Below are 112,404 nucleotides of genomic sequence, written 5' to 3' on the forward strand. Positions count from 1 at the left end.
CTGAAGTGTGGCCTCGGCGGCCTTCTCCGGATCGAGACAGAATTCGATGAAGCCGGGCGTCGTGGCTCTCAGCTCACGATACTCGGGCAGGTATCGACCCGCCTGTCGCATGAACCAGACCGGAGGGCGGTCGGTGACCTCGCCCCTCAGGGCCTTCAGCAAGCGCGTATCCGTCATGGAGCGGCTTTAGGCCGGGAAGCGCCGGACCTCAAGCGGACGAAATGCCCCGCTTCTCTTCTCTTCTTCTCATTCAGGAATCCTGAAAGTGAAGATAGCAGGTAGGGCCGGGGACGACGGGGATAGTTCGGGCGCGAAAGCCCCGCCAGGCGGGCCTTCCCACAGGCGACGGCGCGGGGTGAGGGGGCCCTGTGCAGGCCCTGTAGAAACCGGGGATAATCCTTAACCAATCCTTAACAGGCGGGCGTTCGGCGAGGGACCCGTGCCGGGGACCGTCTGTGCCCGGATTAAGATCTCATTAACCTTTCCCCAGAGGAGTTTGGCGCGTCCGCCGACCGGGGGACATCCGGCCGGGAATCCGGTCCGGTCCTGCACACCCGTCCCCTGTCCTCCGGGCCAAGCCGCAGGCGATGCCCGTTTGCTCCCGGCCTCGACCGGTTGTTCCCCTCTGCGGTGCAGGACTCCATCCACAGAAATCCCGGATTCGCTCCGCAGGAGACTTTCCGGCCGAACAGGTTTGACGCTCGCCCCGCTTCGGACGATGACAGGCCATGACCCCGACGCGCTCAGGCTCCGGCCGGCTGGCCACCTATTTCCACGTCCACCTGGTCTCGGATTCGACCGGCGAGACCCTCAATGCCATGGCCAAGGCGGTCACAGCCCGCTTCGACGGCGTGATCCCGATCGAGCACATCTATGCCCTGGTGCGCTCGCCCAAGCAGATGGAACGGGTGCTGGAGGAGGTCTCGGCCAAGCCTGGCGTGGTCCTGCACACCCTGGTCGACAAGGGGCTGCGCCTCCAGCTCGAGGAAGGCTGTCGGGCACTGGACATGCCGCAGATCGGCGCGCTGGATCCGCTGGTCGGGGCCCTGTCCCACTATCTGGGCGCGGCCCTGTCGACCCGGGTGGGGGCCCAGCACGCCCTCGACACCGACTATTTCAACCGCATCGGCGCCCTCGACTTTGCCATGGCCCATGACGACGGTCAGGGCACGACCGAGCAGCTGGAAGCCGCCGATGTCGTCCTGTGCGGCGTCAGCCGGACGTCCAAGACGCCGACCTGCATCTATCTGGCGCACCGCGGCATCCGCGCCGCCAATGTGCCCCTCGTCCCCGGCCAGGAAGACGGCGAACGCCTGACCCGGCTGAAAGGCCCGCTGGTGGTGGGGCTGACCGTCTCTCCGGACCGGCTGGTGCAGATCCGCCGCAACCGGCTGGACGGCCTGAATGCGGGGCGCAGTTCGTCCTACATCGACCATGACGCCGTGCGCGACGAGACGATCAAGGCGCGTCGGGCCTTTGAGCGCCGGGGCTGGCCGGTCATCGATGTGACCCGTCGCTCGGTCGAGGAAACCGCGGCCGCCATCGTCAATCTTCTGAGCGAGCGCCGCTCGGGCAAGGCGGGCCTGACCCCGGGGATGCCGGGATGAGCGGTGGATTCCAGCGCCAGCCCCTTATCCTCGCCTCGGCCAGCGCCGCCCGGCGTGCCCTGATGGCCGGCGTCGGCCTGTCGGTCGAGCTTCATCCCGCCGACCTCGACGAAGAAGCGATCCGGCAGGCCCACGCCGATCTGTCGCCGGCCCGACAGGCTGTACAGCTGGCCAAGGCCAAGGCCCGGGCGGTCAGCCAGGCCCATCCCGGCGTGCTGGTGCTGGGCGGCGACCAGATCCTGGAGGACGACGGGACCGTGGTGTCGAAGGCTGACGATCTGGCTGCGGTCGCTGACCGCCTGCGCGGCTTCCGGGGGCGGACCCACCATTTGCATTCCGGCGCCGCCCTGGCCCTGGACGGGCAGATCGTCTGGAGCGCCGTCGACACGGCAGCGCTTACGGTGCGCGACTTCTCGGACGCCTGGCTGGAGACCTATCTGGCGGCCGAAGGCCCGGCACTGACCTCAGTCGTCGGGGGCTATCGCCTCGAGGGGCCGGGTGCCCAGCTGTTCCGCCGGATCGAGGGCGACTATTTCACCATTCTCGGTCTGCCCCTGTGGGCCGTGCTGGACGCCCTGCGCGATCAGGGCGTGATCGACCGATGACGATCCGGGCCGGAGTGGCCGGCTGGCCGATCGCCCATTCGCTCAGCCCGGTGATCCACGGCGCCTGGCTGGAGGCGGCGGGACTCGACGCCACCTATGAACGCCATGGACCGCAGGACGAGGACGCCTTTCGCGCGCTGGTCGGGCGCATCCGGGCGGGAGAACTCATCGGGCTGAACGTCACCGCCCCCTGGAAGGAGGTCGCCCTCTCGCTCGCCGACGCGGACAGTGAGACGGCACGGGCCTGTGGATCGGCCAATCTGCTGTGGCTGGACGACGGGGTGCTCCGGGCCGACAGCACGGACGGCCAGGGTTTGATGGCGGCCCTTCGAGAGCAGGCGCCCGGACTGGACGCCGCCGGCAAGGTCGCTGTGGTGCTGGGCGCCGGAGGGGCTTCGCGCGCGGCGGTCCACGCCTTGGGACAGGCCTTTGCCGAGGTCCGCATCGTCAACCGCACCGCCGACCGGGCCGTCCAGCTGGTGGCCGATCTCCAGCCGCACACCCCGGCAGCCCTGACCCATAAAGATCTCGACGAGGCGCTGGAGGGCGCGGTCCTGGTGGTAAATGCCCTGAGCGTGGCGCCCCGGATCGATGTCACGGCCCTCGGTCCGGAGACCGTGCTGATGGACATGACCTATCGGCCCCTGAGAACGACCCTTCTGGCGGAGGGGGCCGCCCGGGGCCATGCGACCGTCGACGGGCTGGCCATGCTTATCGGGCAGGCGCGGCCCTCGTTCGAGACCCTGTTCGGACGGCCGGTACCGGATGTCGACGTCCGGGCCGCGGCGCTGGCGGCTCTGGAGGCGACCGGATGATCGTGCTGGTACTGACCGGGTCGATCGGCATGGGCAAGAGCACCACGGCGCGCCTGTTCGCCGAGGCCGGGGCGGCTGTCTGGGACGCCGATGCCGCGGTCCATGCCCTCTATGCACCGGGGGGCGCCGCGGTCGGGCCGGTCGAGGCCGCCTTTCCCGGCACGACGGTCGACGGGGCGGTCGACCGGACCCGGCTGGCGGCCAGTCTGCAAGACGATCCCGAAGCCTTTGCGCGGCTGGAGGCGATCGTCCACCCCCTGGTCCGCTCTGACCGCGAAGCCTTCATCGCCCGGGCCGAGGCCGAACGCCGGCCCGTGGTGGTCCTCGACATCCCCCTGTGGTTCGAAACCGGCGCGGACCGCACGGGGGTCACTGCGGTGGTGGTGGCGAGCGCACCGGCAGAGGAACAGCGGCGCCGGGTCCTCGCCCGGCCGGGCATGACCGAAGCGCGCTTCGAACAGATCCTCGCCCGCCAGACGCCCGATGCGGATAAGCGGGCCGGGGCCGATGTGGTCATCGACACCGGTCAGGGCCTGGATCACGCCCGCAAGCAGGTTGAGCTGTTGATGGCCCGCTATACGGCGCCCGCTGCGGATTGAAGCCCGGGCCGAAGCGCGGCATCAAGGGCCATGGCCCGCGAGATTGTTCTGGATACCGAAACCACCGGCTTTGACCCCAAGACGGGCGACCGGATGATTGAGGTCGGCTGTATCGAGATCGACGATCTGCTGCCGACGGGCCGCACCTTTCACCGGCTGATCCATCCCGAGCGCGATATTCCCGCTGGCGCCATCGCCGTGCACGGGATCACCCTCGACAAGCTGCGCGACGCGCCCAAATTCGCCGAGGTGGCGGCCGACCTGCTGGAATTCATCGGCGATGCGCCGGTGATCGCCCACAATGCGGCTTTCGACCGGGCCTTCCTCAATCACGAGCTGGGCCTGTGCGGCAGCGCGATCATCGAGGACGCGCGCTGGATCGACACCCTGCAGATGGCCCAGATGCGTTTTCCGGGCATGGCGAATTCGCTGGATGCGCTGTGCCGACGGTTCAAGATCTCCCTGACGGAGCGCACCCTGCACGGCGCCCTGATCGACGCCCGGCTGCTGTCGGACGTCTATCTGGAGCTGAAGGGCGGCAAGGCCCGGTCTCTGGAACTGGTGTCGGTCACCACCGATACCGGCGGTCAGGACGGGCCCCGGCGTCATGGCGCCCGGCCGCGCCCGCTCAGCCCCCGGCTGACCGAGGCGGAACGCGAGGCGCATGCGGCCTTTGTGGAAGCCCAGCTGGGGGATCAGGCGCTCTGGCTGAGAGCCTGATCCTCCGGGGTCAGGCTCAGGCCTGACCGGGCGTCGCGGCGGCGCCGGCCACCTGGGCCTGGCGCTGGGCGAAGATGGCGGCGAAGTCGATCGGCTCCATCAGGAAGGGCGGATAGAAGCCGCCGTCCGAGGTCGCCTTGGCGATGGTCTCGCGCGCGAACGGGAACAGATAGCGCGGGCACTCGATCAGCAGCAGCGGCTCGATGTCCTTCTCGGCCACATTCATCAGCTGGAACAGGCCGCCGTAGACCAGTTCGACCTGGAATACCGGCTTGTCTTCGCTGGTCGCCTTGACCGACAGCTTGAGGTCGACCTCGAACAGGCCGTCCTGACGGCCCTGGGCATTCATCTCGACACCCAGATCGATGTTCGGGCGGCCCTCGACCTTCAGACTCTCGGGCGCGCGCGGGTTCTCGAACGAGAAGTCGCGGATGTACTGGGCCATGATGCGAAAGCCCGGCAGGGCGGGCTGGCCCGGCTGAACGGGGGTTTCGGTCGTGCCGTTCGAGGTGTCCCCGTTCGGGGCGGGAGGCGTGGAGTCGGTCATGCGCGGGCAGGTCTTCCTGGTCGATGATGTCGCGGGGCGCCGGGGCGGCCCGAAGGCGGGGCGACTAGCATGACGGGGGCGGGGCGGCAATGTCGCGCACCCCGGGTGCCGCCTTGCATGGGGACCCGGCAATCCCTAATCCTCAGGGCCCAGCGCCGCGTTTCGGCGCCGCCAGACCCGGACCCGACGTGAATCCTCAATTCCAGATCATCCTGTTTGCCGTGATCGCGGCCGTGGTGCTGTTCCAGCTCTATAATGTGCTGGGCAAGAAGGTCGGCCGTCAGCCGGAAGAGGATGCCCGCGCCCAGCCCGGCGGCGCGGCCGGCAAGGAGGGCGCCGAGGGCGGGCCGGCCACGACCGCCAACGGCACACCGCTGGACGCAACGACGCTCGCGGCCATCGCTGGTCTGAAGGCCCGCGACCCCGGGTTCGACCCGCACCGCTTCCTCGATGGCGCGCGACAGGCCCACGAGACCATCGTCCGCGGCTATGCCGAGGGCGACCGCGAGGCGCTGAAACCCCTGCTGACGCCGGTGGTCATGGCCTCGTTCGAGGCCGGCATGGCCGAGCGCGAGACACGCGGCGTTCAGGAGAAGGTGGAGTTTCCCCATCCGCCGCGCGCCGATCTGGAACTGGCCACGGCCCAGGGCGACCGGGCCATCGCCAAGGTGCGGTTCCTGTCGGAGCTGAAACAGACGATCGAGGACGGCAAGGGCGAGGAGCCCCGCATCGAGGAACGCCGCACGGCCGAGGTCTGGACCTTTGAGCGCCCGCTGAACGCCAGCGACCCCAACTGGGTGCTGTCGCGGGTGGAACCGGCCAGCGCATGATCGGGACGGCCTTGGGGCGGATGCGGGTCATCGCCCTGATCGGGGCGCTGGGCGCCCTGTCCGCCTGTGCCTCCACGCCCGGTCCCTCACAGCCGACAGAGCCTGTCACGCCGCCGCCGGTGGTGACGCCCGGCCCGGTGACCCCCCCGCCCGTTCCGGCCTCCGCCGTATCGCTGTCGCAGCTGCCCGGCTGGGGTGACGAAGATCACCTGACGGCCCTCACCGCCTATGCCACAGGCTGTTCCGCCGACCGCGCGGCGGGCAGCCAGGCCGTCTGCGCGCAGGCCCGGTCCATGGTCGCGGGCCGCCCCAGCCCCAGCGACGCTCGCGCCTTCCTCGAAGCGCATTTTCTGGCCGTTGAGGTCGCGGCCCCCGAGCCGTCCCGCGCCCTGCTGACCAGCTATTTCGCGCCGGAGTATGAGGCCCGTCGCCAGCCGGATGCCGATCATGATGCGCCCGTTCTGGCCCGGCCGGCGGGCTGGCAGCGCGGCGACCGTCTGGCTGACCGGGCCACCATCGAGGCCAACGCTTCAGCCTACGAGATCCTGGGCTGGATGCGGGCCGAGGACCTGTTCTTCCTGCAGATCCAGGGCTCTGGCTATCTGACCTTTGCCGACGGCAGCCGCGTCCGCGCCGCCTATGCGGCCGACAACGGCCATCCCTTCGTCGGCATCGCCCGGCCGATGGCCGAACAGGGCCTGCTGCCCGCCAATGGCACCTCGGGCGACGCCATCCGGGGCTGGCTGGCTGCCCACCGGGGCCCGGAAGCCCGGGCCGTCATGGCGCTCAACCCCCGCTACATCTTCTTCCGCCTCGACCCCGACGACGGTGGCCATCCGGCGGGGGCGGCCGGTATTCCCCTGCCCGCCCGACGCGCCATCGCCGTGGACCCGGCCTTCTGGACCTATGGCGAGCCTGTCTGGATCGAGGCCGATGGCGGCAACCTGCGGGGTGCCCGCGCCAGCTATCGCGGACTGGTCATGGCGCTCGATACCGGCTCGGCCATCCGCGGCCCGGTCCGCGCCGACCTCTATGTGGGCCGGGGGGACGCGGCCGGCGCTGAAGCCGGGGCGGTCCGGCACCCTCTCAGGATGTGGCGGCTGGTGCCGCGACCCTAGGTGTGCCTCAGGGCCCGCCTGAACGCTTCCGGCTGGCGCAGAGCCAGTCCGAACCGTCGACCATCGATTAGTTCGACGATCACAGCCGGGTTCCGGATCCAGCGCCGTTCATAGACCTTGTGAATGCCCCTCAGAGGGGTCCGGAACTCCATACCGGCCGACCACGGCGGAACGAAGAGATTGGCCGGGAAGTCCAGGCACACAATGAGTTCTTCCTCTGTGACGGCCACAAGCAGGACCCGCCTGGCGCCCCCTATCCGCCCCAGGAAATGGCGGTCATCCCAACCCGAGCCGGCCCGCTGTGCGTAGACCGCGTCTCGCGGCAATCGGGGAAAGATCGGCTTTCGGCGCGCCTTTCGAAGGACAATGGAGACCGCCATCCACCCTCCGAACCAGACAAGGGGCCAAGCGGCCAGCCAGTAGGTCGGCGGCTCCTCAATCACCGCCGCCGCATTCCGCCGAGGACGCCACGCAGGATTTCGCGGGTGAGGGTTGAGCCGGCGGTGCGCAGGACGGATTTGGTCGCGGCCTCCAGCGGCGTTTCGCGGGTCGAGCGCCGGGCCGGGGCACGGGCGCGGGCGCGGCGATCCGCCTCCCGCTCCAGTCGGGCCTGTTCCTTTTCGCGGGCGACCCGGGCCTTTTCGGCCTCCTTCGCTGCCAGCGCATCGGCCTTTGCCTTCTCGGCTGCGGCTTTTGCCTCGGCTTCGGCCTGATCCGCCTCGGCATGGCGCGCGGTCAGGATTTCATGGGCCGACTCCCGATCGACCGGAGTGTCATAGACGCCGCGCACCGGGCTTGTGGCCATGATGGCGGCGCGCTCGGCGTCGGTCGCGGGGCCCAGCCGGCTGTCTGGCGGACGGATCTTCGTGCGGGCCACCATCGAGGGAGCGCCCTTTTCATCAAGGGTCGAGACCACGGCCTCGCCGACGCCCAGCGCCGGAATGGCCTCGGCCGTATCGAACGCCGGATTGGGCCGGAAGCTGTCGGACGTCGCCCTCAGCCCCTTCTGTTCCGAGGGGGTGTAGGCCCTGAGCGCATGCTGAATGCGGTTGCCCAGCTGACCCAGCACACTGTCGGGGATGTCGGCCGGGTTCTGGGTGACGAAATAGACGCCGACCCCCTTGGACCGGATCAGGCGCACCACCTGTTCGACCTTGTCGACCAGGGCTTTCGGCGTGTCGTCGAACAGCAGGTGGGCCTCGTCGAAGAAGAACACCAGCCGGGGTTTGTCCGGGTCGCCAATCTCGGGCAGCTGCTCGAACAGCTCTGACAGCAGCCACAACAGAAAGGCGGCATACAGTTTCGGGCTGTTCATCAGCCGGGTGGCGTCCAGCACATTGACCTGACCCCGGCCGTCCAGACCCGTGCGCACCAGATCCTCGAGCCGGAGCGCGGGTTCGCCGAAGAAGGCCTTGCCGCCCTCCTGTTCCAGCTGCAGCAGGGCGCGCTGGATGGCGGCGATCGAGGCGGGCGCCACATGGCCGACCTCGCGTCCGATCCGTTCGGCATTCTCGCCCACATGGACCAGCAGGGCCCGCAGGTCGTCGAGATCCAGCAGCAGCAGCCCTTCGGTGTCGGCGACGTGGAAGACGACCGACAGGACCCCTTCCTGCACCTCGTTCAGGCCCAGCATGCGCGCCATCAGGACCGGCCCGATCTCGCTGACGGTGGTGCGGACCGGATGACCCCTTTCGCCGTACAGGTCCCAGAAGACGGTGGGCGCGGCGCGCGGCGTCAGGGTCAGCTGCATGCCCTCGGCGCGGGCGACGAGCTTTTCATTGGGCGTGCCGGCGACGGCGATGCCGGACAGGTCCCCCTTCACATCGGCGCAAAACACCGGGACGCCGGCGTCGGAGAAGCCCTGGGCCAGGATCTGGAGGGTGACGGTCTTTCCGGTGCCGGTCGCGCCGGCCACCACGCCGTGGCGATTGGCCCGGTCGAACCGCAGATAGCGGGGATGGCTGTCGCCATCGTCCTCCGTCCAGCCCAGAAACAGTCCGTTCGTGTCGCTCATGCCTGACCCCGCCAATGTCCGTCACAAGACATAGACCAGACCGCGATTGACGGGAACGCCGGGAACCCGGACAACCGCCTCATGAAGACCGCCATGGCTGTGCCGACCTCGACCGTTTCGCGCAATGCGCTGGTGCTGCTGGCCGCGGTCGCGGGGGGCGCGGCGCTCTACTGGCTGCGGGATATTCTGACGCCGCTGGCCATGGCCATCTTCCTGCTGATCATGATCGACGGCATCAAGCGGTTCGTGGCCGACAATACGGTGCTGAGCGACCGGATGGCCGGCGTGGCGGCCCTCGTGCTCGTGGTCCTGGGCTTCTTTGCCTCGATCGCCATCATCGTAAACGGGGCGACGGGCTTCTTCGGTGAGGCCTCGGGCGTCTCGACCCGCATCGGTCCCCGCATCGATCAGGTCATCCACGACCTTGCTGCCCTGTTCGGCGTCGACAGCCCGCCGACGGCCATGGATCTGATCGGCGACATCGACCTTCGCAGCTATGTCGCCGACGTCGCCCTGCAGGTCCAGAACGTCGCCAGCGGCGCCTTTTTCGTGCTGGTCTATCTGGGCTTCCTGATTGCGGCCCAGGCGGGCTTCCAGCGCAAGATCGTCGGCATGTTCCCGGTTCGGGAAACGCGGCAGGAGGCCCGGGCCGTCTTCCAGCGCATTCGATCGGGCGTCGAGGGGTATCTGTGGGTGCAAGCCGTCACGGGCATCATGATCTGTGCCGTGGCCTGGGTGCTGATGCGCGCCGTCGGCCTGCAGAATGCCGAGTTCTGGACCTTCGTCATCTTCGTGGTCGGCTTCATCCCGATCCTCGGCGGGGCGGTGGCCGGTCTGGCACCCCCGTTGTTCGCCCTGGTGCAGTTCCCGACCTACTGGCCGGCGCTGATCCTGCTGATCGGTCTGCAGGCCGTCCTGTTCATCGTCGGCAACTGGATCCAGCCACGCATGCAGGGCGACAACCAGAACATCGACCCGGTGGTGGTGCTGCTGTCGCTGGCCCTGTGGGGCAAGCTGTGGGGGGTGATCGGCATGTTCCTGTCGACCCCACTGGCCGTGCTGGCCATGGCCATCCTGGCCGAGTTCAAGGGCAGCCGCTGGATCGCCATCCTGATGTCGGGCGACGGCGAGCCCTATCCGGACGACGACGAGAGCAGCGGGCGGCGTCCTTCCCCCCGCGTCAACGCGCCGCACTCGGACGCGTCCAAATCGTCAGACTGACCGCTTGAAGGACGGGGGGCGGGTGACCACCTGTCGTTCACCGCCGCGGCCCCCTCCCCCTCCCCCAAGGCTGCGGCGATTGCGGACGACCCCTCCCCCTCCCGGGCTCGTCCAGACAGAGGCCGCCGGGCGAAAGCCCGGCGGCCTTAGTCGTTGTGCGTCCTTCTTGCCACAGTGCGCCCCGCAGAGGCGCGGGTCGGGAACGACCGGCAGAGGGCGCCGTTGTCTGGCCCGGAGGGGTAATCGGAACAGAGCCCGGGTGGAGACGCCCGGCAAATCAAGAGGATTGAACGGGATGAAGACTTCCCTCTACACCGGGATCGCCCTGGCCACCGTTATGGCCGCCGGCCTCGCCACCCCCGCCCTGGCCCAATCCACCTCCGACTGGAGCGGCCCCTACATCGGCGTCTACGGCGGCTACCTGGAAGGTCAGGATGACGCGAACGAAAGCCTGGTTTTCGACCGCGATTTCGATGGTGAATTTGACGACACCGTCGTGCTGAACGGCACCACCAACAGCGCCTTCAGCCCGGGCTCCTGCCCTGACACCGCCAATGGTTCGACCCCGGGCGCCCGCTGCACCAAGGACGACGGCGGCGTCGAAGGCGGCGTGCGCCTCGGATACGACATGCAGTTCGGCAACTGGGTTGTCGGCGCCGTCGGCGAAGTTTCGGCCGTCGACGCCAAGGACAGCGTGACCTCGTTCAGCACCACGCCGGCCTCCTACACCATGGTGCGCGATCTGGAGCACACCGCCGCCCTGCGGGCCCGCATCGGCTATGCGGCCGGTCCGGTCCTGTTCTACGGCACGGGCGGCGTGGCCTATGGCAAGGTGAACAACCGGTTCCAGACCACCAATGGTGCCAACAGCTTCACCGAGCAGACCAATGAGGACGACGCCGACGGCTACCAGTACGGCGCCGGCATGGAATGGAAGCTGGCCCCCAATCTGACGCTGGTGGGGGAATATCTCTACACCAGCCTCGAGGCCGGGGACTATGTGGTGCGTGCGGGACCAGGCACGGCCGGCCCGACCAACCCCTTTATCCTGCCGCCGAACACGGCCGGGACCGACATCGCCCGCAGCAACGGTGATTTCGACTACCACGGCTTCCGTCTGGGCATGAACGTCCGCTTCTAGGACCTGCCTGGTCGATGACCGACAGGGGGCCGGACCGGTGAAAGCCGGTCCGGCCCCTTCTGTTTCAACGCTGTTTCATCTCTCTGGTGACGCGGCGGGCGAGGGGATGGTCACAGGGCTTTCCCTTTGTCGCGCGCCGATCTAGTCATCAGGGTCACACCGGCGGTGAAGAGCCGCGCCGAAGAGACCCCATCCGCATGTCCCGCGACGTCGCATCCCCGTCTTCCTCCTCCGCTAACGCCTCGCTGGAGGTCCTGTGCGCAGGGTTCGAAAAGGCCACGGGGGAGACAGTCGACGCCCTTGTGAAGGCCTTTCTGGCCGAGGCGCTGGAAGACTACGATGCCGACGAGACTCCCGACATCGACCTTGAGGATCTGGGCGCCCTTCTGGCCGAGGCCTGGACGACGGCTGCCGAGCGCAAGGCCGGCGAGCCCGCCCGCATCCAGGTCGGCCCCCTGCATGGCGCGGGTGGCCGGACCACGGGCTTTGATCGCATCCTGATCGTTCAGGACGACCGCCCCTTCCTGGTCGACAGCGTCATGGGCGAACTGGCCGAGACCGGCGTCTCGGTGCGCGCCATGTTCCACCCGATCGCCGACGTCACCCGGGACGGCGACGGCCACCGCAAGGCCGGCGACGGCCAGACGCGGGAATCCGTCATCATCGTCGTCATGGACCCCCTGCCGCAGGAGCGCCGCGACAGTCTGGGCGAGGGCCTGTCCACCACCCTGACCGACGTGGCGGCGGCGACCGCGGACCACAAGGCCATGCGCGCCCTCATGGCCCGCTCGGTCGCCCATCTGGAAGCCCATCCCGCCGGGGTCGACCCGGCCGTGGTGGCCGAGACAGTGGCCTTCCTCAACTGGCTGAATGACGACCATTTCGTCTTCCTCGGCGCCCGCGACTATGACTATCCGCGCTCGGCGGACGGCGGCTATGAGGCCGAAGCGCCCCTGTCGCAGTCGGGCGAGGGTCTGGGCGTCCTGCGCGATCCCGAGCGCACCGTGTTGCGCCGCGCCAATGAGCCGGCGGTCCTGACCCGCCAGATGAAGCGCCAGCTCGACCTGTCGGATCCGGTCACCGTGGCCAAGGCCAATGCCCGGTCCCGCGTCCACCGCCGCGCCTATATGGACTATATCGGCGTCAAGCGGTTCGGCCCCGACGGGCGGCCCTCGGGCGAGACCCGCTTCGTCGGCCTGTTCACGGCCGAGGCCTATGACCGTGTCGCCTCCCAGGTGCCGCTGATCCGTCGCAAGGTTGAGCGGGCGCTGGAACGGGCCGGCAAGGCCGGCAGCGGCCACAGCCACAAGCGGCTGAAGAACATCCTCGAGAATTATCCGCGCGACGAGCTGTTCCAGGTGACCGAGGACGAGCTGCTGTCCATCGCGCTCGGCATCCTGCACCTGTACGACCGGCCCCGCATCCGCCTGTTCACGCGGAACGACCCGTTCGACCGGTTCGTCTCCATCCTCGCCTTCATCCCGCGCGAGCGCTTCCACGCCTCGCTGCGCGAACAGATCGGCCGGATTTTGGCCCGGGCCTGGGGCGGGCGGCTTTCGGCTTGGTATCCGCAGCTGTCCGACGCGCCGCTGGTGCGCATCCACTACATCATCGGGGTCACGCCCGGCGATCACCCGGTGCCCGATGCCCAGGCGCTGGAAGCCGAGGTCACCGAAGCCGGTCGCGGCTGGCCCGAGCGGTTCGAGGCGGCGCTTCGGGCGGCGGGCGTCGACGACGTGGCCGTGGGGCCCCTCAGCACCCGCTGGACCGAGGCCTTCGGCACCGCCTATCGCGACCGCTATTCGGCGGCCGAGGCGGTCATCGACCTGGAACAGTTTGACCAGCTGAACAGCACCGGCGAGCGCGACGGGGGCGAGCCGATCGCGGTGCGCGCCTTCCGCACCGACGAGGACACGCCGCTCCAGTTCCGCTTCAAGCTCTACCACCGCGGCGATGCGGTGCCGCTGTCGGACGTGCTGCCGGTGCTGGCGGACATGGGCCTGAAGACGCTCGAGGAATGGGGCCACACCATTCGTCCGCAGGGCGATGTGCCGATCCACATCCACGAGTTCCTGCTGGAAGACCCGCGCGGCGAAAAGCTCAGCTTTGCCGATGTGAAGGGGCCCTTCGAGGCCGCGGTCTCGGCTGTCTGGTCAGGACACACCGAGAGCGACGGCCTGAACCGTCTGGTCATCGAGCTGGGCATCGGCTGGCGCGAGGCCGCCCTGATCCGCACCCTGTGCCGCTATCGCCAGCAGACCGGCATGGATCCCAGCCAGTCGGTGCAGGAAGAGGCCCTCTACCTCTATCCCGACGTGGCGCGTGGCCTGCTGGACCTGTTCCGGCTGAAATTCGACCCGGATGCCGCCGAAGGGGACGGCCGGTTCGACAAGGTCTCGGAGCTGAACGCCCGCCTCGACCAGCAGCTGCAGGCGGTCAAGAGCCTCGATCACGACCGCGCCCTGCGCCGTCTGACCCATCTGGTGCGCGCCACCATGCGCACCAACTATTACATCCGCGACGATCAGGGCCGGCCGCAGCCGCACATCTCGATCAAGATTGCCTCGCGCGAACTCGACGACCTGCCACTGCCCAAGCCCTATCGGGAAATCTTCGTCTGGGCGCCGCATATCGAGGGTGTCCACCTGCGTTTCGGGCCGGTGGCGCGCGGCGGCCTGCGCTGGTCGGACCGGCGCGAGGATTTCCGCACCGAGGTGCTTGGTTTGGTGAAGGCCCAGCAGGTCAAGAACGCGGTGATCGTGCCCGTGGGGTCGAAGGGCTGCTTCTATCCCAAGAACCTGCCCCAGATCGTGCGCGCCGGCGGCGACCGCGACGCCCAGCAGGCCGAAGCCATTCGTGCCTACAAGACCTTCCTGTCAGGCATGCTCGACATCACCGACAACATCGCCGCCGACGGCTCGGTGGTGACGCCGGATCGCATCGTGCGCTGGGAAGGCGACGATCCCTATCTGGTCGTGGCCGCCGACAAGGGCACAGCCACCTTCTCGGACATCGCCAATGGTGTCTCGGCCGACTACGGCTTCTGGCTGGGTGACGCCTTCGCCTCGGGCGGATCGGTCGGCTATGACCACAAGGCCATGGGCATCACGGCGCGCGGCGCCTGGGAAGCGGTCAAGCGCCACTTCCGCGAGATGGGCCGGGACATCCAGACTGAGCCCTTCACGGCCGTCGGCGTGGGCGACATGTCGGGCGATGTGTTCGGTAACGGCATGCTGCTGTCGAACCAGACGCGCCTGCTGGCCGCCTTCGACCACCGCGACATCTTCCTCGACCCCGATCCCGATCCGGCGACCAGCTGGGCCGAGCGCAAGCGGCTGTTCGACCTGCCCCGTTCGTCCTGGCAGGACTATGACGCCAAAAAGATCTCGAAGGGCGGCGGCGTCTTCTCGCGCGGCGAAAAGTCGATCCCGCTGACACCCGAGGTCCGCGCCATGCTGGACATCGAGGACGAGGCCCTGGATCCGCAGAGCCTGATCCGCGCCATCCTCAAGGCGCCCGCCGAGCTGCTCTATCTCGGGGGCATCGGCACCTATGTGAAGTCGGTCCACGAGACCGACGCCCAGGTGGGTGACAAGACCAATGACCCGCTGCGCGTCAATGCCGAGGACCTGCGGGTCAAGGTGGTGGGCGAAGGCGCCAATCTGGGCCTGACCCAGGCCGCCCGCATCGCCTTTGCCCTCAAGGGCCGCGACGAGGGCGGTGGCCGCATCAATACGGACGCCATCGATAATTCGGCCGGCGTCGATACCTCGGACCATGAGGTCAACATCAAGATCCTCGTGGGTTCGGCCATCCAGTCGGGCGCGCTCAAGCCCGACGACCGCAATCCCCTGCTGGCCGAGATGACCGAAGAGGTCGGCGAAAAGGTTCTGGCGCACAACTATGACCAGACCCTCGCCCTGACCCTCCAGGCCGACGAAGGGGCCGGCGCGCTCGACGCCCAGCAGCGGTTCATGCAGCTGCTGGGCACGCGCGGGCGTCTGGACCGGCGGGTCGAGGGCCTGCCGGACGATGTTCGCCTGTCAGAGATGAAGGCCATTGGTCAGGCCCTGACCCGGCCCGAACTGGCGGTGCTCACCGCCTATTCCAAGATCGAGCTGTTCGACGAGATCGTGGCCTCGACCGCGCCGGACGATCCCTTCTTCCGCGAGACCCTGAGCCGCTATTTCCCCGAGCCGCTCGAGCGCTTTGGCGAGGAAATGCAGTCGCACCGGCTGCGTCGCGAGATCATCGCGACCGTGCTCAGCAACGAGATCGTCAATATGGCGGGGGCGACCTTCCCCGAGCGGCTGAAGCGCAGCGCCGAGGTCGGCGCCGGACCGATGGTGCTGGCCTTTGAAGCCGCCCGTCGCATCTTCCGTCTCGACGAGGCCTGGGACGCCATCTCGGCCCTCGATCTGAAGATTTCGTCCGGGGCCCAGATCGCCCTCTACCGCGAGGTGGCGACCGTCCTGCGCCGCCTGACCTTCTGGCTGGCCAAGCGCGCGGCGCGCCCCGGCATGACCGTCAGTGCGCTGATCGACACCTACCGCCCGCTGGCCGACGCCTTGCGGGCCGAGGAAGGCGAAGTCCTGTCCCGCTTCGAACAGGGACGGCTGGACGACCGCATCCGCAGCTTCGTGGCGCTGGGCGTGGCCGAGGACATGGCCCGCGACATCGCCCTGCTGCGGCCGCAGGTGGCCGTGGCGGATATCGGCGATCTGGCCCAGGAAGCGGGCTGGGACGCGCCGTCGATGGCGCGGCTGTACCACCAGGTCGGGGCGGCCTTTGACCTCGACCGGTTGCGGTTCGCTGCCGGCCAGGTGCCGTCCGTCGACCATTTTGATCGTCTGGCGGTGCGCCGTCTGATCCAGGACTTCATGGCCGAGCAGATGATCCTGACCCGCGCCGTGGCCAAGGCTTCGGATCCCAAGGTCGGCCGCACCGAAGCCACGGCCGAGGCGGCGGTGGATGCCTGGATCGGCCACCGGCTGGAGATCGTCGAGGGCGTGCGTGCCTCGGTTGACGAGATCGAACAGTCGGGTCAGGGCTGGACGTTCGCCAAGCTGACCATTGCCAATGCGACGATCCGCGAGGTGGCCACCTCGGCGGGCTGAGGCCCGCCGTCGGCCGACAGGGGAGGGGAGAGCATGCCGCGCAAGTTCCTGGTGGTCGTCGATGACAGCCCCGAATTCGAGACGGCCCTGCGTTATGCAGCGCGGCGCGCGCGCTCCACGGGCGGGCGGCTGGCGCTCCTGCGGGTCATCGGCCACGGATCGGATGCCCACTGGTCGGGTGTGCGCGACGAGATCGACCGCCAGCTGCGTGAGGAAGCCGAGGCCCTGCTGATGCGGCTGGGCGAGGAGGCGACCGAGCGGGCCGGCGCCCCGCCCCTGTTCCTGATCGAGGAAGGCGACCCGATCGGGGCCATCCGCAAGGTCATCGACGACGATCCGGACATCAAGATCCTGATCCTGGCCGCCGGCAGCGGCAACCGGGGCCCGGGACCGCTGATCAGCGCCCTGCTGAAGCAGGGCTCGCTGGGCGGGCGCAAACTGCCCGTGACGATCGTCCCGGGTGAGCTCAGCGAAAGCGAAGTCGAGGACCTGGCCTGAGGGTTGGAGCGCCGACGCTCGACGCGCGGCGTCTCGTCGCTTGAGCCGGCCCTTGAATGCGTCGGGCAGGGGGCGCATGTCAGCGGCATGTTCATCCAGACCGAAACCACGCCCAACCCCCAGGCCCTGAAATTCCTGCCCGGACGGGACGTCTCGCCCGATCGCACGCGGGAGTTCCGCTCGATCGACGAGGCGGCCGCCTCGCCGCTCGCCGAGGCCCTGTTCGAGCTTGAGAATGTGGCCGGTGTGATGCTGGGCGCGGATCATATTGCGGTGACCCGCGGTGCGGAGGGGCCTGACTGGTCCGAGATGAAGGCGCCGATCCTGGCCGCCATCATGGATCATTTCGTGTCCGGCCGTCCGGTTGTCCGTGAAGGCACTGACACCGGCGAGGCGTCAGACGGGGCCGACGACACCGAACTGGTGCAGGAGATCAAGGCCCTGCTCGACAGCCGCATCCGGCCGGCGGTGGCCCAGGACGGCGGCGACATCCTGTTCGACTCGTTCGACGAGGCAACCGGCCTGCTGACGCTCCGGATGCGTGGCGCCTGCGCCGGCTGTCCGTCCTCGACGGCGACGCTCAAGGCGGGGGTGGAGCAGATGATGCGCCACTATATTCCCGAGGTGACCCGGGTCGAACAGACCCTCTAGGCGATCCAACTTTTTCGTCGCCTGCCGGATGCCGCGTGATAAACGGGGGCATGCGACTGTCTGCATCAACCGACGAGGTCAAGGCCCGCATGCAGGCCGAACTGGCGGCACTGGGCGAGGCGCTTGGCCGCCTGCGCCGGGCCAGCGGCCTGAGCCAGGCCGAGGCCGGCGAGCGGGTCGGCATGACCGGCCAGGGATGGGGCCTCTATGAGTCCGGCAAGCGCGCCGGCCTGTTCCGCCCCGACATCCAGACCCGCCTGACGGCCGCTCTGGGCGCCACGCCGGAGGCCCTTTCCCTTGAAGCGCCGGCGGCTGGCTCCGACGTCCACCCGGCGGGCCGCAGCGAGGGAATGTCGGCGCCGGACCGAGCGTATCGGGCCGAGATGTCTCCGAGCGGGCAAGAAGAAACCTTCACGTTTCATGTCCAGACCGAGGAGGTCTGGCCCTGGGCGTCGAGCGGCGTGGTTCTGGTCTGCGATCCGGGCCGCTGGCCCCGACGGGGGCAGGGCTGTGTGATCGAGACCGTCGGCGGCGAGACCTGGCTGCGGCTGTTCGACGGCGCGGACAGCGACTGGCTGCATCTGCGCGGAGGGGCCGGGGGTCTGGACGAGCAGGGGCGCATCGCCCGCGCCGAAGTGGCGCGCCTGTCGACCGTCACGGCGCGTCACGAACCATGAAACATTTGCATTTCAATCGAACTGCGCCTATGAAGCGCTCCAATGATCGTGAAACGATGACGTTGGAGCGAACGGGTGCGCAAGCCGGGACAACAGACCAGTCGCGAGGGCACGCCCGTCGATGCGTGGGTCGGGGCGCGGATCGCAGCGCGCCGGCAGGCACTCGGCCTCTCCCAGACAGCACTGGCCGAGCGGGTCGGAGTCAGCTTTCAGCAGATCCAGAAGTACGAGACGGGCATCAACCGCATTTCGGCCTCGCGCCTTCATCAGATCGCCGTGGCCCTGGCCGCCGATCCGGGCAGCTTCTTTCCCGCCGGGGCCCCCACGCCGCTGGCCGGGGACGCCACGCCAGCCGCTGCGGGCGGCAGGGCCAGCCCGGGCGTGCGCCTGATCGAGGCGTTCGGCCATATTCCGCAGCGGCGCGCCCGACAGGCGCTGGTGGTTCTGGCCGAGGCCCTCGCCCGGAACCCGGCACCCTCGACCTGACCGGCAGCGAGGCCGCATGACTGTGCTGGTTCTGGATACAGCCCAGGGCCTGTGCACCGTGGCCTTGGGGCAGGGGGGGCAGGTCATCGCTTCGCGCTCCGAGCCCATGACGCGCGGTCATCAGGAGCGCCTGCCGGTGCTGGTCGAGACCGTTTTGGCGGAGGCCGGGCTGGAGGCCTCGGCGCTTTCGGCTGTGGCGGCCACCCGGGGCCCGGGCTCGTTCACCGGCCTGCGTGTCGGCCTTGCCTTTGCCCAGGGGCTGGCCGCGGCTACCGGCGCCACGGGGCTGGGCCTGTCCTCGCTCGAGGCCCTCGCGGTTCAGGCGGTGCTCGCCGATCCGGATGGCGCCTCCCCCATCGCGGCGGTCATGGATGCCCGGCGGGGTCAGGTCTATCTGGCCCTGTGGGGCGGGCCTGAAGGGCGCCTGCCCGGGCCCCCGATCCAGCCGCCGACGGCGCTGAGTCTCGCCGATGCAGAGGCCTTGCTGGCCCCGCATCGCCCCCGCGCCATCGGCAGCGGCGCGGCGCTGGTCGAAGGCGGCGTGGCAGAGGTCCATGTCGTGGACGGGCCCGACCCGGCTGCCCTCGTGCATCTGGCCACAGCTCTCTCGGATACGTCGTCCGAAACCGGGCTTGAACCCCTCTATCTGCGGGCGCCGGATGCGACCCCGCCCACGCGCCTGCCGGGTCAGCCCCGACCGGACCGGGCATGACCGTCGACCCCCGCGCCCTGGCCGACATCCACGCGCGGTCCATCTCCCCGGCGTGGAGTGCGACGGCTCTCACCGAGCTGCTGGCACAGGACGGTGTCTGGGCCGAAACGGCGCCGGACGGCTTCGTCCTGATGCGACAGGCGGACGACGAAGCCGAGGTGCTGACCCTCGCCGTCCTGCCCGAAGCGCGGCGTCAGGGTCGGGGGAGGGCGCTGATGCAGTCCGCCCTCGCCACCTGCCGGACGCGGGGTGTCTCGCAGGTGTTTCTGGAGGTCGCCGCCGACAATCCGGGGGCCCAGGCGCTCTATCGTTCGCTGGGCATGACCGAGGGCGGGCGTCGTCGGGCCTACTATGCGCGCCCCGATGGCCCTGCCGTCGATGCGCTTATTCTGACGCTCGACCTGGCCCAGGTGCTTCCCTAGAGCGGATCAAGGCCCTATCCTTTCTGCATGGACCGGATCGAGAAACTCTGTGCCGAGCGCGGCATGCGGATGACGGAGCAGCGGCGCGTGATCGCCCGGGTGCTGTCGGCTGCCGAAGACCACCCCGACGTTGAGGAGCTGTACCGCCGCGCCTCGGGCGTCGATCCGCACATCTCGATCGCCACCGTCTATCGCACCGTCCGCCTGTTCGAAGAGGCCGGCGTGGTCGAAAAGCACGACTTCGGCGACGGCCGCAGCCGCTATGAAGAGGCCGGTGACGACCACCACGACCACCTGATCGATACGAAGACGGGCGAGGTGATCGAATTCTATGACGCCGAGATCGAGCGCCTGAAGACCGAGATCGCCAAGCGGCTTGGCTTCGACCTGATCGGCCACAAGCTGGAACTGTACGGCAAACCCATCCCGGGCGCCGAGCCGTCGGACCGCGACGGCCTGATCTACAAGCGCCAGAACCAGCGCGACGGCGCCGACAGCTGACCCCGGCCGCCGACCGGCACGCCGGGCCTGCCTTGCGGGCGCCCCCTCCTGCCCCCATAAGCGAGCCATGACTGAAACCGAGACCCTGCCCGAGGCTGGAGCCGGTGCGACCAAGCGCCTGTTCATCAAGACCTATGGCTGCCAGATGAACGTCTATGACTCGGAGCGCATGGCCGATGTGCTGCGCCCGCTGGGCTATGCGCCGACCGCGACGGTCGAGGACGCGGACTTCGTCATCCTCAACACCTGCCACATCCGCGAGAAGGCCGCCGAAAAAGTCTATTCCGAGCTGGGCAAGCTGCGGATGCTCAAGGAGGAAAAGGCCGGGGCCATGACGATCGCCGTGGCTGGCTGCGTGGCCCAGGCCGAGGGCGAGGAGATCATGCGTCGCCAGCCGGCGGTCGATCTGGTGGTCGGGCCCCAGGCCTATCATCAGCTGCCCGAACTGCTGACCCGCACGGCCCGCGCGCGCGGCGAGCGGATCGGTGCCGACTTCGCCCCGGTCGACAAGTTCGATGCCCTGCCCAGGGCGCGCGGCGTACAGGGCGTGACGGCCTTCCTGACGGTGCAGGAAGGCTGCGACAAATTCTGTACCTTCTGTGTGGTGCCCTATACGCGCGGCGCCGAATGGTCGCGCCCCGTGGCCGCCATTCTGGACGAGGCCCGAGCGCTCGCGGACCGGGGGGTGCGCGAGATCACCTTGCTGGGCCAGAACGTCAACGCCTATGACGGCGAGGGTGCCGATGGCCAACCGTCGACCCTGGCCCGGCTGGCGTACGCGCTGGCCGACATCCCGGGGCTGGACCGCATCCGCTATACGACCAGCCATCCCAATGACATGGGCAAGGATCTGATCGCCGCCCATGGCGAGCTGGACGCCCTGATGCCCTATCTGCACCTGCCGGTGCAGTCCGGGTCCGACCGCATCCTGCGTCTGATGAACCGCAAGCACGGCCGCGCCAAATATCTGGATCTGGTCGCCCGCCTGCGGGAGGCGCGCCCCGACCTGGCCCTGTCCGGCGACTTCATCGTCGGCTTCCCCGGCGAGACCGAGGCCGATTTCGAGCAGACGCTCGAGCTGGTCCGCGAGGTGAACTACGCCTCGGCCTTCTCCTTCATGTATTCGCCGCGACCCGGCACACCGGCGGCCACCATGGGCGCCCAGGTCCCGGCCGAGGTGTCGCGCGAGCGTCTGCACCGCCTGCAGGCCCTGCTGACCGAGCAGCAGCTGGCCTTCAACGCCGCCCAGGTCGGCCGCACCCTGCCGGTGCTGTTTGAAAAGGCCGGCCGCCATGGCCAGCAGGCCATCGGCCGCTCGCCCTATCTTCAGTCGGTCCATGTCGAGGATGCGCGGCACCTGATCGGCCGGATCGTGGCCGTCGAGATCACTTCGGGCCAGCAGAACAGCCTGACCGGGCGGTTGACCGGCGCTGTGGAACAGGCCGCCTGATGGCCCGTGGCAGCGAATTCGTCACCCTCGAGGACGGCGTCCTGCGTCAGGTGGTCGGCCCCAACAGCCGCCATCTGGCCCGGATGGAGTCCGCCTATGACGTCGATCTGGACGCTCCGGGCGGTGGCATCCGCATCCACGGCTCGCCCCGGGATCGCGCCGATGCCCGCCGCATGATCGAGAGCCTGTCGGCCAAGGTCGAACAGGGCGTCGAGATCACCGACGACTTGGTCATCGCCATCCTGCGGCAGGACCGGCGGGGCGCGGCCGCCACCGGCGGTGTGCTGGCCTTTGGCCGGAAGGGCGCCATCACCCCGACGGGTCTGGCCCAGAGCCGCTACGTCGACATGATGACCCATTGCGCGCTCAGCTTCGGCGTGGGTCCGGCGGGCACGGGCAAGACCTTTCTGGCTGCGGCCTACGGGGCGTCGCTGCTCCGGGCGCGGAGCGTCAGCCGGCTGGTGGTCACCCGCCCGGCCGTGGATGCCGGCGAAAAACTGGGATTCCTGCCGGGCGACCTGAACGAAAAGGTCGACCCCTATCTGGCCCCGATCTGGGAGGCGCTGAACGAGGTGCTGGGGCCCGAACAGGTCCAGGCCCACCGCGACCGGCGCGAAATCGAGACGGCGCCCATCGCCTTCATGCGCGGCCGCACGCTCAAGAACGCCTTCGTCATCGTCGACGAGGCCCAGAACACCTCGCGCATGCAGATGAAGATGGTCCTGACCCGCCTGGGCGAGAACTCGCGCATGGTGGTGACCGGCGACCCGACCCAGATCGACCTGATGAATCCGCGCGATTCCGGCCTGTCGCACGCGCTGAAAATCCTGAAGGGGGTCGAGGGCGTGGGCATCGTCGAATTCGCCGCCGAGGACGTCATCCGCCACCCGCTGGTCGAGCGGATCGTGCGCGCCTACGACGCCGACGGCGCGCGCGGCGATACATGATCGAGATCCAGGTCGAGGATCCGGCCTGGCGCGAGGCCCTGCCGGACGTCGAGGCGGTGGTCCGGGGTGCAGCCGGGGCTGTGCTCGGGTCGGATCCTCCGGCCGGCGGCGAACGCGCGACGGTCCTGCTGGAAGGGGACGCCGCGGTCCGCGAGCTGAATGCCCGCTTTCGCGACCGCGACGCCCCGACCAATGTGCTGAGCTTCCCGGCCGCCGCCCTGCCCGGAGAGCCGGAGGCCGATCCCTATCTGGGCGACATCATCCTGGCCTTCGGTGTTTGCGCCCGCGAGGCCGAAGAGCAGGGCAAGCCGCTGGCCCACCATCTGTCCCATCTGGTCATTCACGGTCTGCTCCACCTGCTGGGCCACGACCATCAGGACGATGCAGAGGCCGAGGCCATGGAGGTGCGCGAGCGCACGCTTCTTGCAGGACTGGGCATTGATGACCCCTATCGTTCCATTGTGGACACCGCCCCATGACCGATCCGGTCGCTGATCCCCGTCCCCGCCTGGGTGGACGCATGCGCCTGTTGCGGCTGGCGCTCGCCCTGATCGCCGGGGCCGGCGCGGCACTGGCCCATCCGCCGTTCGGTATCCTGCCGGGTCTGTTCGGCTATGCCCTGCTGCTGGTGCTGGCCGATGGGTCGCCGAACCGTCGCTCGGCCTTCTGGATGGGCTGGCTGGCGGGCTTTGCCTATTTCATGATCGGCTGCTGGTGGGTGGCCGAAGCCTTTCTCGTCAATCCGGACCAGGCGTGGATGGCCCCGTTCGCCGCCGCCCTGCTACCCTCGGGCATGGGCCTGTTCTGGGGTCTGGCCCTGCTGGCCTACCGCCATCTCCGGATCGAGGGGGTACGGCGCGTGCTGGCCTTTGCGGCCTTGTTCGCGTTGGTGGAATGGCTGCGCGGCCATGTGCTGACGGGCTTTCCGTGGAACCCGGCCGGCGCCAGCTGGCAGGCCGGGTCGGCGGGCTCGCAGGCCGCGTCCCTGATCGGCGTCTACGGGCTGGGCCTGCTGACCGTGGCGGGCTTTGCCGCCGTCGGGCCTCTGCTGGCCGCCGGCAATCGCAAGGCCCGGGCCGGCGCCGCCGTGCTGGGTCTGGCCCTGATCCTCGCGATCAACGTCTGGGGCGGGTTCCGTCTGGCCGGGGCCCGGGTCGAGATGACGCCGACCGTGGTCCGCATCGTCCAGGCCGACGTCGACCAGCAATCGAAGTGGACGCCCGAGGCTTACCGGTCGATCGTCGAGCGCTACATCAATCTGACGGGCCGTCCCGGCGCCCATGTGCCGGACGTGGTCGTCTGGCCCGAAGGGGCGCTGCCCAATACGGCCAATGCCGTGCTGGCGCCCGACGGCTGGGAAGCGGCCGCCCTGCGCACCGTCCTCCAGCCTGGTCAGGTCCTGCTGATGGGGATGAGCCGGGCCGAGCCGGACCCATCCAGCGAGGTCGGGGCGCGTTTCTACAACAGCCTGCTGGCCGTCAGGCGAGGGGGTGAGCAGGGGCTGGAGGTCACCGGCCTTTATGACAAATACCGCCTGGTGCCGTTCGGCGAATACCTGCCGGCCGGTCCGCTGATGAGCCGCATCGGCCTGCGCAGCCTGGTCCATGTGGGCGCCGACTTCAGTGCCGGCCCCCGGCCGGCCCCGCTGAAGCTGGAGGGACTGCCCGATCTGCAGCCGCTGATCTGCTACGAGAGCCTCTATCCGGGCTTCACCCGGGGCGCAGGGGCCGACCGGCCGCTGTGGATCGCCAATGTGTCGAACGACGCCTGGTTCGGGCGCACCTCGGGCCCGGTCCAGCACCTCAATCTGGCGGCCTATCGCGCGATCGAGACCGGCCTTCCAGTGGTGCGCGCCACCCCGACCGGCATATCCGCCCTCATTGACCCCTTCGGCCGCGTGGACGAGGGGGCGCGTCTGGATCCCGGCGAAAGCGGGGTGATCGACACCCGGCTGCCGGCGGCGCTGTCACCCACCCTGTACGGCCATGTCGGGGACCTGATCTTCTGGCTGCTGACGCTTTCGGCCCTGCTGGTGGCCCTCGCCGACCGTTTCCGTCCGCTGGTTTCCCGCCTCGGTCGTTAACCGAACTATGTACGTAATCGGACGTAGGCGACACGCTTTATGGGATGCGCCATAAGGGGCTCCGAACCCGTATCTGTCCCGGTTTTAAGGTGACAGGCGGGCATGACGGGCGCATGACCTAGCGAACCCGCCGGATGGATCTCTGAACAGGAATTTTGAGTATGGCGAGAGGCAAGGGCGAAGACGGTCCCCACCCCGTGGACCGGTACGTCGGACGTCGGGTCTGCGAAAAGCGTATCAGCCTGGGCTATAACCAGAGCGATCTGGGCCGCGCCCTGGGCCTGACCTTCCAGCAGATTCAGAAGTACGAGAAGGGCGTGAACCGCATCTCGGCCTCCAAGCTGTTCGACATCGCCCGCTTCTTCAAGGTCGACGTCGGCTACTTCTTCGAGGGTCTGGCCGAAGGCGCACCGGGCGTGGCCGAGGAGGGGGCCGCCTACGAGCATGACTTCCCCTCGACCCGCCAGACCATCGAGATCGCCCGTCTCGCGCCCCGGCTGTCGAACCGCCGCCAGCGTCTGGCGCTCGAACTGATCCGCGAGATGCTGGATACGCCCGAGCCGGAAGCCGTCGACTAGTTCTCCGAAGACGACCGCCGGCGCTGGCCAAAGGTCGGCGCGGCGGCCTTCTCCTTGGCCCAGTAGGCGGCCCCGTCGTCAGGCTTGAACATGGTCCGCGGCACGCCGTCGGAATCGACCACCGCAAAGGTATTGGTCGAGGCCTGATAGATCAGGACGTCGCCGTTCGCGCGCCGCACCGTCTCGGCATCTGCCGGGGGCCGGGTCGTGAAGGCTGTAACCGCCGCCAGATAGGCCTCGGGCGTGGTCGTGCCGAAGGCGGCACCGTTTCGTTCGAACAGCCGCTGGACCTTGGCATCCACCGTCTCGCGCCGGTTGGCGGTCAGGGCCGGCTTGGCCTCGCTTGTGCCCTCCGCCGCCTTTGAGCTTTCCGCATCGACGACGGCGACAGGCTTGGCGTCTTCTGTCGCCGCCCGCTCCCGCGTCTCGACGGCCGAGGCGCCGTTGTCGCATCCCGCCAGCGCCAGTCCGGCCACCAGCCCCAGGGCCGTCAGGCCCGCCTGAATCTTCTTCATGAAACCCTCCCTCATGAAACCCGCGAGCGCACACAAGCACAGGTTTTATGTTCTTGCAATGTTCTGTTCTTCGAGCGCGGGTATGCCAGGGTTCCGGACGCTCGACGACGGGCGGAGGGGCGGCTAAGGGTGGCGCATGACGGCAGTTGAGGCACCCCACACTCCCCGCGTCCGCCGCGTCCTGCTGATCGTGGGGGGCGGTATCGCTGCCTACAAGGCGCTGGAGCTGGTCCGGCTGATGCGCAAGGCCGGGCTGGAGGTGAAGGCCGTCCTGACCCGCTCAGGCGCGGAGTTCGTTACTCCGCTGTCGCTGGCGGCCCTGACCGGCAGTGCCGTGCGCCAGGACCTGTTCTCGTCCGAGGACGAGACCACCATGGGCCATATCGAGCTGTCGCGCTGGGCCGATCTGATCGTCGTGGCCCCCGCGACCGCCGGCCTTTTGGCCAAGGCCGCGACGGGCGCTGCGGACGACCTGGCCTCCACCACTCTGATCGCGACCGACGCCCCGGTGCTGCTGGCGCCCGCCATGAATGTGCGGATGTGGCTGCATCCGGCGGTGCAGGCCAATCTGGCGACCGTCAGGGCCTTTGCCGAGCCCCGCTATACGGTGGTCGGACCCGACGACGGGGAAATGGCCTGCGGCGAATACGGCCCCGGGCGCATGGCCAACCCGCCGGCCATTCTGGCGGCCATCCTAGCCCATGACGGCAAGGCCCGAACTGCCGACCGCCCGCTGGCCGGCCGCCACGCCCTGGTCACCGCCGGCCCGACCTTCGAGCCCATCGACCCCGTGCGGGGCCTGACCAACCGGTCCAGCGGGAAACAGGGCTATGCCATCGCCGGGGCGCTGGCCCGCGCGGGCGCGCGGGTCACGCTGGTGTCCGGGCCCGTGGCGCTGGCCGCGCCCACCGGCGTTGACCGGGTGTCGGTCGAGACGGCCGACCAGATGCTGGCGGCGGTCGAGGCCGCCCTGCCCGCCGACCTCGCCGTGTTGACCGCCGCCGTCTCGGACTGGCGCGTGGCGGATGCCGCCGACGCCAAGATCAAGAAGCAGACGGGAGAAGGCCCGCCGACCCTGACCCTGGTCGAGAACCCGGACATCCTGAAAACCCTGTCCCGCCGTCCCGATCACCGACCCGCGCTGGTCATCGGCTTCGCCGCCGAGACCGGCAATCTGGAGCAGCGCGCAGCGGCCAAACTTGAGGCCAAGGGCTGCGAATGGATCGTCGGCAATGACGTGTCCGAGGGCGTTTTCGGGGCCGACGAGACCCGGGTGATGCTGTTCCGCAAGGGACAGGCGCCGGACCCCTGGCCCGAGACCACCAAGACCGCCGTGGCCGACCGTCTGGTCCGCGCCGTGGCCGCCCATTTCACGAAAGAGGCTTCATGACCCGTATTGCGCTCGTGCAACTGCCCCACGCCGAGGGCCTGCCCCTGCCGGCCTATGAGACGGCGGGCGCGGCCGGCATGGATCTGCGCGCGGCGGTGCCCGAGGATCAGCCCATGGTGCTCGAGGCCGGGGCCCGGGCCCTGGTGCCGACCGGGCTCAAGATCGCCGTGCCGCAGGGCTTCGAGGCCCAGGTCCGGCCCCGCTCGGGTCTGGCGCTCAAGGCCGGCATCACCTGTCTGAACAGCCCCGGCACCATCGACAGCGACTATCGGGGCGAGGTGGGCGTCATCCTGGCCAATCTGGGCCGCGAGCCCTTCGTCATCCGTCGGGGCGAGCGCATCGCCCAGATGGTCATTGCCGCACACGAACGGGCCGAATGGCAGGTGGTCGACAGTCTGGATGACACGGCGCGCGGTGCCGGTGGCTTCGGCTCGACCGGGCGTTGAGGGAGCCAATCCGGCGTAACGGTGTTAACCTTGACGGTAACGGGCCCTGTATCCGGGGCTGCAGCACGCAAGGAGATGGCATATGGACGGCCTGCTGGACCAGATCGGAACCCTGCTGACGGGCATCTTCGCGCTTGCCGAGGGCGGCTTTGACGGCGTCAATCAGGTGCTGGGCCTGATCATTGCCGCGATCGCCGCCATCCTCATGGCCAGCTGGGGCAGGCTGTTCCCCACGGCCCTCGCGGCAGCCTTCATCCATGTGGTGATCAATGTGGTCCGCCCGGTCCTGGATGGAAGCGCCTTCGTCCTGCCGGACATCCTGTCGCTGGACTTCTGGCTGGCGCTGTTCGCCCTCTTCCTGGGCTATGCCATCGTCATCGCCCTGTTCTTCTTCCTGAAGTCGCTGATCTTCGGGCGTCGGCACGCCCACGCGCATTGATCAGAGCGGGGGTGCGGGCGCCGTGACCGCGCGGCGCCGCACCTGCTCGCGCCAGGCGGTATAGAGGCCGCTGCCCACGATCAGGGCGGCCCCGGCCAGGGCCGACCATGAGGGCGCCACCGACAGGGCCAGCCAGCCGAACAGGACCGCGCCCGCGATCTGCAGATAGTCGAAGGGTGTGACCGCCGAGACCGGTGCCAGGCGAAGTGATTCCGTCATGGCCAGCTGGGCCACCCCTCCGGCCATGCCGCCGCCCGCCAGGAAGGCAAAGGCCAGGGGCGCATGCAGACTGCCGAAGGCGGGCAGCAGGACCGCGCCCGCGACGGCGCAGGCGATGAAGAACCAGAAGACAATCGCCGCGACATGCTCGGTCTTGCTGAGATGACGCAGGGTGACGGTCACCCCGGCCGAGAAGCCGGCGCCGACCAGCGCAAAGGCGACGCCCAGTGCAGGCAGGGGGTCGCCGCCGGGGCGCATCACCACCATCACCCCGACAAAGCCCACCAGCACGGCCAGCCAGCGGTGCCAGCCGACCGTCTCCTTCAGGAACAGGAAGGAAAGAAGGGTTGCGAACATGGGGGCGGTGAAGCCCAGCGTCGTCGCCTCGGCCAGCGGCAGCAGGCTCAGCCCCTGGAACAGGCACAGGATGCCGGTCACGCCCAGCGCACAGCGCCACAGGTGCATCAACGGGCGCCGCGTGGTGATGGCACCGATCCCCGGCCCGGCCAGCACCCAGATCAGCACCACCGGCAGGCCGAAAAGAGCGCGATAGAAGACCATCTCCGGCGCCGAAACCCCGGCCTCGGCCGCCAGCTTCATCAGGCCGGACATCAAAGAGAAACTGCCCGCCGCAACAATCCTCAGCAGGATGCCGCCCGTGATGCCCTCCAGCCGGATCACGGCGTCTCCCTTCAGGCCTGGCGGAAGCCCAGCACGTCCTGCATGTCATAGAGACCCGGACGGCGATTGCGCACCCAGGCCGCGGCAGCCACGGCGCCCTTGGCGAACAGGGACCGGTCGATGGCCGAATGGCTGAGGGTCAGCACCTCGTCGTCCGAGGCAAAGATCACCGAATGCTCGCCGATGATCCCGCCGGCCCGGAGCGCGGCAAAGCCGATCTCGCCCTCGGCGCGGGGCTCGCCCACGCCGTTGCGCGGCGCGGCCCGCACATCGTCCAGCTCGACATTGCGGCCGCTGGCGGCGGCCTCGCCCAGCATCAGGGCCGTGCCCGACGGCGCATCGACCTTGCGGCGATGATGCGATTCCAGAACCTCGATGTCCCAGTCGCGCGCGTCCAGCCGCTGGGCCGCATGCTCGACCAGTCCGATCAGGATGTTGACGCCCAACGAGAAATTGCCGCTGCGGACGATGGCGACCTTGTCGGCGGCCGCCTCGATGCGGGCCTCTTCCTCCGGCGACAGGCCGGTCGAACCGATCACCAGCGCGGGGCCACCGGCCGCGGCGCAGCGCTCGGCCAGTTCGACCGAGGCCTCGGGCGTGGAGAAATCGATGATGACGTCGCACAGCGACAGATCGGGCGCCTCGCCGCGGTCGAACCGGGTCGCGACCACCACATCCTTGCGCGCGTCCAGAACCTGGCTGACCGCCCGTCCCATCCGCCCGCGCGCGCCGGAAATCCCGGCGTGGAACAGGGCGTTCACGCGGCGGACTCCCGCGAGGACGGGCCCGGCCCGTCGCCGTCTCCGCCCAGAATATCGGCCCAGAAGCGTTTGGCCTTGCCGGCAAAGCTGGAGTTGCGCGGGTTCTGATCCTCGCCGAACGACTGGGCCAGCTCCTGCATCAGCTCCTTCTGGCGCGGCGTCAGGTCGGACGGCGTCTCGACGAACAGTTCGACCACCAGATCCCCGCGGGCCTTGCCGTTCAGGTGCGGCATGCCCTTGCCCTTGATGCGGATGGTCTTGCCGGTCTGGGCGCCGGCCGGCACCTGGACCGGCGCCTTGCAGCGGCCGTCACAGGCCTCGGACACCAGACAGGGGGCGTCGATCGCCCCGCCCAGCGCCGCCACCGTCATCGGCACGGGCACCGTCACCAGCAGGTCCAGATTGTCCCGCTCGAACAGTTCATGCGGCGTGACCGAGATGAAGACATAGAGGTCGCCGCGCGGTCCGCCGCGCAGGCCGACATCGCCCTCGCCGGTCAGGCGGATGCGCGAGCCGTCGTCGACCCCCGCCGGCACCTTGAGCGACAGGGTGCGCGAGCGCCGCACCTGGCCCTGGCCGCGACAGGTGCCACAGGCCTCGGCCACGCGCTTGCCAGCCCCGCCACAATGGGGACAGGTACGTTCGACCTGGAAGAAGCCGTTGGCCTGTCGCACGCGTCCCGCGCCCTGACAGGTCGAGCAGGTGACGGGCTGGGTCCCGGGCTTGGCACCGGACCCTTCGCAGGTGTCGCAGGTGGCCGTGGTCGGGAAGGAGATTTCGACGTCGGTGCCGCGATAGGCGTCCTCGAGGGCGATCTCGAGGTCATAGCGCAGGTCCGAGCCGCGACGGGGGCCGCCGCTGGTCCGCCCGCGCCCGCCGAACACATCGCCAAAGGCGTCGCCGAACACCTGCTCGAAGATGTCGTTCACATCGGCAAAGCCCGCGCCGCCGCGACCGAACGGCCCCTGGCCGCCGCCGCCGTTGACGCCGTCGTGGCCGAACCGGTCATAGGCCGCCCGCTTCTGGTCGTCCGACAGCACGGCATAGGCCTCGGACACTTCCTTGAAGCGGGTCGCCGACTCCTCGCAGCCCCCGTTTCGATCCGGGTGATGCTGCATGGCCAGCTTGCGATAGGCTGCCTTCAATCCGGCGGCGTCGATCGTACGCTCGACCCCCAGGATCTCGTAATAGTCACGCTGCGCCATCAGGCCGTGGTCCTCATTATCCCGTTTCGATCCGATCGCGCCTCTTGGCCGGGCGCTGACCGGAAACCGATCCTGCGACAGACATGGGGCTCTGGTCGCATGATGCAAGTTTTATGAAACGGCCCCGCCTGCCGACTGACAAGCGGGGCCGCAAGGTTCAGACCTTCCCCCGGTCGGGGAAGGGGACGTCAGTCGGCCTTCTTGTCAGCCTCGTCGCCCGAGACTTCCTCGAATTCGGCATCGACCACGCCGTCATCGGCCGGAGCCGCCGCGTCGTCGCCACCGGCCTCGCCGCCCTGCTGGGCTGCGTACATGGCCTCACCCAGCTTCATGGACGCCTGGGCCAGGGCCGTGGTCTTGGCGCGCAGGTCCTCGGCGCTGGCGGTCTCGCGGGCCGCCTTCAGCTCATCCAGAGCGGACTGGATGGCGGCCTTGTCGGCCTCGGCCACCTTGTCGCCGTGCTCGGACAGGGCCTTCTCGGTCGAGTGGATCAGGCTGTCGGCCGAATTCTGGGCCTCGACCTTTTCCTTGCGCTCCTTGTCGGCCGCGGCATTGGCCTCGGCTTCCTTGACCATCTTGTCGATGTCGTCATCCGACAGACCGCCATTGGCCTGGATGCGGATCGACTGTTCCTTGTTGGTCGCCTTGTCCTTGGCCGAGACGTGCACGATGCCGTTGGCGTCGATGTCGAACGTCACCTCTACCTGCGGCATGCCGCGCGGGGCCGGCGGAATACCCATCAGGTCGAACTGGCCAAGCAGCTTGTTGTCCGCCGCCATGGGACGTTCGCCCTGGAAGACCCGGATGGTCACGGCCGACTGATTGTCCTCGGCGGTCGAGAAGGTCTGGCTCTTCTTGGTCGGGATGGTGGTGTTGCGCTCGATCAGCGGGGTGAAGACACCGCCCAGGGTCTCGATGCCCAGGGTCAGCGGCGTCACGTCCAGCAGCAGCACATCCTTGACGTCGCCTTGCAGCACGCCCGCCTGGACGGCGGCGCCCAGCGCCACGACCTCATCGGGGTTGACCCCCTTGTGCGGCTCCTTGCCGAAGAATTTCTTCACGGCTTCCTGGACCATGGGCATGCGCGTCATGCCGCCCACCAGCACCACTTCGTCGATGTCCGCCGCCTTCAGGCCGGCATCCTTCAGCGCCTTCTCGCACGGGGCGATGGTGCGCTGGACCAGATCCTCGACCAGGGCTTCCAGCTTCGAGCGGCTCAGCTTGATGTTCAGGTGCAGCGGGCCCGAGGCATTCATGGTGATGAAGGGCAGGTTGACCTCGTACTGGCTGGTCGAGGACAGCTCCTTCTTGGCCTTTTCGGCCTCTTCCTTCAGGCGCTGCAGGGCCAGCTTGTCCTGACGCAGGTCGACGCCCTGCTCCTTTTTGAACTCGTCAGCCAGGTAGTCGACCAGACGCAGGTCGAAGTCCTCACCGCCGAGGAAGGTGTCGCCATTGGTCGACTTCACCTCGAACACGCCGTCGCCGATCTCAAGGATCGAGACGTCGAAGGTGCCGCCGCCCAGGTCATAGACCGCGATCTTCTGGCCGTCGTTCTTCTCAAGGCCATAGGCGAGCGCCGCCGCCGTCGGCTCGTTGATGATACGCAGCACCTCAAGGCCGGCGATCTTGCCGGCATCCTTGGTCGCCTGACGCTGGCTGTCGTTGAAATAGGCCGGGACGGTGATGACCGCCTTGTCGACCTTCTCGCCCAGATAGGCCTCGGCGGCCTCCTTCATCTTCTGAAGGGTGAAGGCCGACACCTGCTGGGGCGAATAATCCTTGCCGTGGGCGCGCACCCAGGCGTCGCCGTTCGGGCCCTTGACGATCTCATAGGGCACCATGCCCTTGTCCTTGGCCACCACCGGATCATCGAAATTGCGGCCGATCAGGCGCTTGATGGCGAAGAAGGTGTTGGCCGGATTGGTCACGGCCTGACGACGTGCGGGCTGGCCGACCAGCACCTCGCCGCCGTCCTGGATCGCCACAACCGACGGGGTGGTGCGGTTGCCCTCGGCGTTTTCGATCACCTTCGGGTTCTTGCCGTCCATGACGGCGACGCACGAGTTGGTGGTACCGAGGTCGATGCCGATGATCTTGCTCATGGGCTTTCTGTCTACTCCTGTTCGGCGGGTGGTTCCGGGCCTCGGCTGAGCGCCCCTGTCAACCACCCCCGTGGGGTTGGGCCGGACAACGCGCACGGGCTGTGGCGCGACCGACGGATGTGGATCGGGACAAATCCCCAGAAGGACAAGGGGCTTTGAACCGGCTGATGCCGATATGGGAAGCGCGGGGTCGCCCGCAAGCCCCTTTCTGCGGATCGTGCCGGCAAGGGGAGGCGACGATAGTCAGGGTCCGTCAGGTGCCCCCGCCCGCGCTGGACGGCAGTATGGAGACAACCTAGACAGGTCGTGTCGTCCGGAAATCCCCGTTTCCGGCCCCATATTGATGCAGGGACAGTGCCCTCATGAACCGCTTCTTCCGTCGCCACCCCCTGCGAGCGGCCCGAGTTTCCGGCCTTCTGGCCGTGATCGCCGCACTCGCGGTGGCGCCGGCCCTCGGCTGGGCCCAGTCCGGCGAACAGTCGCGCGGCACGCGGGGCGCCCAGCCCTCGAACGATGGCCAGAATCGCCGGGTCCGGGTTCACAACCAGACCGGCTGGACCATCGTCAGCCTCTACGCCGCCGATCCGGCCCGGGCCGACTGGCGCGGGGATCTGCTGGTGCCCGAGGTGCTGGCCACGGGCGACAGCGCCGTGATCGACATCGATAACGGGGCGGGCACCTGCGTCTATGTGATCCGGGCCGAGTTCTCGAACGGCGAGCGGCTGGAACGGGTGGGCGTCAATGTCTGCCGCATCGCGGACTATTATTTCACCCGCTGACCCGGGTGGCTGAGCCGATCGTGACTGGACGTCCCGGGGCGCAGGGCGCAGGCTCGCCTCCCTGACCTTGAGGAGACCGTCCGATGCGACTGACCCGCCCCGAAGGCCCCGCCGATCAGGATTTCCGTTTCAGTCGCCGGGCGCTGGCCACGGGCGGGCTGACCGGGCTGATGTTCGCGGGCTATGCGCCGGCTGCCCTCGCCCAGGACGCCACGCCGACCGTCACCGACAGCGAGGGGCTGGTCACCGAAACCATCCATTATGAGGCCCAGGACGGCTTCGACCTGCCGGCCTATGTGGCGCGGCCCGAGGGCGACGGCCCGTTTCCGGTGGTGATCGTCGCCTCCGAGATCTTCGGGGTCCACGACTATATCCGCGACATCTGCCGGCGGCTGGCCAAGGCGGGCTATGCGGCCATGGCGCCGGCCTTCTTCGTGCGGGTCGAGGACCCCGCACCGCTCACCGACTTCTCCCGCATCCAGCAGATCGTGGGACAGGCCGGCTATGAACAGGTGATGGGCGACATTTCGGCGGGACTGGAATGGCTGTCGCGTCAGCTGTGGGCCCGGGCGGACAAGGTCGGAATCACCGGCTTCTGCTGGGGCGGCAAGGTCGTCTGGCAGGCCTGCGCCCGGTTTGCCGTGATCGATGCCGGGGTCGCCTGGTACGGCCGGCTGGCCCCGCCCGCCGACGCCACGCCCGAACAGATCGCCGGCGGCCAGCCCTGGCCCGTCGACCTCGCGGCCGATCTCAAGGCGCCGGTGCTCGGCCTGTATGGCCAGCTCGACCGGGGCATTCCGCTGGAAAGCGTCGAGCTCATGCGTCAGGCCCTCCAGCGGGCCGGCCGGACGGACAGCCGGATCGACGTCTATGACGGCGCCCAGCACGGATTCCACGCCGACTACCGCGCCAGCTACAAGGCGGACGCGGCGGCCGACGGCTGGCAGAAATTGCTCGACCTGTTCGAGGCCCGCCTCAAATCCTGACGGGTCAGGCCTTGGAGTCGTGGGCTCCGCCCGTCGGGTTGGCCGACGCCTCATAGGCATGGGCCGCTTCCGATGCGGAGGTGCCGGGCGCGGGGCCGGATCCCTTCGCCGCGACCACCACCATGGCCGGGCGCACCGTGCGTCCGAACAGGGCATAGCCCGCCTGCAGCGTCTGGATGACCGCTCCGCCCGCCACCGTGTCCGACGGCTGCTCCATCATCGCCTGATGCAGGTGCGGGTCGAACGCTTCGCCCGCTTCGGGGGCGACGCGCACCAGATTGTTGCTGGCAAAGGCCGACAGCAGCGACTTCTGGGTCAGTTCCAGCCCCGTCACCAGACCGGCGGCGGCGCCGTCGGCGTCCTTGGGGGCCGCCTGCAGGGCCCGCTCCAGATTGTCGGCCACGCCCAGCAGGTCGCGGGCAAAGCGCTGGATGGCATAGGCCCGGGCATCGTTGTTCTGGGTCTCGGCCCGGCGCTTGATGTTCTCGACCTCGGCCACGGCGCGCAGGGCGCGGTCCTTCCACTGGTCGCGCTCGTCGATGATGGCGTCGAGGTTGTCCATGCCCACGCCTGTATGGGCAGGATCGGCGTTCAGTCCGGCCTCGGCGTCGGCCTCATCGGCCGGATCGATGCCGTTCAGCGCGTCGAATTCGTCGTGATCGGGGTCGTGCGGTGTGTCGTTCAAGGCTCTTGTCCGTCAAACAGTCGGCTCAGTACGCGGGCGGTGTAGTCCACCAACGGAATGATCCTGGCATAGTTCAGCCGGGTGGGACCGATCACGCCGACCGCGCCCAGCACCCTCTGGCGTCCCGTCATATAGGGCGCCGCGATCACAGAGGAACCCGAAAGTGAAAACAGTCGTGTCTCGGCCCCGATGAAGATGCGCACCCCCTGGGCGTCGGCGACCCCGTCCAGCAGGCCGATCAGCTGTTCCTTCTGCTCCAGATCGTCGAACAGCACCCGCACCCGGTCCAGGTCCTCCAGCGCCTCGCGGTCCTGCAACAGATTGGCCCGGCCCCGCACGATCAGCGAGCGCGCCCCGGCCGCTCCGGACCAGGCGGCCATACCATCCTCGACCAGCCGCGCAGCTGCCGCATCCAGCGCCTGACGCGCCGATTTCAGCTCCTCGCCCATCTCGCCCCGGGCCTCGGTCAGCGAGCGTCCCTTCAGCCTGGCATTCAGGAAGTTGGAGGCCTCCTGCAGGGTCGATGGCGTCATGCCCGGCCCCATCGGCATCAGCCGGTTCTCCACCTGACCGTCCTCGGCCACCAGAATGGCCAGCGCCTGATCGTGGCCCAGCGCCACGAACTCGACGTGCTTGACGCCGGTGTCGCGCACCGGACTGGCGACGATCCCGGCGCCCCCGGCCAGTCCGGAGAGCAGGGCGGACGCCTCGTTCAGCGCCTGATCGAAGTCCAGCCGGCCGCCGGGCCGCCCCAGACCCGCCAGCCGTGCATCGATCTCGCGCCGCTCCTCCGAGCCGACATCGCCGATCTCCAGCAGGCCGTCGACGAACAGCCGCAGGCCCGCATGGGTCGGCACCCGTCCGGACGAGGTATGCGGCGAGGCCAGCAGCCCCGCCAGCGTCAGGTCCTGCATGGTGTTGCGGATCGAGGCCGGCGACAGGGCGATGGGCCCGCGCGACAGGGTGCGCGACCCGACGGGCTCTCCGGTCTCCAGATAGGTCTCGACGATGCTGCGGAAGATGTCGCGCGCCCGGGCGTCCAGCGTCGTCAGCGACGGCGAGGGATGGAACGGCATGGAGCTCATGCGCCGACCTTTCGGGCCGGGCAACGGCCGGGCACACGCAATTCCGTTGTCAGCGGGCGGGACAGGGTCACGCTTTCAGGATAAGCACGCCCGCGACCCCATCCAAGACGCAAAAGAGATCGTATGCGCCCCTCCGACCGCACACCCGAACAGCTTCGCCCCGTCACCCTGGAAACCGGCGTCAACCGCTATGCCGAAGGTTCGTGCCTCGTGGCGTTCGGCAACACCCGGGTGCTGGTCACCGCCTCGGTCGAGGAGCACCTGCCGCCGTGGCTGCGTGGCAAGGGGCAGGGCTGGGTCACGGCGGAATACGGCATGCTGCCGCGCGCCACCCACACCCGCGGCCGGCGCGAGGCCGCCTCGGGCAAGCAGTCGGGCCGCACCCAGGAAATCCAGCGCCTGATCGGGCGCAGCCTGCGGGCCGTCGTGGACCTCAAGACTCTGGGCGAGCGTCAGGTGACCCTGGACTGCGACGTCATCCAGGCCGACGGCGGCACCCGCACGGCGGCCATCACCGGCGCCTGGGTCGCCCTGGCCTCGGCGCTCGACTACCTGCGTGCCGAGGGCGTGCTGAAGACCGACCCCCTGACCGATCAGGTCGCGGCCGTGTCGTGCGGCGTGTTCAACGACGTTCCGGTTCTCGACCTCGACTATGAAGAGGATTCCAGCGCCGAGGCGGACTCCAACTTCGTCCTGACCGGCTCGGGCAGCATCGTCGAAATTCAGGCGACCGGCGAGAAGCGCGGCTTCAGCCGGGCCGAGTTCGACCGGCTGTTCGCCCTGGCCCATTCGGGCTGCGAGACCCTTTTCGCGCTTCAACGGCAGGCCGTCGGGCGCTGAGCGGCCCCAGGTCCGACACGTCCCGCACACTGGCCCGCACCGGAATGATGGGGCGCTGGCCGGGTGAAGGTTCGGGCAGGCGCGCACGGTCCAGAACCGCCTCCAGCGTCCGTGCCAGTCGCTCCAGCCGGTCCTTGCGCATGGGCTTTCGCCCGTTCGCATCGGTCACATAGAAGGCATCGACCGCCCGCTCTCCGAAGCTGGCCACATGCGCCGACCGCAGCGACAGGCCCTCGGCGGCGATGGCGGCGGCCAGCTCGGCCAGCAGGCCGGGCCGGTCGGCGCCCGACACCTCGATCACCACGGCGTGGCTGACAGCCTCGCGGTCGATCATCACCACCGGCCGCACGTCAAAGGCGGCGCGCCGGGCGCTGACGGAGGGCAGGACGGTCTCGCCTTCGGGCACATCGGGGGTGCCCTCGGGCACGGCGCGGGCGGCGGCCTCCAGCGACCGAACCAGCCGCTCCAGCCGCCGGGGCTCAGCCTGGCCATAAGGCAGGCCTGCGCCGTCCTGGACCTCGAAGACGTCCAGCGCCAGACCTTCGGGCGCCGTGGCGACCCGGGCCCCCACGATGTCGGCCCCGGCCCGCGCCAGTGCCTGGGCCAGCGCCGCGAACAGGCCCGGCCGGTCGGTGGCCGCCACGGCCACGCGGGTCGTCGGCCGGCCCACCGCCTTCAGCTGGCGCTCGGCCGAGGGGTCGGTGTCCCAGTCCACCATGACGTCGGCGGCCGCGCCGCTCTCGCGCGCCCGGGCGACCAGTTCGGGATGGGCCTCCAGCGGGTCGGGCTCGTCGACCGTCTCGCCCTTGAACAGGGCCAGGACCCGTCGATACAGGTCGCGCAGCAACTGGCCCTTCCAGTTGTTCCAGACCCCTGGCCCCACGGCGCGGATGTCGGCGGCCGTCAGCACCAGCAGCATCCGCAACCGCTCCGGATCCCCCACCAGATCGGCGCAGGCGCGCACCGTGTCGGGGTCAGTCACATCGCGCTTCTGCGCATAGTCGGACAGGGCCAGGTGGTGCCGCACCAGCCAGGTGACCAGTTCGATCCGGCGACTGTCGACGCCCAGCCGCTCGCACGCCCGCCGGGCCGCGATCGCCCCGTCTTCCAGCTGGCCGCGATCGCCGCCCTTGCCGACATCGTGCAACAGCATGGCCAGCATCAGCACTTCCGGGTCGGTGATCCGGTGGATGATCTCCGACGCCAGCGGATGGTCGTCCTTCAGCGTGCCGCGCTTGATGTCATTGAGGATGCCGACGGCCTGCAGGGTGTGCTCGTCGACCGTATAGGCGTGGTACATGTTGAACTGGGTCTGGCCGACGATCCGTCCCCATTCCGGCAGGAAGCGTCCCAGCAGCCCCGTCTCGTTCATGATGCCCAGCACCCGGTAGGGGCGCTTGCCGTGCGCCAGAATGGTCAGGAAGGCGCGGCTGGCCTCCGGGTCGCGACGCAGGCGGGGCGTGATGCGCGGCAGCGACCGTGTAACGGCGGCAAAAGCGTCCGGGTGCAGGTCCAGATCCAGCCGGTCCGCCTCGACGAACAGGGTCAGCAGCCGTACCGGGTCCTCGTCGAACACCTCCGGCCCGGTCACGCTCAGACGGCCCCGGTCGATCAGGAAGCCGGGCGTGTCCAGCGGCTTGCCCCGGCCGGACCACAGGCGCGACAGGCCCCGCACCAGACCACCGGCCTTCTTCTGTTCGCGCGCCTCCAGCTGGGCGCTCATGGCCCGGGTCAGGGCGCCGACGTCCCTCGCCACAAGGAAGTAGCGTCGCATGAAGCGCTCGACCGCCGGCTCGTCGCCCCGGCCGCGCCAGCCCATGCGCCGCGCCACCTCGGGCTGCAGGTCAAAGGTCAGGGCCTCGACCGGCCGGTCGGTGATCCGGTGCATGTGGATGCGAACCTGCCACAGGAAATCAAAGGCCTCGGCGAACAGTCGCCGCTCGCGCCGGGTCAGCAGGTCCTCCAGCGCCGCCTCGCCGAGCGGGCTGTCGGGCGCCAGTCCCCGCGCGATCCAGAACAGGCAGTTGAGGTCGCGCAAGCCCCCCTTGCCGTCCTTGACGTTCGGCTCGACCCGATAGCGGATCGCCCCCACCTTCTGGTGGCGGGTCTCGCGCTCGGCCAGTTTGGCGGCGATGAAGGGGCGGGGGTCGGCCTTCGCCACGTGCTGGCGAAAGCGGGTCAGGAAGGCCTCGGCCAGATCGGCATCCCCGGCTAGGGGGCGGGCCTCCAGCAGGGCGGTGCGCACCGTCATATCGGCCTTGCCGACCGACAGGGCCTCGTCCATCGACCGCGAGGTGCTCCCGATCTTCAGCCCCAGATCCCACAGCACATAGAGGACGAACTCGGTCACCTGTTCGGTGCGCGACGTCGATTTCCACGGCCTCAGGAACATCAGGTCCAGATCGGAATGGGGCGCCAGCACACCGCGCCCGTAGCCCCCGACCGCCATCAGCGCCAGACGCTCGGCATCGGTCGGATTGGGGGCGGGAAACAGCCGCACGGTCGCCACCCACCACAGGGCCTGGACCATCTGGTCCGCCGCCCGGGCATAGAGGCGCGCCACATCCACCCCGCCCGCGCCCTGCGCCAGACGCTGCGCCGCCCGCGCCCGCCCGGCCGAGAGCAGCTCCGAAAGCACAGGGGCCAGCGCCGCGCGGGGGTTGGAGGCGTCTGCCGCAGCGTCCAGCGCCGCCGCGGTCGCGTCATCCAGATCGGCGGGCGGGGCCTCGAATGGCATGGGGTCAGCGCGTCCCCGGGCCTGACCCGCGCGACAGGGCCTTCAGCCGATAGAGGGCATCCAGCGCCTCGCGGGGGCTCAGGTCGTCGGGCTCCAGTGTGCCCAGCGCCTCAATCAGGGGCGAGGGCGCGACCGGGGCTGGCGCCGCCGGTTCGGCCATGGCGAACAGCGGCAGGTCATCCAGCCGCGCATCGGCCTCGCCGGTGGTCTCCAGCTGATCCAGCACGGCCCTTGCGCGGGCCACCACGCCGGGGGGCACCCCGGCCAGCTGCGCAACCTGCACGCCATAGCTGCGGTCCGCGGGGCCGGCCACGGCCTCATGCAGAAAGACCAGCTCCCCGTTCCACTCGCGGGCCCGGAGCGACAGATTGGCCAAATGGTCCAGCCGCCCCTCCAGCTGCGCCAGCTCGTGATAATGGGTGGCGAACAGGGCGCGACAGCGGTTGGCCTCGTGCAGGGCCTCGGTCACGGCCCAGGCGATGGCCAGACCGTCATAGGTGGCCGTGCCCCGCCCGATCTCGTCCAGCACGACAAAGCTGCGATCGGTGGCCTGATTGAGGATGGCGGCGGTCTCAACCATTTCGGTCATGAAGGTCGAGCGGCCGCGCGCCAGATCGTCGCCCGCACCTACCCGGCTGAACAGGCGGTCGACCACACCGAGCCGCATGGCCCGCGCCGGCACAAAGGCCCCCGCCTGGGCCAGCACCACCAGCAGGGCTGCCTGACGCAGGAAGGTCGACTTGCCCGCCATGTTCGGCCCGGTCACCAGCGCCAGACGCGGACATCCGTTCGCCCCCGTCCCGTCCAGCCGGCAATCGTTGGGCGTATAGGGCTTGCCCTCGGCGCGGACGGCGGCCTCGACCACCGGGTGGCGCCCGCCCTCGATGCACAGCTCCAGCCCGTCATCGACCTCCGGCCGGACCGCGCCGACCTCCTCGGCCCATTCGGCAAGAGCCGCAGTCGCATCGATCCAGCCCAGCGCATCGGCCAGCGCCTGGATCGGGCCGGCCAGATCGCGCACCCGGCCGCGCCAGCCCTCGAAGGTCTCGACCTCCATGGCGGTCACCCGGTGCCCGGCCTGGGTGATGCGGGCATCCAGATCGGACAGTTCGACGGTGGTGAAGCGCACCTGATTGGCCAGGGTCTGGCGATGGATGAAGGGGCTTTCGGCCCCGCGCTGCATCAGGGGCTCGGCCTGTTTGGCGGTGACCTCGAGGAAATAGCCCAGCACGGCATTGTGGCGGACCTTGAACGGGATGCCGCTGTCGGCCACGGCCCGGGCCTCCAGTTCGGCGATCACCCGGCGGCTGTCGTCGCGCAGGGTGCGCGCCTGATCCAGTTCCGGCCGGTGTCCGGGCACGACCAGTCCGCCATCGCGGGCCAGATGCGGCGGGTCCTCGACCAGCCCTTCTTCCAGATCGGCCAGCAGATCCTGCAGCTCCGGCCCCGGGGTGAGCGCCGCCAGCGCCCGGTCCAGATCATGGGGCAGGGCCGGGTCCAGCCGGTCGGCCCGACGGGTGAACAGGGCCGTCAGTTCCTGCGCCGTACGCGTGCCTGCCCGGATGGCGGCCAGATCGCGCGGCCCACCGCGTCCCAGCGCCAGCCGCGTAAGGGCCCGCGCCGTATCGGCGGACCCCTTCAGCAGATCGCGGACCTCTCCTCTCAGACTGCGGTGGTCGACCAGCCAGCCCACGGCGTCCAGCGCCCGGTTGATGCGGTCGGGATCCCGGCCGGGCCGGGCCAGCCTTTCGGCCAGCGCCCGTGCGCCGCCCGCCGTCACAGTCCGGTCCAGGGTATCGAGCAGAGAGCCTGCCCGCTCGCCCCGCTGGGTGCGGTCGATCTCCAGGCTCAGCCGCGTGGCGGGGTCGATCGCCAGATACTGGGCGCTGCCCGACCGGCGCGGCGGGGACAGCACCGGCACCACCCCGACCTGGGTGGTTTCCAGATAGGCGGCGATCAGGCCGAGCGCCGAGATCTCGACGGGCTCGAAGGCGCCAAAGGCATCCAGCGTCGCCACGCCGTACAGGCGGGCGACCCGGTCGGCGGCGGCCCGGGACTCGGCCAGGGCTTGGGCCAGCGGCTGGACCGGGGCCGGGGTCATCGACAGGGCCTGATCCAGATCGGCCTCGCCGAACAGCCGGTCGGGCACCAGTATTTCGGACGGCGAGAAGGCGACCAGCATCGAGGCCAGGTCTCCGGCCTCGCACACGGCTGTCTCGACGGCGCCGGACGACAGCTCTACGGCGGCCACGGCGGCCCGCCCCCCGCGCAGGGTCACGGCCACCAGCCGGTTGGCGCCGCGCGCATCCAGCAGGCTGTCCTCGGTCAGGGTGCCGGGGGTGACGACCCGCACGATCTCGCGCCGGACCACGGCCTTGGAGCCCCGCTTCTTCGCCTCGGCCGGGTCCTCGGTCTGGTCACAGATGGCCACCCGGTGCCCCTGCCGGATCAGCCGGGCCAGATAGCCTTCCATGGCATGGGCGGGCACGCCGGCCATGGCGATGTCCTCGCCCAGATGCTTGCCCCGTTTGGTCAGGGCCAGCCCCAGGGCACCCGCCGCCACTTCGGCATCCTCGAAGAACAGCTCGTAGAAGTCGCCCATGCGGAAGAACAGCAGGGCGTCGGGCTGGCTGGCCTTGGCCTCCAGGAATTGCGCCATGACCGGGGTCGCGCCCTCTGTGGAGCGCACCGGATGTTCGGCGACGGGAGGTGGGGTCAGCGGACGGTTCATGCCTCGGGACAGGGTGACGGATCGCGCGCCCGGTCTCAAGCGTCTCTTGCGCCTCGCGATCCCCGCTGCGACAAGCGACCCAGGCGGTTAAGGGAACGCGGTCCAAAACCGCGGCTGTGCCCGCAACTGTAGGCGGCCAGGCCGTCGTCCGGTCCGGGAGCGATCCCGGCGTCACTGAGCGGTCTTCGGACGGTTCGGGAAGGCGAGGGCGGCGGCTGTTGATCCGCAAGCCAGGAGACCTGGCCGCCGACGTCGCTCGTCTTCTGTCCGGGACCAGACAGGGGCGCGGGGACCTATCCGTCGAAGCGACCCGATCCCAGCGCCGGCCCCCGATCTTCGGAGGCCGGGATCGGTCGCATCCTCTTGCCTGACGCGCGCTGCCGCCGGGCTGACGGAGACCTGTCCGATGAAACGGCAGTCCATATTGACGCTACCCACCCTCGCCATGGGGGCATTGGCCCTCGTGATCGGCCTGTGCCTCGCCGGAAAGGCCGATGCCCGCGAGGACCCCGAGACCCGGCTCGCGGACCTGCTGGTCCACGCCACACGCCTGCACCAGATCCAGTCACAGACCCCCGGGGCCCGGGTAATCACCGCCGCCGACATCGAGGCCCGCGGCGCCCGCTTCGCCGTCGACCTGTTGGACGAGGTTCCGGGGGCGGCCATCGCCCGGACCGGGGCCTTCGGCGGGGTCAGCCAGCTGCGTCTGCGCGGTGCGGGGCCCGGCAAGACACTGGTCCTGATCGACGGCGTGCCGGTCAACGATCCGGCCGACATCAACGGGGCCTTTGACTTCGCCAACCTCAGCCTGATCGACATGGAGCGGGTCGAGGTGTTGTCGGGACCGCAGTCGTCGCTGTGGGGCTCGGACGCCATCGGCGGGGTGATCGCCTTCACCACGCGCGAGGTGGACGGGCTGCGGGCCGAGCTGGAGGCAGGATCGCTGAACACGCAGCGCGGCGCGCTGTCGGTCGGCCGGTCGGGCGACCGGTCGGCCCTCAGCCTCAGCGTGTCGGGTTTTCGCACCGACGGCGTGTCGGCCGCAGCAACCGGCACCGAGGACGACGGCTATGAGACCCTGACCACCGGTCTGCGCGGTCGCCTGTCGCCCATGGTCGGCGTCGATCTGGACGGCGCGCTGCGCTGGACTAAGAGCCGGGTCGAGATCGACGGCTTTCCGGCGCCCGCCTTCGCGCTGGCCGACACGGACGATGTATCCAAAAGCGAGGCCAGGTCCGGCTTTGGCCGGATGACCGTGCAGACCGGGGGCGTCCGCCACCGCCTCAGCCTCTCGGCCAGCGATCTGGAGCGCGAAACACGCTCGGACTATGCCTCACGGTTCCGGGGGGACCGCCAGGTCTGGCGGTGGGACATGGACGGCACGGGCGGCGAGGGGCGCCTGAACTGGGCCGCCGGTGTAGAGCGCCGCAACGAGGCGGCGGACCTGGACAGCGGCCTGTCGGATGAGCTGGGCACCACCTCGGCGTTCGGGACCGTCCAGTTTCCGGTCGGCCCGCGGGTGACCCTGTCGGCGGCGCTCCGCCACGACGACACCGACGACTTCGGATCGGCCACGACGGGTCGGGTCACGGCCCACGCCGATCTCGGGGCCGGGTTCGGCCTGTCCGGTGCCTGGGGGACGGGCTTCCGTGCCCCCAGCGTCAGCCAGTCGGTCTGTGACTTCTGCTTTTCCAGCGCGCCCCTTCCCGCCCTCGTGCCGGAAGAGGGCGAGGGCCGGGAGGTCGCCCTGGGGTGGACCAGCGCGGATCGCCGCATCGAGGGGCGCATCACCCTCTATCGACTGACGGTCGAGAACCAGATCGTCTACCGCTTCGATCCCGTCACCTTCGACAGCGTCTACATCAATCTGGACGAGACGGAGACCGACGGGGTCGAGGTCGAGGGGCGGGCCCTTCTGGGGGCCGGGTTCGACCTCAGCCTCAGCTATGGCTGGACCGACGCGCGTGACGCCACCACCGACCTGCCGCTGCTGCGGGTGCCCGAACACAAGGGCTCGCTGGGCCTCGGCTATGCCGGGGATCGGCTGTCCACGCGCCTGACGGTGCGGGCCGAGAGCGACCAGCCGGATTCCGGCGGCACGCGCGACGGCTTCGTCACCGCCGACCTGTTCGGGTCATGGGCCCTGACGCCGGACATCGCGCTGACCGGCCGGATCGACAATCTGGCGGATGAGCGCTTCCAGCGCGTGCTGGGCTATGGCGAGCCGGGCCGCACCGTCGCGGTCGGCGTCAGGCTGCGCTACTGACGTCGGAGAAGGCGGTGGTCGCGTCGCCGGCCGCCGCCAGCCGCCCGCCCTGGTCGAACAGGGTCCAGTCCAGTTGCGGCCGGGGTGCATTGACGGCCGCCAGAAGGGCGCGGGTTTCCGCCGCCGAGGTGACACAGGCCACCAGGCTCGATCCCTCGGCCATGCCCGTCAGACTGTCGCCGGCATAGGCGAGCGCCGCCTGCATGGGGTCCAGACGCGCCTCGGCCAGCCGCCGGCGCAGGCGCGACAGAAGGACGACGTCCGAGGCACTGGCCCCCACCATTTCGTCCGATCCGGCAAACAGCAGGCCATTGGCCAGCACCGAGGCCAGTTGTACCGCCACGCCCTGTTCGGCCAACGCCGCCAGTACACCGTCGCGGCGGGCGCGCTGGTCCAGAATATTGAGCGGCAGCTGGATCAGGTCCGGCTGCAGGCGGCGGGCCACCAGCACCGGGCTGTCTTCCAGACGCGACCGGATACCGATCCGCCGGAACAGCCCTTTGGCCTTGAGGGCCACCAGACGATCCCACAGGGCGCGGCCTTCGGCACCGGCCAGATCGCGGCCGTCGCGCACCATCAGAACCTCTCCGCGGGGCAGACCCAGTCGCTCGAGCGAGCGACGCGCCCGGGCCTCGATCCGGTCGGCGCCCTCGGCGGCGTCCAGCGTCGTCACCGACACCTGGAAGGGGGAGGGGAAGGGCCAGGCCTGGCACAGGCTGCGTTCCTCGTCGCCCTGCGGACGGGTCAGAACCCGGCGGATCCCGCCGTCGGCCGCCGTCTGCAGAAGTTGCGCAAGGTCCGACTCCCGCTGGGGCAAACAGGCCATGCCGTCGCGCGTCGGCATGGGCACGACGGCGAGCGCCAGCTGGGCGGCGGGAGGGACGGCGATCTCTGTGTTCACCCGCCGATCCTGACGCCGAATGTTTAAGGGCGCCTCACCGAGAGTTTTCCAGAACCTTACCGCACACCGTTATCCGGTCAGTCCGCGTCGGGCTGGCGGTCGGGGTGGGCGGCAACGAAGGCCGGGTGGTCCTGCGCCGCAGCCTCGATGGCCAGCAGGCGCGGAAAGGCCTCGAGCGGCACATTGAACCGGCGGGCGGAATAGATCTGCGGGATCAGATAGCAGTCGACCAGGCCGGGCGTGTCGCCGAAGCTCCAGCCCCGGCCATGCCGCCCCACCAGCGTCTCCAGCGCCTTGAACCCGTCCTCGATCCACCGCCCGGCCCAGCCGTCGACAGCCGCCTGATCGGCCTCGAACTGGCTGCGCAGCGCCTTCAGAACCCTGAGATTGTTGAGCGGATGGATGTCGCAGCCGATCAGGGCCGCCATGCCCCGCACCGTGGCCCGGTCCATGGTCGCCTCGGGCAACAGGGGCGGCCGGGGATGGGTTTCCTCCAGCCACTCCAGAATTGCCGGGCTCTGGATCAGGACGCCGCCGTCCACCTCCAGCGCCGGGACCAGACCCTGCGGATTCATCGCCAGATAGGTCTCGGACTTCTGGGCGCCGGTGCGCAGGTCGATGCCCCGCGTCTCATAGCTCAGGCCCTTGAGGTTCAGCCCGATCCGGGTGCGATAGCTGGTGCCCGAGCGAAAATAGCCGTGAAGGATCATGAGGGGCCTCCCACCCGGGGCGCGACGGTAAAGGACAGGGACGGCAGGCCCTCGATCGTGGCCTCGATCCGGTCGCCCGCGACGATCGGTCCGACCCCGGCGGGCGTGCCCGTGAACAGCAGGTCACCGGGGCCCAGATCCCACAGGCGCGCGGCCTGTTCGACGATGCCGTCCGGGTTCCAGATCATCTCGGCCAGGGGGGCCGACTGGCGAACGGTGCCGTTCACCGACAGGGAGATAATGGCCTCGGGGCCGGGCCGCGGGCCGGGTCGGAGGGCGGCACACGGCGCGGACTGGTCGAACCCCTTGGCGGCATCCCATGGCCGGCCTTTCGCCTTGGCCTCGGCCTGCAGATCGCGCCGCGTCAGGTCGCAGCCGACCGCACAGCCCACGATCCGGCCCCCTTCGCCCAGTGCCAGCACCAGCTCGACCTCGTGGTGAAGGTCGGCGGTCTGCGACGGATAGGCGGGGTCGCGGCCGTCGGTCACCAGCGCCATGGCCGGCTTGGAGAAGAAGAAGGGCGCCGGTCGCTCCGGATCGGCCCCCATTTCGCGCGCATGGGCGGCATAGTTCTGGCCGACACACAGGATGCGCCTCACGGCAAAGCGTCGCCCCTCCCCCTCGACGGGCAGGGACGGGGTTTCGGGGGGCGGGATCAGCCAGTCGGTCATGGCGCGAAGCTAGGCCCGGCGGACTGCCCTCGCAACGCCCCCGATGCGCGTCAACGCCCCGGATTCCATGGTGCAGTGCGGGAACCCGCTGGCGCCGGTGGCGTTGGCCTCATATATCCCCTATCTATCGTCAAGCTTGCAGACCCGGGAGCGTCACCATGGCCACCACCAAGGCCCGCGAAGACATCAAGAACGACCTCAAGACCCTGAAGGAAGACATCAAGGTCGGAGCCCGCGAAGAGGGCGAGCGCCTGCGCGCCCGCGCCGAGGCCGCCGAAGCCCGCCTTCGCGAGAAGGCCGGTGAAGTCCGGGGTCAGGCCGAAGCCTATTACGAGCAGGCCCGCGTCCGGGGTCGTGAATATTACGACGACGCCGCCGAACGCTTCGACGAAGCCCAGCGCTATCTGGTCGAACGCGTCCAGGAGCGCCCGATGCAATCGACGGGCATCGCCCTCGGCATCGGCGTCGTGATCGGCATGCTTCTGGCCGGTCGCCGGCACTGATGCTCGGCGGACTGGTCAAGAAGGCCGTCGCCGTTGCGGTGGCGGCCGGTGCCGCGTTTGTGGCCCTGATCTGCTTTGGCGGGGTGATCTATTTCGCCCTGTCGCTGCTGGTCGTGCCGCTCGCGGCTGCCGCCCTGACCTTCCTGCTGTTTGCCCTGATCGCCACGGCTGTCGTCATGATCTTCCTGCGGAAGGCCGACGGCGAGGATGACGAGGAAGAGGACGAAGGCTCCAGCCTGACCAGCGGTCTGGCAGGGCGGGCCTTCACCCTGTTCCGCAATCGTCCGATCCTGGCCTCGGTCGCGACCCTGGCCGGCGGCTTCATCTTTCTGCGGAATCCGGCGCTGGCCACCATGGTGGCCGCCGCCTTCACCGAGAAAAGCCGCGCCGAACGCCATCGCGGCCGGCACCGCTAACCCACCCTATTCGATCACCGGGTCTCCCGACGCGCCCGCAGGATTCAGTTTCCAGCGGATGCGCGTCTCCGCGTCTGTCCGCGCGGAGCCCCGCACCACGATCTGCAGGGCGCGGCGCGTCAGCCCATCGACACTGTGCACTGACGGCTCGATGGCGACATCGGGCCCGTCCGTGCGGAACCACCATCCCCGTCCCGAATGGCCGCGCAGCAGGATCGAACGCCGGTCGCGCGCCAGCGACGCCTGCACGCCGGGCTCCAGCTGGAAGCGGACCGCATAAGGGGCGGCGATCACCGGCGGCGGGCTCGGCGCATTGTCGGCCGGGAACAGCCGCTCCTCGGCCCGCAGCTCGTCCAGCCTTTGGTCCAGATACAGCCGGCGCTGGTGGGCCAGACCGAACAGCGGCGACCAGCCGTCGTGCTGGGCCTCCAGCCACAGGGCGCCGTCGCCTTGCCGCGTCTCGTGCGACACCGAATACGGATGGGCCATCAGCCGGGGCCCCAGCAGGTCCGCCTGCCAGCCGCCCAGCGGTTCGCCCAGTGAGGTCTCGCTGAGCGTCAGGGTCGAATGGCCGGGGGTCAGCCGCAGGCCCTGTCGCTCAAAGGCCCGGGGCGTCCATCCGCAGCCGGTGATCAGCCGGTCCCGTCCACAGACGATCTCCAGCGCCAGCGGCTGGGCGCAGGCCGCCTCGCTCCAGGCTCCTTTGGGTGGCGCCTCGACATCGATCATGAGGCTGAGCAGCGGACTGCGCATGCGCGCCAGACCGCCGATCGGGCCGCCGTTGTCCGCCGGGTCGTCGGCGGTCGGATCCAGTCCGGCCGCCGCCAGCGCCGCCGAAATCCGCGCCGGGGTCGAGGGTCCGCCGCCATGAACGCCGGGCAGGCGTCCATCGGGCAGGGTCAGGGACCGGACGGTACCGGCCAGCCGGGCGATAGCCGCCTCGACCGGATCGGGCACCGCTTCCGATAGCTGGGTCAGGCCGTCCTTCACCGTCAGCAGGTCGAACAACAGCTCCAGCGCCGCCTCGGGGCTGCGGGACATCAGCGTCCCGTCCGGGCGGAGCGAGCGGTCCAGCGCGCGGGACAGCCGCTTAAGCCCGCGTTGGCGCAGGCGGGTGCCCGATGGCCCGGCCAGGGCACAGCCGATGGCGACGATCGCCGCCGCCCGGGTCGCCGCCCCGGCAGCGGGGGCGGGCGGGCGCAGCAGTTGGCGGGCCTGTCGCGCCACCAGCACGGCCAGCTGGCCCCGCTCCTCCTCGCTCGCGCCCGAGCCCATGCGCCGCAGCGCCGGAGCCAGGTTGAGCAGGCGTCGGGCCATACGGTCCGGGTCCCAGGCGAAGGGCGCCCAGCGGTGGAACACGCGGCCCCACGCCAGCGTCAGCCGCAGCGCCTCACGAGCCCCGGCCTCGCCTTCCAGCATCAGCGGCGGCAGCCAGTCGAACCGATGCAGCGCTTCGGCAAAGCCACGCGAGGGGCTGGGCCGGTCCCACGGGTCCTGCGGGGCGGGAACGTCCAGGCTGATGCCGGTCAGGGTGAAGCGACCCTGCAGCACGCTCTTGCCCAGCCCGGCGGCCTCGACCGGCCGGAAATCGCGTGGCGTGGCGGCAAAGGCTGATGGCTTGAGGCCCCAGGGCCGACCTTTCAGCGTCTGGCCATAGCCGGGCAGGCCGTAAAGCTCGATCCAGATCTGCCGGGTCAGCAGCCGTCCGGCCACCTGCGGCCAGATCTTCAGGCCCGGACGGGCGCCGGAGGGCCGCACGGGCGTCCGGGGCGGTGCCCCGCGAAGGCCGGGGATCTGGCCCTCGGGGACCGAGGCCTCGGGCCGGGCGAACGGGCCGATCCCCGCCATCAGTGCGCTTTCAGGGCCGCGATGTTGTCGGCATAGGCCGAGGGGCCGCCGCGGAAGACGGCGGTCCCGGCCACAAGGGCATCGGCGCCGGCGGCGACACAGTCCGCCGCATTGTCCGCCGTCACCCCGCCGTCGACCTGCAGCACGGCCTTCGATCCGGCGGCATCCAGCCGCTTGCGGACCCGCGCGATCTTGTCGAGCGAAGCCGGGATGAATTTCTGGCCGCCGAAACCCGGATTGACCGACATGATCAGCACCAGATCGACCAGATCGATGACCTCATCCAGAATGCCGACCGGCGTGCCGGGATTGAGCACCAGCCCTGCCTTTGCGCCCAGATCGCGGATGCGACCCAGCGTCCGGTGCAGGTGCGGACCCGATTCCGGGTGCACGCTCAGAACATCCGCTCCGGCCTGTTTGTAGGCTTCCAGCCAGGGATCGACCGGCGCCACCATCAGGTGGACGTCGAACGGCAGCCGGGTGTGGGGCCGGAGTGCCTTCACCACATCCGGGCCGATGGTCAGATTGGGCACGAAATGACCGTCCATGACATCCACATGGACCCAGTCGGCACCGGCGGTCTCCAGCGCGGCGACCTCCTCACCCAGTCGGGCGAAATCAGAGGCCAGGATGGACGGACAGATCAGGGGCGCGCTCATGGCCCCGGGATAGGCCGTGCCCCGCCCCGGGGCAAGACCTGCGGGCCTCAGGCTGCCGCGCGGCGCATCGTCAGGCGGGCGCGCTGTTCGTCGCTGAGGACGGTGTCGTCCATGCGCGCGCCGGTCATGTCGGCGCCCTCGACCACGGCGCCGGTAAAGTCAGCGGCAATCAGGCGCGAGTAGCGCAGGCCCGCCCCCGTCAGATTGGTCGGCATGGAGCGCCCGCCACCCAGCGGCAGGGGGGCCAGGATCGCCCCGTCCAGATCGGCATGGCTGAGCAGGGCCCGCATCATCCGCGCGCCCCTCAGATCCGTGCCCCGCAGATTGCATCCGCGCAGGTCCGCCCCTTCCAGATTGGCGCCTTGCAGGCCCATGCCCGACAGATCCATACCCACCAGACAGGCGCCGCGGGCATTGATAGCCGGCAGCCGCAGCCCTTTGAGTCGCGCACCCAGCGGCCTGAGATCCTTGCCCTCGAAATTGCCGGGAGCCCCCAGCACCCCGCCGCTTTCGGCCCAGGCATTGGCGTCCAGCGCCTGCTCGTGAAGCTGCTCGGCGCCCGCGATGGCCTCGGCCGTCGGCTCGCGCAGGCTGCCGGTCATGTCGGTCTTTTCCATCCGCGCCGTCTCCAGCGCCACACGCGTCAGGACGGCACCCACCATGCGTGCGCCTTCCAGATTGGCGCCTCCAATATCGGCGCCCTCCATCATGGCGCCCGACAGATCGGCCTCTTTCAGATTGGCGCGATTTAGCCGGGTGCCGTTCATGGCGCAGTCGGTGAAATCGACCTTGAAGGCGCTGAAGCCCTCCAGGGTCGCGCCATTCAGGGTGGCGCCGGTAAAGCTGGCGCCGTCGGCATTGCCCTGATGGGTCTCGTGCTTGACCGAGGCCAGGCCCTTGGTCGCGTGCGGAATGGCGATCACCCCCTCGCGGAAGTCCGCCTGGGTCAGGTCGGCGCTGGCCAAATCCGCCCCCCGGAGACAGGCGCCGCGCAGGTCGGCCCGCACCAGCACGGCGCGCGACAGGTCCGCCTCGCGCATGTCGCAGCAGAACAGAACCGCCCGGCTGAGCTGGGCGCCCGCCAGCCGCGTCCCGCGCAGGGAGCAGCCGGTGAAATCGGCCTCCTCCAGATTGCGCCCCGCGAGGTTCAGCCCGTTCAGGTCCATGAATTTCAGCGCCAGACGGCGCCCGCCGGCCCGACCTTCGGCAAACCGCTCATGCGCCATGACCAGCATGTCCAGATCGCCCTGCCCCAGGGTGCGGCGGGTGAAGCTCATTCAGGGTCTCCGGGAACATCAAGGCCAAGGGTGCCGGTCAGCACCGCCTCGGACAGATCGGTCATCTTCATCTGGCAGCCATGCAGGCGCGCGCGGCTGAGGTCGGCGCGCGCGAGGCGGGCGCTTCTGAGATCGGCCCCCGACAGGTCGGCGCCTCTCAACGTCGCTCCGGTCAGGTCGACAGGCAGCAGTCGTTCGGCCGACAGCAAGAGCGGTCCCAGCTGGGCCTGTCGCAGGTCCGCGCCGTTTAGCCGGGCCCCGGCCAGGCGGGCCCCCCGGAGGTCGGCGCCGCGCAGGCGGCAGGCCCTGAGATCGGCATTCTCGAGATGGGCGCCCTGCATCTGCACCCCCTCCATGTCGAGGCCGTAGAAGATGGCCCCGCGCGCCGACAGGGCGGTCAGATTCAGTCCCCGGATCGAGTGCAGCGAGCGCAGGTCGACGCTGTCGAAAACCGACGGCTTGCCCTCGGCGCCGCCGGTCTCGCACCAGACGGCATGGTCACGCAGCATGTCGGCGGCCGGCAGGCGCGAGACGGGGTCGCCCGACGACCGGTCATCGGTCAGGGCGCCGTCCATCTGTGCGCCGTCCGTACGCCAGGACAGGGATTTCACACCGACCAGCACGGCATCTCGCAGGTCCGCGCCCGACAGGTCGGCGCCCGACAGGTCCGCCCCCGCCAGATCGGCGCCCTTGAAGCTGGCCTGCTTCAGATTGGCCCGCACCAGCTTGCAGTCCTTCATCACCGCATCGGTGAAGTCGGCCGCCACCGCCACCACGCCGGTCAGGCGCGAGCGCTCCAGATTGGCGCCGGCCAGACAGGCCCCGGCCGCTTGGGTCGCGTGCCGGGCCCGCGCCTCGATCACCCGAAAGCCCATCCGCGCGTCGGCCGCGGCGATGGTCCCTTCGCGCAGGTCGGCCTCGAACAGGTCCGCGCCGGTCAGGTCCGCACCGCGAAGGCAGGCGCCCCGGAGGTCGGCCCGCCGCAGCGAGGCCTCGCACAGGGCGGCATCCTGCATGTCGCAGCCAAAGAAGGTGGCATTGTCCAGCCGCGCCCCGCTGAGGTCACAGCCGTTCAGATCGGCCGCGGAAAAATCGGCATCGGCCAGATTGCGTCCGGCCAGCGTCAGCCCGCTGAGGTCCATCCAGGCGAACACCGCCCGCGCGCCGCCCGGCCGGGCCTGCCACAGGCGATCGTGGCGGGCGCAGATTGCGTCCACCTCGTTCTGGGTCAGTCGTCGCCGCGCGACAGGTTGGGCAGCCTGGGCCATTCCCACACGCTGCCACAATCACGCTTAAGGAAGGTTTGCGACCGGCCTCAGCCCTTCAGCAGGCCCTGATCCTTCAGGCTGTCGGCCAGTTCGCCGGGCGACACCCACAGGCGGGTGTAGCCGGCCTCGCCCAGCCGGGTCAGTTCGCCGACCAGATCGGCGCGCGGCGAGGCGGTGAAGCGGGCGTCGAATCCCTCGCCCGTCTCGCTCACCCGGACCATCGGGCGCCCGGTTTCCAGCCGGTGCAGGAAGCCTTCGCACAGGGCGAGGGCCTCATCGGCCATCAGGCCGGTCTCGACCTCCAGCCCCGCCTGACGCAGCCGTTCGGTGCCGCGCCCGGAGGCAAAGGGCGAGGGGTCGAGCGCGGCGATCACCACCCGCGCGACCCCGGCCTCGGCCAGGAAGTGGGCGCACGATTTGCGGCCCGACGACCGCGCGCCGCAGGGCTCCAGCGTCACATAGGCGGTGGCGCCCTTCGCCTGATCGCCGGCGGCCGGGATGGCCTGTTCCTCGGCATGGGGGCGACCGCCCGGGGCCGTGGCGGCCTCGGCGATCACCTCACCGTCCTTCACCAGCACACAGCCGACGGCCGGATTGGGCCAGGTCTCGCCCATGCGCGCCCGGGCCAGTTCGATGGCCCGGGCCATGTGACGGGCGTCGTCGGTCCCCGCGCTCATGCGCCGGCCTCCGGCAACGGCGGCAGGTCCGCCGCGCGGCCGGTGTCCAGATAGCGGGCGGCCACGGGCTTCAGATCGCCATCGAGGTCGATCTCCAGCGGATTGCCGGTCGGGATTTCCACGCCGACGATCCGGTCATCCGGCACGGCGAACAGGTGTTTGACGATAGCGCGCAGCGAATTGCCGTGGGCGGTGATCAGCACATCCTCGCCCGCCTTCAGCCGCGGCGCGATCTCGGCATTCCAGTAGGGCAGCACCCGGTCGAGCGTGGTCTTCAGGCTCTCGGTGTCAGGGATTTCCTGCCCGTCATAGAGGGGGTCCCCGGCGAAGCTGTGCGGGTGGTCGGCCTCCATCGGCGGCGGCGGCACATCATAGCTGCGACGCCAGATGCGCACCTGGTCCTCGCCGTGCTTCTCGGCCGTCTCGGCCTTGTTGAGGCCGGTCAGCCCGCCGTAGTGCCGCTCGTTCAGCCGCCAGTCGCGGATGATCGGCACATCCTTCAGGCCGGCCGCCGCCAGAGCCAGATCGCCGGTCCGCCGGGCGCGCTTCAGCACCGAGGTGAACATGACCGCGGGGGTAAAGCCGGCGTCGGCAATCAGCATCCCGCCCTTCCTCGCCTCGGCCTCGCCCTGGTCGGTCAGGTCGACATCGACCCAGCCGGTGAAGCGGTTCTCGAGGTTCCACTGGCTCTGGCCGTGACGCAGGAGGACGAGGCGGGGCATGCAGATCTCCGGATGACAGGGGTTTTCGCCTAGGCCCCCCTCGGACAGGGGTCAAGCCGGGCGGTGGGCCGGGGGCCTCTCGTGGGATTTGATAGGGCTGTCGCTTTCCCCCTATAGCGGTCCGCTGTTTTCTGCCCCGAGGGTATCTGATGACCGGCCTGATCGCGCCGACCGGCTTTCGCGAATACGACGCCCGCTGGGTGCTGGACACCGACCTCGACCTTGAGGGTGTCGAGACCCTGGGTCTGGCGCTGGCGACCCTCCTGTACGAACTGGACAGCCCGCGCCTCGTCACCGGCCATGACTATCGCAGCTATTCGGAAGACGTGAAGGCGGCCCTGATCCGGGGTCTGGTCGCCGGCGGGGCCGAGGTTCGCGACATCGGCCTCTGCCTGACCCCCATGGCCTATTTCGCCCGCGAGGCCCTGGGCGTACCGGGCGTCGCCATGGTCACGGCCAGCCACAACGAAAACGGCTGGACCGGGGTCAAGATGGGCGCGCATCCGCCCTTCACCTTCGGCCCGGAGGAAATGGCGCGACTCAAGGCCCTGGCGCTCGAAGGCGGCTGCATCGCGCGTCCCGGCGGGCGCCGGATTGCGGTCGAGGGCTTTGCCGACCGCTATCTGTCAGAGGTCGCCTCCGGGCCGAAACTCTCCCGGCCGATCCGGGTCGTGGCCGCCTGCGGCAATGGCACGGCGGGCGCCTTCGTGCCCGAGGCCCTGCGCCGCATGGGCGCCGAGGTGATCGAGATGGACACCGAGCTCGACTGGACTTTTCCCCGCTACAATCCGAATCCGGAAGATCGCGTCATGCTGGACGCCATGGCCGAACGGGTGTGCGAGACCGGGGCCGATCTGGCGCTCGGCTTCGACGGCGATGGCGACCGCTGCGGCGTGGTGGATGACCGGGGCCACGAAATCTTCGCCGACCGCATGGGGCTGATGCTGGCGCGGGATCTGGTCGCCGACCATCCCGGCGCGACCTTTGTCGTCGATGTGAAGTCGACCGGCCTTTATCGCACCGACCCCGTGCTGGCCGCCGCCGGGGCGCGCGTCGTCTATGGCATGACCGGCCACAGTCACATGAAGCGGGCGGTCGCTGCCGAAGGCGCGCTGGTCGGCTTTGAAAAGTCGGGCCATGTCTTTTTCGCCCCGCCCCTCGGTCGCGGCTACGACGACGCGCTTGTCTTCGCGCGCGAAATCCTGCGCCTGCTGGACCGGTCGGGCGGGCGTCGCCTGTCGGAACTGGAGGCCGAGCTTCCCCCCGCCTTCACATCCCTGACCATGAGTGCCCATTGTCCGGATACGGAGAAATATGCGGTGGTCGAGCGCATTGCCGGGGAGTACCGGGCGCTGGCGGGCGCCGGCGGCATTGTGCTGGGCCGGGGCATTCTCGACCTCGTGACCGTCAACGGCATCCGCGTCGAGCTGGAGGGCGGGGCCTGGCTGCTGGTCCGGGCCTCGTCCAACAAGCCGGAGTTGGTGGTGGTGGTTGAAAGCCTCGATTCGGTCGACGACATGCGGGCGCTTTTCCATGACGCGGTCAAACCCCGGCTGGCCGCGCATCCCGAGGTCGGGGGCTGGAACCAGGAAGTTTGACCGCATCCCCCGGACGGTCCATTAGGCCCGCGAGCGGGAGGACGGGTGAGCCAGATCAGCGACCAGATCGTCATCGTGGGCGGCGGATTCTCCGGCGCCATGGCCGCCGCGCGTCTGGCGGAGCGGGGACTGCCCTCGACCGTCATCGATGCCGGGGGCGATTTTGGCCGGGGCGTCGCCTATTCCACCCCCTTTGACGGTCACCTGCTGAATGTCCGCTCCAACCGGATGAGCGCGCTTGAGGGATGGCCCGACGACTTCGTCGACTGGCTGGCCCGTCATCACCCGGACCGCGCCGACCCGGAGGGTTTCGCCCCGCGTCGCCTGTTCGGCCTCTATGTCCAGAACCGGCTTGATGCCGTCGAGGCCGCCCATCCGGGCGCCATCACCCGGACCGCGGGCCGTGTCAGCGCCATCGACGGCACCACAGTGGAGCTGGACGATGGCCGCCGCATCGCCGGTCGGGCGATCGTGCTCGCCACCGGCAATCCCGCGCCCCGCACCGCTTCCGGCTCCGGTGGCCGGGTGATCGGTGACCCCTGGGCGCCCGGCGCGCTCGACGGCATCGGCGGTGAGGATCGTCTCATCGTCATCGGCACCGGCCTGACCATGGTCGATATGGCCGTCTGGCTGAAGGCGCGAGGCTGGCGGGGCACGCTGCTCGCCCTGTCCCGACGGGGCCTCAGGCCGCGCGCCCATGCGGACCAGCCCGAATCACCGGCTCCCCTTGGCGCCGACCTGATGCAGGGACCGGCGTCCCGCCGTCTGGCCGCCGCCCGCCGCGCCACCCGCGACGGCGACTGGCGACCGCTGATGGAGGGCCTGCGCCCCCGCACCGGCGCCCTCTGGCAGGCGGCGGACCTCAAGACCCGCGCCCGCTGGGTGCGCCACCTGCGGCCCTTCTGGGACGTGCATCGCCACCGGATCGCCCCCGCCATCGCCGCGGACATTCAGGCGCTGGTCGATGCCGGCCGCCTGACGATCGTCGCAGGCCGGGTCGTCTCTCTCGACCCCACCGATCAGGGCGTGACCCTCAACTGGCGGCCCAAGGGTCGGGCGGAGGTGGAAACGGCCGCCGCTGACTGGCTGATCGACTGCACCGGCCCGGGCCACAGCCCCGCCCGCGATCCGCTGACCGCCCCCCTGATCGCTGCCGGCCGCACCCGTCTGGATCCGCTCGGCCTCGGCCTTGACCTCGACGACCGGGGCCGGGTCCGGAGTGTGGACGGAACCCCCGACCCCGCCCTGTTCGTTCTGGGACCGCCCGCCCGCGCGACCTTCTGGGAAACCATCGCCGTCCCCGACATCCGCAAGCGGATCGAGGATCTGGTCGAGACCCTGGCCCAGACCCCGGCCGAGCAAGGAGTATCTGCATGAGCCATCACAAGTCCCGCACCCTGGCCGGCCGCGACCTGGCCCCCGAAACCCTGATGATGGGCTTTGGCTATGATCCGACCCTGTCCGAGGGCGCGATCAAGGCGCCGCTGTTCCAGGCCTCGACCTTCGTCTTCCGCTCGGCCGAGGACGGCAAGCGCTTCTTCGAGGTCGCCTATGGCCTGCGCGAAAAGGAGCCCGACGAGGCGCTGGGCCTGATCTATTCGCGCATTAACAACCCCAACCTCGAAATCCTCGAGGACCGTCTGGCGGTCTGGGACAAGGCCGATCGGGCCCTGGTCTTTTCCAGCGGCATGGCGGCCATCTCGACGGCCATGCTGGCCCTGACCCGGCCGGGCGACACCGTCCTCTATGCGGCTCCGGCCTATGGCGGCACCGAATATCTGTTCGACCGCATCCTGCCCCGCTACGGCGTCAAGGTGGCCCAGGTGCTGGCCACCGAGGGCACCGAGGCGCTGCGGACGGCCATTCGTGACACGGCCGCAAAGGCCGCCGAGGGCGGCGGGCGTCTGGCGGTCGTCTATCTGGAAACCCCGTCCAACCCGACCAATCAGGTCGTGGATATCGCGGCCGCCGTGGCCGAGGTGCAGGGTCTGGGTCAGGCCGAGCGGCCGGTGGTGGCGGTCGACAACACCTTCCTCGGCCCCCTGTGGCAGCGCCCGCTGGAGCTTGGCGCCGACCTGTCGCTCTATTCGCTGACCAAGTACGTCGGGGGTCACTCCGACCTGATCGCCGGGGGCTGCCTGGGCACGGCCGAGGTCATGGCTCGCATCGCCGAGATGCGGACCATCTGCGGCACCGCCACCGACCCTCATACCGCCTGGCTGCTCAGCCGCAGCCTGGAAACCCTGCACCTGCGGATGGAGCGGTCACAGGACAATGCCCGGGTGCTCAGCGAGCGTCTGCGCGCGCACGACAAGGTCACCGATGTGCTGGTCGCGGGCGGCGGCGCCGGCGAGCAGCGCGCCATCTTCGAGGCCCAGTGTCAGGGGCCGGGCTCGACCTTTTCGATCCGCGTGCGCGGCGGCGAGGCCGAGGCCTTCCGTGTGCTGAATGCCCTGAGACTGTTCAAGCTGGCCGTCAGCCTCGGCGGGTCGGAAAGTCTGGCTTCCCACCCGTCCAGCATGACCCACTCGGACTATTCGCGCGAGGCCAAGACCCGCTGCGGCATCGGCGATGACCTGATCCGGCTGTCGGTCGGCGTCGAAAACGTCGAGGACCTCTGGACGGATCTGGAGCAGGCGCTCGCGGTGATCTGAACGATCAGCCGGCCGCCGCCTTCACTGCGGCGCAGATATCGCTGACGACGGACCGGACAAGGGCCTCGTCATCGCCCTCGGCCATGACCCGGATCAACTTTTCCGTGCCGGATTTGCGCACCAGCACCCGGCCCTGCCCCTTCAGCCGGGCCTCACCCTCGGCGATGGCGGTCTTGACGCTGGCGGCCTCCATCGGCTTGCCGGCGGCATAGCGGACATTCTCGAGGATCTGCGGCACCGGGTCGAACTGGCGCGCCAGCTCGCTCATCGGCCGGCCGCTCTTGACCAGAACCGCCAGCACCTGCAGCGCCGAGATCAGGCCGTCGCCCGTGGTCGCATGGTCGCGCAGGATGATGTGACCCGACTGCTCGCCGCCCAGGTTGAAGCCACCCTCGCGCATCCGCTCCATCACATAGCGGTCGCCGACCTTGGTGCGCTCCAGCGAAAGGCCGTCGGCCAGTAGCGCCCGCTCCAGGCCCAGGTTGGACATGACGGTCGCCACCACACCGCCTCCGGTCAGCAGTCCCTGTTCCGACCAGTCGCGCGCCACCAGCGCCATGATCTGGTCGCCGTCGACGATCTGTCCCTTCTCGTCGCAGATGATCACGCGGTCGGCATCGCCATCCAGCGCAATGCCGATATCGGCCCGGTGCAGATTGACCGCGGCGCTCAGCGCCTGCGGATGGGTCGAGCCGCAATCCGCATTGATATTCAGGCCGTTGGGCTCGACGCCCAGCGGAAACACCTCGGCGCCCAGCTCATAGAGCGTGGTCGGGGCGACGCGGTAGCCGGCCCCGTTGGCGCAGTCGATCACCACCCGGAGACCCTTCAGGCTCAATGTCTTGGGGAAGGTCGCCTTGGCCACCTCGATATAGCGCGCCTGGCTGTCGTCGATCCGCTTGACCCGCCCCAGCTTGTCCGCCGGCGCCAGGTCCTCGTCCAGTTCGGCGTCCATCATGGCCTCGATCTTCAGCTCGACCGAGTCCGACAGCTTGTAGCCGTCCGGCCCGAACAGCTTGATGCCATTGTCCATGAAGGCGTTGTGCGAGGCCGAGATCATCACGCCCAGATCGGCGCGCATCGACCGGGTCATCATGGCCACGCCCGGCGTCGGCAGGGGGCCGAAGGTGATGACGTCCATGCCCGCGCTGGCGAAACCCGCCACCAGGGCCGGCTCGATCATATAGCCCGACAGGCGCGTATCCTTGCCGATCACCACCAGATGGCGCCGGTCGTCCTCGGACATGAACAGCCGCCCGGCGGCCAGTCCGACGCGCAGGGCCACCTCGGGCGTCATGGGGTGCGCATTGGCCCGGCCCCGGATACCATCGGTACCGAAATAGCGTCTCTCACCCATCGTCGTCCCTCGTCCTCGGCCCTTTTGTCGGCTTCAATCAGGCACGGAAACCTTGCGAAACCGCAATTTAGGTGTCACGCCCCGACGTTCTGGCCTAGGGGAGGTGCCGCCTCTCCCGGGCGAAAAACGGCTTAGACCGTCACAGGGGCGTGGGTAAAGCCATGGTTTCCTGACGGTCTGTGATGAGGAACAGGACACATGTGCGGCATCATCGGCGTCACCGGAACCGGCCAGGCCGTTCCCCGTCTGATCGAAAGCCTCAAGCGCCTCGAGTACCGGGGCTATGACTCGGCGGGCGTGGCCGCCCTGGTCGACGGGCGCATCGAGCGCCGTCGTGCCAAGGGCAAGATCGCCGCGCTGGAATCCGTGCTGAAGGCCGAACCCCTCGCCTCGACGGTCGGCATCGGCCACACGCGCTGGGCCACCCATGGCGCCCCGACCACCCAGAACGCTCACCCGCACAAGGCCGGCCGCGTGACGCTGGTCCACAACGGCATCATCGAGAATTTCGCCGAGCTCAAGCATGAGCTGGAAGAGCTGGGCCACACCTTCGAGAGCCAGACGGACACCGAGGTGGTTGCCCATCTGCTGGACCGGGCGCTCGGCGGCGGCAATGACCCGGTGGTGGCCTTCAAGTCGGTCCTCGACCGGCTGAGCGGCGCCTATGCCCTGGCCGTTCTGGTCGAGGGCGAGGACGGCCTGATCCTCGGCGCCCGGCGCGGCAGCCCGCTGGTCGTCGGCTGGGGCGAGGGCGAGATGTACCTCGGCTCGGATGCCCTGGCGGTCGGCCCCTTCACCCAGACCATCAGCTATCTGGAAGAGGGCGACTATGTTGCGCTCGACCGGTCCGGCGCGCGCATGTTCGACGCCGACGGCGAGGCCGTGGACCGCCCGGTGGTCGTGGTCTCGGCCTCGGCCGCCCAGGTCGAGAAGGGCGAGTACCGCCACTTCATGGAAAAGGAGATCCACGAACAGCCGGACAGCGTCCAGCGCACGCTCTCGGCCTATCTGGATTTCGTCAACGGCCGCGTGCTCAAGCAGGACGTCGACTTCTCGAAGGTGTCGCGCATCCAGATCGTCGCCTGCGGCACGGCCTTCTATGCCGCCCAGATCGGCCGCTATGCCTTTGAAAGGCTGGCCGGCCTGCCCTGCGACGTCGAGATCGCCTCCGAGTTCCGCTATCGCCAGCCGGCCCTGATGCCCGACACCCTGGCGGTGGCCGTCAGCCAGTCGGGCGAGACCGCCGACACCTTGGCCTGCCTGACCTGGTGCAAGGGTCTGGGCCTGCCGACCGCAGCGCTCGTCAATGTGCACAGCTCGTCCATGGCGCGCGAGGCGCAATATCTGTGGCCCACCCACGCCGGGCCCGAGATCGGCGTCGCCTCGACCAAGGCCTTCACCGCCCAGGTCGCCGGCCTGCTGGCCCTGGCCGTGACGGCCGGCGTCGCCCGCGGCCGGATCGGCCCGGACGAGGAGGCCCAGCTGGTCCAGGCCCTGTTCGAGTCGCCCCGCCTGATCGCCGAGGCGCTGCAGATGGAAGACCGCATGCGCGACGTCGCGCATGAGCTCTCGCGCGCCACCGACGTCCTGTTCCTCGGCCGGGGCCCCATGTTCCCGCTGGCCATGGAAGGCGCGCTGAAGCTCAAGGAGATCAGCTATATCCACGCCGAGGGCTATGCCGCCGGCGAGCTCAAGCACGGCCCCATCGCCCTGATCGACGAGGAAACCCCCACGGTCGCCCTCGCGCCCCGGGACGATCTGTTCGAAAAGACCGCCTCCAATCTCCAGGAAGTCGCCGCGCGCGGCGGGCCGGTGGTGATGATCGCCCCGCTGTCGGCGCCGACGCCGCACGGCACCGGCATCACCCGCATCGAGGCGCCCGAGTGCCACCCCCTGATCGCGCCGCTGGTCTATGCCATCCCGGTCCAGATGCTGGCCTATTTCACCGCCGTCCATAAGGGCACCGACGTCGACCAGCCCCGGAACCTTGCCAAGTCCGTCACGGTTGAGTGATCCCGTACAGGAGTCCTTCATGACCACCACGCCCGCCCGCCTGCGCAAGGCCGTTCTGCCCGTCGCCGGTCTCGGCACCCGGGTCCTGCCCGGCACCAAGACCACGCCCAAGGAGCTGCTGAACGTCGTTGACCGGCCGATCCTCAGCTACATCGTCGAGGAAGCGCGCGAGGCGGGGATCGAGCACATCGTCTTCGTGACGGGGCGGGCCAAGGCGGCCATCGAGGACTATTTCGACCACCAGATCGAGCTGGAGGCCCAGCTGGAGGCCAAGGGCAAGACCGACATCCTCGAGATGATGAACGCCGAACTGGCCCAGGCCGGCGAGATGAGCTTCACCCGCCAGATGCAGCCCAAGGGCCTCGGTCACGCCGTCTGGTGCGCCCGTGACATCATCGGCGACGAGCCCTTCGCCGTCATCCTGCCCGACGTGATCGTCGACGGTCAGCCGGGCGCCCTGAAACAGCTGGCCGACGTCTATGCCGAGGTCGGTGGCAATGTCATCGGCGTCGAACAGGTACCCGAGGCCGACACCCACAAATACGGCATCGTCGATCCGGCCGAGCGGAACGGCCGCCGCATCTCGATGAAGGGCATGGTCGAAAAGCCCCCGCGCGGCGAGGCGCCCTCGAACCTGTCGATCTCGGGCCGCTACATTCTCCAGCCGCAGATCTTCGACCTGCTGGCGACCCAGGGCCGGGGCGCGGGCGGTGAAATCCAGCTGACCGACGCCATGGCCCGCCTGATGCAGGACCAGGCCTTCACCGCCTATGAGTATGAGGGCAATACCCACGACTGCGGCGACAAGATCGGCCTGCTGCGCGCCAATGTGGCCCTGGCGCTCAAGCGCCCCGACCTCGGCGACGCCGCCCGCGAGGCCATCGCAGCCCTGCTCTGACATCCTGTCAGCCCGGAAGTCCTGAAAGGGCTATCCGGGGCGGGGCCTTAATCGTGACGGGTTCTGTGTTATAAGCCCCGCCTTTCCACCCGCCCCGCCCGCCTCGACAGGATGCTTTCCGTGAGCGCCACGCTCGATCTGTCCCGCGCCACCCAAAAGGCTGCCACGCCCGTCAACCTCTCGGGGCTGACGCGCGAGGGCCTGCGTCAGGCCCTGATCGACGCCGACATCTGCCCGCCGGAAAAGGCGCGGATGCGGGCCTCCCAGATCTGGGGCTGGATCCACAACCACGGCGTCACCGACTTCGACGCCATGAGCAATGTCGCCCGCGACACGCGGGAAAAACTGGCCGCCGTCTTCACCCTGGCCCGCCCCGAGATCGTCGAGCGTCAGGTGTCGAACGACGGCACCCGCAAATGGCTGATCCGCACCGCCCCGGGCATCGAGATCGAGACCGTCTACATCCCCGATGTGGGCCGGGCCGGCGCCCTGTGCGTGTCCAGCCAGGTGGGCTGCACCCTCAACTGCACCTTCTGCCACACGGGCACGCAAAAGCTGGTTCGCAACCTGACCGCGGCCGAGATCGTCGCCCAGGTCCAGGTCGCCCGCGACGACCTCGGCGAATGGCCGTCCCCCAAGGAAGACCGCCGCCTGTCGAACATCGTCTTCATGGGCATGGGCGAGCCGCTCTACAATCTCGACAACGTCGCCGACGCCATCGACATCATTTCCGACAATGAGGGCATCGCCCTGTCGCGGCGCCGGATCACCGTCTCGACCTCGGGCGTCGTGCCCCAGCTGCAGGCGCTGGGCGAGCGCACCCAGGCCATGCTGGCCATCAGCCTGCACGCCACCAACGACCCCCTGCGCGACGTGCTGGTGCCGCTGAACAAGAAGTACGACCTCGAGGCCCTGATGGCCGGCATCCGCGCCTATCCCGGCCTGTCGAATGCCCGTCGCGTGACCTTCGAATACGTCATGCTGAAGGGCGTCAATGACAGCCCCGAGGAAGCCCGCGCCCTGCTGAACCTGATCAAGGGCATCCCGGCCAAGATCAATCTGATCCCGTTCAATCCCTGGCCCGGCACCGACTATCAGTGCTCGGACTGGAAGACGATCGAACGCTTCGCCGCCATCCTGAACAAGGCCGGCTACGCCAGCCCGATCCGCACCCCCCGCGGCCGCGACATCCTCGCCGCCTGCGGCCAGCTCAAGTCGGAAAGCGAAAAGGTCCGGGCTTCTACGCTTCGCAGGGCGGAGCAGGACGCGGCTTAAGCACCTGGCGGCAGGCGAGCCAGACCGCCAGTCCCGCAGCGGCCCCCGGGAGAACCTGGTAGGCGGCTAGCTCGATTATTCCCCCCATGGCGTGAGGTGTCACCACGTTGAAGTAGGCCATGCTGGCTGTGGTCGTCAGCAGGCTTCCTGCCGCCAGGGCGACGAAGAGGTTCCCGGCGCGGAGCCATGCTACGACCAGCAAGACCGGCAGTCCTCCGACGATCATCAGGAGTAGATAGTGCATGAGGACAAAGAACCCGGCCCACAGGACGAGGACAACGATCGCAACCCCTTGAAGGATCGATAATTCAGGCGGGGAGGCGCTGGTAAAGGCGACGAGGGCCAGCCATTGCAGAGATGCCACTCCCGTTGCGGCTACAGAGCCCGCCGCCGTTGAATACAGCGCGACCTTCATGATCGGCTTGGCGCGACCGTCCATCACAAGGCGCCCGTGGATGATGGGCCGTCCGCCATCATACGCTGAAACACCCAGCCCCCGACGGCGCCGGACAGGGGGAAGCCGAGGATCAGCATCAAGTCGCCCGCTGCCCCCCATGGGGCAAAAAGAACTCCGCCGACAATCAGGGTGACTCCCCCGCCGATCAGGGCAGCGGCAACGGGGCGGTTCAGCCTCGTCCGTCTCAGCATAAGCCACACGCCGGGCCCGAAGACGGCCGCACCGAGCAGAAATGCAGGGGCCACCAGGACGATGCTCAGGAAACCGAACACCAATGCGCCAAGCCCGTCAGCCACTGCGCCGATAACGGCAAACTGCAGCGTATATGCGGTTCCCGCCAGTAGGCCGGCGCAGAAGGTCGTGATGACCAGACGACCGGCGAGGCGAGCGCGCTTCATCGCATCGCCTCCAGCCGCGCAATCCGCCCCGGCATGGCCTCCGGCGTCCGCACATCCCAGGCCAGGCCCAGTCGCTCCAGCAGCTGGATGAAGCGGTAGCCCCAGTCGCTCTGACCCGGATACAGACCCAGCCGCGCCGAGCCGGGAAAGGCGTGATGATTGTTGTGCCAGGCCTCACCCATGGTCGGGATGGCGGCCCACGGCACATCGTGGGCCTGCACGCCGGATGCGGGAACGCGCCAGCTCTGCGGGCCCTGCGTATGGGCCAGCCGCCCGACGAACCAGTGGCCGATGATCGAGACGGAAATCCGGACGCAGACGCCCCAGACGACGAAGCTCCATCCACCGGCCAGCCATAGCAGTCCCGCGATCGGCAGTTGCTGCAGCATCCATGTACGTTCCAGAAACCGGTAGAGCCGGTCCCGCTGGAAGCGCCCAAGGTCGAATGCGGGGGGGCGCTTGAGTTCCAGCCGGCAATGCATTTGCCACCAGGCATCGGTCAGGATCGGCGCGCGGTTGGCCAGATAGGGATGGCAGTCCGGCTGGCGCTGGGCCCAGTCCCGCAAGTCGTGCGCACGGATCATCCAGAACGGGCCGCTCATGCCGACCGCCGTGCCGATCCAGACCAGTATGTGCTCCAGCCATAGCGGGCACTGGAAACTGCCGTGGATCATGCGCCGGTGAAAGCCGACGGAGTGACCGAGCAACAGGGTCCCGCCCGTCGTGACCATGAAGACTCCGAGCGCGCTCCAACTGAACGTCAGCGGCGCCAGAACGATGGCTGCGGCCAGCATGCCGCCGTTCCAGACCGAGTGCACCGGATCCCAGACGACCCGGCCCTCGACCGGGCTGCACCCCGGCCGTTCGACGAGACTGTTGACGGCATTCGGATCGTGAGCGTCTGACATGCGTAAGGCCTTTCGGTATTTAAGTAATAGCTTACACACGCGAATGCGGCTGGCAAGCCCTTAGCAAATCGCTTAAATACCGGGCGATGCAACGTGTCTTCGAAGCCCTCTCCAGCCCCGTGCGGCGCAAGATTCTGGCCTATCTGGCCCATGCCGACCTGACGGCAGGTGAGATCGCGGCCCGGTTCGAAATCTCCAAGCCGGCGGTGTCCCAGCACCTGTCGGTGCTCGAGAATGCCGGACTGGTCACCAGCGAGAAGAAGGGGCAGTTCGTCCACTACCGGCTGGTGGCCGAAGCGCTCGCCAATACCCTGAACGGCTATGTGCAGGAGGTCTGCCCCGTCTCGCGCCCGCTGAAGAAGGAAAGCGCCGCCCTCGCCGGCAAGGCCTCCCGCCCGACGTCGGACTGACGCGTTCGACCACGCGGGTCGCCACAAGGAATCCTTCGCCGGATCAGTGCCCTGTCGCCTGCCTCCGCCTCCTTGCACGCCCTGACCGAAGGCGCCCTTATACTGCCGGCCCTTCCTTGCCCGGCTGTCCAGCAGGCAATCGAGACCATTCAGACCATTCAGACGGTCTTTTCCCGAATTCAGACGGTTCAGACGGTTCAGACCGTAATCTTTCGTCACAGACTGTGGCCCCGCGGCGCTTGCGGATTGGGGCTGGATTGGGGCAAGGACAGACGACGGCGGGTTCGCCGTGATCGTCAGGCCTCTCGCTCTCCGGTTTCATGGACTCCTCGTCCCTCTCCAGCGTTCTGACCAGTCCCGAAGTCCAGGCCTTTGCCCTGGGCTTCCCCAAGCTCATGACCCATCTGGCGGTGACCATCGCCCTGCTGGTGCTGGGGGCGACCCTCTACGCCCTGCTGACGCCCTGGAAAGAGGTCGCCCTGATCCGCGAGGGCAATTCGGCCGCCGCCGTGGCCTTTGCCGGGGTGCTGGTCGGCCTCGCCGTGCCGCTGGCCGTCAGCCTGTCGGTCTCCACCTCCATCCGCGACATCGTCATCTGGGGGGTGGCGACGGTGGTGCTGCAGCTGTTCGTCTTCCGGCTGGTCGACATGCTGCTGACCGGCCTGCCCCAGCGCATCCGCGAGGGGGAGATCTCGGCCGCCGTGCTGCTGGTGGGGGCCAAGCTGGCCACAGCCCTGATCCTGGCCGCTGCCCTGTCGGGCTAGGGGGCCGGATGTCGCGACTGACCGACTGGGCCTTCTACGGTCTTCTGGCGATGGCGATTCTGGTCTGGGCGCTGCATCTGCGCGAGGAAGTCTACACCCCGCCGCCGCCGCCCGAACCGGATGAGGTCGAGGGCGCCCTGCTGGGGCCGATCACCCCGTTTGATCCGGCCATCACCCTGAATGCGCCGGACATTCCCTTCCAGCCCGCCTCGGGGACGGCCTTCGCCATTGCCGGCGAGGGCCGCTGGGTCACCGCCCGTCACGTGGTCGAGGGGTGTCGCAAGCCGGCCCTGATGGTCGGCGGCGGCCGGGCCGTGGCGGCCAGTGTGCGGCTGGCGCCGCGCGCCGATGTGGCGGTCCTGATCACCGAGGGCGGGCCCGACCCCCTGCCGGTCGAGGTTGCGCCGGAGCTGCGCAAGGGTCAGCGAGGCTTCCACCCCGGCTATCCGCAGGGCCATGCCGGGGAGGTCACCTCGCGTCTGCTGGGCCGAGAGACCTTCCGGGTGCGCGGTCGCGGCCAGCGGGACGAGCCGGTACTCGCCTGGGCCGAGGTGGGCCGCACCGCCGGCCTGAAGGGCACCCTGTCCGGCCTGTCCGGTGCGCCGGTGCTGGATCGCCGGGGCCGGGTGCTGGGCGTGACCATCGCCGAGGCCCCGCGCCGGGGCCGGATCTATACGACCGCACCCGATACCTTCGGCCCGGCCATCCGGGGCATGTCAGACCGGCGCGCTCGCCCGCAGGCCGAGCCGGTCACCCTGGCCAACTACGGCCGCGTCGCCGACGCCCTCCGTCGTGACCTCCGCGTCGCCCAGGTGGTCTGCCTGTCGGCCTGAGCCGCGTCAGTCCTCGAACACGGCGACGCCCACTTCGCCTTCGGGGGTCAGCCAGGCCCGCTTCATGCCCTGGCTGTTGTAGGGGGCGGCGTGGCGGCCCTCGCGGTCCAGGGCGATCAGGCCTCCGTCGCCGCCCATAGCGCCGATGGCGTCGATCACGGCCCGTCCGGACGCCTCGATCGACTGGCCCGAGGCGACCCGCCAGGCGACCTGGGCGGCCGCGGCGGTGCGGATGAAGTACTCGCCCTGACCGGTCGAGGAGATGGCGGCGTGGCCGTCGGCCCAGGTGCCGCTGGCGGGCAGGGGGGTGTCGCCGACCCGGCCCGGCAGCTTGCCGAACACCCCGGCGGTCGAGGTCGCGGCGGCCAGCCGGCCCTGCGCGTCCAGCACGCAGCAGCCGACCGTGCCGTGCGCGAGCGTCCCCGGGGGATGGTTGTCCTCGCCCTGACCCGCCCGGGTAAACCAGTCCTCGCCGCCCGGGACCGGCTCCAGCTTCTGGCCCTCGCAGAAGCGGCGCGCACCCTCGCCGACCAGCAGGACGTGCGGGGTGTGGTCCATGACCGCGCGGGCGGCCCGCACCGGATTGCGGAAGCCCTGCAGGGCCGCGATTCCCCCGGCGCGGCCCGTGGCGCCGTCCATCAGGCTGGCGTCCAGCTCATAGTCGCCGTCCAGATTGGGCGAGGCGCCGCGCCCGGCGACATAGAGGCCCGAGTCCTCCAGCAGGCAGACGGCCTCGACCGCCACGTCCAGGGCGGCCTCGCCGGCCTCCAGCCGGACCTGCATGGCGCGCACCACCTCGGCCATGTGGGCGCGCTCGGCGGTATAGTCGCGGCTGCGCCGGGCACCGGCGCCGCCGTGCAGGATCAGGGCGGGTCGCGTCATGGAGTGTCTCCGCTGTCCGGCCGGGCCGGTTCTTGTCTTTCCAGTTCGGGGCCGGAGCGTTACCGTCCGGAGCATCGGGGTGGCAAGCCGTCGCTCCGTCCGGATTCCCCTACGCCGAAAGGTCCTCCATGCGCGCAGTCCTGTCCAAGGCCCCTGGTGGCCCCGAAACCCTGGTGGTCGAGGAGGTCTCCGACCCGACCCCGAAGAAGGGCGAGGTGATCATCGAGGTCAAGGCGGTCGGCATCAACTATCCCGACACCCTGATCATCGAGGACAGGTACCAGTTCCGGCCTGAGCGTCCGTTCGCGCCCGGCGCCGAGATCGCGGGCGTGGTCGAGGCGATCGGCGAGGGTGTGAAGGGCGTGCACAAGGGCGACCGTGTCATCGCCGTGCCCGGCTGGGGTGGACTGGTCGAGCGGATCGCCGTGCCCGCCGCCACCGTCATCCCCATCCCGAAGGAGATGGACTTCGAGACGGCCGCCGCCCTGATCATGACCTATGGCACCAGCTACTACGCCCTGAAGGACCGGGCGAAGCTGCAGGCCGGAGAGACCCTGCTGGTACTGGGCGCCGCCGGCGGGGTGGGCGCCGCGGCCGTCGAACTGGGCAAGGCCATGGGCGCGCGCGTCGTGGCCGCCGCCTCGACCAATGAGAAGGTCGAGTTCGCGCTGGAGCTGGGCGCCGACAATGGCCTGATCTACCCCTCCGGTCCGATGGACAAGGCGGCCCAGAAGGAGCTGTCGGGCGAGCTGAAGCTGGCCACCGGCCGCGATGGCGCCGATGTCGTCTATGACGCCGTGGGCGGCGACTATGCCGAGCCGGCGCTTCGGGCCATGGACTGGTGCGGGCGCTATCTGGTGGTGGGCTTCCCGGCCGGAATTCCGTCGCTGCCGCTGAACCTGACCCTGCTGAAGTCGGTGGCCGTGATCGGGGTCTTCTGGGGCGCTGCTGTCATGCGCGACCCGGCCGCCCATGCCGCCAATATGGCCGACCTGATGACGCTGTGGAGCGAGGGCAAGATCCGCCCGCGCGTCAGCCGCACCTTCCCGCTGCAGCGCGCGCATGAGGCCATCCAGGCCCTCGGCGACCGTTCGGCCATGGGCAAGATCGTGGTGACGGTCGAGCCATGACCCTGGCGCTGGCCGCCGGCCTCGATCTGGAGGCGGCCGGTGAGCGGCTGTCCCGCACCGGTCGCACCCGTGTACCGGGCCTGCTGGGCGAGGGCGCCGAGGTCCTGCATCAGGCCCTGACCGGGCCCGACATGGTCTGGTACCGGGCCATTCGTAATCCGTTCAATGCCGATGTCCCGGTCGCCGTGTTCGAGGCCGAGCCGGTCGCCGAACAGGCGCGGCTGTACGGCATGGCCCATGAGGAGGCGACCGAGGGCTTCCAGTTCATCTTCGACCGCATCCGGCTGGGGCAGGCCCGCACCATGGAGATGCCGCTGCCTCCGGCGCTGTACGAGCTGCACGACCTGTTCAACAGCGAGGCCTTCCTCGGCATGGCCCGCCGCCTGACGGGCGACGACCGGATCGCCTATGTCGACGCCCAGCCGACCCGCTACATGCCGGGCCATTTCCTGAACGGCCATACGGACGCCCACGAGGATGCCGGACGCCTCTATGCCTATGTGCTCAACCTGTCGCCGCGCTGGCGGGCGGAATGGGGCGGCCTGCTGATGTTCCTGGACAAGGGCGGGGCGGTGACCGAGACCTTCATGCCTGCCTTCGGCACCCTGAACGTCTTCCGCGTGCCCCAGGACCATGCGGTGTCCATGGTGGCGCCGTTCGCGGGGGCACCGCGCTATTCGGTCACAGGCTGGTGGCGGACCCGGCCTCCGGCCTGAGGCGTCAGTCCCCGGCCAGTCGCGTCAGCGCCTCGCGCGCCGCCTCGCGGTGGCGCGACCGGATATGAGCGGACAGGGTCGCGACCACGGCCGCGATCACGGCGGCATCATCGGTGAAGCCGATCCCGGCCAGAACGTCCGGAATGGCGTCGATGGGCAACACGAAATAGGCCAGCGCCGCCAGCATCATCCCCTTGGCCCCGGTGGGGGTTTCCGGGTCGCGCGCCGCGTACCAGACGCTCAGCAGGTGATCGGCAAAGGGCACCCGCGCCAGGCTGCGCCGCAGCTTGGGCCAGAAGCGGCGCTCGACGCGCACCTCGTCGACCTTGTCGATGCGCTGGATGAGGGCGCGGCCGCGGGCGATTTCCGCGTTTCGCGATTTGGCATGTCCGAACATGCGTCCTAAATCGTTCGCGACCCCTTCCGGTTCAATCCCAGAGACAAAGGATCTCCTGATGAAACTCGACTCCTCCATTGCCGCCGTCGTCACCGGGGGGGCCTCGGGCCTGGGCGAGGGCACGGCCCGCGCGCTGGCGGCCAGGGGGGTCAAGGTCGCCCTGTTCGACCTGAACGAAGAGGCGGGCGAGACAATCGCGGCCGAGATCGGCGGCGTGTTCTGCAAGGTCGATGTGACGTCGGACGCCGACGTCGCCGCAGGCTTCGAAAAGGCCCGCGCCGCCCATGGCCAAGAGCGCCTGACCGTCAACTGTGCCGGCATCGCTACCGGCCAGAAGACCGTCAGCCGCAAGCGCGACACGGGCGAACTGCGCGCCCACGACATGGACAGCTTCGAGCGCACGGTCCGCATCAATCTGTTCGGCACCTTCCGGGTGCTCAGCCAGTCGGCGCTGGGCATGGTGGCCGCCGAGCCCATGGCCGACGGCGAGCGCGGCCTGATCGTCAATACCGCCTCGGTCGCGGCCCAGGACGGCCAGATCGGCCAGGCGGCCTATTCGGCCTCCAAGGGCGGCGTCTACGCCATGACCCTGCCGGTCGCCCGGGACCTTGCCCAGGAAGGCGTGCGCGTGAACACCATCCTGCCCGGCATCATGTGGACGCCGATGATGGCCGGCATGGACCAGAAGATCCAGGACGCCCTGGCCGCCGCCATCCCCTTCCCCAGCCGTCTGGGCACGCCGGCCGACTACGCCGCCCTGGCCCTGCACCTGGCCGAAAACGTCTACATCAATGGCGAATGCATCCGCCTGGACGGGGCGATCCGGCTGGCGCCGAGATAGGCGCGCTACCGCTCGCGTCGCGGACGCTCGCTGCATGAGCGCGGGGTTTGAATGATTTTGCGATCTTCCCCCTTGCAGGCCCCGCCCCGCCTCGGCTATACGCCCCGCTCTCGACTGAGAGTGCGGGCGTAGCTCAGGGGTAGAGCATCACCTTGCCAAGGTGAGGGTCGGGCGTTCGAATCGCCTCGCCCGCTCCAGTCGATCTTCGGAAGAGGCCCGGCGCGCGTCGGGCTTTTTTCGTTTTTGCGGCCATGGGCCCGCCTGATTGCCAAGGTGAGGGTCGGGCGTTCGAATCGCCTCGCCCGCTCCAGTCGAAGGGCATGACGGGCTCCGCCACGGCGGGGCCCTTGTCGTATCCGGGCTCCGTTTTACCCGGGCATTGTCCGCTTGATCCCTGACCGTTTGCGGCTCACCTTCCCGGTCGGGGAGGGTCTGTGATGTCCGAATCTCTGCACGAGGTCGCCGCGCGGCGGCTGGACGCCTTCGTCGACGCCTCCTTCGCCTTCGCCCTGACCCTGCTGGTCATTTCCGGGTCGCGCCCGCTGGAAACCTATGCCGATCTGGACATGGCCCTGGGGCGGGTGCCGGCCTTTGCCGCGGGCTTTGCCCTGTTGGCCCTGTTCTGGTCGGCCCACCGGCGCTTCGGGCGGATGACCGCCGCCCGCGACGGCGCCATTACCCTGATCAGCCTGATGATCGTCTTCACCGTGATGATCTATGTCTTTCCCCTGCGCCTGCTGACGGAAACGGGGGCCAGCTGGATGACCGGCGGTCTGGTGCCGGGGCGCGAGCGGATCACCACCCTTGGCGACCTGCGCGGCATCTTTGTCACCTACGGCTTGGGCTTCGCCTTTCTGAGCGGCCTCTATGCGCTGCTGCACCATGTGGCGCGCCCGACGGCGGTCGATGCACCGTCCCGCGTCGCGCTTATCCGCGGGCGGGACATCTGGGCGATCTGCGGCGCCGCCGGACTGGCCTCGGCCGGGCTCGCGGCCCTGCCGCTGCTCCGGCACATGCCGTGGCTGCCGGGCTTTGCCTACTGGCTGATCCCGGCCGGCATCGGCCTCTACTACGCGCGGGTCGGCAAGCGCCCGGTCAGCGAGGAGCCGGCGCCCGTCTAGAGGCCCTTGTTCAGAGGCCGAGGGCCTCGCGGATCACGCGCCAGTCGACGATCTTGAAGTTCTGCTGGCCGGGGTTGGGCACGTCCTCGTGATCGTGGAACGCGATCGCACCCTCGGGGAACGGACCGATGGGCCCCGAGAAGGCGCTGAGGCCGTCGGTCTGGGTGACCATGTCGATCTCGGGCCCGTCGACGATGGCGAACCGTCCGACATAGATGTGACGCTGGCCCTGAATCCGGTAGACCGGATAGGTGCTGTCGCCCTGGCTGGACACGATCAGATAGTCGACACCCCGATCCCGCAGGATGGTGAGGCCCTCGACGTCGTCCTTGATGCGGATCCGGTCCACGCGGGCGATCTCCGTCGCGGTGGAGGCACCGGAGGGGTCGAGATCAAACTGCCAGACACCGACGTCTTCCTCGCCGACATAGAGGGTGTCGGCGGCGTCATGGACGACGCACCCCTCCAGCTGGCTGCCGAGTGTCAGGACCCGCTCGGGCCCGATCACCGGGCCTTGCGGCCCGTCGACGACGGACATCTGGTGAACCGTGCCGGCCTTGGTGGTCACGATCAGGTAGAAGCCGTCGTCCCTCCGTCCCATGCAGAAGCCGTACGGCTCATAGGTCGTGGGCAGGAAGCCGTAGTCCGCCGTCGCCAGGGTCGCCGGATCGAACAGATAGAGGTTCACGCCATTGGCGCCTTCCGCGTCGTTACTGGCCGCAACCAGAACCCGCATGCCACGGGCCGTGGGGAAGTCGGCGCGAAGATCGACGTTGTTGACCGGGCCCGAGGGCAGGAACTGGCGGACCGAGCCGTCCATGTTGTGGACATACAGGCCGTCCGTCTTGTCGGTGCCGAACATCACGGCGCGCGTCGGGTCGCGCGGGTCCGCCCACAACGCGGGATCGTCGGCATCCACCTCCGGGTCGGTCGTGACCACTGTCTCGATACTGGCCATGACGGCGCGCGCGGGGTCGCCCGGGGCGAACATCCCCTGCGGCCCGCGGTCCTCGGTCGTCGCGCAGGCCGACAGGCCGAGGGCTGTGGTGGTCAGGATCAGGCCGAGGGCGCGCATGGCGGAAAGCTCCGGAAAGGGTCTGCGCCGCCTCTACACGGCAGACGGCCACAATCAAGAAAAAAGACGATAGATATCAGGATGGTGTGAAAATCACTCCGTTATCAGAAGACTTGTCAAAAGGGCGCAGCCGTACCGTCAAGCTCGGGTCGGAAATCTGTCGCTCGGGCGTTGCCGGGTGTCGGTAACGGCCACACCGGGGCCAAGGACGAGACAACGTCCGCCCAAGGGGACGACATCATCATGAAACTGAAGCTTCTCGTGGGGGCGGCGCTCGCCCCCGTTCTGGCGGCCGGTGCCGCCTTTGCCCAGGACGCGGACGTCCAGGGTCCAGTCACGGCCGTGGAGGACGTGATCGTCACGGGCCAGCCCGCCATGCGCAACCGCACCGACGATGTGGTGCCGACCCTGTCCTATGACCTCGACTATTTCCAACGGTTCGAGCCGCTGACCGTCGGCGACGCGCTGAAGCGGGTGCCGTCGGTGGCCTTCCTGTCGGACGTGTTGGAATACGACGGCGTGCGCCTGCGCGGTCTGGATCCGGGCTACACCAAGATCCTGATCGACGGTCAGGAAGTGCCGGGCTCGGGCGTCGACCGCTCCTTCTTCGTCGACCGTATCCCCGCCGAACTGATCGAGCGGGTCGAGGTGGTGCGTTCGTCCTCGGCCAACCGTTCGGGTGACGCCCTGGCCGGCACGATCAACATCGTCCTGCGCGACGCCCTGTCGCTCGACGGCGGCTACATCCGTCTGGGCGCCCTGATGTTCCCGGACAGCGACTATGGCCGGTTCGGGGGCACCTATGGCGCCGTCTGGGGCGGCGAGGTCGGACCGGGCCGCCTGCTGCTGGGCGCCAATGTCCAGGACCGTCGCAATCCCAAGAACAAGTACAGCATGCGCTACGACGAGCCGGGCGGCACCCTCGACAACACCGAGGTGCAGACCGACATCCGCGACGGCACCGACTATGCCTTCAACGCCTCGTACGAAGTGCCGCTGGCCGGCGGCATGCTGGACCTGTCGGGTGTGTTCGTGCGCACCGATCGCTTCCAGGACGAGGACTCGCTGGAATACGAGGGCGGCATCGAGACCGAGGCCAACCTTTCGGTGGTCAACGACAACGACCTCGACATCCGCACCGACAACCTGTCGCTGCGGGGGCGCTATGAGCGCCAGATGTTCGGCGGCGAGACGACCTTCAAGCTGGGCTATGCGTCGATCGACGACCAGCAATACGAGTTCGAGGCCGAGTCGGAATATCTGCGCGACTCCAACCCCTTCCCCGACGAGGACCGCTTCACCCTCGATTCCGAGCGCGTCGACATCCAGGACGAGGAATGGAAGGCAGCGATCGAGCACAAGCTGGACCTCGGCAGCGACATGGAACTGGAGTTCGGCGTCCAGGCCAACTGGAAGACCCGCGACAGCCTGATCGAGGAAACCCCGCGCATCCGCTTCAACGTGCCGAACGCGCCGGCCCCGCGCCCGACCGTTCCGGACTTCGGCCCGTTCAGCCCGGTCGACGGCGGTGATGCGACCATCGAGGAAAACCGCATCGACCCCTATGTCATGGTGTCGGGCAAGTCCGGCGCCCTGCGCTGGGAAGCCGGCCTGCGCTATGAAACGACCGACGTCACCGTGACCGACCGCACGGTCCCGGCGATCCAGCAGGTGACCGAGAACGACTATGCCGAGCTGCTGCCGTCGTTCAGCCTTCGCTGGCGCCTGAACGACACGGACCGGGTGATCTTCTCGGCCGCCCGTACGCTTCGTCGCCCGAACTTCGACCGCCTGTCCCCGGCCCTGCTGGAGGAAGAGGTCGGCGACAGCGACTTCCTTGGCAATCCCGGGCTGCAGCCGGAAACGGCCATCGGCTTTGACCTCGGATTCGAGCGTCGTCTGGGCCGCCGCGGCGTGGTCGGCATCAACGCCTTCTACCGGGACATCACCGACCTGATCGAGGAGGTGAACACCGGCCTTGAGGGTTCCGAGGGCCCCGGCACCTTCATCTACACCGTCGACAACGTCGGCGACGGCAAGGTCTATGGGCTGGAGTTCGACCTTTCGACCCCGCTGGACTTTATCGGCATGGACTCGACCGGTGTCTTCCTCAACTACTCCTGGCTGGACAGCGAGATCACCGACTTTGCCGGCGAGCGCCGCTTCAACGGCCAGTCGGACTATGTGTTGAACTTCGGCTTCACCCAGGACCTGCCGACCTGGGGTGCGGCCTTCGGCGCGACCTATCGCAAACAGGGCGAGGCCTATGACCGCGTCCTCGCCGAGGAAGTCCGCACCACCTACGGCGCCGACCTCGAGGTCTTCATCGAGAAGCAGATCGGCGAGAACGTCGTCGTCCGCCTGACGGGATCGAACCTGCTGGATTCGTCGAAGGACGAGGTGTTCGACAAGTTCGACAACGTCGGCGACCAACTGGCCCGCGACTATGACGAGTACGAGCTGGAGACGGAATCGGCCGGTCCCGTCTATCAACTGGTCATGCGCGTCGCCTTCTGACGACGGGCGAGGACTGAACGGAGAGGGGCCGGGCGGCGACGTCCGGCCCCTTTTTGCTGGGCTCTCGGGATCGTGACACGGCGCCGCTGGACCGGACGGCGACGCCGGTCTAGTCGCCTGTGGCGAGAACAGACGTGGAACCGGTTCGCCTCTTGCACGGTGTCGGGCCTGAACCACGCAACTGCTTCAATTCGGGACCAAGGCCGTCGATGTTTCTGGAAGGTGAGGTGAACTGGACCCTGCTGCTGTGGGCCGTGACGGGTGTCTCGGTCTGTGTGGCCCTGTTCAGTGCCTGGTTTGCGATTACCCACCGGGTGCGCCACGTCTCGACCTCGTCCGAGCTCGATCTGGTGCAGAAGGCGGCCGAAAGCGCGGATCGTCGCCTGTTCGAGACCCTCAATGCCGTGCCGGTGGCGCTGGTCGAGACCGACAACCAGGGCAAGTTCGTCTTCGCCAACCGTGCCGCGCACCAGTTGCTGGGCCGTCGCGATGCCGAGCTGCTGGGCCTGCGGTTCCACTCGGCGACCTGGGGCATCACCTTCCCGGACGGGCGGCCCGTTCCGCCCGACCTGCTGCCCAGCGCGCGGGCCCTGCGCGGCCAGACGGTCAAGGGCTTCCAGCACATGCTGGCCAACCCGGCCAGCCGCCGCACCATGCTGGTCTCCGTCACCGCCATGCCGATCGAGAACGAGTACGGACAGGTGATCGGCTCCATGGCCGCCATCGTCGAGACCGACGGCCTGACCACGCCCCAGATCGAGACAGCTCCCGCCCCCGTGGCCCCTGACAACAGCCTGATCCGCCGCGTCTTTGATGCCGCGTCCAGCGCTCTGGTCGTGGTGGACGCCGACGGCCGGGTCCAGGAAGCCAATCCGGTGGCGCTGGCTTTGGCGGCCGGAAGCGACACCCCGGTCGGGCAAATGTTTGTCGACGCCTTCCTGCCTGAGGATCAGCGCAACGCCGCCCGGCACGCCCTGCGCACGGGCCTGACCGCGACACCCGAGGATGCCCCGGTGATCGATGCCGGCGAGGTGCGCTGGCGCATGCTGCCCCTGACCGATGATGCGGGCGAGGCCGGCGCCATGCTGCTGGCCGGCGAACGGCTGGAGCCCGAGGTCGAGGAAGAGCCTGTCGAAGCGACGCCGCAAATCGACCCCGCCGAACTGGACGCCGCCACGGCCCGTCAGGCCGAACTGGAGGCGCAGCTGACTGCGGTCCAGGCCGAACTGGAACAGCAGCGCGAGGCGGTGCGCCACATCGAGGCCGAAGCCCGGCTGGAGCGCGAGGGCAGCCGCCGGCTGGCCGATGTCGGCCGTCTGACCGGGGGGCTGGTGCAGGACCTCAACGCCCTGATCGGCGTGATGACCAGTGCGCTCGACATGATGCTGAAACAGGCCGACGACCCGGGCCGTATCCGGCGGCTGGGCGAGGCGGCGCTTGCCGCCGGGCAAAGGGGCGAGAGCCTGACCCGCCGGCTGGGCGCCTTCAGCGAGGGCGAGGACGACTCCCCCGTGCAGGTCATGGACGTGGCCCGGCTGCTCAGAGGGCTGGAGACCAAGCTGCGGGCCGAGGCCGGTCCCGACGTGGACCTGATGGTCGAGGTGCCGGCCACGCCCGTCCCCGTACGTCTGGACCCGGTGATTTTCGACGGCGCCGTCCGGGCGCTCGTGACCAATGCGATCGAGGCCGTGGAGGGGCAGGGCTCGGTCGCCGTGCGTCTGGAACCGCGTCTGGAGGGCGGCTGGCTGCTCTCGGTGCGGGACAGCGGGCCGGGCTTTTCCGACGAGGCCCGCAACCGTGCGGTCGAGCCCTTCTTCACCACCCGGCCGGGCGCCCAGGGTCTGGGACTGGCCCAGGTCCACGCCTTTGCCCGGCAGGCCCACGGCCGGCTGTCGATCGACCGGGCCCCGGGCGGCGGGGCGGAAGTCAGCCTGACCCTGCCCGAGGCGCCTGCGGAATCGCTTGTCCAGGACCCCGACCTTCAGGCAGGCTAGGCGGATGCCCTCCGCCTCCGCCTCATGAACCGCTGGCTCTTCTACTGGCGCAAGCTGACCCGCCAGCTCTGGGTCAGGGCGACGGCCTATGCCTTGCTGGGGGTCGGGGCGGCCCTGATCGCTGCCTGGGGCGCGCCCTTCGTGCCCGACGAGATGGCCGAGCGGCTGGGCAATGAGTCGGTCGAGGAAATCCTGACCATCCTGGCCTCCAGCCTGCTGGCGGTGGCCACCTTCTCGGTCGGGGCCATGGTCACGGCCTATACGTCGGTCTCGGGATCGGCCACGCCCCGCGTCGCGGCGCTGGTGACGTCGGATGACCGGACGCAGAAAGCCCTGTCGACCTTCGTCGGGGCCTTCCTCTACGCCATCGTCTCGGTCACGGCGATCAATGCCCAGTATTATGGCGAAGGCGGTCGGGCGATCCTGTTCCTCGTCAGTCTGGGCGTGGTCGGACTGGTCGCCTTTCGTCTGCTGGCGTGGATCAATACCCTGGCCCAGTTGGCCCGTGTGGGTCACATGATCGAGCGGGTCGAGACCGAGGCCCGCCGGGCCCTGTGCCAGCGCGCCGCCAAGCCCTTCATGGGCGGTGCTGAAGGCCGGCTGGAGACGGGCTTTGATCTCCCCGCGCCCGCTACCGGCTATGTACAGAACGTCGACCCCGACCGGCTTCAGTCGCTGGCGAGCGAGGCGGACTGCCGGGTGGAAATCCTCGCCATGCCCGGCACCCTCGTCCGCCGGGGTGAACCGCTGGCCCGGCTCAACCTTGACCGGCTGGACGACAAGGCCTGTCACGACTGGCAGCTCGCCTTTGCGGTCGGCGAGAGCCGCTCGTTCGATCAGGACCCCCGCTATGGTTTGATCGTGCTGGGCGAGATCGCGGCCCGCGCCCTGTCGCCCGGCGTCAATGATCCCGGGACGGCCGTTCAGGTGATCGCGGCGGGATTCCGCCTGCTGGACGAATGGGAGCGGGCCCGGGCCGAACCGGATCCGGTCACCTGCGACCGCCTGCTGGCGTCGCCGCTCAACCCGGGCGACCTGCTCGAGGACGTTATGGGCACTTCGGCCCGTTACGGGAGCTCGGATCTGGCGGTGTCGCTGCGCCTGCGCAAGATTTTGGCCAGTCTGGCGGCTGAGCCGGGGCCGTTCCGGGAACCGGCCCGCGCGCTGGCCCGCGACCAGCTGGAGCGCATCCACAACGGGCCCGCGACGAAGTCCGACCGCAGCCGTGTCGAGGCGATCACGGTCTGAGCGCGCATGCGGTCTGGACGGCATGGCCCCCGCCTGCCATTAAGACCTGCCCGCGCGCAGGCTGCGCCCCGTCCCGGGCGCCCGTCGAACCGCGAACAGCCCGCTCATGAATTCCTCCTCTGCCAGCGCCGATACGACCGGCTTCGTGTCCGTGCGTGACGTGTCCAAGACCTTCGGGGCCCGCAAGGCCCTGGACGGCGTGTCCCTGTCGGTCCAGCCCGGCGAGATGGTCGCCCTGATCGGGCCTTCGGGCTCGGGCAAGTCGACCCTGCTGCGGTCGATCACCGGACTGGTGAACATCGACCAGGGCGGCCGGATCGAGGTGTTCGGCGAGACCGTGCAGGCCAATGGCCGCATTACCTCGGCCGTGCGCCGGGCCCGGTCGCGTCTGGGCATGATCTTTCAGCAATTCAATCTGGTCGGCCGGCTGAGCCTGTTCACCAATGTCATGCTGGGGGCGCTGGGCCGCATCCCGGCGTGGAAGGGCCTTCTGGGCCTGTGGCCGGCGGATGACCGCCAGCGCGCCATGGCGGCCCTGCACCGCGTGGGTGTGGCCGATTATGCCGGCCAGCGCGCCAATACCCTGTCGGGCGGCCAGCAGCAGCGCGGCGCCATCGCCCGCGCCATCGTCCAGGGCTCCCGCGCCATTCTGGCGGACGAGCCGGTTGCCTCGCTCGATCCCGTGTCGGCCCGCAAGGTCATGGAAATGCTGGTCGAGCTGAATACGCGCGACGGCATGGGCGTGCTGGTGACCCTTCACCAGGTCGACTACGCCATCCGCTACTGCAATCGCGTCGTGGCGCTGAAGGCCGGCAAGCTGGTCTATGACGGCCCGGCGACCGGTCTGGACCATGACCGGCTGATCGAGATCTACGGCCCCGAGTTCGAGGATGCCTTCTGGGAGGCCAAGGCATGATCCGCGCCCTGTTCGGCCGTCTGGCCCCCGCCCTTGTCGCCGCCCTTGCCGTCCTGACGACGGGCCTGCCCGTTGCGGCCCAGACCGCGCCCGCCCGCCCGGATGCCCCGGAAAAACTGGTCTTCTCCATCCTCTCGGCCGAGGGCCAGGCGTCGTCCGGCCCGCTGTGGGAGCCGCTGCTTGACGATCTGGAGCGCGACCTGGGCATTCCGGTCGAGACCCGCTTTGGGTCCAACTACTCCGTGCTCGTTGAGGCCATGGCCGCCGACCAGACCCAGATCGGCTGGTTTTCGGCCCTGCCCGCCGTCCAGGCCATTGATCGCGCTGGCGCCGAGGTCGTTGCCCGCACCGTCGACGTCGAGGGCAAGGACTCCTACACCTCGTCCCTGATTGTCCGCCGCGGCTCCGGCATCACCATCGCCGATATCGAACGCTGCGACCGCTCGCTCGATTTTGGCCTGGGCGATGCGCAGTCCACCTCGGGCACGCTGGCGCCGATGACCTATTTCTTCAGCCCGCGGAATATCGATCCGCGCAGCTGTTTCGCCACAGTGCGCTCGGCCAATCACCAGGCGAACTCGTTTGCGATCGCCAACGGGCTGGTCGATGTCGCGACCTCGAATTCGGTCAACACCGTCTTTCTGACCCGTCAGAACCCCGAGATCGCCAAACAGATCGAGACCATCTGGGAATCCCCGCCCATTCCGGAGTCGGGAATTCTGGTCCGGGGCAGCCTGCCGCGCTGGCTGAAGGCCGATATCGCCGAGTTCTTCACCGGCTATGGACAGGGGTTCGGCCCGGAGGCCGAGCGCCAGCGTCGTGTGCTGGAGGGGCTGAACTATTCCCAGTTCCGCGCGGCGGATAACAGCTATCTCAACCCCATCCGCGAAATGAAGGCCGATCAGGCGCGCCGCGAGGGCACGGCCAGCGATGTCGCGCCCCCCGAGTCCCCCGGTGTGCTGCAGATGGTTCGCCAGTGGGGGCCGTTCGGCTTCATCGGCCTGCTGGCCCTGTTCGCTGTCCTGACCAATCTTCGTCCGGCCCCGGCGCCCACGGCGCGGGATGCGGCCGAAGTGCCGCCGCCGCCCAAAAAGTCGATGGCCTCCTGGTCGCTCGATCTGCTGCTGTGGGGCGGGCTGGCCGTGATCCTGATCGCCAGCTTCGGCCGGGTGGACATGCCCAATCTGGGCAATCTGTTCTCGAACGGCGAGAACATGCGGAATTATGGTCGGGACTTCCTGTCGCCGGACTTTTCGGACTGGAAATTGCTGGTCGGCCAGATGTGGCTGACGGTCCAGATCGCCCTGTGGGGCACCTTCCTCGCCGTATTCCTCGCCGTGCCACTCAGCCTGATGGCGTCGCGCAATCTGGCGCCCGCCTGGCTGGTCTGGCCGGTGCGGCGCGTCATGGACCTGCTGCGCTCCATTCCCGATCTGGTCAGCGCCACCCTGTTCATCGTCGCCGTGGGCCTTGGCCCGCTGGCCGGCGTGCTGGCCATCGGCCTGAATACCGCCGGGGTGCTGGCCAAGCTGTTCTCGGAAGCCGTCGAGTCGATCGACAACGGCCCAATCGACGGGGTCAAGGCGACTGGCGCCGGCCGTCTGCACGAGATCGCCTGGGGCGTCATTCCCCAGGTGGCCCCGCTGTGGACCAGCTTTGCGCTCTACCGGTTCGAGTCGAACAGTCGCGCAGCCACCGTGCTGGGTCTGATCGGCGCGGGCGGTATCGGCCAGGTGCTGTTCGAGAGCCTGCAGGCCTTCGACTACAATACGGTCTCGACCATCGCGATCATCATCATCGTGGCGGTGACCCTGATCGACATGCTGTCACAAGTCATGCGCAAACGTCTGCTTTAAGGGCGCCAGGCTGTCATCCGTATACGAGGATTGTTTCATGCGTCTCAGCATTCTGACTGTCGCCGCCGTGTCGGCGCTCGCCCTTGCCGCCTGCGGGGATCAGGGCGGTTCCGGTACCCGTGAGGGCATCTGGGCGGCCGGCTCGTCGACCGTCTTCCCCTTCACCACCCGCGTGGCCGAGAATTTCGCCCGCAACACCGGTGGCGCCATGCCGCGTGTCGAGTCGCTGGGCACCGGCGGCGGCATCCAGGCCTTCTGTCAGGGCGTCGGGCCGCAGACGCCGGACATCGCCAATGCCTCGCGCCGGATGAAGCAGTCCGAATACGATCTGTGCGCCCAGAATGGCGTCACCGAGATCATCGAGATCAAGATCGGCTTTGACGGTCTGGTGATCGCCACGGCCCGCGACGGCGCGGACTTCGCCTTCCAGGGCGCCGACCTCTATCTGGCGCTGGCCAAGGACGTCCCCGGCGGGGACGGCTTCATCGCCAACCCCAACACCACCTGGAGTCAGGTGCGCGCCGGCCTGCCGACCGGTCGGATTCTGGTGTATGGCCCGCCGCCCACCTCGGGCACGCGCGATTCCTGGCTGGAACTGGCCATGGCGCCCGCCGCCGAAAACCTGCCGGCGATGGCGGCCCTGGCCGAAAGCGACAAGGATGCGTTTGAGGCCCGCGCCCACACCCTGCGTGAGGACGGCGTCTGGGTCGACTCGGGCGAGAACGACAACGCCATCGTCCAGACCCTGACCCGCACCCCGGGCTCGGTCGGCGTGTTCGGCTATTCCTTCCTCGAGCAGAACAGCGAGTCGGTGAAGGCCGCCAGCGTCAATGGCGTCTACCCGACGCTGGAGACCATCTCGTCGGGCGAATATCCGATCAGCCGGTCGATGTATATCTACGTCAAGAAGGCCCACATCGGCGTCACGCCGGGTCTGGACCAGTTCGTGGCCGAGTTCGTCTCGGACGCCGCTTCGGGCCCCGGTGGCTATCTGCAGGATCGTGGTCTGGTGCCGCTGCCGGAAGCCGAACTGGCCGCCCAGCGTGAGACTGCACGGGCCCATACCCCGATGGCCCGCCCGGAGTAGGCGATAAAGGGCTCAAGACGTCGCGCGGTCGGCCAGCCGATGCGCGACGTCTTCCATCCGGTACAGCAGCAGATAGTGATCGCCCGACACCGGCTCGGGCATACTGTACGGCGGGGCTTCAAGGTTGAGGTGCCGCGAGGCGTGCGGCTGGGTCGGCTCCAGGTCGACGTTGTCGAAGCCGCGGTTGGTGGTCACCAGCAGCCACCCTGACCCCGACGCCGCCATATTCTGGAGGGCCGCCCAGACATCATCTTCGCCAAGATGGTTCAGCAGGTCCTTACTGAAGATCAGGTCAGCCCGTTCGGGAACGTCCCGAGCGATATCCAGCATGCGGAAATCGACGCCTGGATGGCGGTTCCGATTGTCCTCGATGAGCGTCGGCACGACATCGTAACCCGTGTACCGAAGGCCCGGATGAGCGCTCAGTAGTTCCGGCATCCAGTTGAAATCACCACATGGGATGTCGGCTATGGAGGCTATGGCCCGCTGCCGCAGAACGGCATCAAGGACGCTGATCGCGTGCCGGACGGTGGGCGAAGCCCGCTCGGAACCCGGACCGGAAGCCGACTCCGGGGACCCCCACAGGCGTTCGTCGTAGACCTTCGAAAAACGCTCTGTGTTGTCCTGTGTCACGATCACGCCGCCTGGGCCCGGCGGCGCAGGCGGGTGATGCGGCGCAGCCGTCGCCAGAAGCGGCCGCGCTCGGGCTCGGGATAGGGTTCGAGGTTCTCGACGAACTGCTCGGCCGAGGCCCGCCAGCTGAATTTTTCCGCATAGGCACGGACGTCAGCGCGATCCAGCTCCAGACAGGCCATGCAGGCCTTCTTCAGATCGTTATCGATGGCGCCGGCGCCCGAGCCCGGAATGATGTCGATCGGTCCGTGGGCCGGGAAGGCGGCCACGGGCGTACCGGTCGCCATGGCCTCAAGGATCACCAGTCCAAAGGTGTCGGTCCAGCTGGGGAAGACGAAGACGTCGGCATCGCGGAAGCAGCGGGCCAGCTCCGCGCCGAAGCGGGCGCCGAGGAATTTCGCCTCGGGGTATTTTTCCTGAAGCTCGGCGCGGGCCGGGCCGTCGCCGACCACGATCTTGGTGCCCGGCAGGTCCTGTTCGAGGAAGGTCTCGATGTTCTTCTCGACCGCCACCCGGCCGACGTTCAGCCAGAAGGGCCGGGGCCAGTCCTTGCCGCCCAGTTCGTCATAGATGCGTGGCAGGTCGGGGTTGAACAGTTCGGTATCGACGCCCCGCGACCAGGGCGAGACGTTGCGGAAGCCGTGCTCGACCAGTTCGTCGCGCAGGGTGGGGGTGGCCACCATCAGCCGTCCGGACGGCTTGTGGAACCACTTCATATAGGCATAGCCGACCTGCACCGGGACCGGGAAACGCGCGGAGATATATTCAGGAAATTTCGTGTGGTAGCTGGTCGTGAACGGCAGCTTCCACTCCACGCAGATGCGCCGCGTGGCGATCCCGATCGGGCCTTCGGTGGCGATATGGACGGCGTCGGGCTCAAACGCGCGCAGCCGCTCGCGGATCTCCTCTTCCGCGCCCAGCGCCAGCCGGATTTCCGGATAGGTGGGGCAGGGAATGGTCTTGAACTGGCTGGGCTCGATAACCTCGACCTCGTGGCCCATGCCGCGGCATTCCGCCACGGTTCGGGTCAGGGTGCGGACGACGCCGTTGACCTGGGGCTCCCAGGCGTCGGTGGCCAGAATAATGCGCATGGAGGGGCCGCTGCAGCCTTTGTGTCTTTCCGGGCCGAAGACTTACCCCGAAGCGCAGGCGAAGGCGAGCGATGAACGCGGCAAGCGTGGCAGGAAAGACTTGTCGGCACCCCCCTCCCGCTTCTCCAAAGAAGTCGTTATGGGGGCCGGATGGCCCTGAATTATACCTCCGCCCCGTTTGACGAATCCGCCCTCTCGCAGGACTGGGATACGCTCGACCAGTCGAAGTTCGTCGACGAGACCCAGTCGGTCCGCGCGCTGCTGGCGCATATCCCGCTGTCCGGCGAGGAACGTGCCGCCGCCGTAGACGAAGCCGTCACCCTCGTCGAGTCGGCCCGCAAGGACTATCGCCTCGAAGGCGTGGTCGAGAGCTTCCTGCAGGAGTTCTCGCTCGGCACCCGGGAAGGCCTGGCCCTCATGTGTCTGGCCGAGGCCCTGCTGCGGACGCCCGACGAGGACACGCGTGACAAGCTGATCGCCGAAAAGATCGGATCGGCCGACTGGGCCAAGCATATGGGCCAGTCCGACAGCCTGTTCGTGAACGCCTCGACCTGGGGGTTGATGCTGACCGGACGTCTGGTCGAGGTGGACGAGGACGCCCGTCGCGATCTGCCGGGCTTCCTGCGCCGGGTGGCGGGCCGGGTCGGCGAGCCCGTGATCCGCCAGGCCGTGGCCGCCGCCGTCCGCATGATGGGCGAGCAGTTCGTCGTGGGCCGCACCATCGGCAGCGCCCTCAAGCGCGCCAACCGCGAAAAGTGGCTGTGCAGCTTCGACATGCTGGGCGAGGGCGCGCGTACGGTCGCCGATGCCGAGCGCTATGAGAAAATCTACGCCGACGCCATCCATGCGGTCGGTAAGGGGCGGGCCCAGCGCCCCGAGTCCAGGGGCCCGCAGACCGGCCACGGCGTGTCGGTCAAGCTGTCGGCCCTGTCGCCCCGCTATGAGGCGGTCCAGAGCGCCCGCGTGTGGGAAGAGCTCTATCCCCGGGTCAAGCGACTGGCCCTGATCGCCGCCGAATATGACATGAATTTCTGCATGGACGCGGAAGAGGCCGACCGCCTCGTCATTTCGCTGAAACTGCTCGACCGGCTAGCGAACGACCCTGACCTTGGCGAATGGAAGGGGCTTGGCCTGGCGGTCCAGGCCTATCAGAAGCGGGCCCCGGAAGTGGTGGCCCGCGTGGCCGAGCTGGCCCGCACCTCGGGCCGGCGGCTGATGGTGCGTCTGGTCAAGGGCGCCTATTGGGACACCGAGATCAAGCGCGCCCAGGTGATGGGGCGGACCGACTACCCCGTCTATACGACCAAGGCCGCGACCGACGTGAACTATCTGGTCTGCGCTCAGGCCATCATTGATGCGGCCCCGCATCTGTACGGCCAGTTCGCCACCCACAATGCCGTCTCCCTGACCGCGATCCACCGCATGGCACGCCGCGCCGATGTAAAGGTCGAGTTCCAGCGCCTGCACGGCATGGGCGAGGCCCTCTATGACGCGGCCGAGGCCCGCTGGAAGGATGACCGGCCGGTGGTGCGCGCCTATGCCCCCGTCGGTGGGCACGAGGAACTGCTGCCCTATCTGGTCCGTCGCCTGCTGGAGAACGGTGCCAATTCGTCCTTCGTCCATGTGCTGATGGATGAGCGGGTGCCCGCGATATCGGTCGCCACCGACCCCGTCTCGCTGGTCGAGGCCCAGCCCGACCGCCACGCCCGTATCCCCGTGCCCCGGTCGATCTACGGCGACCGCCTGAACTCACTGGGCCGCGACTATACCCGCAAGAGCGATCGCGAAACGCACGCCGAGGCGCTCGAACTGGTGGACCGCGAACGCCTGACATCGGGCCCGATGATCGGAGGCCTGCTGCACGCCGGCGTCCATGCCGAGGATGTGACCAACCCCTATCGGCGTGACGATGTCCTGGGCCATGTGTCCGAGGCCTCGCCGGACGAGATCGACAACGCTATCGAAAAGGCCGGCCGCGCCCAGCTGGCCTGGGATCGTCAGGGCGGCCCCGCGCGCGCCCATGTCCTGCGCGCCATGGCCGACGGGCTTGAAGCCGACCTCGACCGTCTGGTCGCCCTGCTCAGCCGCGAGGCGGGCAAGACGCTGAACGACGGCGTGGCCGAGGTGCGCGAAGCCGCCGACTTCTGTCGCTATTACGCCATGCTGGCCGAGCGCGACTTTGCCGGTCCCGAGACGCTCACCGGTCCGGCGGGCGAGACCAACCGCCTGATGCTGCACGGTCGCGGCGTGTTCGCCTGCATCAGCCCGTGGAACTTCCCGCTGGCCATCTTCACCGGTCAGGTCGCCGCAGCGCTGGCTGCCGGCAACGCCGTGGTGGCCAAGCCCGCCGAACAGACCCCGCTGATTGCCGCCGAGGCGGTCCGCCTGTTCCAGCGCTGCGGCCTTGAGCCCGATGTTCTGGCCCTCCTGCCGGGCCGGGGCGAGACGGTCGGCGCCAAGCTGGTATCGCACCCCGGCATCAACGGCGTCGCCTTCACCGGCGGCACCGAAACGGCCTGGGCGATCAACCGCGCCATCGCAGCGCGGCCGGGACCGATCCTGCCCTTCATCGCCGAGACCGGCGGTCTGAACGCCATGTTCGTGGACACCACCGCCCTGCGCGAACAGGTGATCGACGATGTGCTGGTGTCGGCCTTCGGGTCCGCCGGCCAGCGCTGCTCGGCCCTGCGCATCCTGTATGTGCCGAAGGACGGCGCCCAGGTGCTGGTCGACGGGCTGAAGGGCGCGCTGGATGCCCTGGTGATCGGCGACCCGGCCGATCCTTCGACCGACATCGGTCCGGTGATCGACGCCGAGAGCCGCAAGGTGCTGGAAGACCACGTCGCGCGGCTGGAAAAGGAGGGCAAGGTCATTGCCCGGGGCAATTTGCCCGAAGGCGCCGATCGCGGGGACCTCTTCGCCCCGGTGATCGCGGAGATTCCGACGTGCGACTTCCTCGAGAAGGAGGTCTTCGGCCCGATCCTGCACATCTATCGCTATGGCCCGAACGAGCTGAAGACGGTCACCGAGAAGCTGGCCGCGCGTGGCTATGGGCTGACGCTGGGCGTGCACAGCCGGATCGAGGCCTTTGCCGATCAGGTCATCCGCCTGGTCCCCGCCGGCAATGTCTACATCAACCGCTCGATGACCGGCGCCGTGGTGGGCGTCCAGCCGTTCGGCGGCGAGGGCCTGTCGGGCACCGGTCCCAAGGCCGGTGGTCCCCACAGCCTGATCCGCTTCGCGGCTGAAAAGGCCATCTCGAACAATATCGCGGCCCAGGGCGGCGACCCGGCGCTGATGAACCTCTGATCCGAACGACGAAAGCCGGCTCCGCTTGCGCGAAACCGGCTCCCGTCATCCCTTCACGCACACCACCTGACGCAGGGTGTGAACCACCTCGATCAGGTCGGACTGGGCCGCGATGACCGCATCGATGTCCTTGTAGGCCATCGGCGTTTCGTCGATCACCTCGGCGTCCTTGCGGCACTCTACGCCCTCGGTCGCGCGGATGTGGTCCTCGACCGTGAAGCGGCGCTTGGCCTCGGTCCGGCTCATGGCCCGACCGGCGCCGTGCGAGCAGGTGCAGAACGAGTCCGCATTGCCCTTGCCGCGCACGATGAAGGACTTCGCCCCCATCGAGCCGGGGATGATCCCCAGTTCACCGTCCTTCGCCGAGACCGCGCCCTTGCGGGTCAGGAACACGTCCTTGCCGAAATGCTTCTCCTTCGAGACGTAGTTGTGGTGGCAGTTGACCGCTTCCTGCGTCGTCTCCAGATCCGGCCAGAAGACCTTCAGCACACCCAGCACCTGCTCCATCATCACCTCGCGGTTGGCGCGGGCGTATTTCTGCGCCCACGACACGGCGCGGACGTAGTCGATGAAGCCTTCGGAGCCTTCCGGGAAGTAGGCCAGGTCCTGATCCGGCAGGTTCAGGAACCAGCGCCGCGCCTCGTGCTTCGCCCGCTCGATGAAGTAGGACCCGAACCGGTTACCGACCCCGCGCGAGCCCGAGTGCAGCATGACCCACAGGTCACCGGCCTCGTCGAGGCACAGCTCGACGAAGTGGTTTCCCGTGCCCAGGGTTCCCAGATGGCCAAAGCCGCGCGGATGCGCCGCTTTCGGGTGCTTGTCGACCACGGCCCCATAGCCGGCCTTCAGCGCCTCCCACCGGGTGGCCGCGGACGTCGGCGGTTCGGACTGCCAGGCGCCCTTGTCGTTGCGCCCGCCATTGTCGGTCCGACCGTGGGGCACCGCCGCCTCGATGGCGGACCGGATGCCGGACAGGTCGTCGGGCAGGTGTTCGGCCCGGACCGAGGTCCGCACCGCCATCATGCCACAGCCGATGTCGACCCCTACGGCCGCCGGAATGATGGCGCCCACCGTCGGGATCACCGATCCCACGGTCGCGCCCTTGCCCCAGTGCACATCCGGCATGACCGCGACGTGCTTGTGGATGAAGGGCAGGGCGGCCACATTCTTCAGTTGTTGAAGCGCCGCATCCTCGATCGGCACCCCGCGGGTCCAGGCCTTGATCGGCACCCGCTCGCTTTCGATTACGTCATAGCCGGACATGGCCGACGTCTCCTCTTCTGTCTGGTTCTCCCGAACCGGTCAGAGGACGCCTGTCTGGATATGACAAACCCCTCCGCCGGAAGCAGGAGGGGTTGGAAAAAACCGAAGCCGTTACGCCCAGTCGCTTACCAGATCCCTCCCGCGCACGCGCCATTGCCCTCGACCGGCTGGCGGTCGAGCAACATGGGCAGATACGAAGGAGCGCTTCTGGTGAACATGGGTGTCTCGGTTTCGGGAGGGCGCTGTTAGACGAAACAGGCTGACAAGGCAAATCCCTAGACGGGCCATCCCCCTGCGCGGCTGAGGGCGCTGGGAGCCGGGCGGCCGATCTTCTCGCCGATCCAGCGGGCGGTTTCGATCAGGGCATCGAGGTCATAGCCGGTCTCGAAGCCCCCGCGCTCAAGCATATAGACCAGGTCCTCGGTGGCGATATTGCCCGTGGCCCCGGGGGCGAACGGACACCCCCCGATGCCGCCCACCGAGGCGTCCAGAACGCCGACCCCGGCCTCGATCCCCGCATGGGCGTTGGCCAGGCCTGTGTTGCGGGTGTCATGGAAATGCAGGCGCAGGGTGGCGTCGGGCGCGGCCTTCCTCGCCGCCTCGACCTTTCTGGTGACCGCCCAGGGGTCGCCGGCGCCGATGGTGTCGGCCAGGGCGATCTCGCGAATGCCCATGGCGGCATAGGCGCCCACCATGTCGGCGACCTGATCGACACTGACCTCGCCGTCGAACGGGCAGCCCCAGACGCAAGACAGGGTCACCGACAGCGACGGCGCAGCATCCCCGGGGGCGGCATTGTGGCGGCGGGCGACGATGGCCTCGACCATGGCCCGCTGTCCGGCCCGGTCCAGCCCCTGGTTCTTCAGCCCGAAGCCGTCGGTGGCGGCGACCGAAACATTGACCTCATCGACCGCTGTGGCGATGGCCCGGTCATAGCCCCGCCCGTTCAGCACCAAGCCGATGCGACTGCGGCCCGGCTCGGGGGGCAGGGCGGCCATGACCTCTTCGGCGCCCGCCATCTGGGGCACATATTTCGGGTGGACGAAGCTGACCGCCTCGATGCGGCGGGCACCGGCGGCCTCCAGCCGGCGGGTCAGCTCGGCGCGGACGGCGGGCTCCAGTACCGTCTTCTCGTTCTGCAGGCCGTCGCGGGGACCGACCTCGACAATCTCGATCCGGCGCCTCATCGCGCGCCCTCGACCGGCACATCGGCCCCCGGGGGCGCATAGACGGTCAGATCGACGTCATCGCCGGTCGAATAGTTGTGGCCGCTCACCTCGCCGACCGCGCGGCCGGTCACGCCCAGCCGGGCTGCCGCCTGGGCAAAGGCTTCGGCGTCGCGCGCCTCGACGATGGCCGGCCGTCCCTCGGACAGCGCCCGCGCGGCGCCCTCGGCATCGGTCAACTGGGTGGTACGCCCGGTCAGGAAGACAAAGCTGGGCTCGTGGAAGGTGGTAATCGCCACGGGGCTGGTGGTCAGCCCCTGACGCGGATGCAGATTGGCCTCCTTCAGCACCTTGGTCAGCTGTGGGGCGATGGCCAGCGGGCGCAGCTGCCGGATCGTGCCGGACAGGGCGGTGTGGCTGAGAACGCCCAGGGCGAGGGCGGTGACCAGGGCCGCCACTGGCGCCTTGTTCAAGAGCAGGAAGCCCCCCACGGCCGCGGCCGCGACGGCTGAGACCATGGTGATCGCCGCCCAGGTCTGGGCGGTCGAGGTGGCATAGTTCGACACGCCATAGACAGTGATGGCCACGATCAGTCCGGCCGCGACCAGTCCAAGGACCGCCCCCACCCGGCGCGAGAGGGCGCCGATCGGCCGGGTCAGGGCCACGGCGGCCAGCAGCGCCAGCGCACCGAAGGTCGGCAGGGTGTAGTGGACCAGCTTGGTCGGCGTCAGCTCGAAGATCAGCCAGCCGGGCACCAGCCAGCAGATGAGGAAGCGGATGGCCGGTTCCGTCCGCCGATGCCAGGCGGTGGAGATCGAGGCCGGCAGCAGCAGGGTGGCCGGAAAGAACAGCAGGGGCAGCAGCAGCAGATAGACGCCCGGAGGGGCGCCGTGGCTCTCATGGCCGCCCGCCACCTTGGGCGCCAGATCCCCGGCAATGGCCTCGCGCCAGAAGCCACCGTCGGTGGCGACCGTGATGGCCAGCGCCCACGGGCCGACGATCAGGGCGACCAGCGCCAGTCCCCAGCCCCAGCCCAGCGGTTTCAGCCAGCGGAAGTCCCGGTCCCAGACCGACAGGGCCAGAATGGCGGGCACGATGACGATCAGGCCGATCGGCCCCTTGACCAGAATCGACAGGCCCAGTGCCCCCCAGAAGATCAGCTTGTGCGGTCGGCGTGGGGGATCATTGGCCCGCACCGCCAGATAGATGCGCATCAGGGCGGCCATCGCCGCGGTCACACAGGCGACCAGAACCGCGTCGGTCTTGGCGATCCCGGCCTCGGTCGACAGCAGGAAACAGGCCCCCAGTATCGCCCCGGCCAGCACGCCGGTACGGGTGCCGAAGACCGCTGTGCCGACCCAGGCACAGGCGAGGGCGGCGATCATCGCCCCCAGCAGCGAGGGCAGGCGATAGGGCTGGATGGCGCGGTTCTCGGCATTGCCGGTCACCGCGACCGCAGCGGCCTGCATCCAGTAGATGCCGACGGGCTTCTTCCAGCGCGGCTCGTCCTGAAAGCGAATATCGACGAAGTCGCCGGTCTCCAGCATCTGGGACGTCGCCTGCGCATAGCGGCTTTCATCCCGGTCCAGCGGCGGCAGCAGCAACAGGCCGGGCAGGCCGGCGACGAACGCCACCAGGGCGGCAAGGGCCAGGCCGCGCCAGCCGCGCAGTCGATGGGCGAGATCCAGTCCGGTCATGGCTCCGCTTCTATCACGCACTTTCCGATTGCGTCAGCCGCCTCGCGCGAGCGTGACCGGTCCTGCGCGCGACCCTCCCCCTTCCGCGCAAAACCCGCTAGATAGCGGCCATGACAGCCGCTGCGCCCCTCATCTCCGTGGTCGTTCCCGTGCATGACGAGGCCGGGGCGGTCGAAACCCTGGTCACCGAAATCGCCGAGGCCTTCGCCGGCCGGAACCATGAAATGGTGCTGGTCAATGACGCCAGCCGCGACCAGACCCTCGCCTTGCTGGAGGGCTTGAAGGCGCGCGTTCCCACGCTGCGCGTGCTGTCCCACGGCACCAATGCGGGCCAGAGCCGCGCGGTGCGCACCGGCGTGCTGGCCGCGCGGGGCGAGGTGGTGGTGACCCTGGACGGCGACGGCCAGAACCCGCCGTCAGAGGCGCCGAAGCTGGTCGACGCCCTGCTGGCCGCCCCGCCCGAGGTTGCGCTGGTGGGCGGTGTTCGCCAGCGGCGGCAGGACACGGGGGCCAAGCTGTGGGCCTCGCGCTGGGCCAACCGCATCCGCAAGCGCCTGCTGGGCGATGATGCCGACGACACCGGTTGCGGGCTCAAGGCCTTCCGCCGCGACGTCTTTTTGCGGCTTCCCTATTTCGATCACATCCACCGCTACCTGCCGGCCCTGATGATCCGCGAGGGCTATCAGAACCGCTATCTGCCGATCTCGCACCGCGCGCGCGACACGGGCCAGTCCAAATACACCAACTGGGAGCGCCTGATGGCCAGCCTGTCGGACCTGCTCGGCGTCATGTGGCTGAAATCGCGGGCCCGGAACCCCGGCCACATCACCGAGGTCGGGGACGGGGAATAGGCGAAACGGGGGCAGGCATGGATATCGCGAGCGTCTTTCGCGCCCCCCTGTTCCGGCATGACAGCCGGATTGCGAAGAACAGCCTTCGGCTGGCCCTGGCCGGTCGGGGCGACCAGCTGTTCGTTGCGGCGGTGACGGTCGTGGCGCTGGCGGCCTTGCACCACCTCCTCTCGGGTCGGCCGCTGGCCGTGGTAATCAGCCTTGCCCTCGGGGCCTCCGCCCTGTGCGGACTGGGCGTGGCGGGTCTGGTTCACAGGCGCCTGGAATTTCAGGCGTCGGACGGCAGTCTGGCGGCGCAGGCGCTCTGCCCCGAAGCTCGCCGCGATTACAGCCTGGCCCTCCATCTGGTGTCGGTCGCCCCGGTCATGATCATTGCCCTGATCGCGAAACCCGAGGCCATGCTGGCCGCCCCGTTCGGCTATCTGGCCGGTGCGCTCGCCGGGCATGGCGTGCGGGCCGTCCTCCCCACCGGGGGTGTGCGCGCGAAAGGGCGGATGCCACTCGGGGTTCAGACCTTCCTGAACCGACCCGTGTCGGGAGCCGTCATCGGGGGCCTGCTTTGCCTGATCCTGCCGTTGCTAGGGGGTTTTGATCCAGCCCGGGGCGCCGCCTTCGCCGGAATAATGGTCGGCGTCGCGTCGCTCGCCCTGACGACAGTGGATGATGCGGTCGTGCGGTTCATGACTCTCTCGGGATACACCGCAGAGCGTATTGTCTGGCTTCAGGCCCGGCCGCTGCTGCTGTGTCTGGCGTTGAGCCTTCCGGCCGCCCTTGTCCTGTCCCTGCCGCTGGCAGCCCTCGCGATAGCCGGCGTCGGGGTGGCCGCGCTGGTGCTTATGGCCGCGCGCATCCTGGCCTACCGGGTTCATGACCGGCGCGTGGCCGATGTGGTCCTCGGCCTGTGCGTCGCGGTATGCGGGGTTGTCGGCCTGACCTTTCCGCCGGCCCTTCCCCTTGTTGGGCTCGCCGTGCTGGGCGTGCTGGCCCGGCGGTCCATCCCGGCCACGTGGCGCCTGTCATGACGGCGGCTGTCGAACTCTTTCAGGCCTCGGTCGAGCGGTCGGGCCGGCGGGTGATCCGGCCGGTGGACATGGCCGTACCGGCCGGGGGCTGGTTCGGCCTGATCGGCGCCAACGGCTCGGGCAAGACCAGCCTTCTCCGGGCGATTGCCGGGCGCCTCCCCTTCTCTGGCGGACGCTGCCTGATCGACGGGGTCGATCTTGCCGGGGAGCGTACCGCCCGGGCCGGTCACTTCGGCTTTGCCCCGCCCGCCGACCGGCTCCCGGAAGCCCTGCGGGTGCGCGATCTCCTTGAGCTGGTCGGGGGTGACCCGGACACGGCGCTTGCACGTATGGGACCGGTCGGAGACGCCCTGGGGATCGAGGCCCTGTGCTCGCGCCGGGTGGGCGACTGTTCGGCGGGCATGCGCCAGCGCGCGGCCGTGGCGCTTGCCTTCGCCGGCGGGCCGCGGCGCGTCATTCTGGACGAGCCCTTCAACTGGCTGGACCCCGTGGCCGCCTTTGACCTGCGCGAGGCCCTGCGCGTCCGTGTGGACGACGGGCTGACGCTCATCACGGCCCTTCATGACCTGGGCACCCTGGCCACGGTCTGTAACGCCGGTCTGATGCTGGTGGACGGCCGCGTAGCCCTGACCCTGGACCGGGAGAGGCTGGCCGAAGCGGCCGCTGACCCGCGCCGGTTCGAACGCCGGACCATAGACCTGTTGCGCTCGGGGGCGCCCGCGACCGGACACGGCACAGGGGAACAGGGTTGCCGGAAAGGTTAACCGGCCTCAATATTGGCGCGGACGTCCGCCCTGCGGACATGGAGGGAACAGGCTATGTGGATTGCCGTACCGCTGCTGGTCGTGCCGTGGCTGATTTACAATGTCGTGGTCCTGACCGGCCTGCTCGGCGGGGATCCGTCGCTCGGGGCCGATCCGGCGCTCCGTCAGGCCGTCTTCAGCATTCCCATGACGTCCGGCGTACGCTGGAGCGTGGGCGTCGGCGACATGATCCTGTTTTTCGGGCTGATCTTCCTGTTCTTCGAACTGCTGAAGTCGACCTCCAGCCAGAAGGTCGCCATCATCAACCACGCCCTGTCGATGATCCTGTTCGTCGTCTGTCTGGTGCAGTTCCTGCTGATCCCCAGCTTTGCCACGTCCACCTTCTTCCTGATCACCATCATGATCATGCTGGACGTGCTGGCGGGCTTCATCGTGACGATCATCGCCGCCCGCAAGGATCTCGACTTCGGCGGCTGATCAGCCGAACACGCTGAACACCAGCGCCACGATCAGCACATCGGTGGTGCGGGCAACGAGCGACATGAGGGTGGCCATCGGCATGGTCCGGGCTCCGGTACGGGACAGGGATCCCGTACCCAGCAAGGGTCATGCCGCGCGGTCAGGCGCTCAGATTTCGGTCTTCTTGGCCTGGCCCGGTGGCGGGCGGCGGTCCTTCTCGCCCGTATATTCGGTGCCCAGATAGGCCGAGCGCGCGGCGTCCAGCACCGGCGGGCCGCCTCTCAGGCCCTTGCGGGCGCCGGTCTGGCCCAGCATCTGCGCCTCGAAGGCCCCGGAGGCACTGACCGGCGGGACGGTGTGGGCCGCGGCAGGGCTTGCCGCCGGACCGGCAGCTTCATCCCGGGACCCGGCATCGTCTTCCCGGGGCACCAGTGCCCGGCCCTCGGCGCGCCGGTCGGCCTGACGCCGCTCATCCTCGCGTCGCCGCCGCTCGCGACGATCCGGGACCGCACCGCTGACGGGGGCCGAAGGACCGACGGGCGGGATGCGGTCGGTCATGCGGGGTCCGATCCGCCCTTCTTCGCCCCCCGACCACTGCCCTGGGCCAGGCGGTCGATCTGGGCGCGCATCTCGTCCATCTGGCGACGCATGTCGTCGAGGGCGGCATCCTCCGCGCGCGGCGGTGCGGCGGGCGGTGCCACCGGTGCTTCCGCGGTCTCGCCCGTATCGCTGCGGTAGGGGTTGAAGCCCGGGAACAGGGTCATGGCGCGCTGGAACATGGCCATGTTCTGGCGCACCACATCCTCCATCAGCCCGGCCCCCGCGCCCGTGCCGAAGGCCCGGTTCAGCTGGCTGCGGAACTGCTCCTGCTGTTTCGAGAAGGTGTCGAGCGACATCTCCAGATAGCTGGGCAGCACGCCCTGCATCTGTCCGCCGTAGAAGCCGATCAGCCGCCGCAGGAATTGCACGGGCAGCAGGGCCTCGCCCCGGCTTTCCTCCTCGAAGATGATCTGGGTCAGGATGGTGCGGGTCAGATCGTCGTTGGTCTTGGCGTCATAGACGACGAAATCGACCCCCTCGCGCACCATGGCCGCCAGATCGTCCAGCGTCACATAGGAGGAGGTGGCCGTGTTGTAGAGTCGGCGGTTCGCGTACTTCTTGATGACGATCGTGTCGCCACCGGGCTTGGCATCCGTCACGCTGATGTCCTTGTGGTGAAACCGCCGCCACTATCGCGCGCGAAACGGGTTTGCGCCAGACTCGTCTGTCAGGGCCTCAGGTGCCGGGCACCAGCACCACCCCGACCAGCACGGCGGCCCAGTGCACACCGGCCCCGGCCACGACAAATCCGTGCCAGATGGCGCGCCGGAACTTCACCTTGGGGCTGATGAAGACGAACACGCCCGAGGTATAGACCAGCCCCCCGATCACCAGCAGGATCAGGGCCGCCGGATGGACGGTGTCGAGCATGGGCTTCAGCGCCAGCACCGCCAGCCAGCCGAAGATCACATAGACGGTGCTCCAGATCGCGTCCGACAGGCGCGGCAGCACCAGTTTGGCGGCCACCCCGCCCAGCGCCAGTGCCCATATCAGCAAGGTGAAGCCCGTCGACCAGGCGCCCTCGAACCGCTGGGTCGTAAACGGGGTATAGCTGCCCGCGATCATCAGGAAGATGGCGGCCTCGTCCAGCCGACGCAGCAGGGGTCGGGCGGCGCACGGCCGGGTCAGGTTGTAGACGGTCGAGGCGGTCAGCATGGCGATCAGGCACAGGGCATAGACCGCCGTCGCCACGATCAGGCCCGCACTGTCGGCCGAGAAGGACGACATCACTGCCAGAACAATGCCGCCGATACCGGCCAGACCGAGGCCGATCAGATGCACCCACAGGTCCGCCAGCCGCTCGCCGCGCGTCTCATAGTGCTCGATCATGTCGAGCTCGTCCGGTTGCATGATCCGGCGAAACAGGCGGAGCGGGGTCTTCATCATGGGCCATGCCTTCCGGTCGAGGCGGGGTCATACGGAAACAGCCAGTCTGGCCGACCTTACGGCCCTTCAATGACCAGCCCCTGAACAGGCTCCCCTGCGGGCCACAAGTTTTTGGCCTGCGGCCCGGGGGCCACAGGCCGGGGCCCGCGCGCTACAGGATGTAGCGGCTCAGATCCGTGTCACCCGTCAGATCGCCCAGCCGCGCGCGGACCGCCTCTGCATCGAAGCGGATCGTTTCGCCTGACAGGTCGGCGGCCTTGAAGCTGGTCTCCTCCAGCACCCGTTCGACCACGGTGATCAGCCGGCGGGCGCCGATGTTCTCGATGGCGCTGTTGGCCGCCACGGCGGCGTCGGCCATCGCCTCGACGGCATCGTCTGTGAACTCAAGGGTCACATTCTCGGTCGCCAGAAGGGCCTGGTTCTGGCGGATCAGATTGGCCTCGGGCTCGGTCAGGATGCGGCGGAAATCCTCGCGGGTCAGGGCCTTGAGCTCGACGCGGATCGGCAGTCGCCCTTGCAGCTCGGGCAGCAGGTCGCTGGGCTTGGATACGTGAAAGGCGCCCGAGGCGACGAACAGCACATGATCCGATTTCACCGGGCCGTAGCGCGTGGCGACCGTCGTGCCCTCGATCAGGGGCAGCAGGTCGCGCTGCACGCCCTCGCGGCTGACGTCGGCGCCGCCCCGGTCCTGGCGCGCAGCGACCTTGTCGATCTCGTCGATGAAGACGATGCCTTCGGTCTCGGCCAGCTGAACCGCCTCGCGCGCCAGACTGTCATTGTCGAGCAGCTTGTCGGACTCCTCGGCGATCAGCGGGGCATGGGCCGCCTTGACCGACAGGCGCACGGTCTTCGTGCGCGGACCGCCCATCTTGCCCAGCATCTCGGTCAGATTGATCATGCCGACATTGCCGCCCGGGCCCATGCCCGGCAGGTCCAGACCCGGAACGGGCGAGGCCGTATCCGCCAGTGCCAGATCGATCTCCTTGTCGTCCAGCTCGCCCTTGCGCAGTTTGGCGCGGAAGGCATCCCGCGTGGTCGACTGGGCGCCCGCGCCGACCAGGGCGTCCAGAATCCGGTCCTCGGCCGCGCGCTCGGCCTGGGCGCGCACCTCGCCCCGGCGACGGTCCCGAACCAATACCAGCGCAGCCTCGACCAGATCGCGCAGGATCTGGTCCACGTCCCGGCCGACATAGCCGACCTCGGTGAATTTGGTCGCCTCGACCTTGAGGAAGGGGGACCCCGTCAGCCGCGCCAGCCGGCGGGCGATCTCGGTCTTGCCCACGCCGGTCGGCCCGATCATCAGGATGTTCTTGGGCGTCACCTCGTCGCGCAGGGGCTCGGCCACCTGTTTGCGGCGCCAGCGGTTGCGCAAAGCCAGCGCCACCGCGCGCTTGGCATCGGCCTGACCGACGATGAAGCGGTCCAGTTCGGAGACGATCTCACGGGGCGACAGATCGGTCATTCGCGGCCTCCCAGCGTTTCAACCGTGAGATTGCCATTGGTGTAGACGCAGACCTCGGCGGCGATGGCCATGGCCTTGCGGGCCACCGCCTCGGCGTCGAGGTCGGTGTTCTCGATCAGGGCGCGGGCGGCCGACAGGGCGAAATTCCCGCCCGATCCGACCGCCGCCACGCCGTGCTCGGGCTCCAGAACGTCACCCACGCCGGTGACGGTGAAGATCGAGGTCTTGTCCGCCACCAGCAGCATGGCCTCCAGCCGCCGGAGGTAGCGATCAGTCCGCCAGTCCTTGGCCAGATCGACACAGGCACGGGCCAGCTGATCCGGATACTGCTCCAGCTTGGCCTCCAGCCGTTCCAGCAGGGTAAAGGCGTCGGCGGTGGCGCCCGCAAAGCCCGCGACAACGCGCCCGCCGGCCAGGGTCCGCACCTTGCGCGCGGCCCCCTTGACGATGGTGGGGCCCATGGAGACCTGGCCGTCGCCAGCAATCACGGTGGTGCCGCCCTTGCGGACAGCCAGAATGGTGGTCCCGTGCCAGCCGGGGCCGGAGTGAGAGGCGGAATCGTCTGTCTGGTTCATGGCCGCCCAGATGGGGCCGACATGGCCCGCTCGCAACCTCAAGGGGTTGAAATGTAACAGGCAAATGACGGCCATATTTTTGCCCCTGTAAACCATTACATTGAAATGATATTCCAAGTGCACGCGTCGACGTCTGCAAACCTCACCCCACGGGAACTCAATGCTTCATCGCCTCACCTATGTGAGCGACGCCATGGGCTCGCTCGGCACCAGCCTGTTGTCCATGGCTCAGGTCCTTGGTGTGTCCGAGGTCAACAATCGTCGTGACCATCTGACGGGCGCGATCGCGATCGAGGCGGGTCGCATCGTCCAGGTCATTGAGGGCGAACGCGTCGACATCGACCGGCTCATGGGGCGGCTCGCGGGGGATCCCCGCCACGCGAACCTGCGCGTTCTGGCCGACCGTCCTGTGGCCGACCGCCTTTTCCGGGCGCCGATGGCCCATTGCCATCTGGAGACATGGAACACGCGTCTCGATCTGGTCGACCTGTCGGAAGGCCGTATTGCCGTGGATCGCGCCGAAACCCTGCTGGCCGAATGCGCCCGGGGGGAGGATGAATCGCCTGCCCGGACCGGAACCGACGGCTAGGCGCACCTTCGCTGTCGCCTGACGGGCGGAAGCGTCCTAGACAGGCGGCGTGACCTTTTCCGAAGACGAGATCGAACGCTACGCCCGCCATCTGGTGCTCGCCGACGTCGGTGGCCCCGGCCAGCAGAGGCTCAAGGCCGCGCGCGTGCTGATCGTGGGGCTGGGCGGTGTCGGGGGCCCGGCGGCCCTCTATCTGGCAGCAGCCGGGGTCGGGACCCTGGGCCTGATCGACGACGACACGGTGGCCCTGTCCAACCTCCAGCGCCAGATCCAGTTCGACACGCCGGATATCGGAAAGCCCAAGGTTGCGGTCTCCGCCCGGCGACTGACGGCCCTCAACCCGCATGTCGCGGTCCAGACCTTTGCCGAACGCCTCACCGAGGAAAGCGCGGCGTCGCGTCTGGTCGGCTGGGATCTGGTGATCGACGGCACGGATGACTTCGACACGCGGATGGCGGTCAATGCAGCCTGTGTGGCCTCGGGCATTCCGCTGGTCTCGGGGGCCCTCGGCGCCTGGAGCGGACAGGTCGGGGTGTTCGAGGGGCGGCCCTGCTACCGCTGTCTGGTGCCCGAGGTGCCGCCCGATGCCGAAACCTGCGCCCGCGTGGGCGTGGTGGGCGCCCTGGCCGGTCTGGTCGGCAGTATGGCGGCGCTGGAAGCCATCAAGTGGTTGACCGGCGCGGGCCAGCCCCTGACCGGCCGTCTGTGGATCCATGGTGCCCTGGAAGGGCGCAGTCGCACCGTTACGGTCACTGCGGACCCGACCTGCCCGGTCTGCGGCTGAAAATCAGGCGAAGGCCTGTTTCAGCAGGACGATGTAGCGTTCCACCAGCTCCTGCTCCTTCGCGGCCGGCCAGTCGGCGTGTCCGGCATCCTCGACCTCGATCAGCTCGGCCGTCTTGCCCGCCCGGTCCAGCGCCTCCTTCATGCGGCGCGATTCGATGACCGGCACGACGGGATCGTCGACCCCATGCACCAGCAGGACCGGACAGGCGATCTCGGCCGCCCGTCGCCGGGGCGAGGCCGAGGCCAGTTCGGTCTCCATTGTCGCCGGATCGCCGATGCGTTTGGTCCAGAAGTCATAGACCAGCCGCCCTTCGGTATCGTCCTCGCGGCGCTCCCATTCCAGCATCTCGAGCAGGTCGGCGACGCCACAGATGGCGATGGCCGCCTTGTAAAGGTCGGGCCGTCGCACGGCCCCCATCAGGGCGGCGTAGCCGCCGTAGCTGGACCCCATGATCGCCACGCGGTTCGCGTCCAGCCCTTTCAGGGCGATGGCATGGTCGATGGCGTCCTCGACGTCCTCCTGCATGCGGCCGCCCCAGCGGCCCCATCCCTCGCGCGCAAAGGTCATTCCGTAGCCGCCCGAGCCGCGGAAATTGGGCCGCAACACCCACCAGCCCTGGGCGGCCAGCACCTGCACCTGCCGGTCCCAAGTGCGCAGGTCACGGACCTCGGGACCCCCGTGCGGCAGGACCACCAGCGGGCCGGGCTGGCCTCCCGGCGGGGCGGTCAGATAGGCCTCGATCGAGGCCCCGTCGCGCGTCGTCACCTTCAGGGTGTCGGTCAGGCCCAGCCGCTCGAAGTCGAGCGGGCGAATGGCGCCCAGATTGACCACGGCCCGGGCCTCGCGGTCATAGAAATACCAGGCTCCCGGCTCGCGCGGTCCGGTCACGCCCACCACCATCCGGTTATGGTCGCGGCTGAGATCGTTCAGATAGACGTCGCAGTCATTGTCCATGAAGGCGTTGAGTGCCCGGTGGTGCGCGCCCAGCGAGGCATCGGCAAAGTCATACTCCAGCCGCTCGCCATAGAAGGCTGCGGCCACATAGCGGCCGGCGGCATCCGTCACGCCATGCATGACGTCCCGGTCGTCGCGCCGCGCCATGGGGGCGCCCATGCCGAGCGTCGTCAGGTCCATTTCCCGGACCGCCATAGTGTCCTCGCCGTCGACGCGTGCGGTCACCAGAATGGTGCCCGGGGTGTCGCCCTCGCCCACCCATTCGAACTCCGGCAGGTCGCCGATCCGGTTGCGGCGGATCGCACGCCAGGCGCTGGACCCGGGCGCGCGCCCGGACACGGTCAGCACTGTGCCGCGCGGATTGACGTCATAGCGGATGACCGGAACCCCGCCCTGGGTCTCCCAGCCGATGGTGCCCGAGCTGCCGCGCTCGATCCGGTCGGCCGATCCGGTCGCCACATTGACCTTGTGCAGGCCCAGCACGCCGTCGCGTTCCCACGCCGCCATCAGCACATGGTCGGGGTCGTTGCGCAGCAGGTCCACCACATAGCCGAGGTCGCGGGACGCGCGCAGCCGGCGCCGGTCATCCTGGAACATGACGGCCATCTCGCCCGTCACTGCGCTGACCGATAGCAGGCGTTTGGACGTGACTTCCTGCGCTGTGGTCCGGCGATTGGACCCGGTCACCGCCTGCGGACCGACCTTGACCGTGACGGCCACCCGCACCAGCAGGTGCTCGTCATTCGCCCATTCCATACCCTCGACCTCGGTGGGGCCCAGGTCGATGCGCTTGCGCTGGCCTTCCGGATCGTTTGCGTCCAGCACGTCGATGACCCCGTGCGGCTCCTCCTCGGTCCCCAGCTGGTCCAGCACGGCAATCAGCGTCCCGCCCGGCGACAGGGTCGCGGCGCGGGTACGGGCGGGGGTGAAGAAGGCGTCGACAGGGTAGGGCGTGACACTCTGGCGCCGGCTTGCGGCCCGCGCCATCTCTGGCCGCAGCCCCAGCAGGCCGACGCCGCCCAAGCCCGCAGCCGTGGCCAGCAGCCGACGCCGCGACAGGACCGCGAGGGCCGTCACACCTCTGGATTTCATCAACTTTCCCCCCAAACAACCGGGGAAATCGACCACGCAGGCCAAAGGGCGTCAAGCGTTACAGCATGGCCGGAATGACGCGATCGGGCGGTCTGTGGCCATTCTGGAACGTCATGATGTTGGCGATCACGCGCTCGCCCATGTCCTGCCGGGACTCGAGGGTCGCCGAGCCCAGATGCGGCATAAGCACGACCTCGGGCCGGTTCAGAAGACCGGGATGGACCACGGGTTCCTGTTCGAACACGTCGAGACCGACCCCGCCCAGCGCCTGCCGACCGACCACCTCGGCGAGGGCGGCCTCGTCGATCAGCTCGCCGCGGGCCGTGTTGATCAGGATGGCATGCGGCGCCAGCAGGCCGAGGCGCCGGGCATCCATCAGATGGTGGGTCTCGCGCGTCGCCGGACAGTTCAGCGAAACAATGTCCATACGGGGCAGCATGTCATCGAGGTCGTCCCAGTACGTCGCCTGGAGATCCTCTACGACCATGGGGCTGAGGGGTTTGCGGTTGTGATAGTGGACCTGCATGCCAAACGCGCGGGCCCGCCGCGCCAGCGCCTGGCCGATCCGGCCCATGCCGACGATGCCAAGTCGCTTGCCCCACAGCTTGCGACCGCACATCCAGGTCGGCGTCCAGCCCGAGAATTCCCCTTTCTGGACAACGCTTGCCCCTTCCACGAGCCGCCGGCTGACCGCCAGGATCAGCCCCATGGCCAGATCGGCCGTGTCCTCGGTCAGGACCCCCGGTGTATTGGTGACGATCAGCCCGCGCCCGACGGCTGCCTCGACATCGATATGGTCGACGCCCGCGCCGAAATTGGCGATCATTTTCAGCGACTCGCCGGCCTTCCCGATCAGGTCGGCATCGATCCGGTCGGTGATGGTGGGCACCAGCACATCGGCCCGGCCGACGGCATCCTCCAGGGCCGAGCGGTCGAACGGCTGGTCCTTGAGGTTCAGCTCGGTGTCGAAAAGCTCCCGAAGGCGCGTCTCCACCGCGTCCGGCAGGCGTCTGGTTAACACGACCTTAAGTCTGCGGCTCGACATTGGCGGGGACTTTGAATCCGGAGGACAGGAGCGGAATGGAAAGGGTGTCTAGCAAACCCCGGACCCGAGGCCAAAGGGGGCGCCGGATCGGCGGCGTCGCCGCGACCGCGCTTGGCCTGTTCCTGATGCTGTCCGCCCAGGCCACGCGGCCCGACGGGCGGCCGACGCCGAGCAGCTATCCCGTGCCCCGCTGGATCACGCTGAAGGCCAATGAGGTCCATGCCCGAAAAGGCCCCGGCCTCGACCATGAAATCCTCTGGACCTATCGCGTGGCAGGCCTGCCGGTGCAGGTGGTCGCCGAGACGTTCGAATGGCGCAAGATCTGCGATCCGGAGGGTTCGCTGGTCTGGGTTCACCGCAGCACCACCTCGGGGCGCCGCACCGTGCTGAATACGGGCGAGGCGGCGATCGAGGTGCGCACGGGCCGTCGCGACGACGCCGGCGTGCGCGCAAGGCTCTCGCCGCATGCGCTGGTGCCGGTCACCGGCTGCGAGGAGGGCTGGTGCGAGGTGCGCTCGGGTCGCGTGCGCGGTTGGGTGCGCGAAGCCGCCGTGTTCGGCACCCAGAGCGAGCCCCTGTGCGAGGCCAACCGGCCCGCAGGCCCGGCGCCCGGCCGCCGCTGAGCCCGTCCGGCATCAAGCCTTGCCGGTTGACCGGGGCGATTTCACGTGCCACGCCCGCCGCTCAGCATACGGAGGCCGTCTTGAGCCAGTTTGAACGCCAGTCTTCCTATGATTACGAGGCCCTGCTGGCCTCGGGCCGGGGTGAGCTTTTCGGGCCGGGCAATGCCCAGCTGCCGGCCCCGCCGATGCTGATGTTCGATCGCATTACCCGGATCAGCGACGACGGCGGCGTGCACGGCAAGGGCTATGTCGAGGCCGAGTTGGACGTCAATCCGGACCTCTGGTTCTTCAAATGCCACTTCATCGGCGACCCGGTCATGCCGGGCTGCCTCGGACTGGACGCCATGTGGCAGCTGGTCGGCTTCTACCTCGGCTGGATCGGAGGCCCCGGCAAGGGCCGCGCCCTGGGCGTCGGCGAGGTCAAATTCACCGGCCAGGTCCAGCCCGACGTCAAGAAGGTGGTCTACAAGATCGACCTGAAGCGGGTCATCAATCGCCGGCTGGTCATGGGAATCGCCGACGGGGTTCTCGAAGCCGACGGAACGCCTATCTATACGGCGACGGATATGCGGGTTGGTCTGTTCGGCGGCCAGGACACCAAGGCCGCTCCGGCGGAATAACCCGAGACCCAGGATCGCGGATAACGCGGCGACAGATCGGACAGGACCAGGAAAGCAAGAACCACTATGCGGCGTGTCGTAGTTACAGGATTGGGTATCGTCTCCTCGATCGGGACCGGCGCCGCCGCCGTCACCGAGTCGCTTCGCCATGCCCGCTCGGGCGTGGTCGCGGCGCCCGATCACGCGGCGCACGGATTCCGCAGCCAGGTCTGGGCCCCGCCCCAGGTCGGCGACTGGACCCAGCTGGTCGACCGGCGGGCGGCGCGCTTCCTCGCGGATGGTACGGCCTGGGCGCACATCGCCTTTGACGAGGCCCTGGCCTCCAGCGGCATGACGGCGGACGAGATCAAGGACGACCGCATCGGCCTGATCGTCGGCGAGGGCGGGCCCTCGACACGCGTGATCCTCGAAGCGGCCCAGACCACGATGGAAAAGGGTTCGCCCAAGCGCATCGGACCGTTCGCCGTGCCCAAGGCCATGGCGTCCGGCCCCTCGGCCGTGCTGGCCACCTGGTTCGAGATGAAGGGCATCAACTATTCGATCAGCTCGGCCTGTGCGACCAGCGCCCACTGCATCGGCGCGGCCGCCGAACAGATCGCCTGGGGCAAGCAGGACGTGGTGTTCGCCGGAGGCTGCGAGGACATCCACTGGTCCATGTCGAACCTGTTCGATGCCATGGGCGCCATGTCGTCCAACTTCAACGACACGCCGTCGGTCGCCTCTAGGGCCTATGACAAGGACCGCGACGGCTTCGTCATCGCCGGCGGGGCGGGCATTGTGGTGCTGGAAGAGTATGAGCGGGCGAAGGCGCGGGGCGCGACCATCCTGGCCGAAGTGACCGGCTATGGCGCCAATTCCGACGGCTATGACATGGTCGCCCCCTCGGGTGAGGGCGCCGAGCGCTGCATGAAGATTGCGCTGGAAATGGCCGGCAATCCCCGGATCGACTACCTCAACCCGCACGGCACCTCGACGCCGGTGGGCGATTCCAAGGAGATGGGCGCCGTCCGCAATGTGTTCGGCGACCAGCTGCCGATGATCTCCTCGACCAAGTCCCTGACCGGCCATAGCCTGGGCGCGGCCGGCGCGCAGGAGGCGATCTATTGCCTGCTGATGATGCAGAACAATTTCGCCTGCGAGAGCGCGCACATCGAAACCCTCGACCCCGAGTTTGAGGGCATGCCGATCCTGCGCAAGCGGCACGACGGCGAACTGACCCACGTCATGTCCAACTCGTTCGGATTTGGCGGCACCAACGGCACCCTGATCCTGTCGAAGGTCTGAGCGGCTACCAGCCGCTCTCGGCCCCGGCGGCGGTGATGCATCCGGCTACGGCGCCAAGGTCACGGTTGAACTCGGTCGCGCTGGCATAGGCCCGGGAAGCGGGATTGACGGTGATGGTCTGCACCTCCGCGCGGTGATCCTCGCCGCCGATGCCGATGCACCGGACAGAGGGCATCGGGCCTTCGCCGATCACCACGACCACATGCACCGGCCTCACCTCACGCAGGTTCTGGTCCGCCAGATGGTAGCGGACGCAGTGGACGGCGCCGGACAGGGTGCTGTCCGCACAGCGCTCCAGACTGCCCGGCTCGATCTGCGAGGGCTGATACTCGAACCAGGCAGAAGGTTCTCCCGCGCTGTCGACCAGACCCTTTACATAGCGGCTGTCGCCATGGGTGGTGGCGTTGAGGGGCAGAACCTCGATCGCGATCGGCAGGCGAGGGGGCGGAGCTGCCGCGGCTGTGCCAAGGACAAGGAGGGCGGTCGCGGACAAGCCAAAGGGAACGCGCATGATGCTGAAGCCTTTCTCTGGCGGGCGCAGGACCCGGCGATCTGACCCTAGCCAGCACACCGCCGCCGCGCCAATCTACCAGACCTGACTATGCCGGAGATCACCCCTGACGCCTCCTGAGTCCTACATCCTGTTCCTGCTCGGCCTCGGCGTGGTCGTGCTGATGGTGTCCTGGGCCCCCGTCGGCCTCAAGAAGACGCCGCTCACGCTGGCGATCGTCTGCGTCCTGCTGGGGATTGCTGTGTTCAGCGTCGGCGCGCTGAACTTCAATCCGGACCCCCGGACCTGGGATACGCTGACCGAGCGGGTGACCGAGGTGGTGGTGATCATCAGCCTTATGGGGGCGGGGCTGAAGCTCGACCGGCCGCTGGGCTGGCGGGCGTGGGGCTCGACATGGCGGTTGCTGGCGATCGCCATGCCGCTGACCATCCTCGGCGTGATGGCGCTCGGCCTGTACGGCCTTGGCTTCTCGCTGGCGATGGCGCTGCTGCTCGGCGCCTCGCTGGCTCCCACAGATCCGGTGCTGGCCGCCGACGTCCAGGTCGGTCCGCCCAAGTCCGGCGACGACGATGAGGTGCGTTTCGGCCTGACGTCCGAGGCCGGGCTGAACGATTCTCTCGCCTTCCCCTTTGTTCATCTGGCCATTCTGGTGTCGCTGGGCGGGCTGGCCTCGACCGCGGCCCTGACCGACTGGTTCACCATCAAGGTGGTCTGGAAGCTGCTGGCCGGCGCCGGCGTGGGCTTCCTCGTGGGCAAGGGGCTGGGCTGGCTGATCTTTGCCAGTGAAAAGGCGGGTCTGTCGCGTCTGGGCGACGGACTGGTGGCGCTGGCCGCCACCTTCATCGCCTATGCGGTGGCCGAGGTGGCGCACGGGTACGGCTTCCTCGCCGTGTTCGTATGCGGGGTGACCATCCGCGCCTGGGAGCGGGACAATGACTTCCACAGGGAGATGCACCATTTCGCCGATCAGTTCGAACGGCTGCTGATCATGCTGGTGCTGGTCCTGTTCGGCGGGGCGATCGCCAACGGCCTGATGGACTCCCTGACCTGGACCGACGCGGCGATCGGCCTGGCCATTTTGCTGATCGTGCGGCCGGTCGCCGGGATGATCGCCATGATCGGCTCGCGAGAGCCCTTCCGCGACCAGCTGTTGATGGCCTTCCTCGGGATCCGGGGCATCGGGTCGGTCTATTATGTCGCCTATGGCATCAACCATGGAGACTTCGGCTCCAGCGAGCGGCTGTGGTCCATTCTGGGCTTTGTCATCCTCGCCTCCATTGTCATCCATGGCGTGACCGCCAATCCCCTGCTTGAGCGGTTGCGGCGCTGGCGCGCGGTGGACTGACGGCAAACAGGTGCTTTTCCCCGGGCGGAGGCCCTGCTAACCCTCCCGCCCTGATTTCCGAGGAGACGACCATGGCTTCCGACAGCGGCTGGACCTTCCCCACCGGCGACCTGATGAAGGGCAAGAAGGGCCTGATCTTGGGGGTGGCGAACGCCAACTCCATCGCCTGGGGCATTGCCCAGCAACTGGCCGCCCAGGGCGCCGAGCTGGCCTTCACCTATCTGGGCGAAGGACTGGAGCGCCGGGTGCGCCCGCTGGCCGAGAGCGTGGGCGCCAAGCTGATCGTCCAGGCCGACGTCACCGACGACGCCTCGATGGACGCCGCCTTTGCCGAGCTGGAAAAGACCTTCGGCACCATCGATTTCGTGGTCCATTCGGTGGCCTTCGCCAACAAGAACGAGCTGCAGGGTTCGTTCGTCGACAACACCACCCGCGACAGCTTCCTGCTGGCGATGAACATCTCGGTGTTCAGCTTCGTCGATGTGGCGAGGCGGGCCGCGAAACTGATGCCGAACGGCGGGTCGATGGTCACCATGACCTACCTCGGCGCCGAGCGGGCCATCCCCAACTACAACACCATGGGCGTGGCCAAGGCCGGGCTTGAAGCCGCGACCCGCTATATCGCCCGCGACCTCGGGCCCAAGGGCATCCGCGTCAACGCCATCTCGGCGGGCGCCATGCGTACCCTGTCGCTGGCCGGCATCTCGGGCGGTCGCGGCATGATCGCCCAGGGCCGCGCCATGTCGGCCATGAAGGAAGACACCTCGATGGAGGGCGTGGCCGGCTGTGCCCTGTGGCTGTGCTCGGACCTCGGCTTCTCGACCACGGGCGAGGTCGTCCACGTCGACGCCGGCTTCCACATGATGGGTCTGGGCGACGCCGAGGAATAGTATTGGCGGCGAGCTTTCGAATCCGGCTCGACATAGAGGACCACGGCTGGGCCAGCGTCGCCGTCTCTTGTGGGGATCACTCGTTCGAAACCGACGGCGTCAGCAACTCGACCGACGCTTTGGGCGATATGATCCGCGCAGCGGTGGATCTCTTGCGGGGAGCTGACAGTTGCAGGTTCAGCTTCGACGGGGAGCCTGTGGAAACCCGCTGGGTGCTTGACCGCGATGCGCCAAACGAAGTGCGCTTGCGACTACTTCAGTTTCCGCACATTTGCCGGTCCTCGGCATTTGATCCGGGCGTCGAGCGCTTCTCCGCCGTCATGGCTGCCGACTCGTTCGTTCGAGCCGTGCTCAGAGAGGCAGATCGGATACACTTTGAACTGGGGGAGGCCGACTACGAGAAGCGCTGGGGCACCGCATTTCCTGCCAAAGAGCTCGAGATCCTGCGCACTGCCCGCAAGGCCTGACGCTAAGGGGTGCAGCCGTCAGTCCGGCTCGCGTTCACCCACCTCGGCGGGGCGCAGCGCCCGCAGCCAGCCGTCGGCCGTGTGGATTTCGGGCACGGCCTCGCGGGTAAAGGGCAGATACCAGGTCTGGCCGCCGCCGGCGGGCGTGATCTCGAGCATGTCATCGGCGCCGAAATTCTGGACGGCTCGCACCGTGCCAATCACGGCGTCGGCCGCGTCGCGGGCCTCCAGCCCGATCAGATCGGCCAGGTAGAATTCGTCTTCCTCGGGCGGAGGCAGGGTGTCGCGGGCAATGTAGAGCTTGAGGCCGCGCAGGGCCTCGGCGTCCTCGCGCGTCTTCACCTGTTCGGCGCGGCCCACCACGCCCTTCTTGTCCGGCCGGGCGGTGGTCAGGGTCAGGGCCGGGGTGCCGTCGGCGCGCAACAGCGGGCCATAGTCCATCACGGCCATGGGTTCGGCCGTGAAGGTGGTCAGGCGCACCTCGCCCTTCACGCCAAAGGCGCCGCCCACCTGGGCCACCAGGATCAATCTGTCGGTCGTCATGTCCGAGCCTCTACAGCAGACCGGCGCCCATGAAAAAGGGCGGTGCCGCATGGACACCGCCCCTGTTCATGTTGCGCGGGGAAATCAGCCCTCGGCCTTTTCCTCGGTCGCCTCTTCGGCGGCGGGAGCCTCTTCGGCAGCAGCCTCTTCAGCCGGAGCGTCCGCAGCGGGCGCTTCTTCCGCCGGAGCGTTCTTGGCGGCTTCGGCTTCTTCCTTGGCCTTGGCAGCGGCTTCGGCGGCTTCGGCCTTGGCAGCGGCTTCGGCTTCCAGACGGTCAGCTTCACGCTGGGCGCGCTCGGCGGCGCGTTCCTGGGCCTTCTTGCCCGGCTGGCCCTTGTTCGGATTGTTGCCCTGGGTCCACTTGACCTTGCCGACCAGGGCTTCGTCCTGGCTCTGGCTGATGAATCGAGCGACGCGGTCGGTCGGCTGGGCGCCCTTGCCCAGCCACTCGGCGATGCGGTCGGCCTTCAGGGCCACGCGGGGGGTCTCGCCGTCCTTGGGCAGCATCGGATTGTAGCTGCCGACCTTCTCGATGAATTTGCCATCGCGCGGCGCGTGGCTGTCGGCGACGACGATGTGGTAGTAGGGGCGCTTCTTGGTGCCGCCACGCGACAGACGAATCTTCAGCATTTTCAGTCTCTTTCTTTAGGGAAAAGGGTCAGGATTTCTTGGTGGGCAGACCGGGCAGGCCGGGCAGTCCACCGGGGGGCATGCCGCCACCCAGACCGGACAGCCGGTCCTGAATGGCCTTCATCTCTTCGGCCGAGGGCTCGGGCATCCGCCCGCCGCCCATGGCCTTCAGCCGGGCCATGTCAGGCTGGCCGGGTCCGCCGCCGAGACCGCCCAGCATGGCGGCCATCTGCTGCATCTTCTTGGGTCCGCCGCGCGCCAGGGACTTGACCATATCGGCCATCTGGCGGTGCTGTTTCAGCAGGCGGTTGATCTCCTGCACCTCGACGCCGGCGCCGGCGGCGATGCGCTTCTTGCGGCTGGCGTTGAGCAGGTCGGGCTTCTTGCGCTCGGCCTTCGTCATCGAGCTGAGGATGGCCTGCTGGCGTCCGATCATCCGGTCGTCGACGCCGGAGTCGGCCATCTGGGCCTTCATCTTGGCCACGCCGGGCAGCATGCCCATGATGCCCTGAAGGCCGCCCATCTGCTTCATCTGGGCCAGCT

The 112,404-nt window shown here is 68.8% G+C and carries 108 protein-coding genes, 1 tRNA gene, 1 pseudogene and 1 riboswitch (2 of these 111 running past the window's edge); of the genes and pseudogenes, 65 read left to right on the forward strand and 45 right to left on the reverse strand.

All coding sequences use genetic code 11. From position 1 onward, the window contains the following. Positions 1-177, reverse strand: partial view of a uroporphyrinogen decarboxylase gene (gene hemE, locus LC068_RS09900; RefSeq protein WP_226636775.1) — the 5' portion only. The gene continues 858 nt to the left of window position 1, outside the view; 177 of the gene's 1,035 nt are visible here — the first part of the coding sequence; it begins with the start codon at positions 175-177; its stop codon lies beyond the left edge, outside the window. A 551-nt stretch (positions 178-728) separates the two neighbouring features. Between hemE and LC068_RS09905 the strand changes: the two genes are divergently transcribed. The 5 genes from LC068_RS09905 to dnaQ are packed head-to-tail and all read left to right on the forward strand — an operon-like array spanning position 729 to position 4,346. Then, on the forward strand, positions 729-1,607 hold the full coding sequence (locus LC068_RS09905) for a pyruvate, water dikinase regulatory protein (RefSeq protein ID WP_226636776.1): 879 nt from the start codon (positions 729-731) through the stop codon (positions 1,605-1,607). Beyond that, the gene (locus tag LC068_RS09910; RefSeq protein WP_226636777.1) at positions 1,604-2,212 is read left to right on the forward strand and encodes a Maf family protein; all 609 of its coding nucleotides are present in this window, start codon (positions 1,604-1,606) and stop codon (positions 2,210-2,212) included. Before LC068_RS09905 ends, LC068_RS09910 begins: the two co-directional genes overlap by 4 nt. After that, positions 2,209-3,027 (forward strand): shikimate dehydrogenase family protein, encoded by an 819-nt coding sequence (locus LC068_RS09915; RefSeq protein WP_226636778.1) that lies wholly within the window; start codon positions 2,209-2,211, stop codon positions 3,025-3,027. The genes LC068_RS09910 and LC068_RS09915 overlap by 4 nt, the downstream gene beginning before the upstream one ends. After that, the gene (coaE, locus tag LC068_RS09920; protein ID WP_226636779.1) at positions 3,024-3,626 is read left to right on the forward strand and encodes a dephospho-CoA kinase; all 603 of its coding nucleotides are present in this window, start codon (positions 3,024-3,026) and stop codon (positions 3,624-3,626) included. Before LC068_RS09915 ends, coaE begins: the two co-directional genes overlap by 4 nt. A gap of 30 nt (positions 3,627-3,656) precedes the next feature. Then, a complete protein-coding gene (gene dnaQ / locus LC068_RS09925; RefSeq protein WP_226636780.1) occupies positions 3,657-4,346 on the forward strand; it encodes a DNA polymerase III subunit epsilon in 690 nt (229 codons plus the stop codon). 16 nt (positions 4,347-4,362) lie between these two features. Here dnaQ and secB read toward each other — a convergent pair whose 3' ends face one another. Then, positions 4,363-4,893, reverse strand: a complete 531-nt coding sequence (gene secB / locus LC068_RS09930) for a protein-export chaperone SecB (RefSeq protein ID WP_226636781.1) — start codon at positions 4,891-4,893, stop codon at positions 4,363-4,365. A gap of 188 nt (positions 4,894-5,081) precedes the next feature. On the opposite strand from secB, the gene timA reads away from it, so the two are divergent. After that, positions 5,082-5,723 carry a TIM44-related membrane protein TimA gene (gene timA, locus LC068_RS09935; protein WP_226636784.1) on the forward strand — a complete coding sequence of 214 codons (642 nt, stop codon included), beginning with the start codon at positions 5,082-5,084 and terminating at the stop codon, positions 5,721-5,723. Then, positions 5,720-6,841: an MltA domain-containing protein gene (locus LC068_RS09940; RefSeq protein WP_226636787.1), complete on the forward strand. Its 1,122-nt coding sequence runs from the start codon at positions 5,720-5,722 to the stop codon at positions 6,839-6,841. Before timA ends, LC068_RS09940 begins: the two co-directional genes overlap by 4 nt. A gap of 439 nt (positions 6,842-7,280) precedes the next feature. On the opposite strand, the gene LC068_RS09945 is transcribed toward LC068_RS09940, so the two are convergent. Beyond that, entirely contained in the window at positions 7,281-8,855 is a 1,575-nt protein-coding gene (locus LC068_RS09945) for a helicase HerA-like domain-containing protein (RefSeq protein WP_226636789.1), read from the reverse strand. An 81-nt stretch (positions 8,856-8,936) separates the two neighbouring features. Between LC068_RS09945 and LC068_RS09950 the strand changes: the two genes are divergently transcribed. From LC068_RS09950 to LC068_RS10020, 15 genes are all read left to right on the forward strand, one after another. Then, positions 8,937-10,076, forward strand: a complete 1,140-nt coding sequence (locus LC068_RS09950) for an AI-2E family transporter (RefSeq protein ID WP_226636791.1) — start codon at positions 8,937-8,939, stop codon at positions 10,074-10,076. Between the two features lie 295 nt (positions 10,077-10,371). Next, positions 10,372-11,217 carry an outer membrane protein gene (locus LC068_RS09955; protein WP_226636794.1) on the forward strand — a complete coding sequence of 282 codons (846 nt, stop codon included), beginning with the start codon at positions 10,372-10,374 and terminating at the stop codon, positions 11,215-11,217. Positions 11,218-11,414: 197 nt separating this feature from the next. Next, a complete protein-coding gene (locus LC068_RS09960; protein ID WP_226636796.1) occupies positions 11,415-16,334 on the forward strand; it encodes an NAD-glutamate dehydrogenase in 4,920 nt (1,639 codons plus the stop codon). Between the two features lie 33 nt (positions 16,335-16,367). Continuing rightward, positions 16,368-16,832 (forward strand): universal stress protein, encoded by a 465-nt coding sequence (locus LC068_RS09965; RefSeq protein WP_226636799.1) that lies wholly within the window; start codon positions 16,368-16,370, stop codon positions 16,830-16,832. An 87-nt stretch (positions 16,833-16,919) separates the two neighbouring features. Then, positions 16,920-17,483, forward strand: a complete 564-nt coding sequence (locus LC068_RS09970) for a NifU family protein (RefSeq protein WP_226636801.1) — start codon at positions 16,920-16,922, stop codon at positions 17,481-17,483. Between the two features lie 50 nt (positions 17,484-17,533). Beyond that, positions 17,534-18,160, forward strand: coding sequence for a helix-turn-helix domain-containing protein (locus tag LC068_RS09975; protein WP_226636803.1), 627 nt, complete (start codon positions 17,534-17,536; stop codon positions 18,158-18,160). Between the two features lie 75 nt (positions 18,161-18,235). Then, on the forward strand, positions 18,236-18,646 hold the full coding sequence (locus LC068_RS09980) for a helix-turn-helix domain-containing protein (protein WP_226636804.1): 411 nt from the start codon (positions 18,236-18,238) through the stop codon (positions 18,644-18,646). Positions 18,647-18,662: 16 nt separating this feature from the next. Then, positions 18,663-19,358, forward strand: a complete 696-nt coding sequence (tsaB, locus tag LC068_RS09985) for a tRNA (adenosine(37)-N6)-threonylcarbamoyltransferase complex dimerization subunit type 1 TsaB (RefSeq protein ID WP_226636805.1) — start codon at positions 18,663-18,665, stop codon at positions 19,356-19,358. Next, positions 19,355-19,780 (forward strand): GNAT family N-acetyltransferase, encoded by a 426-nt coding sequence (locus LC068_RS09990; protein WP_226636806.1) that lies wholly within the window; start codon positions 19,355-19,357, stop codon positions 19,778-19,780. The genes tsaB and LC068_RS09990 overlap by 4 nt, the downstream gene beginning before the upstream one ends. A 27-nt stretch (positions 19,781-19,807) precedes the next feature. After that, positions 19,808-20,281, forward strand: a complete 474-nt coding sequence (locus LC068_RS09995) for a Fur family transcriptional regulator (RefSeq protein WP_226636807.1) — start codon at positions 19,808-19,810, stop codon at positions 20,279-20,281. A 67-nt stretch (positions 20,282-20,348) separates the two neighbouring features. Further along, positions 20,349-21,731: a tRNA (N6-isopentenyl adenosine(37)-C2)-methylthiotransferase MiaB gene (gene miaB / locus LC068_RS10000; RefSeq protein ID WP_226636808.1), complete on the forward strand. Its 1,383-nt coding sequence runs from the start codon at positions 20,349-20,351 to the stop codon at positions 21,729-21,731. Further along, positions 21,731-22,678, forward strand: coding sequence for a PhoH family protein (locus tag LC068_RS10005; RefSeq protein ID WP_209118782.1), 948 nt, complete (start codon positions 21,731-21,733; stop codon positions 22,676-22,678). The genes miaB and LC068_RS10005 overlap by 1 nt, the downstream gene beginning before the upstream one ends. Next, on the forward strand, positions 22,675-23,157 hold the full coding sequence (ybeY, locus tag LC068_RS10010) for an rRNA maturation RNase YbeY (protein ID WP_226636809.1): 483 nt from the start codon (positions 22,675-22,677) through the stop codon (positions 23,155-23,157). The genes LC068_RS10005 and ybeY overlap by 4 nt, the downstream gene beginning before the upstream one ends. Continuing rightward, a complete protein-coding gene (gene lnt, locus LC068_RS10015; protein WP_226636812.1) occupies positions 23,154-24,761 on the forward strand; it encodes an apolipoprotein N-acyltransferase in 1,608 nt (535 codons plus the stop codon). Before ybeY ends, lnt begins: the two co-directional genes overlap by 4 nt. Positions 24,762-24,922: 161 nt before the next feature. Beyond that, positions 24,923-25,339 (forward strand): helix-turn-helix domain-containing protein, encoded by a 417-nt coding sequence (locus tag LC068_RS10020; protein WP_226636814.1) that lies wholly within the window; start codon positions 24,923-24,925, stop codon positions 25,337-25,339. Here LC068_RS10020 and LC068_RS10025 read toward each other — a convergent pair. Beyond that, complete coding sequence (locus LC068_RS10025; protein WP_226636816.1) at positions 25,336-25,854, reverse strand: S-type pyocin family protein; 519 nt, start codon at positions 25,852-25,854, stop codon at positions 25,336-25,338. The two genes, LC068_RS10020 and LC068_RS10025, sit on opposite strands and share 4 nt — an antisense overlap. 136 nt (positions 25,855-25,990) lie before the next feature. On the opposite strand from LC068_RS10025, the gene coaBC reads away from it, so the two are divergent. The 3 genes from coaBC to LC068_RS10040 all read left to right on the forward strand — a co-directional run bounded on the left by coaBC (position 25,991) and on the right by LC068_RS10040 (position 28,129). After that, entirely contained in the window at positions 25,991-27,244 is a 1,254-nt protein-coding gene (gene coaBC, locus LC068_RS10030; RefSeq protein WP_226636818.1) for a bifunctional phosphopantothenoylcysteine decarboxylase/phosphopantothenate--cysteine ligase CoaBC, read from the forward strand. After that, positions 27,241-27,690: a dUTP diphosphatase gene (dut, locus tag LC068_RS10035; RefSeq protein WP_209118792.1), complete on the forward strand. Its 450-nt coding sequence runs from the start codon at positions 27,241-27,243 to the stop codon at positions 27,688-27,690. Before coaBC ends, dut begins: the two co-directional genes overlap by 4 nt. A gap of 82 nt (positions 27,691-27,772) precedes the next feature. After that, a complete protein-coding gene (locus tag LC068_RS10040; protein WP_226636820.1) occupies positions 27,773-28,129 on the forward strand; it encodes a hypothetical protein in 357 nt (118 codons plus the stop codon). Here the strand turns inward: LC068_RS10040 and LC068_RS10045 are convergent, their stop codons facing one another. The 4 genes from LC068_RS10045 to dnaK all read right to left on the reverse strand — a co-directional run bounded on the left by LC068_RS10045 (position 28,130) and on the right by dnaK (position 33,097). Further along, positions 28,130-29,029: a DMT family transporter gene (locus LC068_RS10045; protein ID WP_226636822.1), complete on the reverse strand. Its 900-nt coding sequence runs from the start codon at positions 29,027-29,029 to the stop codon at positions 28,130-28,132. 11 nt (positions 29,030-29,040) lie between these two features. Further along, complete coding sequence (dapB, locus tag LC068_RS10050; RefSeq protein ID WP_226636824.1) at positions 29,041-29,790, reverse strand: 4-hydroxy-tetrahydrodipicolinate reductase; 750 nt, start codon at positions 29,788-29,790, stop codon at positions 29,041-29,043. Next, positions 29,787-30,995 carry a molecular chaperone DnaJ gene (gene dnaJ / locus LC068_RS10055; protein WP_226636826.1) on the reverse strand — a complete coding sequence of 403 codons (1,209 nt, stop codon included), beginning with the start codon at positions 30,993-30,995 and terminating at the stop codon, positions 29,787-29,789. Before dnaJ ends, dapB begins: the two co-directional genes overlap by 4 nt. 188 nt (positions 30,996-31,183) lie before the next feature. Continuing rightward, a complete protein-coding gene (gene dnaK / locus LC068_RS10060; protein WP_209118797.1) occupies positions 31,184-33,097 on the reverse strand; it encodes a molecular chaperone DnaK in 1,914 nt (637 codons plus the stop codon). A 362-nt stretch (positions 33,098-33,459) separates the two neighbouring features. Here dnaK and LC068_RS10065 point away from each other — a divergent pair, with 362 nt between their 5' ends. Both LC068_RS10065 and LC068_RS10070 read left to right on the forward strand, forming a co-directional pair. Beyond that, positions 33,460-33,876, forward strand: coding sequence for a hypothetical protein (locus tag LC068_RS10065; RefSeq protein ID WP_226636827.1), 417 nt, complete (start codon positions 33,460-33,462; stop codon positions 33,874-33,876). Positions 33,877-33,959: 83 nt separating this feature from the next. Then, positions 33,960-34,862 (forward strand): dienelactone hydrolase family protein, encoded by a 903-nt coding sequence (locus LC068_RS10070; protein WP_226636828.1) that lies wholly within the window; start codon positions 33,960-33,962, stop codon positions 34,860-34,862. Between the two features lie 4 nt (positions 34,863-34,866). Here LC068_RS10070 and grpE read toward each other — a convergent pair whose 3' ends face one another. Then, complete coding sequence (grpE, locus tag LC068_RS10075) at positions 34,867-35,547, reverse strand: nucleotide exchange factor GrpE (protein WP_226636829.1); 681 nt, start codon at positions 35,545-35,547, stop codon at positions 34,867-34,869. Then, on the reverse strand, positions 35,544-36,632 hold the full coding sequence (gene hrcA, locus LC068_RS10080) for a heat-inducible transcriptional repressor HrcA (RefSeq protein ID WP_226636830.1): 1,089 nt from the start codon (positions 36,630-36,632) through the stop codon (positions 35,544-35,546). The genes grpE and hrcA overlap by 4 nt, the downstream gene beginning before the upstream one ends. A gap of 123 nt (positions 36,633-36,755) precedes the next feature. Here hrcA and rph point away from each other — a divergent pair, with 123 nt between their 5' ends. Then, complete coding sequence (gene rph, locus LC068_RS10085) at positions 36,756-37,472, forward strand: ribonuclease PH (protein ID WP_226636831.1); 717 nt, start codon at positions 36,756-36,758, stop codon at positions 37,470-37,472. Here the strand turns inward: rph and glnD are convergent. Together glnD and mutS are read right to left on the reverse strand one after the other, a co-directional pair. Then, a complete protein-coding gene (gene glnD, locus LC068_RS10090; protein WP_226636832.1) occupies positions 37,381-40,209 on the reverse strand; it encodes a [protein-PII] uridylyltransferase in 2,829 nt (942 codons plus the stop codon). The genes rph and glnD overlap by 92 nt on opposite strands. 4 nt (positions 40,210-40,213) lie before the next feature. After that, a complete protein-coding gene (gene mutS, locus LC068_RS10095; protein WP_226636834.1) occupies positions 40,214-42,940 on the reverse strand; it encodes a DNA mismatch repair protein MutS in 2,727 nt (908 codons plus the stop codon). A gap of 67 nt (positions 42,941-43,007) precedes the next feature. Next, positions 43,008-43,202, forward strand: a riboswitch (cobalamin riboswitch). 144 nt (positions 43,203-43,346) lie between these two features. Between mutS and LC068_RS10100 the strand changes: the two genes are divergently transcribed. Beyond that, positions 43,347-45,206 carry a TonB-dependent receptor plug domain-containing protein gene (locus LC068_RS10100; protein ID WP_226636836.1) on the forward strand — a complete coding sequence of 620 codons (1,860 nt, stop codon included), beginning with the start codon at positions 43,347-43,349 and terminating at the stop codon, positions 45,204-45,206. On the opposite strand, the gene LC068_RS10105 is transcribed toward LC068_RS10100, so the two are convergent. From LC068_RS10105 to LC068_RS10115, 3 genes are all read right to left on the reverse strand, one after another. Then, positions 45,190-46,107: an aldo/keto reductase gene (locus LC068_RS10105; protein WP_226636838.1), complete on the reverse strand. Its 918-nt coding sequence runs from the start codon at positions 46,105-46,107 to the stop codon at positions 45,190-45,192. The genes LC068_RS10100 and LC068_RS10105 overlap by 17 nt on opposite strands. A gap of 77 nt (positions 46,108-46,184) precedes the next feature. After that, complete coding sequence (maiA, locus tag LC068_RS10110; protein ID WP_226636840.1) at positions 46,185-46,817, reverse strand: maleylacetoacetate isomerase; 633 nt, start codon at positions 46,815-46,817, stop codon at positions 46,185-46,187. Continuing rightward, positions 46,814-47,488, reverse strand: coding sequence for a fumarylacetoacetate hydrolase family protein (locus LC068_RS10115; protein WP_226636842.1), 675 nt, complete (start codon positions 47,486-47,488; stop codon positions 46,814-46,816). Before LC068_RS10115 ends, maiA begins: the two co-directional genes overlap by 4 nt. Positions 47,489-47,646: 158 nt before the next feature. Between LC068_RS10115 and LC068_RS10120 the strand changes: the two genes are divergently transcribed. Then, positions 47,647-47,991 (forward strand): DUF883 family protein, encoded by a 345-nt coding sequence (locus LC068_RS10120; protein ID WP_209118819.1) that lies wholly within the window; start codon positions 47,647-47,649, stop codon positions 47,989-47,991. Next, positions 47,991-48,407, forward strand: a complete 417-nt coding sequence (locus LC068_RS10125; protein WP_226636844.1) for a hypothetical protein — start codon at positions 47,991-47,993, stop codon at positions 48,405-48,407. The genes LC068_RS10120 and LC068_RS10125 overlap by 1 nt, the downstream gene beginning before the upstream one ends. Positions 48,408-48,413: 6 nt before the next feature. Here the strand turns inward: LC068_RS10125 and LC068_RS10130 are convergent, their stop codons facing one another. From LC068_RS10130 to gpmA, 6 genes are read right to left on the reverse strand one after another with little or no spacing between them, the layout of a single operon-like run. Next, positions 48,414-50,255 (reverse strand): heparinase II/III family protein, encoded by a 1,842-nt coding sequence (locus tag LC068_RS10130; protein WP_226636846.1) that lies wholly within the window; start codon positions 50,253-50,255, stop codon positions 48,414-48,416. Further along, the gene (gene rpe / locus LC068_RS10135) at positions 50,255-50,914 is read right to left on the reverse strand and encodes a ribulose-phosphate 3-epimerase (protein ID WP_226636848.1); all 660 of its coding nucleotides are present in this window, start codon (positions 50,912-50,914) and stop codon (positions 50,255-50,257) included. Before rpe ends, LC068_RS10130 begins: the two co-directional genes overlap by 1 nt. Before the next feature lie 47 nt (positions 50,915-50,961). Continuing rightward, entirely contained in the window at positions 50,962-52,191 is a 1,230-nt protein-coding gene (locus LC068_RS10140; RefSeq protein WP_226636851.1) for a pentapeptide repeat-containing protein, read from the reverse strand. Then, the gene (locus LC068_RS10145) at positions 52,188-53,459 is read right to left on the reverse strand and encodes a pentapeptide repeat-containing protein (protein WP_226636853.1); all 1,272 of its coding nucleotides are present in this window, start codon (positions 53,457-53,459) and stop codon (positions 52,188-52,190) included. Before LC068_RS10145 ends, LC068_RS10140 begins: the two co-directional genes overlap by 4 nt. Before the next feature lie 47 nt (positions 53,460-53,506). Then, positions 53,507-54,136 (reverse strand): bifunctional diaminohydroxyphosphoribosylaminopyrimidine deaminase/5-amino-6-(5-phosphoribosylamino)uracil reductase RibD, encoded by a 630-nt coding sequence (ribD, locus tag LC068_RS10150; protein WP_226636856.1) that lies wholly within the window; start codon positions 54,134-54,136, stop codon positions 53,507-53,509. Beyond that, positions 54,133-54,858 carry a 2,3-diphosphoglycerate-dependent phosphoglycerate mutase gene (gene gpmA / locus LC068_RS10155; protein WP_226636858.1) on the reverse strand — a complete coding sequence of 242 codons (726 nt, stop codon included), beginning with the start codon at positions 54,856-54,858 and terminating at the stop codon, positions 54,133-54,135. The genes ribD and gpmA overlap by 4 nt, the downstream gene beginning before the upstream one ends. 149 nt (positions 54,859-55,007) lie before the next feature. On the opposite strand from gpmA, the gene LC068_RS10160 reads away from it, so the two are divergent. Genes LC068_RS10160 through LC068_RS10170 form a run of 3 tightly spaced genes read left to right on the forward strand, consistent with a single transcriptional unit; the run spans position 55,008 to position 59,110 of the window. Next, a complete protein-coding gene (locus LC068_RS10160; protein WP_226636860.1) occupies positions 55,008-56,456 on the forward strand; it encodes a phosphomannomutase/phosphoglucomutase in 1,449 nt (482 codons plus the stop codon). 45 nt (positions 56,457-56,501) lie between these two features. Continuing rightward, positions 56,502-57,833: an FAD/NAD(P)-binding protein gene (locus tag LC068_RS10165; protein WP_226636862.1), complete on the forward strand. Its 1,332-nt coding sequence runs from the start codon at positions 56,502-56,504 to the stop codon at positions 57,831-57,833. Continuing rightward, a complete protein-coding gene (locus LC068_RS10170) occupies positions 57,830-59,110 on the forward strand; it encodes a cystathionine gamma-synthase family protein (RefSeq protein WP_226636864.1) in 1,281 nt (426 codons plus the stop codon). Before LC068_RS10165 ends, LC068_RS10170 begins: the two co-directional genes overlap by 4 nt. Positions 59,111-59,114: 4 nt before the next feature. Here the strand turns inward: LC068_RS10170 and glmM are convergent, their stop codons facing one another. Continuing rightward, a complete protein-coding gene (glmM, locus tag LC068_RS10175) occupies positions 59,115-60,467 on the reverse strand; it encodes a phosphoglucosamine mutase (protein WP_226636866.1) in 1,353 nt (450 codons plus the stop codon). 198 nt (positions 60,468-60,665) lie between these two features. On the opposite strand from glmM, the gene glmS reads away from it, so the two are divergent. The 3 genes from glmS (at position 60,666) to rlmN (ending at position 64,653) form a co-directional block, all read left to right on the forward strand. Continuing rightward, positions 60,666-62,480 carry a glutamine--fructose-6-phosphate transaminase (isomerizing) gene (glmS, locus tag LC068_RS10180; protein WP_226636868.1) on the forward strand — a complete coding sequence of 605 codons (1,815 nt, stop codon included), beginning with the start codon at positions 60,666-60,668 and terminating at the stop codon, positions 62,478-62,480. A 19-nt stretch (positions 62,481-62,499) separates the two neighbouring features. Further along, positions 62,500-63,378, forward strand: a complete 879-nt coding sequence (gene galU / locus LC068_RS10185; protein ID WP_209118841.1) for a UTP--glucose-1-phosphate uridylyltransferase GalU — start codon at positions 62,500-62,502, stop codon at positions 63,376-63,378. Between the two features lie 120 nt (positions 63,379-63,498). Next, positions 63,499-64,653, forward strand: a complete 1,155-nt coding sequence (gene rlmN, locus LC068_RS10190; protein WP_226636870.1) for a 23S rRNA (adenine(2503)-C(2))-methyltransferase RlmN — start codon at positions 63,499-63,501, stop codon at positions 64,651-64,653. Here the strand turns inward: rlmN and LC068_RS10195 are convergent. From LC068_RS10195 to LC068_RS10205, 3 genes are read right to left on the reverse strand one after another with little or no spacing between them, the layout of a single operon-like run. Then, entirely contained in the window at positions 64,619-65,092 is a 474-nt protein-coding gene (locus tag LC068_RS10195; RefSeq protein WP_226636872.1) for a hypothetical protein, read from the reverse strand. The two genes, rlmN and LC068_RS10195, sit on opposite strands and share 35 nt — an antisense overlap. Beyond that, positions 65,092-65,508: a hypothetical protein gene (locus LC068_RS10200; RefSeq protein ID WP_226636874.1), complete on the reverse strand. Its 417-nt coding sequence runs from the start codon at positions 65,506-65,508 to the stop codon at positions 65,092-65,094. Before LC068_RS10200 ends, LC068_RS10195 begins: the two co-directional genes overlap by 1 nt. Next, on the reverse strand, positions 65,505-66,416 hold the full coding sequence (locus tag LC068_RS10205; protein ID WP_226636876.1) for an acyl-CoA desaturase: 912 nt from the start codon (positions 66,414-66,416) through the stop codon (positions 65,505-65,507). The genes LC068_RS10200 and LC068_RS10205 overlap by 4 nt, the downstream gene beginning before the upstream one ends. An 86-nt stretch (positions 66,417-66,502) precedes the next feature. Between LC068_RS10205 and LC068_RS10210 the strand changes: the two genes are divergently transcribed. From LC068_RS10210 to LC068_RS10220, 3 genes are all read left to right on the forward strand, one after another. After that, positions 66,503-66,826, forward strand: coding sequence for a metalloregulator ArsR/SmtB family transcription factor (locus LC068_RS10210; protein ID WP_226636878.1), 324 nt, complete (start codon positions 66,503-66,505; stop codon positions 66,824-66,826). A gap of 320 nt (positions 66,827-67,146) precedes the next feature. Continuing rightward, a complete protein-coding gene (locus LC068_RS10215) occupies positions 67,147-67,590 on the forward strand; it encodes a DUF350 domain-containing protein (protein ID WP_226636880.1) in 444 nt (147 codons plus the stop codon). A gap of 8 nt (positions 67,591-67,598) precedes the next feature. Continuing rightward, entirely contained in the window at positions 67,599-68,423 is an 825-nt protein-coding gene (locus LC068_RS10220; protein WP_209118847.1) for a S1 family peptidase, read from the forward strand. Positions 68,424-68,429: 6 nt separating this feature from the next. Here the strand turns inward: LC068_RS10220 and LC068_RS10225 are convergent, their stop codons facing one another. Next, on the reverse strand, positions 68,430-69,305 hold the full coding sequence (locus tag LC068_RS10225) for an isoaspartyl peptidase/L-asparaginase family protein (RefSeq protein WP_226636882.1): 876 nt from the start codon (positions 69,303-69,305) through the stop codon (positions 68,430-68,432). Between the two features lie 128 nt (positions 69,306-69,433). Here LC068_RS10225 and LC068_RS10230 point away from each other — a divergent pair, with 128 nt between their 5' ends. Then, the gene (locus LC068_RS10230; protein WP_226636883.1) at positions 69,434-70,435 is read left to right on the forward strand and encodes an NADPH:quinone oxidoreductase family protein; all 1,002 of its coding nucleotides are present in this window, start codon (positions 69,434-69,436) and stop codon (positions 70,433-70,435) included. Further along, positions 70,432-71,151: a 2OG-Fe(II) oxygenase gene (locus LC068_RS10235; protein WP_226636885.1), complete on the forward strand. Its 720-nt coding sequence runs from the start codon at positions 70,432-70,434 to the stop codon at positions 71,149-71,151. The genes LC068_RS10230 and LC068_RS10235 overlap by 4 nt, the downstream gene beginning before the upstream one ends. A gap of 4 nt (positions 71,152-71,155) precedes the next feature. Here the strand turns inward: LC068_RS10235 and LC068_RS10240 are convergent, their stop codons facing one another. Continuing rightward, positions 71,156-71,548 (reverse strand): YkvA family protein, encoded by a 393-nt coding sequence (locus LC068_RS10240; RefSeq protein WP_226636886.1) that lies wholly within the window; start codon positions 71,546-71,548, stop codon positions 71,156-71,158. 58 nt (positions 71,549-71,606) lie between these two features. On the opposite strand from LC068_RS10240, the gene LC068_RS10245 reads away from it, so the two are divergent. The 3 genes from LC068_RS10245 to LC068_RS10255 all read left to right on the forward strand — a co-directional run bounded on the left by LC068_RS10245 (position 71,607) and on the right by LC068_RS10255 (position 73,510). After that, a complete protein-coding gene (locus LC068_RS10245; protein WP_226636889.1) occupies positions 71,607-72,389 on the forward strand; it encodes an SDR family oxidoreductase in 783 nt (260 codons plus the stop codon). A gap of 122 nt (positions 72,390-72,511) precedes the next feature. Beyond that, positions 72,512-72,586, forward strand: a tRNA-Gly gene (locus LC068_RS10250). A 240-nt stretch (positions 72,587-72,826) separates the two neighbouring features. Continuing rightward, the gene (locus tag LC068_RS10255) at positions 72,827-73,510 is read left to right on the forward strand and encodes a DUF1211 domain-containing protein (RefSeq protein ID WP_226636891.1); all 684 of its coding nucleotides are present in this window, start codon (positions 72,827-72,829) and stop codon (positions 73,508-73,510) included. 10 nt (positions 73,511-73,520) lie between these two features. On the opposite strand, the gene LC068_RS10260 is transcribed toward LC068_RS10255, so the two are convergent. Beyond that, complete coding sequence (locus LC068_RS10260) at positions 73,521-74,585, reverse strand: phytase (protein ID WP_226636893.1); 1,065 nt, start codon at positions 74,583-74,585, stop codon at positions 73,521-73,523. A 243-nt stretch (positions 74,586-74,828) separates the two neighbouring features. Here LC068_RS10260 and LC068_RS10265 point away from each other — a divergent pair, with 243 nt between their 5' ends. From LC068_RS10265 to LC068_RS10295, 7 genes and pseudogenes are all read left to right on the forward strand, one after another. After that, entirely contained in the window at positions 74,829-77,102 is a 2,274-nt protein-coding gene (locus tag LC068_RS10265) for a TonB-dependent receptor plug domain-containing protein (RefSeq protein ID WP_226636894.1), read from the forward strand. A 209-nt stretch (positions 77,103-77,311) separates the two neighbouring features. Then, entirely contained in the window at positions 77,312-79,096 is a 1,785-nt protein-coding gene (locus tag LC068_RS10270) for a PAS domain-containing sensor histidine kinase (protein ID WP_226636896.1), read from the forward strand. A 24-nt stretch (positions 79,097-79,120) separates the two neighbouring features. Next, positions 79,121-80,344 carry a DUF2254 domain-containing protein gene (locus tag LC068_RS10275; RefSeq protein ID WP_226636898.1) on the forward strand — a complete coding sequence of 408 codons (1,224 nt, stop codon included), beginning with the start codon at positions 79,121-79,123 and terminating at the stop codon, positions 80,342-80,344. 106 nt (positions 80,345-80,450) lie between these two features. Next, positions 80,451-81,260, forward strand: a complete 810-nt coding sequence (gene phnC, locus LC068_RS10280) for a phosphonate ABC transporter ATP-binding protein (RefSeq protein WP_226636900.1) — start codon at positions 80,451-80,453, stop codon at positions 81,258-81,260. Further along, positions 81,257-82,117, forward strand: a pseudogene (gene phnD / locus LC068_RS10285) (phosphate/phosphite/phosphonate ABC transporter substrate-binding protein); the annotation flags it as partial. The gene phnC and the pseudogene phnD, both read left to right, overlap by 4 nt. 240 nt (positions 82,118-82,357) lie before the next feature. Then, positions 82,358-83,116, forward strand: coding sequence for a phosphonate ABC transporter, permease protein PhnE (gene phnE / locus LC068_RS10290; RefSeq protein WP_226637094.1), 759 nt, complete (start codon positions 82,358-82,360; stop codon positions 83,114-83,116). Positions 83,117-83,153: 37 nt separating this feature from the next. Beyond that, positions 83,154-84,203, forward strand: a complete 1,050-nt coding sequence (locus tag LC068_RS10295) for a substrate-binding domain-containing protein (RefSeq protein WP_226636902.1) — start codon at positions 83,154-83,156, stop codon at positions 84,201-84,203. Positions 84,204-84,215: 12 nt separating this feature from the next. On the opposite strand, the gene LC068_RS10300 is transcribed toward LC068_RS10295, so the two are convergent. Further along, a complete protein-coding gene (locus tag LC068_RS10300) occupies positions 84,216-84,836 on the reverse strand; it encodes a class I SAM-dependent methyltransferase (RefSeq protein WP_226636904.1) in 621 nt (206 codons plus the stop codon). 2 nt (positions 84,837-84,838) lie between these two features. Then, on the reverse strand, positions 84,839-85,927 hold the full coding sequence (locus LC068_RS10305; RefSeq protein WP_226636905.1) for a glycosyltransferase family 4 protein: 1,089 nt from the start codon (positions 85,925-85,927) through the stop codon (positions 84,839-84,841). Between the two features lie 150 nt (positions 85,928-86,077). On the opposite strand from LC068_RS10305, the gene putA reads away from it, so the two are divergent. After that, the gene (gene putA / locus LC068_RS10310) at positions 86,078-89,236 is read left to right on the forward strand and encodes a bifunctional proline dehydrogenase/L-glutamate gamma-semialdehyde dehydrogenase PutA (protein WP_226636907.1); all 3,159 of its coding nucleotides are present in this window, start codon (positions 86,078-86,080) and stop codon (positions 89,234-89,236) included. A gap of 45 nt (positions 89,237-89,281) precedes the next feature. On the opposite strand, the gene LC068_RS10315 is transcribed toward putA, so the two are convergent. The 3 genes from LC068_RS10315 to LC068_RS10325 all read right to left on the reverse strand — a co-directional run bounded on the left by LC068_RS10315 (position 89,282) and on the right by LC068_RS10325 (position 93,362). Beyond that, positions 89,282-90,499 carry an RtcB family protein gene (locus LC068_RS10315; protein WP_226636909.1) on the reverse strand — a complete coding sequence of 406 codons (1,218 nt, stop codon included), beginning with the start codon at positions 90,497-90,499 and terminating at the stop codon, positions 89,282-89,284. Between the two features lie 275 nt (positions 90,500-90,774). Continuing rightward, a complete protein-coding gene (locus LC068_RS10320; RefSeq protein WP_226636911.1) occupies positions 90,775-91,686 on the reverse strand; it encodes a hydroxymethylglutaryl-CoA lyase in 912 nt (303 codons plus the stop codon). Beyond that, entirely contained in the window at positions 91,683-93,362 is a 1,680-nt protein-coding gene (locus LC068_RS10325; RefSeq protein WP_226636912.1) for an ArnT family glycosyltransferase, read from the reverse strand. Before LC068_RS10325 ends, LC068_RS10320 begins: the two co-directional genes overlap by 4 nt. A 110-nt stretch (positions 93,363-93,472) precedes the next feature. Here LC068_RS10325 and LC068_RS10330 point away from each other — a divergent pair, with 110 nt between their 5' ends. From LC068_RS10330 to LC068_RS10345, 4 genes are read left to right on the forward strand one after another with little or no spacing between them, the layout of a single operon-like run. Beyond that, a complete protein-coding gene (locus LC068_RS10330; RefSeq protein WP_226636913.1) occupies positions 93,473-94,213 on the forward strand; it encodes a glycosyltransferase family 2 protein in 741 nt (246 codons plus the stop codon). 17 nt (positions 94,214-94,230) lie between these two features. Further along, positions 94,231-95,235, forward strand: a complete 1,005-nt coding sequence (locus LC068_RS10335) for a hypothetical protein (RefSeq protein WP_226636914.1) — start codon at positions 94,231-94,233, stop codon at positions 95,233-95,235. Further along, the gene (locus LC068_RS10340; protein ID WP_226636915.1) at positions 95,232-95,999 is read left to right on the forward strand and encodes an ATP-binding cassette domain-containing protein; all 768 of its coding nucleotides are present in this window, start codon (positions 95,232-95,234) and stop codon (positions 95,997-95,999) included. The genes LC068_RS10335 and LC068_RS10340 overlap by 4 nt, the downstream gene beginning before the upstream one ends. Before the next feature lie 54 nt (positions 96,000-96,053). After that, positions 96,054-96,476, forward strand: coding sequence for a hypothetical protein (locus LC068_RS10345; protein ID WP_226636916.1), 423 nt, complete (start codon positions 96,054-96,056; stop codon positions 96,474-96,476). On the opposite strand, the gene LC068_RS13815 is transcribed toward LC068_RS10345, so the two are convergent. From LC068_RS13815 to hslV, 6 genes are all read right to left on the reverse strand, one after another. After that, complete coding sequence (locus LC068_RS13815; RefSeq protein WP_264182289.1) at positions 96,477-96,602, reverse strand: hypothetical protein; 126 nt, start codon at positions 96,600-96,602, stop codon at positions 96,477-96,479. It abuts the gene before it with no gap. Positions 96,603-96,626: 24 nt separating this feature from the next. After that, entirely contained in the window at positions 96,627-97,016 is a 390-nt protein-coding gene (locus LC068_RS10350; RefSeq protein WP_226636918.1) for a hypothetical protein, read from the reverse strand. Further along, a complete protein-coding gene (gene phaR / locus LC068_RS10355; protein WP_226636920.1) occupies positions 97,013-97,657 on the reverse strand; it encodes a polyhydroxyalkanoate synthesis repressor PhaR in 645 nt (214 codons plus the stop codon). The genes LC068_RS10350 and phaR overlap by 4 nt, the downstream gene beginning before the upstream one ends. A 76-nt stretch (positions 97,658-97,733) precedes the next feature. Then, positions 97,734-98,444, reverse strand: a complete 711-nt coding sequence (gene trhA, locus LC068_RS10360) for a PAQR family membrane homeostasis protein TrhA (protein WP_209118891.1) — start codon at positions 98,442-98,444, stop codon at positions 97,734-97,736. Between the two features lie 151 nt (positions 98,445-98,595). After that, on the reverse strand, positions 98,596-99,906 hold the full coding sequence (gene hslU / locus LC068_RS10365; protein WP_226636922.1) for an ATP-dependent protease ATPase subunit HslU: 1,311 nt from the start codon (positions 99,904-99,906) through the stop codon (positions 98,596-98,598). After that, positions 99,903-100,481, reverse strand: coding sequence for an ATP-dependent protease subunit HslV (gene hslV / locus LC068_RS10370; protein WP_226636924.1), 579 nt, complete (start codon positions 100,479-100,481; stop codon positions 99,903-99,905). Before hslV ends, hslU begins: the two co-directional genes overlap by 4 nt. A 160-nt stretch (positions 100,482-100,641) precedes the next feature. Between hslV and LC068_RS10375 the strand changes: the two genes are divergently transcribed. Both LC068_RS10375 and LC068_RS10380 read left to right on the forward strand, forming a co-directional pair. Further along, on the forward strand, positions 100,642-101,070 hold the full coding sequence (locus tag LC068_RS10375; protein ID WP_226636927.1) for a BLUF domain-containing protein: 429 nt from the start codon (positions 100,642-100,644) through the stop codon (positions 101,068-101,070). 49 nt (positions 101,071-101,119) lie between these two features. Further along, complete coding sequence (locus LC068_RS10380; RefSeq protein ID WP_226636929.1) at positions 101,120-101,854, forward strand: HesA/MoeB/ThiF family protein; 735 nt, start codon at positions 101,120-101,122, stop codon at positions 101,852-101,854. A 3-nt stretch (positions 101,855-101,857) separates the two neighbouring features. On the opposite strand, the gene LC068_RS10385 is transcribed toward LC068_RS10380, so the two are convergent. Together LC068_RS10385 and LC068_RS10390 are read right to left on the reverse strand one after the other, a co-directional pair. After that, positions 101,858-103,903, reverse strand: coding sequence for an alpha/beta hydrolase family protein (locus LC068_RS10385; RefSeq protein ID WP_226636931.1), 2,046 nt, complete (start codon positions 103,901-103,903; stop codon positions 101,858-101,860). Between the two features lie 58 nt (positions 103,904-103,961). After that, positions 103,962-104,948 (reverse strand): 2-hydroxyacid dehydrogenase, encoded by a 987-nt coding sequence (locus LC068_RS10390; protein WP_226636934.1) that lies wholly within the window; start codon positions 104,946-104,948, stop codon positions 103,962-103,964. Positions 104,949-104,983: 35 nt separating this feature from the next. Here LC068_RS10390 and LC068_RS10395 point away from each other — a divergent pair, with 35 nt between their 5' ends. The 3 genes from LC068_RS10395 to fabB all read left to right on the forward strand — a co-directional run bounded on the left by LC068_RS10395 (position 104,984) and on the right by fabB (position 107,475). Continuing rightward, entirely contained in the window at positions 104,984-105,571 is a 588-nt protein-coding gene (locus tag LC068_RS10395) for an SH3 domain-containing protein (RefSeq protein WP_226636936.1), read from the forward strand. Positions 105,572-105,651: 80 nt separating this feature from the next. Continuing rightward, on the forward strand, positions 105,652-106,191 hold the full coding sequence (gene fabA / locus LC068_RS10400; protein ID WP_209118906.1) for a 3-hydroxyacyl-[acyl-carrier-protein] dehydratase FabA: 540 nt from the start codon (positions 105,652-105,654) through the stop codon (positions 106,189-106,191). Between the two features lie 66 nt (positions 106,192-106,257). Beyond that, positions 106,258-107,475, forward strand: coding sequence for a beta-ketoacyl-ACP synthase I (fabB, locus tag LC068_RS10405; protein WP_226636938.1), 1,218 nt, complete (start codon positions 106,258-106,260; stop codon positions 107,473-107,475). A 4-nt stretch (positions 107,476-107,479) separates the two neighbouring features. Here fabB and LC068_RS10410 read toward each other — a convergent pair whose 3' ends face one another. Then, entirely contained in the window at positions 107,480-107,986 is a 507-nt protein-coding gene (locus LC068_RS10410) for a hypothetical protein (RefSeq protein WP_226636940.1), read from the reverse strand. Positions 107,987-108,149: 163 nt separating this feature from the next. On the opposite strand from LC068_RS10410, the gene LC068_RS10415 reads away from it, so the two are divergent. The 3 genes from LC068_RS10415 (at position 108,150) to LC068_RS10425 (ending at position 110,688) form a co-directional block, all read left to right on the forward strand. Further along, entirely contained in the window at positions 108,150-109,331 is a 1,182-nt protein-coding gene (locus LC068_RS10415) for a cation:proton antiporter (protein WP_226636942.1), read from the forward strand. A gap of 71 nt (positions 109,332-109,402) precedes the next feature. Then, positions 109,403-110,221, forward strand: a complete 819-nt coding sequence (locus LC068_RS10420; RefSeq protein ID WP_226636944.1) for an enoyl-ACP reductase FabI — start codon at positions 109,403-109,405, stop codon at positions 110,219-110,221. 2 nt (positions 110,222-110,223) lie between these two features. After that, positions 110,224-110,688 carry a hypothetical protein gene (locus tag LC068_RS10425; RefSeq protein WP_226636945.1) on the forward strand — a complete coding sequence of 155 codons (465 nt, stop codon included), beginning with the start codon at positions 110,224-110,226 and terminating at the stop codon, positions 110,686-110,688. Positions 110,689-110,706: 18 nt separating this feature from the next. Here the strand turns inward: LC068_RS10425 and rimM are convergent, their stop codons facing one another. From rimM to ffh, 3 genes are all read right to left on the reverse strand, one after another. Further along, positions 110,707-111,231 carry a ribosome maturation factor RimM gene (gene rimM, locus LC068_RS10430; protein WP_226636947.1) on the reverse strand — a complete coding sequence of 175 codons (525 nt, stop codon included), beginning with the start codon at positions 111,229-111,231 and terminating at the stop codon, positions 110,707-110,709. 84 nt (positions 111,232-111,315) lie between these two features. Then, the gene (rpsP, locus tag LC068_RS10435) at positions 111,316-111,861 is read right to left on the reverse strand and encodes a 30S ribosomal protein S16 (RefSeq protein ID WP_226636949.1); all 546 of its coding nucleotides are present in this window, start codon (positions 111,859-111,861) and stop codon (positions 111,316-111,318) included. Positions 111,862-111,889: 28 nt separating this feature from the next. Then, positions 111,890-112,404 carry the final stretch of a signal recognition particle protein gene (gene ffh / locus LC068_RS10440; protein ID WP_226636951.1) on the reverse strand. It continues 1,009 nt past the right edge of the window, so 515 of the gene's 1,524 nt are visible here — the last part of the coding sequence; its start codon lies beyond the right edge, outside the window; its stop codon occupies positions 111,890-111,892.

Origin of the sequence: Brevundimonas poindexterae, from assembly GCF_020524625.1 — a bacterium.
Lineage (GTDB): Bacteria > Pseudomonadota > Alphaproteobacteria > Caulobacterales > Caulobacteraceae > Brevundimonas > Brevundimonas poindexterae_A.

Bases quoted from the DNA above. Each gene is read 5' to 3' on its own strand.
- LC068_RS09905 (WP_226636776.1), top strand. From the start codon at position 729: ATGACCCCGACGCGCTCAGGCTCCGGCCGGCTGGCCACCTATTTCCAC.
- LC068_RS09910 (WP_226636777.1), top strand. From the start codon at position 1,604: ATGAGCGGTGGATTCCAGCGCCAGCCCCTTATCCTCGCCTCGGCCAGC.
- LC068_RS09915 (WP_226636778.1), top strand. From the start codon at position 2,209: ATGACGATCCGGGCCGGAGTGGCCGGCTGGCCGATCGCCCATTCGCTC.
- coaE (WP_226636779.1), top strand. From the start codon at position 3,024: ATGATCGTGCTGGTACTGACCGGGTCGATCGGCATGGGCAAGAGCACC.
- dnaQ (WP_226636780.1), top strand. From the start codon at position 3,657: ATGGCCCGCGAGATTGTTCTGGATACCGAAACCACCGGCTTTGACCCC.
- secB (WP_226636781.1), bottom strand. From the start codon at position 4,893: ATGACCGACTCCACGCCTCCCGCCCCGAACGGGGACACCTCGAACGGC.
- LC068_RS09940 (WP_226636787.1), top strand. From the start codon at position 5,720: ATGATCGGGACGGCCTTGGGGCGGATGCGGGTCATCGCCCTGATCGGG.
- LC068_RS09945 (WP_226636789.1), bottom strand. From the start codon at position 8,855: ATGAGCGACACGAACGGACTGTTTCTGGGCTGGACGGAGGACGATGGC.
- LC068_RS09950 (WP_226636791.1), top strand. From the start codon at position 8,937: ATGAAGACCGCCATGGCTGTGCCGACCTCGACCGTTTCGCGCAATGCG.
- LC068_RS09955 (WP_226636794.1), top strand. From the start codon at position 10,372: ATGAAGACTTCCCTCTACACCGGGATCGCCCTGGCCACCGTTATGGCC.
- LC068_RS09960 (WP_226636796.1), top strand. From the start codon at position 11,415: ATGTCCCGCGACGTCGCATCCCCGTCTTCCTCCTCCGCTAACGCCTCG.
- LC068_RS09965 (WP_226636799.1), top strand. From the start codon at position 16,368: ATGCCGCGCAAGTTCCTGGTGGTCGTCGATGACAGCCCCGAATTCGAG.
- LC068_RS09970 (WP_226636801.1), top strand. From the start codon at position 16,920: ATGTTCATCCAGACCGAAACCACGCCCAACCCCCAGGCCCTGAAATTC.
- LC068_RS09975 (WP_226636803.1), top strand. From the start codon at position 17,534: ATGCGACTGTCTGCATCAACCGACGAGGTCAAGGCCCGCATGCAGGCC.
- tsaB (WP_226636805.1), top strand. From the start codon at position 18,663: ATGACTGTGCTGGTTCTGGATACAGCCCAGGGCCTGTGCACCGTGGCC.
- LC068_RS09990 (WP_226636806.1), top strand. From the start codon at position 19,355: ATGACCGTCGACCCCCGCGCCCTGGCCGACATCCACGCGCGGTCCATC.
- LC068_RS09995 (WP_226636807.1), top strand. From the start codon at position 19,808: ATGGACCGGATCGAGAAACTCTGTGCCGAGCGCGGCATGCGGATGACG.
- miaB (WP_226636808.1), top strand. From the start codon at position 20,349: ATGACTGAAACCGAGACCCTGCCCGAGGCTGGAGCCGGTGCGACCAAG.
- LC068_RS10005 (WP_209118782.1), top strand. From the start codon at position 21,731: ATGGCCCGTGGCAGCGAATTCGTCACCCTCGAGGACGGCGTCCTGCGT.
- ybeY (WP_226636809.1), top strand. From the start codon at position 22,675: ATGATCGAGATCCAGGTCGAGGATCCGGCCTGGCGCGAGGCCCTGCCG.
- lnt (WP_226636812.1), top strand. From the start codon at position 23,154: ATGACCGATCCGGTCGCTGATCCCCGTCCCCGCCTGGGTGGACGCATG.
- LC068_RS10020 (WP_226636814.1), top strand. From the start codon at position 24,923: ATGGCGAGAGGCAAGGGCGAAGACGGTCCCCACCCCGTGGACCGGTAC.
- LC068_RS10025 (WP_226636816.1), bottom strand. From the start codon at position 25,854: ATGAAGAAGATTCAGGCGGGCCTGACGGCCCTGGGGCTGGTGGCCGGA.
- coaBC (WP_226636818.1), top strand. From the start codon at position 25,991: ATGACGGCAGTTGAGGCACCCCACACTCCCCGCGTCCGCCGCGTCCTG.
- dut (WP_209118792.1), top strand. From the start codon at position 27,241: ATGACCCGTATTGCGCTCGTGCAACTGCCCCACGCCGAGGGCCTGCCC.
- LC068_RS10040 (WP_226636820.1), top strand. From the start codon at position 27,773: ATGGACGGCCTGCTGGACCAGATCGGAACCCTGCTGACGGGCATCTTC.
- dnaJ (WP_226636826.1), bottom strand. From the start codon at position 30,995: ATGGCGCAGCGTGACTATTACGAGATCCTGGGGGTCGAGCGTACGATC.
- dnaK (WP_209118797.1), bottom strand. From the start codon at position 33,097: ATGAGCAAGATCATCGGCATCGACCTCGGTACCACCAACTCGTGCGTC.
- LC068_RS10065 (WP_226636827.1), top strand. From the start codon at position 33,460: ATGAACCGCTTCTTCCGTCGCCACCCCCTGCGAGCGGCCCGAGTTTCC.
- LC068_RS10070 (WP_226636828.1), top strand. From the start codon at position 33,960: ATGCGACTGACCCGCCCCGAAGGCCCCGCCGATCAGGATTTCCGTTTC.
- hrcA (WP_226636830.1), bottom strand. From the start codon at position 36,632: ATGAGCTCCATGCCGTTCCATCCCTCGCCGTCGCTGACGACGCTGGAC.
- rph (WP_226636831.1), top strand. From the start codon at position 36,756: ATGCGCCCCTCCGACCGCACACCCGAACAGCTTCGCCCCGTCACCCTG.
- glnD (WP_226636832.1), bottom strand. From the start codon at position 40,209: ATGCCATTCGAGGCCCCGCCCGCCGATCTGGATGACGCGACCGCGGCG.
- mutS (WP_226636834.1), bottom strand. From the start codon at position 42,940: ATGAACCGTCCGCTGACCCCACCTCCCGTCGCCGAACATCCGGTGCGC.
- LC068_RS10100 (WP_226636836.1), top strand. From the start codon at position 43,347: ATGAAACGGCAGTCCATATTGACGCTACCCACCCTCGCCATGGGGGCA.
- maiA (WP_226636840.1), bottom strand. From the start codon at position 46,817: ATGATCCTTCACGGCTATTTTCGCTCGGGCACCAGCTATCGCACCCGG.
- LC068_RS10115 (WP_226636842.1), bottom strand. From the start codon at position 47,488: ATGACCGACTGGCTGATCCCGCCCCCCGAAACCCCGTCCCTGCCCGTC.
- LC068_RS10120 (WP_209118819.1), top strand. From the start codon at position 47,647: ATGGCCACCACCAAGGCCCGCGAAGACATCAAGAACGACCTCAAGACC.
- LC068_RS10125 (WP_226636844.1), top strand. From the start codon at position 47,991: ATGCTCGGCGGACTGGTCAAGAAGGCCGTCGCCGTTGCGGTGGCGGCC.
- LC068_RS10130 (WP_226636846.1), bottom strand. From the start codon at position 50,255: ATGGCGGGGATCGGCCCGTTCGCCCGGCCCGAGGCCTCGGTCCCCGAG.
- rpe (WP_226636848.1), bottom strand. From the start codon at position 50,914: ATGAGCGCGCCCCTGATCTGTCCGTCCATCCTGGCCTCTGATTTCGCC.
- LC068_RS10140 (WP_226636851.1), bottom strand. From the start codon at position 52,191: ATGAGCTTCACCCGCCGCACCCTGGGGCAGGGCGATCTGGACATGCTG.
- LC068_RS10145 (WP_226636853.1), bottom strand. From the start codon at position 53,459: ATGGCCCAGGCTGCCCAACCTGTCGCGCGGCGACGACTGACCCAGAAC.
- ribD (WP_226636856.1), bottom strand. From the start codon at position 54,136: ATGAGCGCGGGGACCGACGACGCCCGTCACATGGCCCGGGCCATCGAA.
- gpmA (WP_226636858.1), bottom strand. From the start codon at position 54,858: ATGCCCCGCCTCGTCCTCCTGCGTCACGGCCAGAGCCAGTGGAACCTC.
- LC068_RS10160 (WP_226636860.1), top strand. From the start codon at position 55,008: ATGACCGGCCTGATCGCGCCGACCGGCTTTCGCGAATACGACGCCCGC.
- LC068_RS10170 (WP_226636864.1), top strand. From the start codon at position 57,830: ATGAGCCATCACAAGTCCCGCACCCTGGCCGGCCGCGACCTGGCCCCC.
- glmM (WP_226636866.1), bottom strand. From the start codon at position 60,467: ATGGGTGAGAGACGCTATTTCGGTACCGATGGTATCCGGGGCCGGGCC.
- glmS (WP_226636868.1), top strand. From the start codon at position 60,666: ATGTGCGGCATCATCGGCGTCACCGGAACCGGCCAGGCCGTTCCCCGT.
- galU (WP_209118841.1), top strand. From the start codon at position 62,500: ATGACCACCACGCCCGCCCGCCTGCGCAAGGCCGTTCTGCCCGTCGCC.
- LC068_RS10195 (WP_226636872.1), bottom strand. From the start codon at position 65,092: ATGGACGGTCGCGCCAAGCCGATCATGAAGGTCGCGCTGTATTCAACG.
- LC068_RS10200 (WP_226636874.1), bottom strand. From the start codon at position 65,508: ATGAAGCGCGCTCGCCTCGCCGGTCGTCTGGTCATCACGACCTTCTGC.
- LC068_RS10205 (WP_226636876.1), bottom strand. From the start codon at position 66,416: ATGTCAGACGCTCACGATCCGAATGCCGTCAACAGTCTCGTCGAACGG.
- LC068_RS10210 (WP_226636878.1), top strand. From the start codon at position 66,503: ATGCAACGTGTCTTCGAAGCCCTCTCCAGCCCCGTGCGGCGCAAGATT.
- LC068_RS10215 (WP_226636880.1), top strand. From the start codon at position 67,147: ATGGACTCCTCGTCCCTCTCCAGCGTTCTGACCAGTCCCGAAGTCCAG.
- LC068_RS10220 (WP_209118847.1), top strand. From the start codon at position 67,599: ATGTCGCGACTGACCGACTGGGCCTTCTACGGTCTTCTGGCGATGGCG.
- LC068_RS10225 (WP_226636882.1), bottom strand. From the start codon at position 69,305: ATGACGCGACCCGCCCTGATCCTGCACGGCGGCGCCGGTGCCCGGCGC.
- LC068_RS10230 (WP_226636883.1), top strand. From the start codon at position 69,434: ATGCGCGCAGTCCTGTCCAAGGCCCCTGGTGGCCCCGAAACCCTGGTG.
- LC068_RS10235 (WP_226636885.1), top strand. From the start codon at position 70,432: ATGACCCTGGCGCTGGCCGCCGGCCTCGATCTGGAGGCGGCCGGTGAG.
- LC068_RS10240 (WP_226636886.1), bottom strand. From the start codon at position 71,548: ATGTTCGGACATGCCAAATCGCGAAACGCGGAAATCGCCCGCGGCCGC.
- LC068_RS10245 (WP_226636889.1), top strand. From the start codon at position 71,607: ATGAAACTCGACTCCTCCATTGCCGCCGTCGTCACCGGGGGGGCCTCG.
- LC068_RS10255 (WP_226636891.1), top strand. From the start codon at position 72,827: ATGTCCGAATCTCTGCACGAGGTCGCCGCGCGGCGGCTGGACGCCTTC.
- LC068_RS10260 (WP_226636893.1), bottom strand. From the start codon at position 74,585: ATGCGCGCCCTCGGCCTGATCCTGACCACCACAGCCCTCGGCCTGTCG.
- LC068_RS10265 (WP_226636894.1), top strand. From the start codon at position 74,829: ATGAAACTGAAGCTTCTCGTGGGGGCGGCGCTCGCCCCCGTTCTGGCG.
- LC068_RS10270 (WP_226636896.1), top strand. From the start codon at position 77,312: ATGTTTCTGGAAGGTGAGGTGAACTGGACCCTGCTGCTGTGGGCCGTG.
- LC068_RS10275 (WP_226636898.1), top strand. From the start codon at position 79,121: ATGAACCGCTGGCTCTTCTACTGGCGCAAGCTGACCCGCCAGCTCTGG.
- phnC (WP_226636900.1), top strand. From the start codon at position 80,451: ATGAATTCCTCCTCTGCCAGCGCCGATACGACCGGCTTCGTGTCCGTG.
- phnE (WP_226637094.1), top strand. From the start codon at position 82,358: ATGGCCTCCTGGTCGCTCGATCTGCTGCTGTGGGGCGGGCTGGCCGTG.
- LC068_RS10295 (WP_226636902.1), top strand. From the start codon at position 83,154: ATGCGTCTCAGCATTCTGACTGTCGCCGCCGTGTCGGCGCTCGCCCTT.
- LC068_RS10305 (WP_226636905.1), bottom strand. From the start codon at position 85,927: ATGCGCATTATTCTGGCCACCGACGCCTGGGAGCCCCAGGTCAACGGC.
- putA (WP_226636907.1), top strand. From the start codon at position 86,078: ATGGCCCTGAATTATACCTCCGCCCCGTTTGACGAATCCGCCCTCTCG.
- LC068_RS10315 (WP_226636909.1), bottom strand. From the start codon at position 90,499: ATGTCCGGCTATGACGTAATCGAAAGCGAGCGGGTGCCGATCAAGGCC.
- LC068_RS10320 (WP_226636911.1), bottom strand. From the start codon at position 91,686: ATGAGGCGCCGGATCGAGATTGTCGAGGTCGGTCCCCGCGACGGCCTG.
- LC068_RS10325 (WP_226636912.1), bottom strand. From the start codon at position 93,362: ATGACCGGACTGGATCTCGCCCATCGACTGCGCGGCTGGCGCGGCCTG.
- LC068_RS10330 (WP_226636913.1), top strand. From the start codon at position 93,473: ATGACAGCCGCTGCGCCCCTCATCTCCGTGGTCGTTCCCGTGCATGAC.
- LC068_RS10335 (WP_226636914.1), top strand. From the start codon at position 94,231: ATGGATATCGCGAGCGTCTTTCGCGCCCCCCTGTTCCGGCATGACAGC.
- LC068_RS10340 (WP_226636915.1), top strand. From the start codon at position 95,232: ATGACGGCGGCTGTCGAACTCTTTCAGGCCTCGGTCGAGCGGTCGGGC.
- LC068_RS10345 (WP_226636916.1), top strand. From the start codon at position 96,054: ATGTGGATTGCCGTACCGCTGCTGGTCGTGCCGTGGCTGATTTACAAT.
- LC068_RS10350 (WP_226636918.1), bottom strand. From the start codon at position 97,016: ATGACCGACCGCATCCCGCCCGTCGGTCCTTCGGCCCCCGTCAGCGGT.
- trhA (WP_209118891.1), bottom strand. From the start codon at position 98,444: ATGATGAAGACCCCGCTCCGCCTGTTTCGCCGGATCATGCAACCGGAC.
- hslU (WP_226636922.1), bottom strand. From the start codon at position 99,906: ATGACCGATCTGTCGCCCCGTGAGATCGTCTCCGAACTGGACCGCTTC.
- hslV (WP_226636924.1), bottom strand. From the start codon at position 100,481: ATGAACCAGACAGACGATTCCGCCTCTCACTCCGGCCCCGGCTGGCAC.
- LC068_RS10375 (WP_226636927.1), top strand. From the start codon at position 100,642: ATGCTTCATCGCCTCACCTATGTGAGCGACGCCATGGGCTCGCTCGGC.
- LC068_RS10385 (WP_226636931.1), bottom strand. From the start codon at position 103,903: ATGAAATCCAGAGGTGTGACGGCCCTCGCGGTCCTGTCGCGGCGTCGG.
- LC068_RS10390 (WP_226636934.1), bottom strand. From the start codon at position 104,948: ATGTCGAGCCGCAGACTTAAGGTCGTGTTAACCAGACGCCTGCCGGAC.
- LC068_RS10395 (WP_226636936.1), top strand. From the start codon at position 104,984: ATGGAAAGGGTGTCTAGCAAACCCCGGACCCGAGGCCAAAGGGGGCGC.
- fabB (WP_226636938.1), top strand. From the start codon at position 106,258: ATGCGGCGTGTCGTAGTTACAGGATTGGGTATCGTCTCCTCGATCGGG.
- LC068_RS10410 (WP_226636940.1), bottom strand. From the start codon at position 107,986: ATGCGCGTTCCCTTTGGCTTGTCCGCGACCGCCCTCCTTGTCCTTGGC.
- LC068_RS10415 (WP_226636942.1), top strand. From the start codon at position 108,150: ATGGTGTCCTGGGCCCCCGTCGGCCTCAAGAAGACGCCGCTCACGCTG.
- LC068_RS10420 (WP_226636944.1), top strand. From the start codon at position 109,403: ATGGCTTCCGACAGCGGCTGGACCTTCCCCACCGGCGACCTGATGAAG.
- rimM (WP_226636947.1), bottom strand. From the start codon at position 111,231: ATGACGACCGACAGATTGATCCTGGTGGCCCAGGTGGGCGGCGCCTTT.
- rpsP (WP_226636949.1), bottom strand. From the start codon at position 111,861: ATGCTGAAGATTCGTCTGTCGCGTGGCGGCACCAAGAAGCGCCCCTAC.